Origin of the sequence: Streptomyces sp. NBC_00820, from assembly GCF_036347055.1 — a bacterium.
GTDB lineage: Bacteria > Actinomycetota > Actinomycetes > Streptomycetales > Streptomycetaceae > Streptomyces.
Map to the genome: position 1 here is coordinate 1 of NZ_CP108882.1, position 115343 is coordinate 115343.

General features: G+C 69.3%; 80 protein-coding genes and 1 tRNA gene. 42 read left to right on the forward strand and 39 right to left on the reverse strand.

Features of this window, described 5'->3' with window-relative positions:
- Nucleotides 1-521: 521 nt before the first annotated feature.
- Nucleotides 522-686 carry a hypothetical protein gene (locus OIB37_RS00005; protein WP_330455412.1) on the reverse strand — a complete coding sequence of 55 codons (165 nt, stop codon included), beginning with the start codon at nt 684-686 and terminating at the stop codon, nt 522-524.
- A gap of 185 nt (nt 687-871) precedes the next feature.
- Between OIB37_RS00005 and OIB37_RS00010 the strand changes: the two genes are divergently transcribed.
- From OIB37_RS00010 to OIB37_RS00025, 4 genes are all read left to right on the forward strand, one after another.
- On the forward strand, nt 872-2005 hold the full coding sequence (locus OIB37_RS00010; RefSeq protein ID WP_330455413.1) for a hypothetical protein: 1134 nt from the start codon (nt 872-874) through the stop codon (nt 2003-2005).
- A 200-nt stretch (nt 2006-2205) separates the two neighbouring features.
- Nucleotides 2206-2481, forward strand: coding sequence for a hypothetical protein (locus OIB37_RS00015; protein ID WP_330455414.1), 276 nt, complete (start codon nt 2206-2208; stop codon nt 2479-2481).
- Nucleotides 2481-2879, forward strand: coding sequence for a hypothetical protein (locus OIB37_RS00020; protein WP_330455415.1), 399 nt, complete (start codon nt 2481-2483; stop codon nt 2877-2879). Before OIB37_RS00015 ends, OIB37_RS00020 begins: the two co-directional genes overlap by 1 nt.
- A gap of 170 nt (nt 2880-3049) precedes the next feature.
- Nucleotides 3050-5332: a protein kinase domain-containing protein gene (locus OIB37_RS00025; RefSeq protein ID WP_330455416.1), complete on the forward strand. Its 2283-nt coding sequence runs from the start codon at nt 3050-3052 to the stop codon at nt 5330-5332.
- Here the strand turns inward: OIB37_RS00025 and OIB37_RS00030 are convergent.
- Together OIB37_RS00030 and OIB37_RS00035 are read right to left on the reverse strand one after the other, a co-directional pair.
- Entirely contained in the window at nt 5325-5855 is a 531-nt protein-coding gene (locus OIB37_RS00030; RefSeq protein WP_330455417.1) for a hypothetical protein, read from the reverse strand. The two genes, OIB37_RS00025 and OIB37_RS00030, sit on opposite strands and share 8 nt — an antisense overlap.
- Nucleotides 5856-6205: 350 nt before the next feature.
- A complete protein-coding gene (locus tag OIB37_RS00035) occupies nt 6206-7489 on the reverse strand; it encodes an AlbA family DNA-binding domain-containing protein (RefSeq protein WP_330455418.1) in 1284 nt (427 codons plus the stop codon).
- Nucleotides 7490-7956: 467 nt separating this feature from the next.
- On the opposite strand from OIB37_RS00035, the gene OIB37_RS00040 reads away from it, so the two are divergent.
- The gene (locus OIB37_RS00040; protein WP_330455419.1) at nt 7957-8217 is read left to right on the forward strand and encodes a hypothetical protein; all 261 of its coding nucleotides are present in this window, start codon (nt 7957-7959) and stop codon (nt 8215-8217) included.
- A gap of 1 nt (nt 8218) precedes the next feature.
- Complete coding sequence (locus OIB37_RS00045; protein ID WP_330455420.1) at nt 8219-9112, forward strand: helix-turn-helix domain-containing protein; 894 nt, start codon at nt 8219-8221, stop codon at nt 9110-9112.
- 102 nt (nt 9113-9214) lie between these two features.
- On the opposite strand, the gene OIB37_RS00050 is transcribed toward OIB37_RS00045, so the two are convergent.
- Nucleotides 9215-10591: a helix-turn-helix transcriptional regulator gene (locus OIB37_RS00050; RefSeq protein WP_330455421.1), complete on the reverse strand. Its 1377-nt coding sequence runs from the start codon at nt 10589-10591 to the stop codon at nt 9215-9217.
- Nucleotides 10592-10859: 268 nt separating this feature from the next.
- Between OIB37_RS00050 and OIB37_RS00055 the strand changes: the two genes are divergently transcribed.
- Nucleotides 10860-11669 carry a TIGR02391 family protein gene (locus tag OIB37_RS00055; protein WP_330455422.1) on the forward strand — a complete coding sequence of 270 codons (810 nt, stop codon included), beginning with the start codon at nt 10860-10862 and terminating at the stop codon, nt 11667-11669.
- 66 nt (nt 11670-11735) lie between these two features.
- Here the strand turns inward: OIB37_RS00055 and OIB37_RS00060 are convergent, their stop codons facing one another.
- On the reverse strand, nt 11736-13121 hold the full coding sequence (locus tag OIB37_RS00060) for a hypothetical protein (protein ID WP_330455423.1): 1386 nt from the start codon (nt 13119-13121) through the stop codon (nt 11736-11738).
- Nucleotides 13122-13235: 114 nt separating this feature from the next.
- On the reverse strand, nt 13236-13427 hold the full coding sequence (locus OIB37_RS00065) for a hypothetical protein (RefSeq protein ID WP_330455424.1): 192 nt from the start codon (nt 13425-13427) through the stop codon (nt 13236-13238).
- 209 nt (nt 13428-13636) lie between these two features.
- On the opposite strand from OIB37_RS00065, the gene OIB37_RS00070 reads away from it, so the two are divergent.
- Nucleotides 13637-14227: a hypothetical protein gene (locus OIB37_RS00070; RefSeq protein WP_330455425.1), complete on the forward strand. Its 591-nt coding sequence runs from the start codon at nt 13637-13639 to the stop codon at nt 14225-14227.
- 472 nt (nt 14228-14699) lie between these two features.
- On the opposite strand, the gene OIB37_RS00075 is transcribed toward OIB37_RS00070, so the two are convergent.
- Nucleotides 14700-16016: a competence protein CoiA gene (locus tag OIB37_RS00075; protein WP_330455426.1), complete on the reverse strand. Its 1317-nt coding sequence runs from the start codon at nt 16014-16016 to the stop codon at nt 14700-14702.
- A 276-nt stretch (nt 16017-16292) separates the two neighbouring features.
- Nucleotides 16293-18734 carry a DEAD/DEAH box helicase gene (locus tag OIB37_RS00080; protein WP_330455427.1) on the reverse strand — a complete coding sequence of 814 codons (2442 nt, stop codon included), beginning with the start codon at nt 18732-18734 and terminating at the stop codon, nt 16293-16295.
- Nucleotides 18735-18919: 185 nt separating this feature from the next.
- Here OIB37_RS00080 and tap point away from each other — a divergent pair, with 185 nt between their 5' ends.
- On the forward strand, nt 18920-21205 hold the full coding sequence (tap, locus tag OIB37_RS00085) for a telomere-associated protein Tap (RefSeq protein ID WP_330455428.1): 2286 nt from the start codon (nt 18920-18922) through the stop codon (nt 21203-21205).
- Nucleotides 21206-21220: 15 nt separating this feature from the next.
- Complete coding sequence (gene tpg, locus OIB37_RS00090; protein ID WP_330455429.1) at nt 21221-21778, forward strand: telomere-protecting terminal protein Tpg; 558 nt, start codon at nt 21221-21223, stop codon at nt 21776-21778.
- A 26-nt stretch (nt 21779-21804) separates the two neighbouring features.
- Here tpg and OIB37_RS00095 read toward each other — a convergent pair whose 3' ends face one another.
- The 8 genes from OIB37_RS00095 to OIB37_RS00130 form a co-directional block, all read right to left on the reverse strand.
- Nucleotides 21805-22182 carry a hypothetical protein gene (locus OIB37_RS00095; protein ID WP_330455430.1) on the reverse strand — a complete coding sequence of 126 codons (378 nt, stop codon included), beginning with the start codon at nt 22180-22182 and terminating at the stop codon, nt 21805-21807.
- A 76-nt stretch (nt 22183-22258) separates the two neighbouring features.
- Nucleotides 22259-24406 carry a hypothetical protein gene (locus OIB37_RS00100; protein WP_330455431.1) on the reverse strand — a complete coding sequence of 716 codons (2148 nt, stop codon included), beginning with the start codon at nt 24404-24406 and terminating at the stop codon, nt 22259-22261.
- A 363-nt stretch (nt 24407-24769) separates the two neighbouring features.
- Nucleotides 24770-25342 (reverse strand): transcriptional regulator, encoded by a 573-nt coding sequence (locus OIB37_RS00105; RefSeq protein ID WP_330455432.1) that lies wholly within the window; start codon nt 25340-25342, stop codon nt 24770-24772.
- Between the two features lie 45 nt (nt 25343-25387).
- Nucleotides 25388-26548 carry a hypothetical protein gene (locus OIB37_RS00110; protein WP_330455433.1) on the reverse strand — a complete coding sequence of 387 codons (1161 nt, stop codon included), beginning with the start codon at nt 26546-26548 and terminating at the stop codon, nt 25388-25390.
- Nucleotides 26545-28206, reverse strand: coding sequence for a hypothetical protein (locus OIB37_RS00115; RefSeq protein WP_330455434.1), 1662 nt, complete (start codon nt 28204-28206; stop codon nt 26545-26547). The genes OIB37_RS00110 and OIB37_RS00115 overlap by 4 nt, the downstream gene beginning before the upstream one ends.
- Nucleotides 28206-29069 (reverse strand): ATP-binding protein, encoded by an 864-nt coding sequence (locus OIB37_RS00120; RefSeq protein WP_330455435.1) that lies wholly within the window; start codon nt 29067-29069, stop codon nt 28206-28208. Before OIB37_RS00120 ends, OIB37_RS00115 begins: the two co-directional genes overlap by 1 nt.
- The gene (locus OIB37_RS00125; protein ID WP_330455436.1) at nt 29069-29857 is read right to left on the reverse strand and encodes an ATP-binding protein; all 789 of its coding nucleotides are present in this window, start codon (nt 29855-29857) and stop codon (nt 29069-29071) included. Before OIB37_RS00125 ends, OIB37_RS00120 begins: the two co-directional genes overlap by 1 nt.
- The gene (locus OIB37_RS00130) at nt 29854-31443 is read right to left on the reverse strand and encodes a transposase (protein ID WP_443058246.1); all 1590 of its coding nucleotides are present in this window, start codon (nt 31441-31443) and stop codon (nt 29854-29856) included. The genes OIB37_RS00125 and OIB37_RS00130 overlap by 4 nt, the downstream gene beginning before the upstream one ends.
- 621 nt (nt 31444-32064) lie before the next feature.
- Between OIB37_RS00130 and OIB37_RS00135 the strand changes: the two genes are divergently transcribed.
- Together OIB37_RS00135 and OIB37_RS00140 are read left to right on the forward strand one after the other, a co-directional pair.
- Complete coding sequence (locus tag OIB37_RS00135) at nt 32065-32397, forward strand: hypothetical protein (RefSeq protein ID WP_330455438.1); 333 nt, start codon at nt 32065-32067, stop codon at nt 32395-32397.
- On the forward strand, nt 32394-35060 hold the full coding sequence (locus tag OIB37_RS00140; RefSeq protein WP_330455439.1) for a DEAD/DEAH box helicase: 2667 nt from the start codon (nt 32394-32396) through the stop codon (nt 35058-35060). The genes OIB37_RS00135 and OIB37_RS00140 overlap by 4 nt, the downstream gene beginning before the upstream one ends.
- 87 nt (nt 35061-35147) lie before the next feature.
- Here the strand turns inward: OIB37_RS00140 and OIB37_RS00145 are convergent, their stop codons facing one another.
- The 5 genes from OIB37_RS00145 to OIB37_RS00165 form a co-directional block, all read right to left on the reverse strand.
- On the reverse strand, nt 35148-37112 hold the full coding sequence (locus tag OIB37_RS00145) for a hypothetical protein (protein ID WP_330455440.1): 1965 nt from the start codon (nt 37110-37112) through the stop codon (nt 35148-35150).
- Between the two features lie 124 nt (nt 37113-37236).
- Nucleotides 37237-39324: an ATP-binding protein gene (locus tag OIB37_RS00150; RefSeq protein ID WP_330455441.1), complete on the reverse strand. Its 2088-nt coding sequence runs from the start codon at nt 39322-39324 to the stop codon at nt 37237-37239.
- Entirely contained in the window at nt 39321-40001 is a 681-nt protein-coding gene (locus OIB37_RS00155; RefSeq protein ID WP_070390092.1) for a hypothetical protein, read from the reverse strand. The genes OIB37_RS00150 and OIB37_RS00155 overlap by 4 nt, the downstream gene beginning before the upstream one ends.
- 54 nt (nt 40002-40055) lie before the next feature.
- Entirely contained in the window at nt 40056-42815 is a 2760-nt protein-coding gene (locus OIB37_RS00160) for a serine/threonine-protein kinase (RefSeq protein WP_330455442.1), read from the reverse strand.
- Between the two features lie 870 nt (nt 42816-43685).
- Nucleotides 43686-44621: a hypothetical protein gene (locus OIB37_RS00165; protein WP_330455443.1), complete on the reverse strand. Its 936-nt coding sequence runs from the start codon at nt 44619-44621 to the stop codon at nt 43686-43688.
- A 433-nt stretch (nt 44622-45054) separates the two neighbouring features.
- On the opposite strand from OIB37_RS00165, the gene OIB37_RS00170 reads away from it, so the two are divergent.
- The 6 genes from OIB37_RS00170 (at nt 45055) to OIB37_RS00195 (ending at nt 55057) form a co-directional block, all read left to right on the forward strand.
- Nucleotides 45055-45609: a GNAT family N-acetyltransferase gene (locus OIB37_RS00170; RefSeq protein WP_079155150.1), complete on the forward strand. Its 555-nt coding sequence runs from the start codon at nt 45055-45057 to the stop codon at nt 45607-45609.
- Between the two features lie 301 nt (nt 45610-45910).
- A complete protein-coding gene (locus tag OIB37_RS00175) occupies nt 45911-47134 on the forward strand; it encodes a hypothetical protein (RefSeq protein WP_330455444.1) in 1224 nt (407 codons plus the stop codon).
- A 134-nt stretch (nt 47135-47268) separates the two neighbouring features.
- Nucleotides 47269-48252, forward strand: coding sequence for a TnsA-like heteromeric transposase endonuclease subunit (locus OIB37_RS00180; RefSeq protein WP_330455445.1), 984 nt, complete (start codon nt 47269-47271; stop codon nt 48250-48252).
- On the forward strand, nt 48249-50417 hold the full coding sequence (locus tag OIB37_RS00185) for a transposase (protein ID WP_330455446.1): 2169 nt from the start codon (nt 48249-48251) through the stop codon (nt 50415-50417). Before OIB37_RS00180 ends, OIB37_RS00185 begins: the two co-directional genes overlap by 4 nt.
- A 41-nt stretch (nt 50418-50458) precedes the next feature.
- Nucleotides 50459-51469: a TniB family NTP-binding protein gene (locus tag OIB37_RS00190; protein ID WP_330461738.1), complete on the forward strand. Its 1011-nt coding sequence runs from the start codon at nt 50459-50461 to the stop codon at nt 51467-51469.
- Nucleotides 51470-51634: 165 nt separating this feature from the next.
- On the forward strand, nt 51635-55057 hold the full coding sequence (locus tag OIB37_RS00195) for a helicase associated domain-containing protein (RefSeq protein WP_330455447.1): 3423 nt from the start codon (nt 51635-51637) through the stop codon (nt 55055-55057).
- Nucleotides 55058-55063: 6 nt separating this feature from the next.
- Here the strand turns inward: OIB37_RS00195 and OIB37_RS00200 are convergent, their stop codons facing one another.
- Nucleotides 55064-55570, reverse strand: coding sequence for a DEAD/DEAH box helicase family protein (locus OIB37_RS00200; RefSeq protein WP_330455448.1), 507 nt, complete (start codon nt 55568-55570; stop codon nt 55064-55066).
- A gap of 170 nt (nt 55571-55740) precedes the next feature.
- On the opposite strand from OIB37_RS00200, the gene OIB37_RS00205 reads away from it, so the two are divergent.
- Nucleotides 55741-56784, forward strand: a complete 1044-nt coding sequence (locus tag OIB37_RS00205; RefSeq protein ID WP_330455449.1) for a TniQ family protein — start codon at nt 55741-55743, stop codon at nt 56782-56784.
- A 54-nt stretch (nt 56785-56838) separates the two neighbouring features.
- Here OIB37_RS00205 and OIB37_RS00210 read toward each other — a convergent pair.
- From OIB37_RS00210 to OIB37_RS00225, 4 genes are all read right to left on the reverse strand, one after another.
- Nucleotides 56839-56912: transfer RNA gene (locus OIB37_RS00210), tRNA-Met, on the reverse strand.
- 65 nt (nt 56913-56977) lie between these two features.
- Nucleotides 56978-57553: a transcriptional regulator gene (locus OIB37_RS00215; protein WP_330455450.1), complete on the reverse strand. Its 576-nt coding sequence runs from the start codon at nt 57551-57553 to the stop codon at nt 56978-56980.
- Nucleotides 57554-59080 (reverse strand): helix-turn-helix domain-containing protein, encoded by a 1527-nt coding sequence (locus tag OIB37_RS00220; RefSeq protein WP_330455451.1) that lies wholly within the window; start codon nt 59078-59080, stop codon nt 57554-57556.
- Nucleotides 59077-59364, reverse strand: a complete 288-nt coding sequence (locus OIB37_RS00225) for a helix-turn-helix domain-containing protein (protein WP_330455452.1) — start codon at nt 59362-59364, stop codon at nt 59077-59079. Before OIB37_RS00225 ends, OIB37_RS00220 begins: the two co-directional genes overlap by 4 nt.
- Before the next feature lie 298 nt (nt 59365-59662).
- Between OIB37_RS00225 and OIB37_RS00230 the strand changes: the two genes are divergently transcribed.
- The 8 genes from OIB37_RS00230 to OIB37_RS00265 all read left to right on the forward strand — a co-directional run bounded on the left by OIB37_RS00230 (nt 59663) and on the right by OIB37_RS00265 (nt 76120).
- On the forward strand, nt 59663-61300 hold the full coding sequence (locus OIB37_RS00230; RefSeq protein WP_330455453.1) for a hypothetical protein: 1638 nt from the start codon (nt 59663-59665) through the stop codon (nt 61298-61300).
- A complete protein-coding gene (locus OIB37_RS00235) occupies nt 61297-62043 on the forward strand; it encodes a hypothetical protein (RefSeq protein ID WP_330455454.1) in 747 nt (248 codons plus the stop codon). The genes OIB37_RS00230 and OIB37_RS00235 overlap by 4 nt, the downstream gene beginning before the upstream one ends.
- A gap of 3 nt (nt 62044-62046) precedes the next feature.
- Nucleotides 62047-66618 (forward strand): hypothetical protein, encoded by a 4572-nt coding sequence (locus OIB37_RS00240; protein WP_330455455.1) that lies wholly within the window; start codon nt 62047-62049, stop codon nt 66616-66618.
- On the forward strand, nt 66615-67739 hold the full coding sequence (locus OIB37_RS00245) for a hypothetical protein (RefSeq protein ID WP_330455456.1): 1125 nt from the start codon (nt 66615-66617) through the stop codon (nt 67737-67739). Before OIB37_RS00240 ends, OIB37_RS00245 begins: the two co-directional genes overlap by 4 nt.
- Nucleotides 67740-67807: 68 nt before the next feature.
- Nucleotides 67808-68353: an SLATT domain-containing protein gene (locus tag OIB37_RS00250; RefSeq protein WP_330455457.1), complete on the forward strand. Its 546-nt coding sequence runs from the start codon at nt 67808-67810 to the stop codon at nt 68351-68353.
- Between the two features lie 9 nt (nt 68354-68362).
- On the forward strand, nt 68363-69232 hold the full coding sequence (locus OIB37_RS00255; protein WP_330455458.1) for a nucleotidyltransferase: 870 nt from the start codon (nt 68363-68365) through the stop codon (nt 69230-69232).
- Nucleotides 69233-69554: 322 nt separating this feature from the next.
- On the forward strand, nt 69555-70799 hold the full coding sequence (locus OIB37_RS00260) for a nucleotidyl transferase AbiEii/AbiGii toxin family protein (RefSeq protein ID WP_330455459.1): 1245 nt from the start codon (nt 69555-69557) through the stop codon (nt 70797-70799).
- Nucleotides 70800-71698: 899 nt separating this feature from the next.
- On the forward strand, nt 71699-76120 hold the full coding sequence (locus tag OIB37_RS00265; protein ID WP_330455460.1) for a hypothetical protein: 4422 nt from the start codon (nt 71699-71701) through the stop codon (nt 76118-76120).
- Nucleotides 76121-76471: 351 nt separating this feature from the next.
- Here OIB37_RS00265 and OIB37_RS00270 read toward each other — a convergent pair whose 3' ends face one another.
- The 4 genes from OIB37_RS00270 to OIB37_RS00285 form a co-directional block, all read right to left on the reverse strand.
- A complete protein-coding gene (locus OIB37_RS00270) occupies nt 76472-77938 on the reverse strand; it encodes a UvrD-helicase domain-containing protein (RefSeq protein ID WP_330455461.1) in 1467 nt (488 codons plus the stop codon).
- Nucleotides 77935-78417 (reverse strand): hypothetical protein, encoded by a 483-nt coding sequence (locus tag OIB37_RS00275; protein ID WP_330455462.1) that lies wholly within the window; start codon nt 78415-78417, stop codon nt 77935-77937. Before OIB37_RS00275 ends, OIB37_RS00270 begins: the two co-directional genes overlap by 4 nt.
- Entirely contained in the window at nt 78414-79268 is an 855-nt protein-coding gene (locus tag OIB37_RS00280) for a DUF6083 domain-containing protein (protein ID WP_330455463.1), read from the reverse strand. The genes OIB37_RS00275 and OIB37_RS00280 overlap by 4 nt, the downstream gene beginning before the upstream one ends.
- A 169-nt stretch (nt 79269-79437) precedes the next feature.
- The gene (locus OIB37_RS00285; protein ID WP_330455464.1) at nt 79438-79701 is read right to left on the reverse strand and encodes a helix-turn-helix transcriptional regulator; all 264 of its coding nucleotides are present in this window, start codon (nt 79699-79701) and stop codon (nt 79438-79440) included.
- A 193-nt stretch (nt 79702-79894) separates the two neighbouring features.
- On the opposite strand from OIB37_RS00285, the gene OIB37_RS00290 reads away from it, so the two are divergent.
- The gene (locus OIB37_RS00290) at nt 79895-80977 is read left to right on the forward strand and encodes a hypothetical protein (RefSeq protein WP_330455465.1); all 1083 of its coding nucleotides are present in this window, start codon (nt 79895-79897) and stop codon (nt 80975-80977) included.
- A 299-nt stretch (nt 80978-81276) separates the two neighbouring features.
- Here OIB37_RS00290 and OIB37_RS00295 read toward each other — a convergent pair whose 3' ends face one another.
- The 4 genes from OIB37_RS00295 to OIB37_RS00310 all read right to left on the reverse strand — a co-directional run bounded on the left by OIB37_RS00295 (nt 81277) and on the right by OIB37_RS00310 (nt 84680).
- On the reverse strand, nt 81277-81558 hold the full coding sequence (locus tag OIB37_RS00295; protein WP_266469265.1) for a DUF3892 domain-containing protein: 282 nt from the start codon (nt 81556-81558) through the stop codon (nt 81277-81279).
- A 144-nt stretch (nt 81559-81702) separates the two neighbouring features.
- Entirely contained in the window at nt 81703-82731 is a 1029-nt protein-coding gene (locus tag OIB37_RS00300) for an ImmA/IrrE family metallo-endopeptidase (protein ID WP_330455466.1), read from the reverse strand.
- A gap of 11 nt (nt 82732-82742) precedes the next feature.
- Entirely contained in the window at nt 82743-83648 is a 906-nt protein-coding gene (locus OIB37_RS00305) for a hypothetical protein (RefSeq protein WP_330455467.1), read from the reverse strand.
- Between the two features lie 66 nt (nt 83649-83714).
- Entirely contained in the window at nt 83715-84680 is a 966-nt protein-coding gene (locus OIB37_RS00310; protein ID WP_330455468.1) for a hypothetical protein, read from the reverse strand.
- Nucleotides 84681-85244: 564 nt separating this feature from the next.
- Here OIB37_RS00310 and OIB37_RS00315 point away from each other — a divergent pair.
- The 3 genes from OIB37_RS00315 (at nt 85245) to OIB37_RS00325 (ending at nt 89634) form a co-directional block, all read left to right on the forward strand.
- The gene (locus tag OIB37_RS00315; RefSeq protein ID WP_330455469.1) at nt 85245-86003 is read left to right on the forward strand and encodes a TnsA-like heteromeric transposase endonuclease subunit; all 759 of its coding nucleotides are present in this window, start codon (nt 85245-85247) and stop codon (nt 86001-86003) included.
- A gap of 16 nt (nt 86004-86019) precedes the next feature.
- Nucleotides 86020-88383: a transposase gene (locus OIB37_RS00320; RefSeq protein WP_330455470.1), complete on the forward strand. Its 2364-nt coding sequence runs from the start codon at nt 86020-86022 to the stop codon at nt 88381-88383.
- A 129-nt stretch (nt 88384-88512) separates the two neighbouring features.
- Nucleotides 88513-89634 carry an ATP-binding protein gene (locus OIB37_RS00325; protein WP_330455471.1) on the forward strand — a complete coding sequence of 374 codons (1122 nt, stop codon included), beginning with the start codon at nt 88513-88515 and terminating at the stop codon, nt 89632-89634.
- A 197-nt stretch (nt 89635-89831) separates the two neighbouring features.
- Here the strand turns inward: OIB37_RS00325 and OIB37_RS00330 are convergent, their stop codons facing one another.
- A complete protein-coding gene (locus OIB37_RS00330) occupies nt 89832-90008 on the reverse strand; it encodes a hypothetical protein (protein WP_330455472.1) in 177 nt (58 codons plus the stop codon).
- 183 nt (nt 90009-90191) lie between these two features.
- Here OIB37_RS00330 and OIB37_RS00335 point away from each other — a divergent pair, with 183 nt between their 5' ends.
- Nucleotides 90192-91061 carry a hypothetical protein gene (locus tag OIB37_RS00335; protein WP_330455473.1) on the forward strand — a complete coding sequence of 290 codons (870 nt, stop codon included), beginning with the start codon at nt 90192-90194 and terminating at the stop codon, nt 91059-91061.
- Nucleotides 91062-91267: 206 nt separating this feature from the next.
- Here the strand turns inward: OIB37_RS00335 and OIB37_RS00340 are convergent, their stop codons facing one another.
- Complete coding sequence (locus tag OIB37_RS00340; protein ID WP_330455474.1) at nt 91268-93484, reverse strand: DUF262 domain-containing protein; 2217 nt, start codon at nt 93482-93484, stop codon at nt 91268-91270.
- A gap of 248 nt (nt 93485-93732) precedes the next feature.
- Here OIB37_RS00340 and OIB37_RS00345 point away from each other — a divergent pair, with 248 nt between their 5' ends.
- The 7 genes from OIB37_RS00345 to OIB37_RS00375 all read left to right on the forward strand — a co-directional run bounded on the left by OIB37_RS00345 (nt 93733) and on the right by OIB37_RS00375 (nt 106693).
- Nucleotides 93733-96006, forward strand: coding sequence for a hypothetical protein (locus OIB37_RS00345; protein ID WP_330455475.1), 2274 nt, complete (start codon nt 93733-93735; stop codon nt 96004-96006).
- Nucleotides 96007-96590: 584 nt separating this feature from the next.
- Nucleotides 96591-97187 (forward strand): hypothetical protein, encoded by a 597-nt coding sequence (locus tag OIB37_RS00350; protein ID WP_330455476.1) that lies wholly within the window; start codon nt 96591-96593, stop codon nt 97185-97187.
- Complete coding sequence (locus OIB37_RS00355; protein WP_330455477.1) at nt 97184-99256, forward strand: DEAD/DEAH box helicase family protein; 2073 nt, start codon at nt 97184-97186, stop codon at nt 99254-99256. The genes OIB37_RS00350 and OIB37_RS00355 overlap by 4 nt, the downstream gene beginning before the upstream one ends.
- A complete protein-coding gene (locus OIB37_RS00360) occupies nt 99246-101978 on the forward strand; it encodes a TerD family protein (protein WP_330455478.1) in 2733 nt (910 codons plus the stop codon). Before OIB37_RS00355 ends, OIB37_RS00360 begins: the two co-directional genes overlap by 11 nt.
- Before the next feature lie 649 nt (nt 101979-102627).
- A complete protein-coding gene (locus OIB37_RS00365; RefSeq protein ID WP_330455479.1) occupies nt 102628-104718 on the forward strand; it encodes a tetratricopeptide repeat protein in 2091 nt (696 codons plus the stop codon).
- Between the two features lie 516 nt (nt 104719-105234).
- Nucleotides 105235-105708, forward strand: coding sequence for a YxiG-like protein (locus OIB37_RS00370; RefSeq protein ID WP_330455480.1), 474 nt, complete (start codon nt 105235-105237; stop codon nt 105706-105708).
- 56 nt (nt 105709-105764) lie between these two features.
- Nucleotides 105765-106693 (forward strand): IS5 family transposase gene (locus OIB37_RS00375; protein WP_443058097.1). Its coding sequence is split into 2 segments (ribosomal slippage): nt 105765-106098 and nt 106098-106693, totalling 930 coding nucleotides; the frame shifts between segments, so codons are not numbered across the junction.
- A 206-nt stretch (nt 106694-106899) separates the two neighbouring features.
- Here OIB37_RS00375 and OIB37_RS00380 read toward each other — a convergent pair.
- Entirely contained in the window at nt 106900-107133 is a 234-nt protein-coding gene (locus OIB37_RS00380; protein ID WP_330455481.1) for a hypothetical protein, read from the reverse strand.
- A 533-nt stretch (nt 107134-107666) separates the two neighbouring features.
- On the opposite strand from OIB37_RS00380, the gene OIB37_RS00385 reads away from it, so the two are divergent.
- The 3 genes from OIB37_RS00385 (at nt 107667) to OIB37_RS00395 (ending at nt 114136) form a co-directional block, all read left to right on the forward strand.
- Nucleotides 107667-107909, forward strand: a complete 243-nt coding sequence (locus OIB37_RS00385) for a hypothetical protein (protein WP_330455482.1) — start codon at nt 107667-107669, stop codon at nt 107907-107909.
- A gap of 418 nt (nt 107910-108327) precedes the next feature.
- The gene (locus OIB37_RS00390) at nt 108328-113055 is read left to right on the forward strand and encodes an ATP-binding protein (RefSeq protein WP_330455483.1); all 4728 of its coding nucleotides are present in this window, start codon (nt 108328-108330) and stop codon (nt 113053-113055) included.
- A gap of 289 nt (nt 113056-113344) precedes the next feature.
- On the forward strand, nt 113345-114136 hold the full coding sequence (locus OIB37_RS00395; RefSeq protein ID WP_330455484.1) for an IS5 family transposase: 792 nt from the start codon (nt 113345-113347) through the stop codon (nt 114134-114136).
- Here the strand turns inward: OIB37_RS00395 and OIB37_RS00400 are convergent.
- Nucleotides 114093-114629: a hypothetical protein gene (locus OIB37_RS00400; RefSeq protein WP_330455485.1), complete on the reverse strand. Its 537-nt coding sequence runs from the start codon at nt 114627-114629 to the stop codon at nt 114093-114095. The two genes, OIB37_RS00395 and OIB37_RS00400, sit on opposite strands and share 44 nt — an antisense overlap.
- 461 nt (nt 114630-115090) lie before the next feature.
- Nucleotides 115091-115312 (reverse strand): hypothetical protein, encoded by a 222-nt coding sequence (locus OIB37_RS00405; protein ID WP_330455486.1) that lies wholly within the window; start codon nt 115310-115312, stop codon nt 115091-115093.
- Nucleotides 115313-115343 lie beyond the last annotated feature (31 nt).

Consider the following 115343-nt stretch of genomic DNA (forward strand, 5'->3'; position numbering starts at 1 on the left):
AAGAGCTCGCTGCGCAGGCTCCAAGAGAACTCCCGTGCTGCGCTTGGGAGTTCGGAGCGAAGCCCCGCGCTGCGCGCGGGTGACGAAGTGGGACTCCTCGCGTTGCGAGGAGTTGGCTCTGCGCTGCGCTCCGAGCCGTGTTTCCTTCCGTCAGGACTTTTACCCAATCCGCAGGTTGGGTGGATGGTCTTCCGGCTCTCCGCTTACGCTCCGAGCCGGCGGCTCCTTCGTCGCTACGCTCCTAGAAGGAGCCTTGAGGTCCGTCCGCTGCGCTCCCGGACCCTGCCCGCATGCGCGGGCGGCTGGCTACGGGGACAGGCTCGGGGTGGCCGATTGGTTGTTTCCTTCACCTCAGAACTTTGGGTGAATCCGGGTTTGGGTGCGTGCCCTCTGAGTGGGAGATTGCGGTGGGGCGGGTCTGTGGTGTGCCGGAGCGGGAAGCACGAAGAGGAACTCAACCTCTGTGCAGCGAACCCGCCTGACATCACCTCAGCGGGGGTGTGCCAGGCGGGTAGCGGGTGTCAGTCGTGCTGCCACCAGGTCACTGCGAGGCCGGCCAGAAGGGCCCCGAGGTGGCGTACGGCTCCGGCGAGGAGCGCTAAGGAGACGAGGCGCCGCCACGAGGCGGGAACGGGCGCACCGTGGTCCTGGGGCGGGGTGGCGGAGGGCCGGTTTTTCTTCGGCATCGCGGGGTGTCCTTCGTTCGGGCCGGGTGCAGCGGCGTGGGCTGTGGTGCTGGGACCAGTGAGCCAGAGCCGCAAAGCCGCAGAAAATTGCGCTTCTCGGGGTTGTAATGGTGGGCATGGCACGAGGGGCGCCGAGTCCGGCTGATCTGCAAGTGGTCCGTGAACTTGCCGCGCGGGAGGTGGCGGTGACGGCAAGCCAGCTGGAGAGCTGGCGGCGGGCGGGCTTGTTGCCGCGTCATCGGCGGCGGGGGCTGGGGCGCGGCCGGGGGTCGGTGGTGGACGCGGTCGATCCGCTGGTGGTGGAGAGCGCGGCGGCGCTGGCTCGGCATCTTCGGCAGGGGCGTGACCGGCGGCTGGCCGTGCTGGCGTGGTTCGCCGAGGCCGGGACGCCGCCGGTGCGGCCGGGGGCGGCCCGGGTGCCGGAGCCGCCGGTGGCCGCCGTGCGTGAGGCCCTGGTGTGGGCGCTGCAACGCTCGGCGTCGCAGCGGCTGGTGGAGTTCGCGCGCAGCGCGGCCGGGGCGGGCGAGGAAGGGCAGGACGCGTTGTACGCGGCCGCCGGGCGGCTCATTGGGCCGTATCGCGGGGCGGCGAATCCCACGCTCGTGCGTGCGGCGCTCGAAGCCGGCGGGGACGTGCCGGCCGAGGCCGAGGGGCCGGACTTCAGGAGCATGGTGCACGTGGCCGCCGCGATCGGCCTGGGAGCGCAGGAGGTCGGGGCGGACGCGCTGGCCGAAGCGTTCGCCGCGTTCGGCATGTTCGGGCTGACGGCCGAGGACTGGGCGCAGATGCTGGGTGCCGCGGAGCGTGGCGAGGGGCCGCCGGTGGACTGGGGGCTGCTCCAGCAGAACGCGGACATGGTGGCTCAGGTCCTGCGGGCGAGTGACGAGGAGCTGGTGCGCGCACGAGAGGTGCTGGTCGGTCTGCGTATGTTCTACGGGCTGTACGTGCTGCACGGACTGCTCCTGCCGGACACCCCCGCGCAGGCCGCGCTACGGCAGCGGATCGATGAGTGGGGCATGTTCCCGTTCCTGGACCACGTCATCGCCATCAACCCCTCCCCCAGGCAGTTCGCCGAGTCCCTGGCGGTCTTCCTCGAGCCGTTCTTCGGCAGGCTGTACCAGATCCTGATGGACCAGTTCGCCGAGAACCCGGACATCTTCAGCATCCCCGGCGACGAGACGGGGGCCGTCGGCTTCGGGGAGAGGTGGATGCGCTCCATGGAGGAGCTGACGAACGGCCGACAGGCGGCGAACGGCGGCGCAGAGGTGAAGGGGCGTGGGTGCAGGCCGGATGACGTGATCTTGCCGCAGCCTCGGTGATGGCGGCTGCGCGTGTCGGTGGATGAGTGCAGCAAGACCGGTGGTCCAGGGCGCCGCGCGGGGTTGCCCCTCATCCCTCTTCGCATCTCGCGTACCGACTGCGTACCGGAGCCGTGCCCCGTCCGGAGCGTGTATCTGCGGCTCCCGGGCTGATCGGAGTTTCCTCTACCTGTGGTAGAGGAGCGGGGTAGGGTGGGGATATGGCAGCAGACGAGACGAGCATCAAGGTGAGCACTGCCGCGCGGGACCGGCTCGCCCAGCTGGCGGCCGAGCACGGCACCACCATTCGCAGCCTGGTCGAGGACCTCGCGCAGGGCACTCCGACGCAGGCCGAGTACGCCGAGCGGGCCGAGCTGGCCCGTGCCGAACTCGCCTCCGCCCTCGGCCACGCGCCGAGCCCGGAGGCCGAGGCTAAGGCCCGAGCCCTGCTCGAGCGCCTGGGCGGCGCCGCGCACAGCCCGCAGGCGGCCGCGTAGTGGCGGGGATCGCGGTCGTCCTGGACCACACGACCGCGAGCGCGTTGTTCGACCCGAAGGATCCGTTCAACGAGGCGGTCGCCGCGTTCTACGTCCAGGCCTCCGGGGGGCTCGGTGACCTGTACGCACCGGTGCTGTCCCTGACGGCCGGCGACGCCGAACGGGCCGGCCTGCTCGGCTACATCAAGGGGCTGCGGTTCATCCGCATCGAGGCCTTCGACACCGACGCCGCGGTCACCGCCACCGAACTGCTGCGCTTCGGGCACTCCTGGGCCGCCGTCCACGCCATCCACGCTGCCCGCCCCTCCGCCACCCATCCCGCCGGGCGGTACCTGCTCACCTTGACCCCCAAGGCGTACGCGGGCACCGGCGTTCAAGCCGTCCACCCTGACCAGTAGCCATCCGCCACCCTGGCGGCACAAGACGGTCGCCCCGCCGAGGGCGCGGCTCAGACCCCGCGGTGGGCCCGATGCTGCTCCGCCGGGAGCGGCACCGCTCGTATATAGGCGGTTGGATCTTCTGTTCTGATGTGCCCGGCCGCGAGGCCGAGGTGTCTTCCGGAGGAACTGTGCAGTTCACTGTGTTGCCCGTCCGCGGGCGGCCCGTCTCCCCCATGCCGGGGCAGGCCTTCCTGGTTCGGGACGACTGGGATGACTACAGCTTCAAGACGACCTTCCTGCTGCTCTGTGTGGATCCAGGCGGCGAGATCCGGGAGATCGGCGGGGTCAAGATCGGCCGATTCGGCATGACGGGGCCGGCCTGGACGCCGCTGCCGGAGGACTTCGATACCCTGGACGGGGCCTTCTTCTCGCTCGGGCTGCGGGACACCTACTACGAACGGCTGCGCGAGCTGGGTCCCGATCTGCAGCGCACCGTGCTGCGGGCTCTCAACGACGTCTCCTTCGATCTGGATCTCTTCGCCCGTGCTCGCACCGAGAGGGTGATGGGCACGTCCCTGCTCCGGTCGGTTTCCGTCGACACCGTCGTCGGCCGCTTCCGGGGCAGCGGCATACCCGCAGGGCCGCCGGCGTCCATCACCGAAGTCACCCGGCGGCACCTGTTCGACGCGCTGCGCAGCACGGGGGCGAGCTGGTCGGGCAGCCTGGACGAGGTCACCTTCCTGCGCAGGCTGTACGACCTGGACCGTCTGAAGAGTCATGACCCGCGGTTCACCACGGCCGAGGACGACATCGTCCAGCACTGCTGGAACAACCCCGGGGACTGGGAAGACGACTGGGTCTTCGGCGATGATCGCTTCGGGCTCGCCGCTGGCACCGACGAGGTCCTACTCCACTTCCTCGCGGAGATGATCCACCCCGCGGTGCGGACGGACCCCGTCGAGGTCCGGCGGCTGCTGGCCGTGGTCAACCACCATCTGGCGCCCGACGGCTACGAGCTCGCCGAGGCCAGCACGGTCAGCGGCTACCCGGTGTACGAGGGCCGCCTGATCCCGGCGCGCCCTCGCACCGAGCACCCCGCTCCCTCGGCCGTCGCGCCGTCCGCACCATCCAGCGAGGCCGCCTACGCCGCGGTCCGCCGTGCCGCTCGCGGCGTGCGCAAGGACTACGCCTGCCCGCGTGAGCCGGTCCCGGACGGGGGCCAGGCCGATGTGTTCGAGGCGATCCATAAGCCCACCGGCACGACCGTCGCATTGAAGAAGCTGCACAGCAAGTACCCGGCCGACCGTCAAGTGGCCCGCATGCGACGGGAGATCGAGATCGGCCAGCTGCTGAACGGCCATCCCCACGCCATGCCGATCCTCGACTTCAGCACCGACCACATCTGGTTCGTGATGCCCTGGGCGGACGCGACCGCCGCCGAGCGCCAAGAGGTGCTCCAGGAACCGGCCGAGCTGCGCGCCCTGGTCGACGCCCTGGCATCGGTGCTGGCCGCCGCGCACGAGCACGGCTGGCTGCACCGCGACATCAAACCGTCGAACGTCCTCTACTTCGACGGCCGCTGGACCCTCGCCGACTGGGGCATCGTCCGCCGGCCACGAGGCCAGACCACCAAGGTGGGCCGCACCGGCCACTTCCTCGGCACCGAGGGGTTCGCCGCCCCGGAACTGTTCAGGGCACCCCATGAGGCCACGGCGTCCAGCGACATCTACAGCATCGGTAGAGTCATCGCCTGGGCCCTCACCGGCAAGCTGCCGGAGACCAACCTGTCGCTGCTGCCCCCTCCCGGCCCGTGGCGCACCATCGTGCGCGCCGCCACCCACCAGGATCCGCAGCGTCGCCCCCAGACCGTCAGCGACCTCCTCGACCTGATCGACCGTGAACACGCGGTCATCCCCGAAGACCCCCTCCCGGCCGCCGAGACCCTGCTCGAAGCCGTCGGCAACGGCGACGCGGCCGCCGCAGAGACCTTGCTGACCCTGGTCGGCGACCACCCCGAGGACTACGAACTCCACGTCGGCGTGCTCGCCCAGCTCGACACCCAGCAGGCCGGGCCGGCCCTCGCACGAGAACCCGCCCGAGCTCACAATCTCCTGCGCGCCCTGGCAGAGCACGTCGACGGAGACGACACCCACATCGTGCAGTTCGGCGCAGCCGCGAGGGTCGTGATCTGGCTGCACGGCCTCTGCTCCTACGCCGCCGACCACCGCGACTGGGACCTGCTGGAGGAGGCCGCCCACACCATGTGCACCTGGGACGCCGCCTGGGACCAGTGGAGCGCCCAGGCCAAGATCACCCCCTGGCTGCGGGCTCTGACGAGCGAGGCCGCATCCGTCATCGGCGCCGTCCTGCGTGACCACCCCGACTCCGCCCAGCACTTCAGCCATGTCGCCGACGACCGCACCGCCGACACCCGCATACGCCAGGCACTACGCGCCAGCACGGCTAACTGAAGCGGCCGTCGCGAGCGATGTGCCGGCCGACGGCCATCCAGACCGGCTCTGGCGAGTCCTCGGGCACGGCGCCGGTGAGGCCGTCGAGGTGCTGCACGGCCTCACCGGTGATGTAGCGATCGGGGTCGGGGGACTGCAGGTAGCGGCGCAGCAGGTCGGTGTCGAGGTCCTGGCGCTGGAGGTAGGCGGCGAGGGTGCCGACCAGGAGGTGGTTGTGGGCGAGGGCGTCGGTCAGGGCGTACAGGACCAGGCGCTGCCACTGCTTCATGTTGTCGCCGTGCAGGGTCTGCAGGTGCTGGGCGCGGGCGAGGTAGGCGTTGATGCGGCGGCAGTGGTGGGTCACCAGCGCCAGCAGCTCCGGTGGCACCTCCTCGCCCACCGGACCCGGGGCGGGCTCGACCGTGCAGGGGGCGGGCGCGGGCGGCAGGGCGTCGCGGATCTGCTGCAGACCGGTGTCCTGCTGCGGGCCGTGGGGGATCTCGCTGCGCCGCTGCGGTCGCTTGCGCGGGTGGGTGGAGGTCATGGCCGTGCCGTCCCTTACGGCCGGTCCCACGATCCGGCGCCTGCTGGGTGGCGTGGCCACACGTGCGGGGCGCTGTGAGTGACGCGGCGCGTCTAGGGCCTACCCGTCCGCGTCAGTCGCGGGCTGACGCGACACTCGGCCGGGCACCGTCACAGCGCGACAAGGTAGGGCGGCACCAGCCAGGACAACGACGGTCGTCGGGCCGGGGTCACGGCGCGGCGGCCGGTCTGCCGGATTCTGGTCGCGAAACGGCGTGCGAAAAGCGGGTTGGGTGCGCCGTGCGGTGCGGGCAGGCGCATCGTCTGTGCGGGCCTTCTCATGTCGTCGGGATGAGATGGGCTTCTGGGTGCTCAGAGCTGCGGGTCGAGGCCGAACTGGTTCATCACGTCGGTGAACAGCTCCTGTGCGGTCTCCTGCAGGGCTTCGGCCTCGTCGAGCGGGGTCAGTGGGGCGGTGACGGGCTGGATCCGGCGGGGGTGGCGTGCGTGGTCGGGAACGTCGGTGAAGCCGCCGAAACCGGTGACGACCGGGACCAGGGCCGGCTTCGGCGTCCTGGGAGAGGGCGTGACGGCGGTGAGTGTCACGGTCAGCTGCAGCGCGCTGTCGACCCGCAGCCGACGGGCCAGTTCCCAGGCCGTGGTGGTCAGGTCGCGGCAGCAGGCGCCGATGAAGTCTTGGGACACCGCGACGCCGGCGCCGGGCAGCTCATCGGCGGCCAGGTTTCGTGCGGCGTTCCAGGAGACGTCGGCGGCCAGCAGCACGGTCCCATCGTGGTGCAGTTCGGCGTGGACCTCGCGGGCGCTCTGCAGCAGGAGGGTGCTCAGAACCCAGCGGCGCAGTCCGGGCCGCGGGTTGCCGGTGACGATCTCCAGACTGGTCAGGGGGCCGGGCCTCATCGGATCGCCGCCCCGGCGGCGGGCGGCCTGGGCCACGGCGGTGGTCTCTTCGCGGGTCAGGCGGGGAGCGGTACGCGGCAGCGGGCGTTCGGGGCGGGCCAGGGCGACGAAGTAGGCGGCCGGCTCGGTGTGCTGGGCGGAGACGGTCTCCTGGGCGTGGGCGAGCAGGTGGTGTGCTTCGTCCTCGGCCCGCTGGGCGCGGGTGAAGCGGTCGCGGTAGGCGCGTTCGAGTTGGTGCTCGGCCATCCAGGCGGTGTGATCGCGGTCGCGGTAGGGAGCGACGGCGGCCTGCTGGTCCTTGTCCCGGGTGGCGGTGCCGTAGACGAGGTGGGGGGCCATGGGGCTGGCGGGGACATCGGCCACCAGCACACTGGTGGCGCCGTCGGCCGAGGTGAGGACCGTGAAGGTGAGGTCGGGCAGGTAGGGCTGGACGTGGTTGCGGACCCACTGGGCGTACTGCTCGATGTTCACGTCGCCGGAGTTGATGCCGACCAGTTCGCACGTGGTGTCCCGCACGCCGAAGATGATCAGGCCGCCGCGGGTGTTAGCCATCGCGGCAACGTCCTTGGCCAGTTCGTTCCAGCGGCCCTCGCGCGGGGGCTGAGGAAGCTGTTCCTTCCAGTCCAGGTCGTCGGACTCCGCCAGCCGGTCGGCAGCAGCCTTGGCGACTATGTCGAAGTCCAGGGGGCCGGGCGCAGCCCCGAGGTGCTCATGCAGTCGTGTCCAGGAACGGGCCATGCCCGGCACCCTAGGGCGTGGCACTGACAACGCCTGCCGGTCCGGAGGAAGGTGCATCTCCCCGGCTTGTCGTCGGTTGCGGTCTGCTGCGGACCGGCGGCCCGGGGCGAAGGCGGTGCATCGTCCGCTTCTCTTTCTCTGGAGACCGGCAGGGCGTGGTGTCCGGGCCAGGTGGTCCGCGCTTCTCGAGGGGTGTGGCTGAGGGTGCTACCGCTTCGGGCCGCCAAATTGGATAAAGAGACGGAATTCCGCGCTGACAACGCGCTGAACTGCGGTGATGCGAGATGAAGACCTCGCGCGACGACGGTACGTCCGTGTGGACACAGGTGTCGGAATGCGCCTGATCGGCCTGGCCCGCCGGGCCGGTCAGGTGCCACGATCAGGGCCTCGCCAAGGCCTGCGGGCGCCTCACCCCCAACAGCCTTGCAGCGAGCTTCATCTGTTGCGTCATCAGTTCGAGGAGCACCATGTTCGTCTTCTCCGCCCGCCTGGCCACGGCCGGTGCGGTCGCCGAGTGCGGCATCGCGAACCCGCTCGCCGACCGTCTCCTGGCTGGCGAGGCCGTCGTCATCGTCATCGTCGTCCTGGCAGTCACCGCACTGGCCGTGACCGGCCACGAAGTGCCCGCCGTGCTGGGGGGGCTGGCGGCCGCGGCCGCCAGCCGGCTCGCGCGGGCCCGACCCGGGCTGCGCCTGGACATGCGTCACGCGTTCGGCAGGACGCTCTGAGATGGCCGGCCGACCGCTCAGCCCCATCCCGGCGAGCACGCACCCCGAGCTGCGAGCTCTCATCCAGCGGCTGCGCACCGCCAAGGAGGCCTCGGGCAAGACCTTCGAGGCGCTCGCCAAGGACAGCGGGGTCTCGGAGAGCGTCGTACGCCGCGCCCTCGCAGGTAAGAGGGTGCCCCTGCTGGAGACCGTGGAGGCCATCACGCGCGCCTGCGGCCGCAAGGAGGACGACATGGCACGGGCCTGGCACGCCGCGAAGGCGGAGGAAGTCCTGCCGGGCGCCCGGGCGCTGGGGCCGAAGATGGTCACCTCGCGCGCCGAGCTCGTCGAGTCGATGATCTTCATGCGGATCGCGGGCGGGTATCCGCCGCTGCATCAGCTCGAGAAGTTCGCGGGCAGCGCCCCGGACGGCCGGACGCGGTTGCCCCACTCGACCCTCCACCTGGTCCTCCAGGGACAGATACCTCCCACCGAGACGCTGTTCACCGCCTTCATGGAAGCCCTGTCCATGCCTGCCGCCGACAGACGAAACTGGCTGGACGCCCATCGCCGTCTCTTCGCCGATGCCCCCGCGCGGCGCGCCTTTGGACAGCCGCCCCCCGTCGTACGCGCTGAGCCGCCTGCGCTCACCCCGTGCGAAGCGGCCGAACGCGTACTCCCTCGTCTGGAGCAGGACGAGAGGATCAAACGGAAGACCGGACAGCTGAAGACGCCGGACGACTACGAACTCCTCGGCCTCCGCTACCTCAACTCCCCCGCGCCCGAATTCCAGTGGCCGGACGAAGAGGAGCTCGCCGCCTGGGAGGCCGAGGCAGCGGCCCAGCCGTCCGCCAAGGAGCATCTCGACCTGCGCGAGAAGCTGCGCGCCATGATCGACCGCACTGAACCGGCCTGACTCACAGGGCCGGTCGGTCAGCTCGCGTACCAGCGCCCTCAAGCCGCTCGGGGCGGAAGCCACTGTCGGCGGCTCCCGCCCCCTCCGGGTCCGCTGGTGGTCTCAGCTCTCCGGTTCCCTCGGCACGAGGCGGGAGAAGAACTCCTTCGCGGCCTGCGCGTCGAGTTCCCCGTTCGTGGTCGCGGATCGCCGCATTGCTTCGCCCGTCACCTGGGCGGGGATGCCGAGCTGCTTGTCCGCCTCGCTCATGATCTCGCCGAGGTACCACTGGGCCGAGGTCGGGAAGTGCTGGATGAACCAGCTGAGCATCTTCGCCAGGGGCAGCGACAGGATGAGGTCGAAGTCCGTGAGCTCACGACCCCGGCGTTCGGCGATGCGGAGTGAGGTGGTGAAGTCCTCCAGGATGGCGTGGCGGAGGGTCGGTCCGAGGGCGTCGGTCGGGATGATCTGCCGGAGACTGTCGGCGACTTCGAAGGCCAGTTGGTCGGCTACCTCCCGCACGCTCGGCTCGTTGCGGTGGCGCAGGGCCCAGCGTTTGCGGATGTCGGGCCGCTTCCACAGGAAGCTGAAGAAGGTTTCGCTGAACCGGTCGCGGATCTGGGCCGCTCCCGGGGCGAGATGGTGCCGGTCGCCGGCCGACATGGCGTCCTTTAGCCCCTCGGAGGAGCGGCGCCGGGCTTCGGCCCAGTCTTCGGCGACCGGGCGGGACCACTGGGCGCGGCCGCCGACGGTCGCCTGGGGCAGGGGGACGTCGTTCTCGCCTCGGGAGATGTAGCCCCGCAGGGTGGAGGCCGTGATGCCGCCGAGCGCTGCCATCTCGGGCACGCCGAGCAGCCGGTCCCCGGCAAGTTCGGGACTGGCCAGGTCGACGACGCACCGGTCGAGCGGCAGGGGGTCGTTCTGCTTCTGGTGGTGCTGCGCCCACCGGGTCAGGTCGTCGAGCCAGTCGTTCGGCGCCGCGGTGGCGGGGTCGAAGGTGGCGACCTTGTGCACGTGTGCGCGGTCAGGGTGGGCGTGGCCGTCGAGCATGTCGTTGGCGTGGACGGTGGCCGTGGCGCGGGCCCTGTGGCGGGCGTAGTCCTCGGTGACGGGGTCCCAGATCTGGCCGGGCCGGTACCAGGCTTCGCCGTCCCGCCAGTAGCCGCCGGCCCGGAACAGCAGCGGTGCGCCTGTCCAGTAGGTGTGCAGGCTGGCGGTGTCCTCATCGCGCAGCAGGAGCACGGTGCGCCCGTGGTCGGGGTGGTAGCGCACGGCCCAGCCCAGGTGGTGGGCGATCGGGTCGGTGGTGAAGGCCAGCCATCCTCCCTCGCGGGAGGGGTCGCAACGGCCCCACATGCCTTCGCCCTTGTTGCGGCCGACGGCCTCGATGGCGTCGGGACCGTCGTCGAGCGGCAGATGTGAGTCGTCGACGAACGGCAGACCGGGCACCGGGTGGTCCGTGCGCAGGCCGTTGGCGAGCGGACGAATGTCGTAGACCAACGTGTTCCCCTTCTCGACTTCACTGCTGTAGATGACTACAACGCTATTGATGCCCAGTAGTACACGACTAGAAAGCGGATCGATACAGCCATTTCGAGACAGTTTCCACAGCGGCGAGTTGGCGTGATAGCCACACCAGGGCAGCACTCCGGCCGGCAGCCGCTGCGCCGCACACACCGCCGCCATGAACAGAAAAAGCGGGGATCTGCCCTTCACGCCCGTGTCATCCTGGCCGGTTGGCCATGGGACGAGGGGAAAGGGACGGCATATGGCAACACGTCACGAGCCTTGGCCGGCAACGGTCGTCACGGCGGTGGCAGGTGTGCTCGGCGACACCACTCACGGCTTGACCGGACGGGAGATCGGGCAACTGCTGGCCGTCGTGAAGGTGCCGGACGTCGACGGCGGCAACAAGCGGGACCGGCTGGCCGGAGCGCTGCTGGCGCAGCAGGCACGCCAGGGTGCGTCGAACTGCGTGATCGCGTTCATCAAAGTGGCGATGTCCCCGGTGCGCTACGTTCAGCAGCCGCACACGTTCTCACGCCGGCAGGACGACCTCAACGAGGTCCTCGTCCATGTCGGGCTGCGGGTGAACGACCAGGGGCAGGTTGCCAGAGGGCCGGCGGCTGCCACGTTGAGCGAGGCCGCACGGCACGCCAGTTCCCTGCGGGCCGAGCTGCGCCGCCGCTCCACGCATCCGGAGGTGCTGCGCTACTGCACCCTGGAGATCCTGGCCAAGAACCCCTTTCACGCCAGTCTGGAGGCGGTCAAGTCGGTGGCCGACCGGCTGCGGACCCTCACCGGCCAGGGCATGGACGGGGCGCGCCTGGTCGACGCGGTGCTCATGCCGGGCCAGGGAACGGTCCGGGTAGCCATCAACGCGAACGCCACGGGGCCCGAGCTGGATGAGCAGAAGGGGCTGGCGAACCTGGTCAAGGGCCTGTTCAGCATGTACCGCAACCCGGCCGCGCACGAGCCACGCCTTCACCGCACCGTCACCGACGAGGAGTTGCTGGAACTGCTCACCACGCTGTCGATGGTGCACCGACGGCTCGACAGCGCGCACGTCACCCCCTGATGCCCTGATCAGTGCAACTCGCACCTGTGGGCGATGCCGGCCAGTGGCAGCGGAGGCAGTGCCGCCTCAGGCCCGGTTGTCCTCCTGTGGCGGTGATGCCTGAAAGAAGGCCAGCAGGGGTTCGCTGATGGCACGTGCGCAGCTGGTGCAGTCGGCTGCAGCGTCGAGACGAGGTGCGAGGTCTTGAGTGTCGTAGGGGGTGAGGATGAGCCAGCGCAGGACGACCTGCCGGACGAGCAGCCTGAGCTCGCGCAGTTGGGCCTCCTTCTGGTCAGCGAGCAGGTCTCCGTGTACGTACTTCGATCGCGCGCTGTACGCCTTCTGCACTCTGCTCTCGACGCCCTCGCGCAGAGGGCTGGGGAACAGGGCCGCCGTCCGCGTCCGGATCCTCTCGCTGATGCCCTCGTGCTTGTCGCCGGGGCTGACCATCAGGGCTTCCAGCGCGATGACGTAGTCCAGAAGCCGCTCGTCGGCTTCTTGCTCCCACACACCGTCATCCCTGTAGGTGCGCTGGTAGGCCTGCAGCAGGTGACGGGCAGCTCGCTCCAAGCGGCGGGCGCGCTTCCTCGGAAGACTCCGGCCGCTGGTGATGCCGTCCATGACTGCGTCGATCTTCGCTGTCACCGCGGAGCAGAAGGCCTGCAGCCGCGGGAGAGCGGCTGGAGCGACGTGGAAGCTGCCGCTCTCGCGGACTTCGACTTCTTCCAGGCTGCCGTGGCGGTCCTCGTAGGTCTGGATGGTAGTGGGCACCTGATTTGGGTTCAGGTCGAAGTAGCGGCCGCGCTCGACGCCGAACACCGCGTTGACGTGCAGCAGCTCCTCACTCCACAGGATCAATGGCAGCAACGCCCTCCAGTGCAGGGATTCCGGACGTGGACCGGCGAAGTCGAACCAGCCCGTGTCCCTGCGGTCCGGCGCGCGCTCGGGGTTCGGGGCGTGGACGAAGGGCGCACCGGCCAAGAGATCGAGGTCGAGCCCGCACGGCTGGAGGCCCTGGAGGGCCGGCATGGGGCCCAGCTGCCTCAGTTCGTCGGCGGTGAAGGTCTGCAGGGTGTAGCGGCCCAGCGGGATCCGTGTCCCCACGGGGAGGTCACCGGTGAGAAGTAGCCAGTCCTCCGCTGCCGGAGCGGGGGCCGTGCAGAAGGCGACGAAGCTGTCCGCGACGTCTTCCACCGGCACCGTCGCGCCCTGGGCCACTAGACGGGTCGCATCACCCAGTCTCGATCCTGCCAGGAGCGTGGACCATCGGGGCAGCCAGTCACCGTCGACCTTGCCGTACAGGTCGCGGTGCTCGGATTTCGGCGCGGCGCTCACGACCGCGTTGATCACGGCTTCGAACTCCGGCTGCGTCGACAGTGCTACATCGGTGATGGCCTGGGGTATGGAGGGCAGATCGCGTGCCTGCTCGAGCCAGGTAAGGACGGCCTGACGCAGCTGGGAGGTGGCTTCCATGCGGCACGAAAGTAGCGCACTTCACCGTCCGCGACACCCCACTGCCCGGCGCACAGCTTAGGGCGGTGAGGCGCGAGCGGATCGGGCGGCGGGGCAGGTGGCCCTTGGGACAGCTCACGGGTCGGAGACAGGCCGGTTCTGGATCAGGTGCGCGGCGGAGTACAGGCCCAGCGGGGCGTCGTCGGCAGCCAGGCTGCTGGCCGGTGCGGGTGCAGGCAACTGCCGGTAGGCGTGCTCACCACGGGCCTGCTCAATCGCGTGGAACAGCGGCAGAAGATAGGCGCCCTGGAAGGCCTGCGTGCTCATGCCCAGCAACGGTAGAACGCAAGGGCTGTGCGAGGTAACCGTTTTGACGCCCCCGGTCCAGGCGCGCCGGTGGGACGCGAGCGCCACGCCACAGGGCCGCTGAGGCCGAGGGCGAGGGTGCACTTCGGTGAACGCCCATGCAATCACGAGAACTTGCCTTCACTCAAGTTTGCTTGTAGTCAGTCAAAATTTCGTGCACGCTTCGCGGCATGACTGATGAGACGCCGGAGATGTTCAAAGCTCGCTACGAGGACATCTCCGCCATCCGCTGGCCGCGGCCGGCTGACCCGCAACAAGAGGAACTCGACACGTTGAAGGCCAGGCACCTCGCGTGGAACGCCTGGTATAGGAAGACGGTCAAGGCGGCACAGGAGCACGGCCCGCAACACGACGCGCTCCTGGTCGCTCTCGAAGACCTCGTCGAGATCAAGCGAGACGCCGACGAGAAGATCCGACTGCTCCTGGCCTACGGTCGGATCTTCCACCAGCCCCGCCCGCACACGCTGGAATCCCTCGGCGCGGCCGCCGGCCTCAGCCCCTCCGGCGTCAGCCGCGCCTTCGGCGCCGAGGAAGTCATGGCCGTAGCGGAACTAACCGGCAAGCGCCCGCCCGCCGTCGATGTCCAGCGCCACGACCCCGACGTCATCTCCGGTCACGCCAGCAAGAACTGCTGCACCTGGGGAGGCAGCAAGGCCAAGCCCTGCACCGAGACGCCCAAGTACGCCGTCACCGACAAGTCCGGCGCAAAGTGGGCCTGCTGCGACAAGCACCTGCCCGGCTACCTGCGCTCCCGCGTCTGAGCCGCATAGTCACGACGGCCGCCATGCGCCCCTGTAGCCGGGGTGTTCGTCCTACAGCCCAGCAAACACCCGCGCAGCAGGCACTCGTCACCGTCGACCCGGCACAACAGCCTTGACATCACTCGTCCTGCCGGCGGCGGGATCGGCGCGGCTACCGGCGCCGCCCCCAGCGGCGGACGGCGCCTGCTCAGACCAGGAGGGTCCGCACCGCCCGGCGGGCCCCCAAGCCCGGCGGGCACCCGGGCCGGCTCCGGCGACCGGCCGCAGTACAGGTCGAGACTCTGCACCTCTCGCACAGACCGGGGCATCGGCACGTTCACCGACTGCCGCCGCCGAACGGTGGTGCAGCCACCACGCTGAACACGCCGTGCTCGGCCTGCTGTCGTCACAGGAATCCTGCGCCGGCCGCGGGGATGACGGTCGTATGCCTGCCCGGCTGCCCAGCTGCGCCGGACCGGGCATCGCAGGCTGTCTACCCGGGCCTACCCGTGGCGTCGCTGGAGAGGCAGAGGTTCGTGATCCGGGCTCGCGGCGACATCACCCCGGCCAGCTGACGGGCTTCCTGCTCATCACGCACCACAATGTGCTGGAACTCCAGCTGCGGTGACAGACAGACCAGTTCGGGGCAGGGACGCACGATCCCGTACAGGGCGCGCAGCCGCCCCGTCGTGAAGAGCGGGATGCCGTATGCGAAGCTCTCGGACACCTGCGGCCTCTCGGGGATCTCCACCCGTACCTCTTCGTCGTGCCAGGCCCGCTCGGCGACCGCGGCGAAGAGCTCGGCACGCTGCCGTGGGTTCACGTCCTGCCACCACGCCCGTGCCACCTCCACCGCCCGACCGGCCAGCTCCTCCCGCTTCGCGGCCTCCTGCTCACGCTGCCGCCGCCATGCCTGCTCCAAGCGCCGCTGCTCCTGTGCCTGGGCGCGGCGGGTCTCTTCGTCTTCGGGATCCGGCACAGGCTGACTCTTGCGGCGCCGCTGGAGTTGCTGCCTGCGCTGGAGCTCTTGCTGCTGGCGTGCGGCGCGGCGGTCCGCGGCCTCCCGACGGGCTCTGTCGGCCCGTTCGGCCTGCTCCTGGCGTCTGCGGTCGTGCTCGTTCTGCGCGCGCTCGGACTGGGCGGAGGTCCACCACAGGCGACGCTGCACGTAGCGGCCGAGGCCGGAGCCGCGTTGTACGGACGTGTAGTGCGGCAGGCTGGCGACGGGGGTGACGCTGCCGGACAGCACCCATCTCACGAACCGCCCCAGGTCCTGCGGTTTGAACGCCCATGTCCCGGCGGCGGCGTCGAATCCTCCCAGGCCGTCGACCACCCTCCAACGCTGCCCGTGCTGGTCGGGGGCGCTGACCTGTACGGCCGGGACCACGTCGATCCACGGGGGTGCCTGGGGGCCCGGGGACACCCAGCACACGCCGATGCCCTCGGCTGCATAGCGGGCGGTGCGGGCCAGGATGTCCCGGTCGGTGATCGGTGAGAGCTGCGCCTCCCAGGCGATGCGCCTGCTGCCGTCGGGTGAGGACGCCATCACGTCCGCGCGCCATGCGCCATCACCTCCCGCCACCTCGAGGGCGGCGTGCCATCCGGCGCTGCGGACCGTCGAGGCCAGCTCGAGCTTGAGCATGTGGTGTTCCCACGATTCGCCGCCCAGTTCGCAGGTGCCGTCGCGGCCCGGGTCGTGGCAGAAGAACCGCACCCCTTGCGGGGAGTGCTTGGCATGCACGGCCCACCCGCATCCGGGGCAGGCCAGGGGGACGCGGGGCCGCACCTTGTAGACCTGGGCCCAGCTCATCGCGCACCCGAGATCAGGCAGGGTGGCATCCAGTCGGCCGGCATCTGGGTGCAGCGCGGTGAACGGCACGGGCTCGTGACCCCCGGGAATCTGACGCGCAGCGCGGTGAATTCGTCGCAACAGCAGATAGCACGCGCCGCTGACACACCGCGCTGAACTGCAGATATCCGATGCCCCCGGAGCAGTCGAGGAGGGCACCGGGCTCGATGGCCTGCAAGCACTCGTCTCAGCGGGGTCTCGGGCTTTCCCTGCGGCCCGCACCAGCCGGGGCAGGACCTACACAAGAACGGCCGGCACGGCGTCCTCGGCCGTCCAGTCCCCCTCGAACAGGGCGGCGACCAGGCGTACGTGATGGTCGGGGAGCTGGTCGGCGCGGTGCCGGTGGCGGGCCTTGGCCAGCCAGGCGCCGAGCTTGACGGTGTCGCCGTCGACGCGGACCGTCTCCCGGGCGGCAGGGATGCGGCCCTCGCGGTGCAGGAAAAGCTCCAGCAGCTGGACGGTCTCCTCGAACGTTCGGCGGGTACGGCTGGCGGGAGCCAGCGGGTTCGCCTCGGGAGTGAGGCCGAGCGCGGTCATCAGCTGCTGCTGGCCGTCGGCAAGGGCCGACCAGGTGGTGAGCTGGCGCCCCAGCCAGGAGCCGATCTTCACGCCGCCGATCTGGGTGTCGCGGGTCAGGGCGGCGGGGTCGGCGCCGGTGGCGAGGTGGGCGCGCAGCAGGTGGTATTTGCGGTGCCAGTCCGCTCCGTGCGGCAGACGCCAGTCGGCGGCGAGGGCGGTGAGGGCCTCGGCGCGCGCGGTGTCGAGGTCGTTCCTGGCGGCGAGGTGGCGTTGTTCGGCGAGCCAGGCTCCGACGGGGGTGGTGGCGGGGGCGGCGAGGTGGCCGTGGGCGCGGTGGTAGTCGGCGGCTGCGGCGAGGCGGGAGCGCCAGGCGGCGTCGTGCTTGTCCCAGATCATGCCCAGCGCGTCGAGTTCGGCGATCCAGTCGGCTTCGAGGCGGCCGGCTTTCGCGGCGTCGCGCATGGTGGTGATGAAGGTGCCGAGGGTGTAGCCGGTGGGGTCGGTGTAGTCGGCGGGGATGTCGAGGTGGCCGTACTGGTCGCGGTAGGAGCGGGCGGCGGCGAGGCCGAGGCGGCGGGAGCGGGAGACGGCTGGGTCGCGGGGGTCGAAGGAGACCAGGTCCATCGCCTGGGCGATGCGTTCGGGGTGGACGGTGAAGTCGAAGTGCCAGCGACGGGCGATGACGTCGCTGGTCTCCTTCGGCAGGCGGTTGGCCTTGTCGGGGAGGCGTTCGAGGATGCGGTGGTCGTGGCTGGCCAGCGCGCAGGCGATCGCCCACACCGGCTCGTACGCGGTGCCGAGGATGTTCTCGCTGTCGGCGCCGGGCGGGATGTAGACGGGGACGACCAGGCTGGCGGTCTTGCCGGAGACGTCCAGACGCAGGGCGCGGCCGAGGGCCTGCACGCAGCGGATGACGCTGCGGGTGGGGTCGGCGAAGACGACGGCGTCGACGCTGGGGATGTCGACGCCTTCAGCGATCAGGCGGGAGTTGGCGAGGATCGCGGTGTCGGCGGCGGCGAAGGCGGCGAAGATGTCGGCGCGCTGGGCGGGGGTGTGTTCGCCGTGGGCGAAGAACAGCTGCGGGTCGATGCCGGGGACGAGGCCGGGGTCGGTCTTGGCCAGCAGGCGCAGGGTGTGGGGCAGTTCGCGGGTGAAGCGGCGGGCGTCGGAGACGAGGTTGAAGTAGACCAGGACCTTCTTCAGGCCGTGCTCGGTCATGGCGCGCAGGACGGCCAAGTGCAGGGCGGTGGTGCGCAGCGCACTGTCGTCCTTCTGCTCCCGGGCCGCAGTGCTGCCGGTGGTCGTGGTGCCGGGGGCGGGCATGTTCAGGCGGCGGCGCAGGTCGGTGTCGGTGAGGGTGGGCACCACGATGCGGTAGTCCGCCGCCCGGCCATCCGCCACAGCCCTCGCGAGGGGATATTCAACGACCTTCTTGCCGTACATCTGTTCGTTGTCCATGGAGTTGGCGAACGCGTCCACCTCCTCGCCCTGCGGGCGCCCTCGGCGCGGGCGGGTGAGGTCGGCGGACTCCGCCAGCTCCGGGGCGGCGAAGATGCGGGGCGTGGCGGTCATGTAGAGGCGGCGGTCGGCGTGGATGCGCTGGGCGGCGTTGACGATCGCCCACTTCTTGTCGGCCCGGCCGGCGATCCGGTGCGCCTCGTCCATGATCGCCAGGTCGAACGGCGGAACTGCGTACCCCGTCTTCTGGGTTTCCTCAATCTTGTTCAGGGAGTCGTAGGTGCAGATCAGCGTCAGAGCCGGGATCTGATCCTCTGCCTCCCCCACCACCGACATCAGCCCGCCCAGCGCGTGCGGGTCGGTGGTCGACATGACGCGGGCGGCCACCAGATCCTCACGGCCGGCCACATCCATCGATGACACGATCACCATGTGCTCGCCGTGGCCGTCACCGCGCCAGGCCAGGGCGGTCTGCGCCGCCAGGTCAAGGGTGGGCACCACGAACAGCACTAGCCGCGCGCCGAGTTGGTTCGCGACGCGGATGGACACCAGCGTCTTCCCGGTCCCCGTCGCCGATACGAACAGTCCCCTCGTCCCGGGGCGGCGCAGGTGCCGCACGAGCCGGTTCACCGCGTCCGCCTGGTCGGTAAAGAGCCGGGACCGCTCGGGGCGGCCGGGGCGCGGCAGTTCCACCACAGTCATGACAGCTCTTCCTGATCCTGAAGCGGACGGGACCTTGGACGGGGCCGGGTCGGGACAAGGGCGGCGAGCCCCATGGGCGAGGGCTTTCCCGGACACTACCACCCGTACGCCCATCGCACGTGGAAAGTACGTGGCTGGTACGCGATAGGTACGCTTCATGGATAGGATGGGGACGGAGGTGTCCCATGTCCGAGTTGTTCGATGCCGTGGACGCGCTGGTCGCGTCCCGCTCCCCGCTGCCGCCGCCGGCGGAGCGCAGGCGGCTGCGCCAGGCTCACGCGCTCACCCTGGACGAGGTGGCCGCCGCGCTGCAGGTGCGGCGGGCGACCGTCGGCGCGTGGGAGTCGGGCCGGACCGAGCCGCGGCCGCCGGAGCGGGAGGCGTACGCACGCCTGCTGGAGCAGCTCGCCACGCTCTACCCCGCCTCTGAGAACGCCGGTGCCGAGCAGGAAGACACCGCGGTGCCGCGGACGTTCACCGCCCCGGCGCCCGCAGCCCCCGCCACGGCGCCAACGCCGCCGAGGCCCCTGGTGAACCCGCCGACGGTGTCGGCGAGCGGCGCACCGGATGCCACGGCCGGGGCCGAGACCGCCGGGGAGTCTGCCTCCGCTCCCCCGGCGGCGGTCCGGGCACCGGCCACCGCGCCGCGCCCGCGCGCCGAGCGGGAATCGCAGACCTCGCGCCGTCCGGGGGCGGCGAAGACCGCCCCGGCGAACGCGCCCGCGCCCGGCGGCGTGTACGCGCACGGCCCGCTGCTCGTCCTCGACGCGGACGCCGACCGGAAGGTGACCGGCTACGGCATCGGCGGTCTGATCCTGGACGTGCCCGCCAAGTCCCTGCCCGCGCTGGTGGAGTGGACGCTCACCGAGGCGCAGCTCGGGGCGGAGAGGCTGCATGGTTCGGGGAAGGACGCCGACCCGCTGCTGGTGCTCACCGAGGCGGCGTGCGAGCGCTACGGCCTGCCCGCCGCACTGTCGCACGAGGAGCGGCTTGCCGGACGGCTCCCGGAGGGGCACAAGGCCATCAAGCAGCTTCAGCGCGCCGAGTGGAAGCTGACCAAGCGGGGGCTGGGGCCCTGGGCGCGGATCTACCGCCCCGCCCAGGGGGGCCGCCGAAGGTGCGTACAGCTGTGCATCCCTTCGTGGCGTGCCCTCGATGCCCGCGCGTGGGGCCATGCCGCGCAGCTGGAGCCCGCGGAGCTCGCCCGGCTGCTGGGCGCGTACGCGCAGCGGGTGATGACCCCGGTCGGCTCCACCGCTGTGACGGGGCTGCAGCTGATGACCGCGCTCAACCCGCCGACCCGTGCGAGCGAGCCGGACGCCGACGGCCGCCGCCACTCCGAACACCGGCCCGGCTCGCTGGGCACCGAGCCGGTCGACCCGGCGCCGTGCGAGGCGACCGACGGGCACCCCGTCCTGGCCGACCTGCCCCGCTTCCACGTGCGCGGCCCTGGCGAGCGGCTGTTCGAGGAGGCCTACGACTGGGCGCGGGACCTGACCGATGCCGAGTGCATGCAGCGCTACCTGGTCGGCATCGACGTGAACCTGGCCTTCGGCGCTGCCGCGAACGGCGCCGTCATCGGCCTCGCTTCCCCGCCCGTGCACGTCACCAACCCCGCCTTCGACGCGGCGGTGCCGGGCTCCTGGCTGGTCGACCTGTCCCACGTCGACCTCAGTCACGTGAAGGTCGGAAAGCAGTGGCATGAGCTCGACGGCGACCTGCTGCCCAGCCCGTTCACGCCGACTGGCGAACGCCCCGAGGGCCCGGCCTGGTACACCACCCCCACGGTCGCCTACGCCGTCGAACTCGGCTACGACGTCGCCCCGCTCGAGGCGTGGGTGCGCCAGGAGAGTGGCCGGTTCCTGGACGGCTGGTACAAGCGCCTGCGCAACGCCTATGTCGACACCATGGCGGACCTCGGCGTGGGCGAGAAGCTGCCCCCGGCCGAGTTCCTGAGGGCTATGGACGGCTACAAGAGCCGTGATCCGGAGCTGGGAATCGTCGTGGACGCGGTCAAGATGACCGTCAAGGGCGGCATCGGCAAGCTGCAGGAGAAGGCGCGCGGCGGCGGCTGGAAGCCGGGACAGGCCTGGCCCGCTCTCGCCCGCCCGACGTGGCGTCCGGACATCCGCGCCACCGTCATCTCCCGGGCCCGCATCAACATGCACCGCAAGATACTCAACCTGGCCGCGGCCACCGGCCGTTACCCGGTCGCGGTCCTCTCGGACTGCGCCGTGTACGCCGCCGACGGCCCCAGCCCGCTGGACGTCCTGCCCTATGGCGCCGACGGCAAGACCGTGCCGGGCTCGTTCCGGCTGGGGGTCTCGCCCGGAATGGTCAAGCACGAGGGCACCCAGAGCGTGCTGTGGGGGGCGGACGTGCTCGAGCAGCTCGGCGCCGACGGCCATGTCGCCAACCTCGCCCGCTACATCAAGACCGGCGAGGTCACCGCCAAGGACACTGGAGAATAGGGAGCGTTACAGGCGATGGTCACGGTCGGGGAAGAACTCGACAGGGCGGTGCAGGGCGCGTTCACGCAGCCCATCCCCAAGTCCGCCGGGGCGCAGATGCGTTACCTCCTCAAGAAGCACGGCGGCCGGACGATGCCGGTGGCCGAGCTGCTCGGCATCAGCCAGCGCACGGTGGAGCGGTATGTGAAGAACCAGATCAAAAGGCCCCGGCCGGAGCTCGCCGACCGGCTGGAGCGTGAGGTCCGCGTGCGCTGGCAGCCGCAGATCAGGGCGAAGGCGAAGGAGGCCGCGGCCACCACGAGCGGCATCATGATCGATGTCCAGGCCCGGTTCGGCTACACCGCCGCCGTCGGCAGCACCGACCAGGCCCGCGTGCGTCACCTCACCCTGGCCCTGCCGCCCCGGCACGCCGCCCGCCTCCTTCAAGCCCAGGAAGCAGGCGTCGACGAGGACGACCTCCGCGAACTCGCTGCCGAGGCGTTGGGTGAGGTGTACTTCCGCGACGGCGGCCGCCGTGCCCACGGCCTCGAAGTGGAACTCAAGGACATCGTCGACCTGCAGTTTGAGCTGTAGGCGGTCAGGCAGTAGGTCTCCAGTGCTCAGGTGCGGCGGTGCGGGGGAACCCATCGGGGCATGCCTGGGGCGGCAGGCAGGAGTTCATTGTCGAGGGGGTCCAGCGCGCGCCCGACGAGTCCTTCAGATTGGCGTACGAGGGTCAATCGAGTTGTGGGGTGGAGTGGGATGACAGTGATCTGGGTCCATTGCCGGGCACCGTGCCGGGCGGCAACGTGTTCACGGATGCGCCCGGCGAGAGTTCGCCCGGCGATGCTGCCCACATAGCGAACGATCCTGCGGGGATCACAGATCACGTACACGGCCGTGGTGATGGTCGCCCACGCGGCAGCGGTGACCACGTCAGCGGTGCGCTCGAAGACGAGTTCGCGGCTGATGGGGCTGCCGGTCGGTGGGCTTGGCACAAGGTCGACTGCGTGGGCGAACAATGCCGGGGTGAGGCGGGTTCCGGCAGGTGCCGAGGGAGCGGGTGCCATGTTCTCAGCCCTCCAGCGGCTCGGTGTGCTCATCGAGGTCCTCGGTGAGTCGCTCGCTGAGAGCGTCGTGGAGTTGCTTCCAGCCGCCCGCCTGTCGGCTGATCTCCTCCAGTTTGGGCAGGCATTCGTGTGGGTCGGACCAGCCATGGCGCCGCACCCAGGGCCGGTCGTCGTTGTCGGCGGTGCTGGCCATCTGCTCGACGAGGCTCTGGACCTGCAGGACCTGAGTGTTGAGCTTGACGCCCAGCCGCGCCAGGCGTGCCTTGGCGGTGGTGTCCGGGACCGACACCCCCTCGCCGCCCACCGGCAGGGTGAGCCGGCGCAGCGCGGAGGCGTTGAGCACCGGTGCGTTGGGGACGGGGCGGTCGGTGGGGTCGTCGAGTGTTTCCGTATCGAGGTGGCGTACCTGCCGTCCGGCCCGCCCGTCGTAGATTGCCTGGGCGAGCTGCTTCAACCCGTGTTCGGTGGTGGCGAGTTCGATCACGATCAGGTTGGGTTCGCGGTAGTCACCCTTGGACGTCTTGCTCTCGTCCGGGGTGGTATTGGTGCTTTCACCGGTCTCTTCGTCCTGGTCGTCATCGTGGCTTCGCGTGCCGAAGGCGGTGCGGTTGAGGATGGGAGCGGATCCGGAAGTCACGAGCCAGAAGGAACCCATGATCGCCAGTTGAGCGGAGGCGTCGCCGACGAGAGGCTTTTCCCCGATGTCGCGGGCGGCCTGGTAGTCGGGAAGCTCCTGAGTGAGGGCCTGGTGGAGGAGCTCGGAGACTTCCCGGCGGTCCAGTGTGCGGCCGCGCAGCTGCGGCCAGCGCAGGGCGCGGTCGAAAGCCGAGCGGCGGGCGGGTTTGTTGGCGGCAGCAGGGACGTGGCGCAGGGCAACTTCGGCGGCCAGTCCTTGCCGCACGAACTTGGAGTTCCCGACGTGGCCGCGGGTCGCGAGCGCTTTGGCGATCACGCGGTCGGCGCTCGTCCCCTGCTTGGGCAGGAACGCGGCCGTCGCCAATACGGCGATCTCGTCCAGGTGTAGCAGTCCCTGTGCGGCGGCGGTGGCCGGGTCGTTGAGGGCGGATCGCACCTGGGCCGGGTTCAACGGCGGGGCCTGGGGCAGTGCGCCACGCTGTTCTTGCTCGGCCAGTACGGCCTCGGCGCGTACCTGGGCTGTGGTGGTGGCGGAGAACGGTGTGGCGGGCTCGAGGTGGGCCTGGGACACCACCCGGCGGCGTACTTCGTCCAGGGGGGCGGTGGTGTCCCCGGCGAGGACGATAGTGGTGCGGGGCATGGTCGCCACGGTCAGGTTGCGGCGCTCGGCGTCGGACAGCGGTGCCCCGGAGCGGACCTTGCCGCAGATCGCCAGGAGTTTGTTGCGGTGTGTCTTCCAGGGGTGCTTCTTGAACGACTCCTCGTCCCGCGGCACGACCTGGGCTCGGTCGAGGACGTGCTTGAGGGTGATGGTGGCGGCCTTCTGTGCGGCGTGCACGCGCCCGTAGCAGTCTGCGGTCTCGAACGCTCCGAAGGTCGGCGCCCCGGGCAGGTCGACAACCAGGGGGAAGAGGATCCCGCCGGTGCGTACGCCTCGCTCGGCGATGTCGTCGAGGTAGGGGTTGACCTTCTCGACGTGGTCGTCCATGGCGCTCATCTGGGTGAGCATCTCGTCCAGTGCCTCAGCGGCATCGGCATAGCGGGTGGCGTCGAAGCGCAGCGCCGTCTGGTCGGACACCACGGTGTAGGGAGGGAGCAGGAACTCACCGGCAAACCGTAGTTCGCTGCCGCGCAGGTTCTCCAGCGCCTTGAGAACGGGGGCGTTGAGGGTGTTGAGGATGAGGACTCGGGCGACAACGTTCCCGATGAGTTCGGTGTCGGGGTTGCGGAGTTGGCGCAGGCCTTCCTGCGGGTCGGCGAGCACCCAGGGCAGCGCGCGCGCCACCACCTCGGGCAGGCCCTGGGCTCGGGCGGTCTCCGCAATGGAGCGGTACTGCTTCAGACTCAGAGGCTTGATGCGGTCCGCGAGCAGCTTCAAATGGCTGTCAGGGACCTGGGATTCGGAGTCCTCTCCAGCACTGGGCGCAGGGTGCGTGTCCGGTGTGCCCACGGTGGCGTTCTGGTTCGGCAGAGAGAACAGCGTCTCGGAGTCGCTCGAGACAGCGGGGAAGGTCATGAGGATGCCCATCACCGGGTTCACGCGGTACGTGAACAAGCCGTGCGATCAACGTGCAGGCCCGGTGGCCAGCGTTTCCATCCGCGGGGAGGAGCGGGTTGCCCGTCTCGACGGTTGGAGCGCGCCGACGATCCTTCGGTGTTAAGTCGATTCAGCTGATCACACCACCATGTGGGGATGTAATCACTGCCGAACCGGGTCAGCCCGTACGGGAGTTCAGGAGTCCTCGCACGCGGCACCGCGCTCTCATCAGCGGACTATCGCCTGATGGCGGACTCTACCCCTGCGGGGTCGCGCCGGGGAGAACATCACTCCAATGAGTGGGTGGACGCGGCGTGGCGGTGGCGGGCGGATCCGGAAACCTCAGGCGGAGAAGCCGATGTTGGAGACGTATTCGTACTGGCCCCACTGAGAGCCGAGCTCGGGCAGGACGTCGGTGGTCCAGGCCTCCTCGAGGGCGCGGGGGTCGTTGTTGGCCCAGGCGGTGACGATGGCGTCCCAGCGGCGCACGTTCAGCTTCCGGTAGGGGACGACGCGCTGGTGCGGCCGGGCAACCCGGGACTGGTTGAGGGGGTGGATCTCCACGCGGGTGCCGCCGCCGGCGTTGAGGCGCACCAGGAGGTGGCGGGCCACATGGTGGCGGCGCACCCTGCGGTAGACAGCCTCGATGCGGTCCAGGTTGGCCTTCGTGGGGCGCTGCGTGCCGGCCAGCCATGCGTTCAGGGTGCGGTCGGTGACGGTCAGTCCGAGCTGGTGGGCGGTGTGGAGGGTGCGGGTGGACCTGGTCAGGTAGTTCAGGCGGGCGAGCAGGCCGCGCTTGGCGGTGACGGGGGTGGCGATGAAGTCGATGAGGTAGTCCAGGCGGCGGGCCACGGCGTCGCTGCCCTTGATTCCTTGGGCTCCATACTTGCCGAACTCGAGGTTTTTCTGGGGCACTTGGCCTTCCGCCCCCTCCCTGTGATGACCGTGACGTCGGTCAGCCTACGGCGCGCGCCTCCGCGGCGGCGGTGCGGACGCGGCTGTGTGCAGCCACTCCTCGTAGCTGATGTATTCGAAGCGGGATGAGCTGATGCCGTCGTACCACTGGACTTCGGGCGCGCCGGCCCGCTTCTTGCGCCTGGTGCGGGGGCGCGGCCAGGGCGGGGCGGGCTGTGGCGGGCGCAGGCGGCAGTGCTCGGCAAAGTCGGTCAGGTACGGCAGGGCCCGCGGCGTGCCGGTGGTGAAGAGACGGTCGTCGCCGCGTGGGGACAGGTGGACCAGGTTCGCCGCGGCCAGCAGGAAGGGCCTTGCCCAGGTGGGGACGGTGTAGATGCCGCAGTCGGCGGTGAAGCCCGGGCGGCGGGTGCGGCGGGGGTCGTGGAGGGTGAGGGTGGCGGCGTCGGAGTCGAGGTGGCCGGTACGGATGGTGTGGAGCTGGGCGATGGGGGCGCCGGTGAAGACGGCGGTGGCCAGGGCCCCGGCGAGCTGGGGATAGGCGGTGCGGGTGGCCAGGCGGTGGGCGATCTGGTCGATGCTGTAGGCGCGTTCGGGTACGTAGGGGTGGGGGGCCGGGGGCGGGGTGCATGAGCAGCGGGGGAAGGTGTGGTGGGAGGCGAGGTAGGCCAGGGCGGGCACGGTGATCCAGCGGCCCTCGGCCGCGCGGCTCGGTGGTGCAGGGGCGGTGGGGGCCGGGGCCAGCAGATCGCCCAGGCCGTGGTCGGTGGAGACCGTGTGGTGCTTGAGGGGGCGCAGCGCGGTGCGCATGACGGCGGGCGGGCGCCGGGTGTGGCAGACGGCGACCAGGTGCATGCCGGTGCGCATGCGCAGGGTGAGCAGGTGGGACCAGCTTGCCTCGTCCAGGAGGTGGGCGCGCAGCACGGTGAGCCGGACGTCGGGCAGGGAGAGAATCCAGTCTGCGGCGAGGATCCAGGCGGGCGGGCCTATGGAGCCCCCGGTGCCGGGCAGTTCGGTCGGTTTGCCGAGGGCGGCGAGGATGTCGAGGGCGAGCGTGGTGTCGGACGCGGCGGGCGTGGGGTGGACGGTGATACGGCCGGCGGACGGGGCGTGCGCGGCCAGCGCGGCGCGCAGGATGGCCGCGTTGTCGGCGAGGTCCAAGAGCACGGTGACCGGCGGCGCGGCCGGATAGATGACCTTTCTGCTCATGCGGAGCTCCGGGCGCGGGCGCATCGGGTGGACAGGGCGAGGGCGAAGCGCAGATCCGGGTGGAGGACGGGGATGGGCGCCGTGGAGCGGGCATCCAGCAGACGGCGCTCGGTGAGCTCGGCCAGGGCCGACGCGCTCAGCGGGGCACAGCCTGGGGTGGTGGTCAGATGTCCGCTGATGGCTGCGGCCAGGAGGGCTGCTTGTCCCAAGGTGAGGTCGTCCGGCGCGGTGTCGTCGGCGTGGGCGAGCAGCGTGGCACGCTCGCTCGGGCTCAACGTGTGGGGGTTTGGGGGCGGTCCGGGCAGCCGGGGCGGCAGTGTACGGTGCGGCGGCGGACGGTGCCCGGACGGGGGTGAGCCGTCGGTGAGCTGGTGGCAGTGGGCGCGGTGGTGCCAGTCGGGCCCGTAGTGCGGGTGGGTGAGCGCGGGCATGGGCAGTGCCGCGTCCTGGGCGAGAGCCTCGAGGAGGTGGCCGAAGGAGAGCTCGAACAACGGAAAGTGGTCGCGGGCACCGCCCATGCGGCGAAAAGCGCTGGCAGCGGCGAAGACCGGGCGGGCGCGGGGCGGGATCGTGTAGCAGACGCCGGGCGGCTCACTAGGCGAGCCGTGCCCAGGGTGCCACACGTCGGGGACGGTCAGGTGTGTGCAGCGCGCATCGAGACCCGAGAGCGGGGTGGCGCGCAAGGCGTCAGGATGGGTGCCGGTGAACAACAGGGCTAGGATCGCCGCGAGTTGGACCGGATGGGCGATGCCCCGGCTGACCTGGTGCAGGACGTAGGGGGTGACGGGGCAGGTGGTCAGCCCCGGCCCTGACGCACGGTCCAGGTCCCCGGGCACGTGGAGGAGCAGACCGCGGGTGAGGAAGCCGACCTGGGCTCCGCGTAGCCGGGCCAGGGTGTGCGCCCGGCTGGGGCTGGTGGCGGTGAGGCGGGCGAGGAAGAACTCCAGATCCTGCTGCGTCATGGGCTGGGGGCTGCGGGCGCAGTGGGTACGGGCCGCGTACAGGCCGGCGAGGTACTGCGCGTCGACGCAGGCGAAGCCGTCCGCCTCCAAGCGGCGGTGGGCCTCGGCGCGGAAACGAGTGAAAGAGCATTCCGACAACTCGGTCAGCGCGGGCAGCTGGGCGAAGCGGTCCGGCGGCGGAGCAGCAGGGCGCGGGACAGGTGCAGGAAGCAGCGGCAGGGCAGGGCGGGTGAGCATCGGTGCGAGGGACGGCGGGTCGGGGGCCAGGCCGTTGCTCTTCAGGAGGGCGTGCAGTCGCTGGGCAGCATGTTCGGTGGCGCAGTGGGCCAACAGGAACAGGGAGATTCCGGTCCCCTCCCGCAGGCGGGCGAGACGCCGGACACGGGGCGGAGTGAGCAGGTGCGCACGCAGGACCGTCAGTTGGCGGATCTCGAGGATGTCCATCCAGCAGGTGACGGCCCGCCATGCGGGCTCGGTGGCCAACTTGGGTGAGGCCGTGGCCCGGTGACCGGTCACATCCAGGGCGCGCAGGATGTCCCGGGCCATCCGGGCCGAGCTGCCGGGAACGGTGTCCACCGCGATGTGGCCGGTAGCCGGGTGCGAGGCAGCCAGGACGGAGCGCGGCCAGGTGGCGTTGTCGTCGCAGTCGCAGACCAGCGTCACCAGACCGACCCGTTCAGCAGTGCAGGTACTCATCACAGGTCCTCGTGCGGCTGCAGGGTGGCATCCAGGACGTCTTCCAGCAGCGGGTGGGGGGCGAGTTCCCGGTGCGCGGAGGCGTGCTGCAGCAGGCGCAGGGCGTGGTGGGTGGCCTGCGCCCAGCGGCGGAAATTTCCGTGGCACCAGCGGGCATCCAGCCGCGAAAGGGCGTCGCGGTCGGCTTCGCGCCACAGCGGGTGGAACCGAGGGATCACTTCGGCGACGTCGGCGGGGGTGAGCAGGGGGACCTGCAGCGACACGCCGGTACGCGAGGCGAGCATCTTCTGGCGGCGCAGCACCGCCTGGCCGCGCTCGCCGACCACCAGGACGATCGCCAGGCGGGCATGGGGATCGTCGAAGAGGTAGCGCAGGTACTCGAAGCAGGTTCCGTCCAGGCGCTGGGATTCGTCCACCACGAGCAGATGGTCGCGGGCGGCCAGTACCTCGCGCAGCGCCGCGTCGAAGGCCCCCGGATCCTTCAAACGTGCCTCGAGGTTCAGGGCGTCGGCGAGGTCCGAGCGCAGGGACAGCGGAGTGGGAGCGGGACGGGGCACCAGGCGGACCAGGCGCGCGCGGCGGGCGGGCCGGGGCCGTGCGGCGAGCACGGTGTCGAGGGCGAAGGTCTTGCCGACGCCGGCGTTCCCGGACAGGCACATGATCGCCCGCTGACTCACGATCTGCTCCAGGCCGCGTGCCAGGTCCGCGAACCACGGCAGCGGTACGGTTTCGGCACCCTTGAGCAACAGGTAGTGCCGGGGTACGGCGGGAGCTGGGCGGCGAGGCGGAGTGCGAGCCAGGGCACGCCGGCGACGACCGGACGATGAGGCCCGGGCGGCCGGAGTGCGGGCGGCGGGGCTCATCAGTCCTTACCTACAGAGCCGCTGCTGCCCAGGTGGCTGAAGGTCCACCGCACGACGTCGCGGTCCACCTTGTCGCGGCCCAGGCGTTTCAGGCCGCGCAGCACCTGGGCGGTCAGCCAGGCCCAGTTGCGGAAGTTGCCGTGCGCGGCGTGTTCGTCGGCGAACAGGATGTCCTCGCTCGACGCGTTCTTCCACACCGGGTGGAACAGCGGGATCGTCTCGAGTACCTCCCCGCGGGTCAGCGGTTTGAAGCCCTGCCAGATGAAGACGCGGGAGGAGAGCATCGGCTCCCTGCGCAGCACCGAGTAGCAGCCGGGACCGCCGACGAAGATGAGCGCGAGCTCGGTGGCATAGTCGTCCCAAAGGTAGCGGAAGTACTCGAACGCCTCGGAGTTGAGCCACTGCGCCTCGTCCACCACCAGCGTGCGCGGCTTCGTGGCCAGCGCGTCCTTGAGGAGCCGGTCGAACTCGGAAGGATGCGCCGGTGCATCCCCTTGCAGGCCGAGCGCGGTGAAGATCTCGTAGCGAACTGCCCGGGCCGTGGTGCGGTCGCGGAACGTGATCTGCCGCACCTCCTCACCCGGTTCCAGCTGGCGCAGGCCGCGGTTGACCGCGAGGGTCTTGCCGCAGCCCGCCGCCCCGTAGACGCACATCATGGCCCGCGCTGCGACTGTGTCCGCGATGTTCTCCCGCGCGGTCAGCAGCGGCTTGGTGGCCACCACCTGCGCGCCTGGCAGGCTCCGGTGCAGGTAGTGGTCCCCCTCGCCCGGAGGCAACTGGCCCGTCACCGGTCCGTCTCCTCGTCCGACGGACGCGCCTGGTCGGCCGGTGTGGTGGGCCGGCACTGCGCGCGCAGCGAGGCCGGGGTGGCCCAGTCCTCGGGCGGCGCCGCAGGCGGGATGAGATCGGGCAGCGCGAGCTCGGCCGCGTCGTTCAGGTGCGCTCGGGCGAGTTGGCGCTCGGCCTCGGCCGCACTCAACGTGCCCAGTTGCTTGGGCACTTCGGCCTCGGTAACGGCCGCATACCGGTTGTTGGTGTGCTCCGAAGCAGCCGCCAGGGCCCTGGCCAGGCGCCGCTTCTCGGCGTCCTTGCTCCGCCGGTGCGCCCTGCGCTGGGCGGGTGTGGCCTCATCCGAAGGGTGCGCCGGCCCCAGATACCGGTTACTGGAGGCGTCGAACACCTCGATCTCGTGGTCGTGGTGCGGGATGAAGCGGATGCGGACCTTCGTGCCCACCTCCGCGCCGCCGTGCATCCATTCCCCTACGTAGTACCGGCCCGCCCAGCGCACCCCGCTCGCGGTCAGGGTGCGCAGGCGGCCGTCGTCGGCGAGCGTGTAGCGGCGCAGCAGTTCGCGGTCCACGTCCTCGATTGGGGTGGGGTCCGCCCGCCACGCCTCAAGCGGCGTGCGCCCCTGAAGGGCCTGGGAGGTGTGCTCGGTGTTCCACCAGGTGACCCACTCCAGCAGCAGCCGAACGAACTCGGCGAACGGCAGCGGCTGGGCTTCATCGATGTGCTGGCTGCGGGCCCCGGGGCGCAGCCGCGTGGAAGGGGCGTGGGTGTAGCGGGGCAGGGAAGCAAAACGCATCCGCTCGGCACACCGGTTCAGGTTCTCGATCGTCCCTTTCAAGTCCGGCCGGTAGGGCGGCAGCGGCTGCACCGGCACCGCGAAGTGCCCCAGCGCCTCGGTGACCGTGCGCGAGAGGAAGTCGGCGCCGCGGTCGATCCGCACCAGCGAGGGCAGGCCGCCGATCGGCCCGTACGGACCCGCCGGATCGTCATCGCGGGACAGTGCGATCCGCAGCGCCGCGAGGATCGCGTCGCGCGAGGGCTGGTGCGGGGTGATGGCCGCGCCTGGGATCGCGCCCGTGGCGCAGTCGATGAACCACGTCACCCACGGGAACACCAACTCGCCATCCAGCAAAACCTCGACCGGCACATGCTTGTGATCCGCCTCCCAGCAGGCATTACGCCACTGGCGCGGACGCCGCAGATGCACATCATGACGCCGCCGGGCACGCTCCCCGCCCGAAAGGGCCGCGCGCTGCCCCGGATTGAGGTCCAGGCGGATCGCCCGGTGCAACGTCGCCAGCGACGGCACCGCCGGCACATCCTTGCCCTCCACGCGCGCCCGCTCAGCCTCGGCCACCAGATCCCGGTACACCTCGGCCGCGTTCCCACAGCACGCCGCGAGCCGCGCATGCAACTCGTCCGTGATCCGGAAACGCTCCCGCTGAACAGGCCCTGTACGCCCCTGACGACCGGCCTCGACCCACCGCCACACCGTCCGCAGCGACACCCCCACCGCGGAGGCGACCAGTTCCGCATGCTCCGTCGTCAGCTCCCCGCGCCTGTCCAACGCCAGCAGGCGCGACACCGCCTGCTCACGCCCGAGCAGCCGCTCCCCCACCACGAAGGCCGGCTCCCCCACCGCACCGGTGACCTCGAGCCCGCCCATATCGGCCATAGAGCACCCCCTGGCACCGACACCGCACACGCGGCGCACACCAGGCCCGTTCCCCGCCAACCACCGTACACAGTCCGGCAGTTCACCCAATCCGGGACAACTATTCGACTCCGGTAAACGTGAGGCACACCGAGCAGTACACTCCCCCACCGCTCAGGAATCTGCACCACACCGACCAGCGGAAACCCAATCCCGCGTCACCAGCAACGCGTCACCCCGATGACACCAACTCCACATCACCCCAGGCCAGACGCGCACAGCCATCCCATGACACCCACCGCAGACCAATGACATTCTCATTCAGATTCGCAAGTATCTTCCGCATGAGCTTGCCCGGCGCGGAGGGATCGTGAGAGCCGCCGGACTCGATCGGCGCCAGGTGGCCGCGCAGGTACGCCGGGCTCAGGAACGCGCCGGGCGCGCACGGGTGGGTCCTGCGGAACCGCATCACTTGAGTGAGCTGTTCATCGCGGAGCTGCGTGCGTTCAGTGGGAGCGGATCGCCGCTGTCATGGACAGGGAGCAGGTGGCTATGTACGCGCGTTCGCTCGACTCGCGTGCTGTCCGCTGTGAAGAGCAGTGGTTGCAGCGGCTGATGGCGGACGTGGCCGAGGTCGAGCGGTCGGGTGTCGCGGCTGTGAAGGTCTCGCGGCATCCCGTCTGCTGGATCGGTGCCCGGACTGTTGCCGGCCGCTCCCGCCCGGGCGTGCCGGGTCCCGTCGTTCATCTGATGGTTGCGCCGGCCGAAGAGGCGGCCGGGCGGGCCTGGGCCGTGCACGGTAAGAACGGCGGCCTCTACCGGCGCACCGGGTGCCGTATCGCCTCCGTCGAGCAAGTCTTTCCCGAGTTTGGAGAGCTCTTTTGATTCAGCTCCGAGAACACCAGGTACGGCAGAAGTCGGCTTTTCAGAATTGGGTGGGATTTCCTGCAAGATCTTCGGTGCCGGCGCAGGGGGCGCGGGGAACGATTGTGTCGGCGACCGGGTCGGGGAAGACGATCATGGCGGCTGCGTGCGCGTTGGAGTGCTTCCCTGCCGGCCGGGTCCTCGTGACCGTGCCGACCCTGGATCTGCTCGTGCAGACCGCGGAGGCGTGGCGGGCGGTGGGTCACCGCGCTGCGATGGTGGCGGTGTGCTCGCTGGAGAGCGACCCGGTGCTGGACGGGCTGGGTGTGCGGACGACGACGAACCCGATTCAGCTCGCGTTGTGGGCGGGGTCGGGGCCGGTGGTCGTGTTCGCCACGTACGCCTCCCTGGTGGACCGTGATGACTTCGACGCCCCGGAGGGCCAGGGGCGTGTGCGGGGGCCGCTGGAAGCCGCTCTGGCGGGCGGGGAGCGGCTGTACGGGCAGCGGATGGCCCCGTTCGATCTCGCGGTCGTCGATGAGGCTCATGGCACTACCGGTGATCTTGGTCGGCCGTGGGCGGCGATCCACGACAACCAGCGGATCCCCGCGGACTTCCGGCTCTACCTCACCGCTACCCCGCGGATCCTGGCCTCGCCCCGGCCGCAGCGGGGGAAGGACGGGCGTGAGCTGGAGCTCTGTTCGATGGGCCAGGACTCCCCTACGTTCGGGCCGTGGCTGACCGAGTTCGCTCTCGCCGAGGCGGTCGAGCGGGGGGTCCTCGCCGGGTTCGAGATCGACGTCCTGGAGATCGAGGACCCCGACTGCTTTGTCGGCCTGTCCGACGAGGCGCGGCGTGGCCGGCGGCTCGCGCTGCTGCAGGCCGCGCTGCTGGAGCACGCCAGTGCCCGCAACATCAAGACGATGATGACCTTCCACAGCCGGGTCGAGGAAGCCGAGGCCTTCGCCGTCAACCTGCCCCGGACCGCTGCGGACCTGTATGCGGACGAGGTCACCGCCTACGCCCTCGGCGAGGCCGCCGACCGGCCGCGGTCCCCTCTCGGCGCCGTGCCGGGGGATGTCGAGGAGGCCGGGCGGCACGTTCCCGCGGACCGGGTGTGGTCGGCATGGCTGTGCGGGGACCACCTCGTCACCGAACGCCGCGAGGTCCTGCGCCAGTTCGCGAACGGGATCGACGCCGCGGGGCGGCGGGTGCACCGGGCGTTCCTCGCCAGCTGCCGCGTCCTCGGCGAAGGCGTCGACATCCGGGGCGAGCGGGGTGTGGAGGCCGTCTGCTTCGCCGACACCCGTAGCTCCCAGGTCGAGATCGTGCAGAACATCGGCCGGGCGCTGCGGCCCAACCTCGACGGCACCACGAAGACCGCGCGGATCATCGTGCCCGTCTTCCTCCAGCCCGGCGAAGACCCCACCGACATGATCGCCAGCGCCTCCTACGCCCCCCTCGTCGCCGTCCTTCAAGGCCTGCGCTCCCACTCCGAACACCTCACCGAACAACTCGCCAACCGCGCCCTCACCCGAGGAACGCGCAAAGTCCATGTTCGGCGGGACGATGACGGACGCATCATTGCCAGTACCGGTACCGGTACCGGCGCCGGTGAGCGGGAGGGGCGGGAGCCGGGGAGCGGCGTGGCGGAGTCGGAGCTGCTGCAGTTCTCCAGCCCCCGAGATCCGGCCACCATCGCCGCGTTCCTGCGCACCCGCGTCTACCGGCCCCAGTCACTGGTCTGGCTCGAGGGCTACCAAGCCCTCCTGCGCTGGCGAGCCCAGAACAACATCACCGGGCTGTACGCCGTCCCGTATGACGTGGAGACGCGGGTGGGGGTGACCAAGGCGTTCCCGCTGGGGAGGTGGGTGCACCAGCAGCGCAAAGCGCTACGCAGTGGCGAGCTCGACCCCCACCGCGTCGAGCTGCTCGACGCCCCCGACGCCGGGATGGTGTGGGAACCCGGCAACCAAGCCTGGGAGAACAAACTCGCCACCCTCCGGTCCTACCGGCGCGCCACCGGCCACCTCGCACCCCGCCAGGACGCCGTCTGGGACGACCCCGACGGCCGGCCCGTCGCCATCGGACAACTGATCGCCAACCTCCGCCGCCCCCACGGCCTCGGCAAGGACTCAGATCGGGCGGCGGAGCGCGCAGGGCAGCTGACCGCGATCGATGCGGACTGGAACTGCCCCTGGCCGCTGGACTGGCAGCGCCACCACCGCGTCCTCACCGACCTCGCCGCCGACGAACCAGGCGGCCGGCTCCCCGACATCGCACCCGGCGTCCTCCACGACAACGACGACCTCGGACGATGGCTCCAACGACAACGCCGCAACTGGGCGGAGCTCTCCAAAGAGCAGCAGGAACGGCTGCCCCGGCTGGGCGTGACACCGGACGAGGCACCGGCTGCGGCACCAGCCGCTGAGGGCGCGACGAAGGGCCCGGGGCAGGCCGGGAGCAAGACACAGCAGGCATTCCAGAGGGGCCTGGCGGCCCTCACCCAGTGGGTCGAACAGGAAGGCACCCACCGGCCTGTACCCCGAAAGGCGGTGGTGACCTTGCCCGACGGGACGGAGGCCAAGCTCGGCATCTGGTACAGCAACACCAAACAACGACGCGACAAACTCACAGCGCAGCAGCTCGACGCCTTGCGGGAGCTAGGCGTGGAGTGGGCCTGACAGCCGTGGAGCATCAGCCACCCAGGCGCGTACAAGTCCACCAGGCGACGACGGTCGACCAGCCGTAGCAAGGTCAGCGACGAGTGGTCATGCTGGGCGTAGCAGGTTGGGGTTATCGCGTCCTCCTGGGACACGGATGATCACGACGTGGCAGGGTTCGCGTTCGTCGGCGCGTTGGACAGGCTCGATCCAGATGCTGTCGAAGAGGTTGGCGGCGCCTTCGGCGCCGACTGTCTTATCGAGGGCAAGGAGGATGGCAAAGGCGGCGTTGGTGTTCTGGTATTCGGCTGCTTGCGCGACGTACTGACGTAGGCCGGCCTCACTGGCGTCGTCTTCTTCGATCTTGCATTCGACGTTGAACTGGACGGATCCGAAGGAAACGATGATGTCGGCGCGGCCGCCGCCTTTGTCGATGACTTCTGCGCTGACGATGTTGAAGAGGGCGGAGAACGCGAGTACTTCCCGGTAGTGCTGATGGAAGAGAGCCTCGTCCACCTTCTGCTTCTTGCCGTCCTTGTCTCGTCTGCGGAGGTACTCGGTATAGGAGCCGCCCATCTTCCGGCCGATGTCGTAGCACTGGTAGGCGAAGCGGATCGTGGTGTCCAGAAGGGCGGTGAACTCGTCGGCGATGCCGGAAAGCCAGTCACGGGAGCTTTCCAGCTGTTTGAGTAGTTGCGCCTTGAGGCGACCGTACTTGGGGTCGGCGATGGCCGCGAGGACGTCTTCGTGGGTGCGGAGGCTGAGCTCCAGACGGTCGAGGACATGCTCGGGTGTCTGGTCAACGAACGCAGCGAAGTCGTCTTTCAGTTGGTGTGCCAGCTGTTGCCAGCGCCGTGCTTTTCCCTGATCACCCGCCTGCTGATCATGGGATCCTGCGCTAGTCGCGGTGCGGTGGAGGAGGGCAGCATGAAGTTGCTGGGCCGCGGGATCGTCGCGGATCTCTTCGTCGTGGGCCAGGGCGTGCTGGAGGAATCGTTGCCGGTGCTCGTGCTGGAGGAAGGCATCTTCGATGACGGGCGCCACCAAGGTTTCCACGGCGGCGGCCGCCGGGCTGTCTGTAAGGACGGCGACCGTGTTGTGCGCGGTGTACGCGCGGAGCAGCGCGGTGAGGATGCCGTGGCCGCCTTCGTACCAGGGGTCATCGTGGGCGAGGTGTGCGGCGGCACCGTCGAGTAGGACGGTGAGTTCCGACCAGGCGAGCACGTCGTTCTGGCGTGGTCGTGCCCAGGCCGGGGTGCGGGTGCGGTAGCGATAGCTCCGGTAGCGGTGGAGGACGTCGCGCAGGGTGGATGCGGCGGTGCGGACGCGTGCGGGGGCGTCAGGGGCGGACAGGCCGAGGACGGCTTCGATGGCGGCGTGGTAGAGCTGGGCGTCCAGGCGGTGGGGGTCGAGAGTGATCAGTTCGGCCAGCCGATCCTGGGTGTTGCGGAGTTGTTCGGTCATGGGCGCGTACTGGTCTTGTTCCAGAGCCTGGCGCAGGTCGCCCAGGGCGAGTTCGAAGGCTGCGTCCCGGCAGGTGTGGTCGAGCATCAGGCAGCGTTCGAGGGCCTCCCGAAGGCCGGCGCCTGGATGGTGGGCGTCGAGGACGCCGAGGAGGCGCGGCAGGCGGGTGGCCATGGCCTCGGGAAGTGCAGCCGGGTCCTCGGTTGCTTCGTCCATGGCGCCGAGGAGACGAGCGGCCTTGGTGACGCCGGCCAGGGTGAGCTGGACGAGACAGTCCGCGGCTTCCACCCCTATGAGGGCCGCGGCGAGGTCGTCGCTGGCGTCCTGGGCTTGTTGGAGACGGGCGAGCAGCGCGCGGGTCAGTGGAGTGCCGAGTTCACGTGCCAGGGCCGGGCGGCTGGCGAGGGCGTCGGTGGCGCTGGCGAAGGCCGCGTGGTTGTTGTTGGTCCGCAGGCCGTCGAGGACGGCGTCGTACAGCGGCTTGCAGGCTTCGGAACCGAAGGTGTCGAGGTGGTGCGCGGTCGCCTGGATGAGGTGGGCCAGGAAGGGGCCCTGAGCGAGGTGGTCCGCGGCGGTGAGAACGGCGTCGAGACCTCCGAGGTCCTCCACTGTCGGGCCGGCGCGCAGCTGGGGGCGGGAGGCGTGCGCGGCCCACTGGGCCAGGCGCTCGTCGATGACGTGCACGATGCCCTCCGCCTCCCCCGTCGTTGCTGGATAGTCCTGGTGGCCTGGCCTAGAAGAGATGGCGTTTGTCAGGACCGGTCACGGTACGGTCCTCGGGGTAGAACTCCCAAACCGCGTCGTCGATCGACGTGATCACGATCTGGATGCCCGGGTCGTCTTCAGCGGTCTCGTAGAGGGTCTTGATGCACTGGCGGGCGTTCTCGGGGGCGAGCTCCTCGGCTGTGGGTGCGTCGATGAGCAGCAGACCGGGGTGGGACATGATGCCCCGTTTGCGGCCGACTTTGATCATGCCGACGATGGCCGCGATGCGCATGCGCAGGCGATCGGTAGGGCTGAATGCTTTGAAGGGGTGCTTTTTGCCGGTCTTGCGGGCGTTGAGGTGTCCCGCCAGGTTGAGGTCGACGCTGGTCAGGTTGGCGACACCCAGGTCGTGGGCGATGGCGACGATCTCACGGTTCAGGTCGGCGAACAGGGCCTTGCTGTGGTCGGCGACCACAGTCGACAACACCTCGGCGGCCGCCTCCAAGACGGCGTCGCTGTCGTCGGAGTCGTCCTCGGTGTCCGACGGGCTCGTCGTTGCGGTGACGTAGTCACCGACCACCTCCGGCAGTCCGGTCCCGTTGCCGGTGGCGACTGCCAGAGCGCCGCGTAGCTGGTAGACGTCCTGCCGGGCGGATTCGAGGCGGGTGTACCAGTTGCCGGAACGTGCCGCAGTAAGGCGGGCGTTCACCAGGCCGTACGCCGCACGGCTGTTGTCGCAGGCGGCGACAGCCGCCTCGACAGCCAGCCGGGCTGTCTCTTCAGCCGTGCGGGAGGCATTCACCCGATCCTCCAGTCGGCTTAGCAGCGCTGCCCGCGCCTCTGGGTCGTCCTCCACCTCCGGCAGAGGGCTCGCGCACACCGAGCACCGGTGTTCACTCTCTTCCGCGGTACGCCGGGCGTCATCAATCTCGTGGTCGCAGCGCGGGCAGGCCTCCGGCTCGAGCGCTCCCAGAAGGGCTCGGGCCGCACGGCTTTGCTGGGCCCGGCGGACGGCTCGTTCGTCCTTGAGACGGGCTTTGCGCGTGAGGGCGTGGCTTTCTTCAGCCTCCTGGTGAGCCGCCTGGTCGTGGGCGAGTCGTCGTGCGGCGGCATCGACGTCGGCGAGCAAGCCAGTCAGGTCCGGCTGGCCCGCTTCCAAGGTCGCCACCTTCTCCTCGGCAGCCCTGAGTGCCTGGCGCAGCGGCTCGGTCTGCTGCTCGCGGGCCCTGGTGTCCTCGCGTGCCCGCCGCTGAACGCGGTTGTTCTCCTGGGTGTCCTTCTTGCGGGCCGTGTTGATCTGGGTCAGCTCGGACGCGTAGGGGACGTCGAGGAAGAGCTGCATCAGCTTCACGGGGAGCTGGTTGTACGACGTCGGGCCCAGCAGGATGCTGGAGTTCCCTGCGTTCAGCGCAATGGCATAGAAGTAGCTTGCCCAGCCGTGCACCTGTTCCGCGCTGTCGCGGTTGCCGTCGGCGTCCTTCGGCGCGCCTGCCTCGGCCGCCCACAGGGACAGTGGCCGAAGGCCCAAGCGGTCGAGCATGAAACGGTCGATGAGCTCCTTGACGCCGCCGGGCTCCGCAGTGGCCGCCACGCGTACGCCTGGACCGCTCTCCTGGGAGCCGTCGAGGGTTGTGAGGTGCTCAAGGGTGTCGGCGCTCAGGAGCCGGCAGCTGGGGCGCTCGGATTTGTCGAAGGTGAGGCGTATGGAGGCGGCGACGCCAGCGACCTCAATATCCGCGCGGATGTAGGAGAACCAGTCCACTGTCTCCGACCGGCGGAAGGCTTCGAAGCCATCCCCACGCAGGGCGTAGCTCAGCGCCCACAGAAGGCTCGACTTGCCGGCATTGTTCAGGGTGCTGGCGATCGCCCACGGCCCCGGCCCCAGCGTCATGTCGACGGTGAAGTCGCCGTCGTTGTCGTCCGTACCGGTCTTGGTGCCCTCGCAGTACAGCCGATGCACGACGAGCTGCCGGCGCGCGGGCAGCGGGCTGGTCAGCTGGATGCCGTGGGCAGACAGAGCGTGGCGGACCCTCTCCGCGTCAGCGGACGGCAGCCGAGCGGCGATCTGCTCGTACAGCTCACCCTCGGACGGCACGGGCAAAGGCTCTGTGGTCACGCGGCGTCCCCCTGCTGTGCTTCGGCGCGTAGCCGGGCCAGGCGCGCGCGGGCCCGGTCGGCAATCGACGGTATGAACTCGTTCAGCGGGGTCTGGGCGTAGTCGCGCTGCAGGTACTGCCGCTTGCGCAGCGCCAGTGCGGAATGCCCGGTGGCCTCGGCGAGCGCCCGGACGAGGCGGGCGCGCTCGGTGTACCAGGCCAGAACCGGGAACTGCTCCGTCGCCCGCTCGGCCACCTCGCGGCCCTGGGCCGTGAGGTAGTAGTTGTCCTGCAGCACCCGCGCGGCGGTGCGCCGCGGCACGACCACCACCAGCCGCGGGGCGGCCAGGACGCTCATCGCCTGATCGATGTACTCGAACGCCCCGAACAGGTAGCGCAGCATCGGGATGGCACAGATCTCCGGCTCGTCCGAATCCAGGATGCTGCCGGCCAACTCCAGGTTGATGGCTTCCTTCTCACGCTCACGCTCGTAGTCGTTGAGAAGCTCATCGGCCAGATAGTCCGGGTTCCGAAGCCAGAAGTCGAGCTTCTGCAGCCGGCCCTCAGCGCGCAGCACAGCGACCGCATCCTTCGGCGCTGCCTGCTGCTCCGTTTCGCGCAACGGATCGCACACTGCTGCAATGAGCAGCAGCAGCCGCATGGCGTCGGAGAAGCGATCCCCCTCGTCATCATCCACTCACATACCGTAAGGACCCGGGGTGTGGTTGATCAATGCCTCTGCACAGGCCGCTCAGTGTCTGTACACAGCGCTTCGGATGGCCTGGTCGACTCGCCGGTCTTCGGCAAGTTCACAGAGGAGTCGTGCTCCCGCCGGTTGGGCGCGAAGCGCGGAGGCAACGATGCTGGCGGCGTGACCAGTGAGTTCACGCATCCAGTCCTTGATGTCGTCTCGTGGACTCCACCGGTCGAAGCGGCCGTCCCAGTCGCACATGCCCTGAACGGCTATGTCGAGCAGCGCCCACTGCTTCTCGCATCCTGCCAGGCGGGCGACATCAAGCAGCCACCACAGGGCCCGGTCGGCCTCCTCCCTGCTGGGCCAGTCGTGGGCAGCCGCATGTTGGGTGAGGGCGTGGACCACGGTGGCCGTCTGGGTCGGGTTGTCGAGCAGCGCTCCCTTGACCGTCGGCACGTTCAGTCTGGTGATCACGTCCAGGTACAGCTCGGAGGAGCCGGGCTGATCGGCGGCGAGAGCGAGCAGCTGGGCGGCCGCAGCGGTGTCGTTCTGGTCGGCGTCCTCCAGCAGTCGCCGGGCGCGCACGATGGGCAGCTCGCTGCTGGCCCCTGTCTCGCGTTCGACCAGGCCGAGGAAAGCGGCCATGTCCTGAGGGCGGCGGGCGGGATCTAGCTGGGTGGCCTGGCGTACAACGCCGTACCACGGGCCCGGATCGGGAAGGAGGGGCACATTGGCTTGCGGCCAGATCCCGGTGAGAATCCAGCCGATGAGCTGCCCGAGGCTGTAGATGTCGCTGGCGGGGGACACGTCGTGACCGTCGAGGAACTGCTCCGGCGCGGCGAACCCCTCGGTGCCGATGGCGGTCGTGGTCAGCAGGCCGGCGGTGCTGGTCTGCCCGCGGGGGCGGCGCACAATGCCCCAGTCCGCGACCACCCAGCGGCCCTCTAGGAGCAGGATGTTGGCGGGTTTGATGTCCCGGTGGATCCAGTCCTCGCGGTGCGCGTCGGCGAGGCCTGCGGCAACGGCCTCAACCAGGGGCCGCAGCCTGTCCGGGTCCTGCAGTTCGGTCCGCTTGTCCTCTACGGTGGCCTCGGCCTTCGGCATGACGAACCACGCGTAGCCGGGGTGGAAGTCGAGGACCGGCATGACGTGCGGGTTGTCGCCGAACCGCTGGGCTGCCTCCACCTCGCGGCGCATGCGCCGCTGGCCACGCTCCCGCCAGCCCGAGCGGCGCTTGAAGGCCACGACCGTCCCCGAGGGCTTGTGCGTGGCCGGGAACACCTCGGCCTGCCCCCCGGGCGGGTCCAGGGGGCGAGGCTCCAGCGCGTAGTCCCCGCGCTCGCCGCGCGCCGTCTGGCTCACCACGTCATAGCGGTACGCCGTCGGTGCGGGTGCCGAGCGGGGAGCCGCGGGGCGGTTTCCGGTGAGCCGTAGCAGAACGGGGCGGATTTGCGTGTGGTCGTTGGAGGGCAGCGAGGCCAGCAGGTAGGCAGGGCTGCTGTCTGGGGCCTGGGCGAAGCCGAAGAGTTCGCCGAGCCGGGCTTCGACTATGGGTTCGCTGGTACGGCTAACGACGTCGGTGCGGTGCACGGCGATCCCGGTGCCGGTGCCGTCGGGTGAGGCGCTCAGGACGCTGGTGGCGTCGGCGCGCAGCACATGGGCCGGGAAGTGCACGGGGGTGCGGATCCAGTCCTCGCGCTGGCCCGCGTCCGTAGAGCGAGCCAGGTCCATGACCGTGCTGTGTCCCGAGGCGGCGAGGAAGAACCGACGCCGCTCCAGCCAGACCGCCGAGCGCACTGCGCCAGGGAAATGGATCGGATAGGGCATCTGGCCCCCGACCGTGTCCCCGGCGCGCACCAGCGCAAGGTCCCCTTCACCGACACCGAACGTGACACCAGAGCCCGACAGGACCCACGGCTCACCGTCCGGTCCGGCCAGCAGCACGGAGCTGTCGTCGAAGTCTCCGGCGACGGCGTGAAGACGGCCTTCATGCCAGCGGATGAGTGAGGAGCCGCGCAGCACCAGGACGCCGCCATCCCGGCACACCAACGCAGCGCCATGGCAACCGGGCAGCATGAGGTGCCAGTGGGCCTGGCCGCTGGCCGTGTCGACCTCGAGCAGCCCGTCAGCGCAGGTGATGAGGACACGGCCCTGGGGTAGGCACGCCAGCCCCGTGGGCCGGTCAGGGCGCGTTGGTCCGATCAGCAGCACCTCCGCCGTCGTCCCAGCCCACGTCCGCGTCTCCACGGCCACAGGAGACGTCAGGCGTGCCGGCACAACCATCGCCTCGGGCGTCGGCGCCGCCTTCCCCACGCCAAGCAGTTCGGCCAGCGGCAGGTAGAACTCCTGCCGGCGCACGGCGCGGCGGACCAGCTCGGTCAGTGCACACACCCCAGCCGCGGCCGCATCCAGGTGAGTCCGATCGAGGACGGCTCCCCCGAGCCCGGCTGCCTTGCGTACGAGTTCGTCGTCCGCCTGATCGGCCGGCCAGTAGAGCACCGCCCACTGTTCGCCGCGGACCATGCGGCCCTCGGCCGTGAGGATCGCCCAGCCCCAAGAAGACGACTCTTCATGCCCCGCCAGGAGAAGGAGGTAGTCCCGCCCCTCGAACTCGTACGCCAGCGCAGGGACGTCGCCGAGCTCATAGGTCTGTATGGAGTCCAACGACACGGACTGGACCAGCAGCGTCGCGACGATATCGATGAGCAGCTGCGCAGGATCCTCGTCCGACTCCCCCTTGCGCCACCGGCCGTACACCCCCAGCAGCCCACGCTCCCGCTCTTCCACCCGGCTGATTCCCCCCTCGTCCCCGAGCATGGTCCACGCATCCGCGCAAACCACCGGCACTAGCCCGTGAGCCTATGGCCCGGGACGGCTCAGCCGCCTGAAATTAGCTGACAATAGGCAGCAAGCCAGGCGGCCGTTCCGCGGGTTACGCGATCCAGGCCCTTCGATGTCGCCGCGCACCGTGATGGTCGCGGTCGTCCCGTTGAGGGTGGTGATGGCGTTCAGCTGGGGCGCCCCCTTCCGGGGGTTGTCGAGCACCCCGGACAAGAGGGTGGACGACGATGGAAGGGGGCCGGGTGCCCGGGATGGGGGCAACGCCCGACTCCCCTAAAAGACCAGCGCCCCGAGGTGCCGGTCGGTCTCGTTGTCTCCCCACCGTCGCACACCCGCGCGCCGCACCGCGAGGCCCCCTGCACGGAGAGACCGCTCACACGAGTCCGGCGCCCTCGGCCTCTGCCCGCCCACTGGCCCGGCCGAAGCGAACACTTTGCGTACCTGCAGCGTGCACGGCGCCAGCCTTCGCCGCTTCGCTGGATCCGGCGTCTTTGGCGCACGCCGTTCGGCGCTGGCTACCAGAGCCTGCGCGGCAAACTCACCGCGGAGCAGCTGGACGCACTCCGGTGCCGGTGTGCGTGGCAGCACCCGGGCACATGCTGAGGGGCCGACCACTGTGGTCGGCCCCTCAGCATGCTTCGGCGTGCGACGCAGCTGCAGCCGCGCTTTCTCATGCTCGACCAGCCCGCCCAGCCTCACTGCGACAGCCGCGCTGAGGGAGATTGATCCGCGGTGGAACATCCCCTGGTCGGTGCCCTTGGACTGGAGTGAGCAGCGGCGTAGTACCACGGGGTGGGCCTCATGACTTTCCTTTTTCGGCACACCCCGTGGTCATTTGTTGCGGTCTTACGCGGGAGGCAGGCCCGGAAGCACCGTCCCGGTGTATGCAGCGAGCACGCTCCCCAGGGCTCCACTGACCACGGGCGAGTTGAGGATGCCGATGATGGAACCGCCCCAACGCTGGAGCCTGCTGGGGTCGGGAGAGCCGTTGGCGGCCTCGGTTTCGAGACGCGTGGCGAGCTGGGTGAACTCGAGGGCGTCTTCTTCCGGCAGTTCCAAGGCAGGCGCGGCCTGACGCAGTGCGCGGGCGAGCATGACGACTGCCGCAGGGTCGATGCCGTCCTTGTTGGTCGTGGCGTTCATGGTGAAGTCACGGCTGTTCGCGGCGATGTTGCCCGTGTTCTCGCCGATGTTGAACGTCGTGTTGCCGGTGCTGTTTCGACGCTCGTACGCGCTCACGTCGCCGTCAAAGTGCTCCACGCAGTCCTGCCCTTCAGCCGTAATCTCAGCTCGTACGGGCCCTTCGGTTTGTCCCGTCTCGGTTCCTGTGATCAATGCCTTGGCGAGGAGGTAGGCGCTGGCACGATCGATCTCCTCCAGCGTCAGTCGACCTCCCTCGTGGAGCGAGTGCGGGGACTGAAGGACTCCCTCCACAACGGGGTAGCCCGCGCCATCGTTCTTCTGCTCCCACAACCAGGTCAGCAGGCCTTTGCGTGCAGTGGCACTGCGCGCTCGGGGGTCAGCGCGCCGACGTAGGCGTTCCTGTACCCATTCCATTCCTCGTGGGGTCAGATTGGCCGCTGGATCACCCATCCCGGCGTAACGATCGCTCAGCAGCCCCCAGTCTTTGCACGTCAGCAGGAGTCGGTGGGACTGCTGCTCATCGAGACCGTGCTGTTCGCCGAAGGCAGTGATCGTCACGTACTCCGTCGAGTTCGCGACCGTCTGTTCGTGGACCCACTCCACAAGCGGCTCATGTAGGGCAACAAAGTCGATGGCCATGGGCCGGCTCCTTGCTCAGTGGTGCAGAGCTCTTAAGCGTAGAACTCACCACTGACACCAAGGTCCAGGGCGGGCGCTGCTCCGGTCAACGGTGGCCGCCCTGCCGTCCGCGCCCCTGGCGGGGTGCGGGGATGGTCTGCCGGTGGTGTGCGGGGGCGGCGGATTCGGCGGGGGCGGGCTGCCTGCCCGCGACGAGCAACCCAGCGCCCGGAACACGGCCGCGGAGCGCATGACGGTCCAGTAGGGCGCGGCCTCCGACAGGGCCTCGCCCACAGCGCGGGGCTTCACCTCGGCAACGCGCTCGTGCACGTCTTCAGGATCTGGCTCGGTGTCTAGTTCCCGTCCAGGTACTCAGCCCGAGCGCGGCGGACAGCCTTGGCCGTTGGTTCTGCATTGCCAGCGAGGTACCGCAGGTGCCCTACTCTGGGGCCGCATGAGCACTGCAGTGGCGATATCTGAGGCGATAACCGACGCCCAACGGGCGGAGGCGCAGGCGCTGTTTGAGGGTTCGTTCCATGACATCGCCCCCACTGCGGTCCCGAAGGTGAAGCACGATCCCCTCTACGCGCCACTGGTGCTGTGCTACCGCGACCCCGGCACCGGCGAGCTCGCAGGGGCTGCCCTCACGTGCAGGTCACAGGTCGCAGTCTCCATGACGATGATGCGGCGACCGGAGTACGCGCCGGTCATGGACCTGCACAGCGAACTGGACCTCATGGCAGTCGTGCCCGCCTTTCGGGGACGGGGCATCGGGGGCATGCTGATCCGGGCAATGGAGGATCGGCTGAGGCTGCGAGGTGTCCGGAGCTGGTTCGGCAACGCCACGAGAGATCTGGAGACCACGAAGCTCCGCGAGTTCTACACCCGGCACGGCTTCACGGTGCTCCCCGACGGGCAGCCCCTGCCTGACCTGCTGGGCAGATCGTGGGCGCTTCCCACCGCCGAACAGCCCGCGTTCTTCTTCTACAAACAGATCAAGAGGGGCTGAGACCGTGGACTGCCTCTCCGCCGCATCCAGCCTCGTTGCCGCCCCGCTCAGAATCGAGCGGCTGTCCGCTGTGGCCGCACATTCCATGAACCCGTTACCGGTGTAGCCGGTGGTCGGATATTTGAGGATGCCACGCCCATCGGCGCTCCGAGTCGCTCTGGTCGCCGCGCAGACGACGTGGTCGTACCTGTCCCGAATCGCTGGCCGCTACGGCTTGGACCGCGGCGCACTGCTGTCGCTGTGGACTTGGTCAGGTTTGCGGCCGCGGGACGAGGCCGGTCCGCGCGAGGATGCCGAGGTGATGCTGAACCCGGTCGGCCGGCAGTTGCTGGCCCGACTGGGCGGGGTCGGTGAGGCTGCGTGGCCGAACACAGCGGCAGGACGGTGGAAGGTCGCGTCGGCCGGAGAGTACGGGCCGGTGGCGTATGGCTGTCGGCTGTGCACGGCGGCGCGCACCGGTCACGACACCGTGGTGGTCCGGTACGTGGCACCGTGGCAGCGGGTCTGTGCCCGCCATCAGAGGTGGATGCAGACCTGCGGGGACGGGCACCGGCACCGCAACCTCGACCTGCGGGCGAGCCCGGAGGTTGCCGCGGCGCAGCGGGACTGGCCGAAGGTCGCCCGGACCGCGGCCGCGGCCGGCGCCGATCCGGGGCGGGTGTTCGCTCTCACCCACGCGGTGGTGTGTGCGTGGTGGGAGCAGGCCCTGGGGTGGGAGCGGGAGCGGATCTGGCCGGCCCGGCTGCATGCGGTCGCCGGAGGTGACGCGGGACCGCGGTTTTGGTGGTGGCGAGTGGTCACCCGCGACGCGGTGACGTTCCCCGAGACCGTCACCCTCGCCGCCGTGCTACTCGACCCCGGGGTGCAGGAACGGATCTGGGACGATCACGGGCGCGGCGGACCGGTACGCCCCTTCCGGCCGGACGGGGCGTTCTTCCGCAAACTCGCAGTACTGCTGGAGCGGCCCTGGCTGGCCAAGTGCGAACAGGCTGCGGAGCGTGGGCTGGTGCTGGAAGGCCCACTGCATGCCGGACCGCTGCTGGACTGCATGGGCGCGTTCACCCGCATCCGGCGCGGACAGCACAGCAGCACTCCAAAGGGTACGGGCTGGATCCGTGGTGGCTGCGCGCGGAGCACCGCCCCGCCTCGGCCCGGGTTCAACTGCGCGCCCTGGCCGAACGAGTTGCGGCCGCACGCCACGCCGGTGAGGACCGCGCTGCCCGGCCCGGTGGCGGTACGTTCGCGGCCCGTCGGCTGTTCCGCGACCGGGACGGGCGCGCCACCACTGCGTACTACCGCGCCCGGTGACCGTACTGGTCCCGGCGCGGCTGGCGGAGCGGGCCCTCACTCCCCCGTGGGCGGAGCCACAGCCGGCACAGCGACGGCCCGGGCCGCGGCATGGACCACGCGTTCATACTCCTCGTCGCCCAGGAGGATCGGCAGGCCGAGCATGGTGGCCCAGCAACTGCGACCTCTTCGGGCGCGTCGTCGCCGTGCCGCCGGTACAGCGCCCTTCCCCGGGTAATCGGGGTGAAGATCATGCGGCCGGATGCGCGCCCGGTCGGCAACGTCATCGGCGGAGCGAGGCGAGGCGCTGCGCGCTGTGGAGGTTGGCTGATTTCGGCGGTTCGCGCGCGTGGGCGCGCTTGAGTGGAGCGCATGATCGACGAGCATCACCCGCCGGCCGCTGGCAGCACTGCCTTGCCCGCATCGCCATGGCAGAGCGCGGGAGCGCAGGGTGGTGCGCGGGCCGCAGTGGAGACAGGTACTCAGGTATCCGGTCCGGCAGACGGAGGATGTGACCAGTCGCCGCTCGTGGCGGTCCGAAAGCCGGCTGGTGCATCCGGGGACTTCGCCGGGCTGCCGGGCGAACTGTCGGATGGTGAGACGACCGCGGATTTACCGGTCGGGATCGGCGACCGGCTGGAGGCTCGGTTCGTTGACCAGGCGGGAACCGAGCAGAGGACGTTGTGGCTGGAGGCCGCGCGTGGTGTCTGCTTGGAGGAGTGCGTCCCGGTGCGGAGGTTCCCGGTGCGGCACGGCAAGCGGATGGCGCCGGGGTGGTGGTGGTCGGCGACCAACGGACGACTGGTGCACTACGGGTCCGGGGTCATGCGGACCCAGGTGATGCTGCTGGACTGGGATCCTTCGGTCGTGGCCGTTGCGTGCCGCCCGGTGGAACTTGCCTGGTCTGAGCGTGACGGGGGCTGGGTGCGGCACTCACCGCATCTGATGGCCCGGCTCGCGGACGGCAGGGGTCTGCTTGCGGACTGCGCAGGGCACGGCGACATCTCTCCGCGCCTGTCCTGTCGGGCGGCGGTGATGGAGGCTGCCGCCGCGGCGGCGGGGTGGCAGTACCGGGTTCTGCGGCCCCCGGATCCGGTTCTGGCGGCCAATCTGCGCTGGCTGGCCGGGTACCGGCACCCCCGCTACAAGGGCGGAAAACTGGCCAGGCGCGCGGCCGAGGCATTCCGGCGGCCGCGGCCCCTGATCGAGGGGGTGCATGAACTCGGCGACCCGATCCAGGTCTTCCCGGTGGTCTTCCACGCACTGTGGCACGGCGACTTGTCGGCTCCACTCGGCGTGCCCCTGCACGAGCGGGTGACCGTGACTGCGGTTGCCCGAGGGCGGGGGCAGGGATGAGCGGCACGGTACTGGAGCCCGGAGCTCAGGTGCGCTTCGCGAAGCGGACCTGGACGGTCGTCATGCTGGAAGGCCTGTCCGTAAAGCTTATCGACGCGGACAACTCCGTCGCCACGGTCCTGGTGAACTACCTCTTCGCCGACCCCGACTTCGAAGTGGTGGGCTCCCCGCGGCGCAGCGTGCCGCCGTTCGGGCTCCTGGAGGAACTGCCGGAGCACGTGCGCGAGCAAGCGTACGCCTGGGAGCGGCACGTGCGCGAGGTGGAGACCGGGTACCCCGTTCCGGGACAGGACCAGGTGCCGCGGGCCGAGTTCGATCCGGCCCTGCGCAGCATGGCGGAGCGGGAGGAGGCCAAGGCCGCCGAGCTGACGGCGGCCGGGCAGCCGGCCAGTGCGGTGACGGTGCGGCGGATGCGGGCTCGCTACCGGGAGCAGGGCCTGTGGGGGTTGGTGGACGGCCGGGCTGCCCGGCGGCGCTCGCCGGTGGGGCGCGCGGACGAGCGAGTGGTCGCCGCGATCGAGCAGGCACTCCAGGCTCAGCGGGAGCGGTCGACCGGGACGCTGAGCCGGCTGCGGCGCACCGTCGGCTGGATCCTGGAGGACGCCCACGGCGCGGGGGCGGTGAAGGTACCGCCTGCCTCGACGTTCAACCGGCTGGTGCACGCCCTCGCAGACCGTCAGGGGCTGCTGGGAACCGCGGCGCAGCGGCGCCGTCATTCCTCACGGCCGGCTCCTCCGTTCACCCCGACGGTGGCGTTGCGGCCCGGTGAGCTGGTGATGCTGGACAGCACGCCTTTGGACGTGATGGTGGTCCTGACCGACGGGGTGGTGGGTAAGGCCGAGTTGACCATCGCGCTGGATGTGGCGACGCGCAGTATCTGTGCGACCGTTCTGCGGCCGATGGGCACAGGGTCGGTGGACGCGGCGATTCTGCTGGCGCAGATGGTGACGCCCATGCGGATGCGCCCTGGGTGGGAAGAGGCGCTGGCGATATCGCGGTCGGTCATCCCCTACGAGCGGCTGGTGTCTCTGGACGCGCGGCTGGAGGGGGCGGCGGCCCGTCCGGTGATCATGCCGGAGACGGTGGTCGTCGACCAGGGCCGGGTGTTCGTCTCCGCCTCGTTCGTCGCGGCGTGCGACAGCTTGGGGGTGTCGGTGCAGCCGGCGCCTCCGGCCAACGGCCCGGCCAAGGGAAATGTCGAGCGGATGTTCCGCACCATCGGCGACCGGTTCTCCCAGTACGTGGCCGGTTACACCGGCTCCGACGTCACTCAGCGCGGCTCTCACGTCGAGGACGAGGCGTGCTGGACGCTGCCGCAGGTGCAGGATCTGCTGGAGGAGTGGCTGGTCGCGGACTGGCAGCACCGTCGGCACGCATCCCTGCGACATCCTCTGGCCCCGAAGCTCGCGGTGTCGCCGAACGAGATGTGGGCCGCGCTGGTCGGCGTGACCGGCTATGTGCCGGTGCTGCTCAGCGAAGACGACTATGTCGAGCTCATGCCGGTCAAGCGGGTGGGCATCAACGATTACGGCATCCGCTTCGACTATCGCACCTACGACCATGAGGTCCTCAACCCGCACCGCGGGTTCCAGTCGACGGCCCCGGACGGAATGTGGGAGGTGCACCACAACCCTTATGACCCCCAGCAGATTTGGGTGCGGCTGCCTGGCGGGTGGGAGGAGGTGCCCTGGATCCACAAGGAGCGAGTAAGCCTGCCCTTCACCGACTTCACCTGGCGGCACATCCGCGCGACCGTCGAGCGCCGCGGCGACCGCGACGAGCACGAGCAACAGCTCGCCCAGGCCTTGGACCGTCTCCTGCGGCGGGCCGGTAACGGGGAAGGCACCCGCCGCGAGCGGACCGTCGCGGCACGCGCCAGCGCTGCAGCCTCCCTCGCCGGGCCCGCCCCAAACCAGCAGGAGCCGCCCGCCCCCCTCATGGCCCCGACCCTCTCCTATGGCCTGGTCGGCGCCTTCACCCCAGCAAGCCTGGATGCGCCCGACGACGAAGAGTTCGAGGACGGCTGGGACGAGGACGAAGACCCGCTCGGCACATCAGACGATGCAGGCGATGACCCCGCCGGAGACGAACACCCATCCGGGCGGGCCGCAGTCCCCCGCCCGTCGCGGATCTACGATGCCCGCCAGGAGGCAACCCAGTGGTAGCAGTCCCCGAGGCCGGTCCCGTCCCGGACGAGGAGCAGCAGATGGCGGCCTATGCGCCGCCGACCACGCGGGAGGGCTGGCAGCAGTTCGTCGGCACTCCCCCGCTGAAGCCCCCGCCCACCGGGGACGAGGACTGGTCGCTTAAGGAACGCCTGGACTACCACTCCCGGTTCGTCGTCCTGACCACCCCGGCGATGGAGCGCATCTCGCTGTCGGTGCGGCGGCTTATGCTCCTCAACCGCCGCCAACAGGGCACCGCGCGCCGCGGGCTGATCGTGTCCGGGCCGCCCACCACCGGCAAGACCACCACCCTGCTGGAAATGGGCCGTACCTTCGAACTCGCCGAGCAGCGCCGCCACCCCGGCCGCACCGACCGCCTGCCCGTGGTGTTCCTGGCGGTGCCGCCCGCCTCCACTCCCAAGATGCTGGTATCGGAGTTCGCCCGGTTCCTCGGCATCCCCATCGCGGCCCGGATGAACCAGGCGCAGATCACCGACGCCGTCTGCCACCTGCTGTGCCAGCTGGGCACCGCGCTGGTCCTCGTCGACGATGTCCATCTGCTCGACACCCGCACCCGGGCCGGCGCGGAGACCTCCGACCAGATGAAGCACCTAGGCGAGAGGATTCCGGCGACCTTCGTCTACGCAGGCGTCGACGTCGAGGCATCCCCCCTGCTGAACGGGCCGCGCGGCGCACAGTTGGCAGGCCGCTTCACCTTGGTCCGCAACACCGCCCTGTCCTGCGGCACCGCCGAACAGCGCGCCGTCTGGTTGGACCTGGTCACCGACATGGAAAACGCCCTGCACCTGCGCCGCCACACTGGGGGCACTCTGGCCCGGCACGCCGACTACCTCCACCAGCGCACCGGCGGAGTCATGGGAAGCCTCTCCCACCTCATCCGTGAAGCCGCCCTCACCGCTCTCCTCGACGGCAGCGAAAAGATCACCAAACGGCTCCTGGCCGGCATCCAGCTCGACATCCGCGCGGAGCAGCAAGCCCGCCCGCCCCGAAAACGCCTCCCGCGCCCCCGCAACAACGGCACTGGTTCCTGACGAGGCGGACCAGCGGTGAAGAAGACCACCAGCCCTTTGATGGAACCTGCCGTCAGGGATTATTCGCAGCCACCACAGCGCGAGCAGAACAAACTACCCTTTCACAGAGCGTCTTTGGGAGCGGTGCGTGTCGCTCCGCTGAACGGTGAGACGACGCTGTCGTTCATGAGCAGAGTCGCCTCCCGGTACAGGATCACGGCCAAAGAGCTCATCGGCGCGCTCGTGGACGTGGGGCGGCGGCCCAATCTGTTCACGGTGCGGCCCGACGGCGAAGTGGTCTTCAACGCCGAGGCCCGGGCGGTGGTCGCCGCTTTCTGCCGCATGCCCGAAGAACACCTGCACCGTGCCCTGCCAGCCTGGGGCAGGGACGTCCCTTCGAGCAGGCTCGGCAGCGAGCCGGCCGCCTGGGTCCGCACCGCAGCCACGATCCCGCCGACCGGCCCCGGATGCCGGGCCTGCACCGCGACCGCCACACGAGGCCGGGAGGAAGCACGCCGCTACCTGCTGCCGCACGGCCGGGTATGCGTCAAGCACCAGTGCTGGATGCTGGAAGCACCCGTCGTCGACGGGGCAGCGGCCGTCCCCGGGCAGCTGGACCTGCGGTATGTGCCGCAGAACGGGGCGGCCCAGCGCCGTCATGTACGGCTGCTGCGGCGCTCTGCGCACGCCGGCGAAGCATTCACCGTGGCGCAGGCAATCATGGCTTCGTGGTGGGACGAGCCTTGGCCGGAAGAGATCCTCTGGCCCGATCGGCTGCGGCTGATGGCACCCGGCAACGACCTCGCTTGGCGTGCAGCGGCGCGGGATGCGGTGACCTACCCCGAAGCCGTCACGCTGGCCGCGGCCCTCGCCGACCCGAGCCTGCAGCAGCGGCTACTCGATGACGCGGGGCGGCATCAGCCGCACGCGCTCGCCGATGTCCCCAGCCTCGTGGACGAACTGGCTCGGCGCCTTAAGCGGCCATGGATCGCCGGTCGCCTCAGCGCCCTCACGACAGGCCCGCTGAACGCCTGGGTACGCGCCTGCGTACGCACGCAGGCTGGGCACAAGCCGAAAACACGCAGCATGTGGCACGTCTCCCCGCCCCACCGGCCCGCACCGATCACCCGGCTCCTGGCCGAAACCCGACCCGTCGACGAAGCGCCCGGAAAAACGGAGTCGGAGGGGGCGCCGGCCCCAGACGTGGCCGAGACCGCCCAGGGGTTCGCGCGCGGCCTGCGCCACGCCCGCACCTACGCCACCGAACACGGCCACCTCTGCATTCCTTACCGGTACGAAAAGGACGGGTTCCAACTCGGCCTGTGGCTGGCCAACCAGCGCGCCGCAGGCCCCCAGCTCTCCCCCGAGCGCAGCCAGGCCCTGGCCGCTCTTGACCCGTGGTGGAATCCTGCGTGGAGCACACTGTGGCAGCGCATCTACCTGCGCGCACGACGGCTGCTGGACTCAGGCACCGACATCAGCCCCAAGCAGGGCTTCCCCGGCACCAGCGAGAATCTCGGCACCTGGCTGTACCAGCAGTGCCAGGTCTACAGCAGCCTCCACCCCCAGCAGCGCAGACTACTGGCACAGATCGGCATCAGCGCCGAAGCCGCCCGCCACGCACTGCCGCGGCGTCGCAACCTCGCCGAGGCCCGTGACCAGGGCCTGACCAACGCACGCGCCTACTGGAAGCAGCACGGGCACCTTTGTGCGAGCTCTGCTGATACGTACGCCGGCTTCCCCATCGGCCAATGGCTGACCAACCTCCGCGTACGCGCCCGACGCGGCATTCTCGATCCCGCCCTCACACAGCAGCTGGACGCAATGGATCCGTGGTGGGCACCGCCCTGGCCCTCCGACTGGCAGCGAGCCTGCTACACGGTGACCGAACTCGTCCGCTCCGGCCACCCCCTCGACCCCGAAAGCGCCTTTGCAGCCTTCAACGACGAACTCGGTCAATGGCTATACACCCAATGTGTGTCCTACCCCGGCTTGGCAGTGGAACAGCGCCGACAGCTCGCGGCCGTCGGACTGACTGAGCAGACTGTCCAAACCGCCCGCCCCAACCCCGCCACCCACAGGCCGTCCCTGGAGACCGGTCTCTACTACGCCCGCTCCTACGCGGCACTGCACGGCGACCTCAACGCATCACCCTCCGACCGGCACGAGGGCTTCCCCGTCGGAGGCTGGCTGGCCCGCCAGCGGCACCAGGCCGGCCTTCACACCGCCAAGTTCGCCGCACCCTACCCGGCCGACCCGCTGCTGGCCGCCGTCGACCCATGGTGGAACCCACCATGGAACGGGGACTGGCAGATCAACCACCGCGCCGCCCGCAAACTCGTCGAGAACGGGATCAAATTCCTCCCTGCACAAGGCTTCCCCGGCACCCCCGACTGGACTGGGCAGTGGCTCTACACCCAGTGCGTCGCCTACCAGAACCTCCACCCGGGGCAGCAACACAGGCTCACTCAACTCGGCATCACCGCCACCAATGCCCCCACCGCACGGCCCCGTCGCGTCACCCAGCAAGCATCATTCGACACCGGCCTTGCACACGCCCGCTCCTACGCCGCCCAACACGGACACCTCGCCGTGCCCAGAAGCGCGAACCACCACGGCTACCGGCTGGGGACATGGCTCGCCCACCAACGCAAGCGGGCTGCCAACGGCCGACTCCCCCACCACCGCGCCGAGGCCCTCGCCGTCCTTGACTCATGGTGGAACCCATCCTGGGGTCTACCATGGCAAGTCACCTACCATGCCGTCAGGAACGAGATCCACGGCCACGTTCTGAACGCGGCCGCAGGTTTCCCCGGACTTCCTCCAGCCGCCACCAGATGGCTGCTCACCCAGTGCATCAACTATGACGACCTCCACCCGGGCCAGCAGGAACTCCTGACCGGCCTCGGCATAACACCCCAGGACGCACACGCCGCCCGCCCCCAGCAGGAAACACGCACGCGCCGCAGAACCGGCGCCAGCCGGTCGCGCCCCACAACCGTCTCCTCGTCCATCGACGGCGGCCTGCCCTACGCCCGCTCCTACGCACACACTCACGGCGGACTCGGCACCGCCCACTACACCACCGAACACGACGGATTCCCCCTGGGCTGGTGGCTGTACGAGCAGCGCAAACGCGCCGTCGCCCACCTACGCCGCACTGGCCTGCCCTGGCCCCACGACACACAGCTCACCGCACTCGACCCATGGTGGAACCCACCCTGGCGGGTCTCCTGGAACCACAGCTATCACCAAGCCCACGCCCACCACACCGCCGGCCACGCCTTCCCCGGCACGACCACTAAATGGATCCGTACCCAGCAGCGCGCCTGGAATCAGCTCCACCCCCACCAACAACACCTCCTGAGCACCCTCGGCATCCACGAATCCACACCCCTGATCAGCTACAACAGCCGCCCAACGAAAGTGACCGGCCAACCAATAGAACTGACCAATGGACCTACGGCCACCCCGAAGCAGGAAACCCACAGCTCACAGACCCCGCCCAGCCCCAGCCCGCAAGCAACGTCAAGCCCCTCGCCACCACAGAGCACACCGCCAGCCCCAACCAGCCAACTGATCAGCCCAGCTCAACACCCCGGACACTGATCAGATTTAACGAGCCACGACAACGACGTCCCAGCGGGGCAGGTGGAAGTCGCGGTGGGCTTCGACGACCTTGTCCAGGGAGTTGTAGGTGCAGAACACGTTGAGCGGTCCCTGGGCGTCGGCGGCCTGCTGGGCCAGGTCGTCGGCGGTGTCGACCATGGTGAGGATGCCGGCCAGGTACGGGTCCGCCGGTTGGTCTGAGGAGCAGACACCGAGGTAGCGGCCGGGCCGTCCTTCGCTATGCCATTTCGCGGCGGTCTGCTCAAGGAGTCGCAGAGAGGGGACTGCCACCAGGGAAGCGCCTTCTGGGGCGGTTTCCTGGACGATGTGCAGGGCCACCAGGGTCTTTCCGGTGCCGGTGGCCATGTAGACGCTGACGCGGCGGTAGCCCTCGATGAAGCTGCTGGCGGAGGTGTCGACGGCGATTTGCTGGCCTCCGCGCAGGCGGGTCTTCAGGCGAGAGGCAGAGGCAGGGGCGGTCGCGGCCGGACGGAGGCGCGTCGTCGTGGCCATGGTCCTCCCCCGGTGATGGCGTGCGTGTGCACCTGGTTCCAGGGTGGAAGGGGTGTGCGGTGCTGTGGCAGGACGTTCGTACGGGTTCACCCGAACGAGTGCCGGCGCTCTTGACCGCACGCTGCCGGGCCGGTCACGGTGCCCAGGACAGCTTCGGCGGAAGGACAGCTGTGCTGGACGATCCCGGCCTGTACGGGCCTCGCAGGCCGCTGCCGCTGCGCGCCTGGCCGGTGGCGGGTGAGTCGACGGGGTCGTTCGTGAACCGGCTCGCACACGCCAACTGTCTGAGCCTGGCTGATTTCCTCGACCGGGTCGGGCAGGGCGAGGCATCCGTGGACCCGCTGCGGGTGGAGAAGTACCCGCAGTGCACCGAGATGTATGTGAACGAGACGGGGCTGCGCTATCTGTCTGTCCTGGCCGACCGGTCGCTGGGTCTTCTGCAGCAGGATCTGCCCAGTCTGGGCGCAGAGTGGCTGCTGGCAGGCGGGGAGGGGGAAGCGGCGGAGTGGAAGTGGCCCTGGAAGCCGCTGGCGGGACACCTCGTGCGGCACTGCCCGCCGTGCGGTGATGACCTGGATGTCGGCGAGCCGGTGTGGCTGATGTCGCCGGACAGCTGGCAGGTGTGCGCGCGGCACGGTTACTGGTCGGACGACTCCCGCGGGCGTGGTCCCGACTTCGTTCAGCTGGCCGAACTGCCCGAGACGATGACGGCGCACCGCGTGCGGCAGGAGCTGGCCGCACTCTGGGGGCCGGCCGGGGAGGAGTTGTTCGCCGACGCTTTCCAGGTCGCGGTGTACTGGTGGACGCGGATGCCGGACACCGTGTGCTGGGTGCAGCGGGCCTGGACGGCTGGGCTGGGTGCGCGGGAGATGCGGGCGGCCCCGCTGGTGATCTACCCGGAGGCGGCGCAGCTCGCGGGCGCCATGCTGGACTTCGAACGGGTGGGGCAGCGGGATGCGGCGGGCCGTGCCCGATGGCTCGCGGGCGTGGAGCAGTTGATGGTCCGGTGGGGGGTGGATGTGGCTGAAGGCCGTCAGGCGCTGCTGGTGTGGCTGGGGCGCCACCGTACGGGAGTGCCCGCCCCGTCCCGTCCGGCCGACCGGTGTCAACTGATGCTGGCGTCGGGGCACGACCGGATCGCGTCCCGGACCGGTTCGGTGAGCGAACGCTCGTGCCTGACCTGGCAGTTGGGCATGGCTGCTGCCGACATGTAGGCCGCATACGGGTGGAGGGCCACAACCGTACGGTTGTGGCCCTCCACCTGGCAGTAGCGGGGACAGGATTTGAACCTGCGACCTCTGGGTTATGAGCCCAGCGAGCTACCGAGCTGCTCCACCCCGCGTCGGTTCGCACCACCGTACGCCATGCTGGCAGACGCTGGAGACCATTGACTTGCGGGGTCGGCTTCTACGCGGCGAAGCCGATGTTTTTGACGTACTCGTACTGGCCCCACTGGGAGCCGAGGTCGGGCAGGACATCGGCGGTCCAGGCGTCGTCCAGTCCCTGATGGTCGCCGGCCGCCCAGGACCCGACGATCTTGTCCCAGCCGCGCACGTTCATCGACCGGTGTTCCACCACACGCTGGAGCGGGCGCGCCACGCCGGACTGGTCGAGAGGGTGGATTTCCACCCGGGTGCCGCGGCCCTCACGGTTGAGGCGGGCGGTGAGGTGGCGGGCGACGTTGCGGCGCCGCACCGCCCTGTATGCGGCGTCGATGCGTTCCAGGTTGGCCTTCGACGGACGGCGTCTGTCCTCCAGCCATGCCTTCAGTGTCCGGTCGCTCACGGTCAGTCCGGCGTCTTTGGCGGCCTGCCAGGTCCTGTCCGATGTCGTCAGGTAGTGCAGGCGTGCCATCAGGCCCCGTTTGGCGGTCACCGGGGTGGCGATGTGGCCGGCGAGTCGGTCGAGCTGGCGGGCGACGGCGTCGCTGCCTCTGATGCCCCGGGCTCCGAATTTCCCGAAGTCGATGTTCTTCTCCGGCATTTACTGCTCCTGCCCCGTGTCGGCGTCGGTGCCGGTTCCTGCGGTGTAAGTGTCCTTGACCTTGACCTCGGTAACCGAGCGGCCTTCGGGGAAGACACGGCGCCAGTCTCCGATGACGTGGAGCTCGTCGGTGCCCATCGCCCGTACGACAGCCAGTCCCCCGTCGTGTGCCTTGAGTGCCTTCATCCAGAGGTTGGCGAAGGCCTGGGAGCGGATGATGTGCATCCAATCCGGGCGGTAGAGCTCCCGGTTGTAGTTCGACTCCCCCATCGTGGACACGAACTTGGAGTACATCGCCTTCACGTACTGAAGCGTCAGCTCGTCGCCGTCTGCGATCGCGGTGTCGCGGGCGTCCTTGAGGGCGATCCGGAACTTCTCCAGGAGGTTCTCGGTGGCGCCCGAAGTGTAGGACTCGTGGATCTCGGGCGGCTCGCACAGGCGGTGCTTCGGGCCGGACAGGCGCAGCAGCAGGCGCAGGGTCGGTTCGCTGACCCACAGGGGTCCTGGTTCGTCGCGCTGGCCGATCGGGTTGGGCAGCACCGCGTCGTGCTCCCAGGCGGGCGGGGTGATCAGGTGGACTCCGGCGCGGCGCCGGTCGTGTGCAAAGCCCGTGGAGTGTTCCAGCTGGCCGAGCGGGAGGTGGGTCTTGAGTGCGCTCAAATAGGCGCCGTTGATGTCGAGTGCGGTGACCTCATGCTTCCCGGGCGGCAGTTCGGGCCGCGTCCACTTGGGGCGGGCCTCCCAGATCTGGTCGGCGCCCTTGGAGGTCTGCTTCTTGAGGATGTCGGGGATCCAGGGATGGGCGATCACGTCGTAGCGGGCGCCCTTGCGGGTCTCGTCCAGCAGGCGCATCGCGTCCGGGATGGCCCGCTTCAGCAACGCGGCGCTCGCCGCTTCGACATCGCCCTGGTGCTCGGCGAGCACGGCGTGCACCGCTTCGTGGATCAAGTCGGCAGGCCCGGACGGCTCCTGGAACGCCCGACCGCGCGGGGCCGCGCCTTTCCCGTCGGCCGGACGGGGCGGGCGTGCAGTGCGCGGGACTTGGGCTTCCCTGACAGGCGGGGGCTTCGGAGTTCCGGCGGGGACTGTCTGGCAGTCGGAGGGGTCCAGGTGCTGGACGAATCCCGCCACCCGCTGACCTGCCGGGGCACCGCACAAGACGCACGGCTGCAAAGCAGTGAGTGTCTCCACCTCGTCGAAGTCCTGCGCGGGCTCCGGTGACGATGCCGCGTCTACCAAGCCGTCCGCCACGGGCTGCTCAGCGGGCGGCATTGCCATATCGGCCTCGGCGAGCTTGGTAGTCAGACCCTCCAGCAGGTACGCGTACTTGGCGCGAGTCTCACCGGCCGGGTCCCGGCCGCTCTCCCAGCCGCCGACCGTGGACGGGCCCACTCCCAGCGCACGGGCCACCTGCGCTTTAGACAGCCCCGCCCGCTCCCGCAGGCCACGGCGGAGCTCCGGGGCCGGGAGTTCCACCTGCGGGCCGACGGAGGCCAGCAGTGAGTCGATCGCGTCGTAGTCGCTCACCGGCCGGCCCTCTTCATCTCGGACCGGATACCGCGGCGGCGGCCGACCGACAGCGCTTCGCACGCCCTGGTCGGCCCGGACAACAGATCGAGCGCAGCGACGCCGTAATGTCCGGCCAGCGTGTCGACATCACGCAGAGTCCACGAAGTGGCACCCGATTGCCGACGCGAGACCTGCGTCTGGGTCAGTCCAAGCACGTCCGCCACCGCCCGCTGCGGCTCACCTGTCGCCTGCATCAGTGCGGCCACCGTGAGCCGCAGCGACTCCTCCAGCCCCAATCCCATGCCTTCACCTTACCAGACTTCATGCGGAAAATGCATGAGAATCAGCAATAAGCACACGAGAATGCGAATACCACCTACATGAAGCCTGCCGCCGATGGCGGACTGCAGCGTCGTCGGCAACCGCCTAACGAGGGGGCGCCAGGGACCCGCCGACCGGACGGGAGCACAGACACCCCCACCGGCACCAAGAGGGCGCTCACGGACCGGCCCCCGCTTCACCCCCTTGACTGCGCCCGAACGGATGCCCCAACAAGGGTCTTTTGTTCTATTTGTCAGTGGCAGCTGCTGCACTGACTCCATGACAGAGACGAAGGCATCCCCCCACGGCCCGGACTGTACGCAGGACGACGGTCCCGACACGATGCTCCAGGCCCTGCTGGACCGGGAGGAGCGGCGGCTGCTGGTCTCGGTGCCGGCGGCTCCCGACGGAGTCGACGAGTGGCGTGCGCTGGTTGCTGAGCCGGGTTTCGTCCGGCGCAGTTCGGTTCTCGCCCGCGGGGTGCCGTTGCACCGCATCGATCAACGCAGCGCCTGGCAGCGGTTCCCCCGAGGGCTCTACGACCCTCGCACGCTCGCCCTGGCCGCGCTGGAGGCAGTGGTCAGCCAGCAGGAGATGGAGGCGGAGGCGACCACGGAGGAGGTGATTCAGTTCCTCGCCTCCCTGGCGGCGTCAGCGGCGCCCGCGCGGGATGCCTCGGAGCATCTGGCGGTGGCTCGGTTCGTCCTGCGTGAGCTGCTCAACGACGCGCAGGACGGGGAGGAGTTCGACGTCTCCTACAGCGACTACCGCGAGGGCCACAGCAGGGTGACCTTGTCCGTGCGGCTGTTGGAGGAGGGATTCGGGCGACGCGGCCAGGCCGTGCTGCGGGCCACGACCCCGGCCATCAATCTCCTGCTGTCCGGACTCGAACACGATCTGGAGGACGTGCAGGCGGCGAAGGACCTGATGCTGCGCCGCCAGGTGAGCACCCACCGGTGGGGACGTGCCGAGGAGAGCGCGGCGGAGAGCCTGAAGCTGTCCCTCATGTACTGCGAACGGGTACGGGCGGTACTGGAGGAGACCGAGCGCGATGTACGGGCCGTGGACTGGGGACAGGACGTCCCCAGGCTGCTTCAGACTTCCCGTGCGCATCTTCGCGAACGCCACCGGGTGGAGCGCGACCTGATGGAGTGGATGCGTGAGGTCCGCAACGATGTGGACGACGCGGAGGTACGGCGCACCTGCGAGCGGATCCTGCGGTTGCTGGGACGGGCCCATCTGCGGCACACCCAGCTCCTGGAGAAAGTCATCGACGCCCGCCCGGCGTTCCTGCGCTCCCAGGCCGAGCAGCGCTTCAGGCCTCCCCCACGCCTTGCGCTGGTGGGGATGCAGGAGGACGTGCTGGAACCGCTGCTGGACCTCGGCGCCGACGACGCCGAGGCGGTCGCGAGCATCTTCGCGGACGCGGCCGGCGGACCGGTGGTCGCGCACCGGCCGCGGCTGCGGGACTGGTGGGCCTCGCTGCTGGCTCCGGCACGCGCGGTGCGGGAGGCGTTCGCGGACGAGGAGATCGAGCTGATCGCGGATGACCCCGGTGAGTTCGGCCTCTTCAGCAATGAGGACGTCGCAGTCGCCCGCAGCCTCCTCACGCAGGCCCTGGGCATGCCGGTGCGCCTGTCCCGGCTGCTGGAACAGGCGCTGGCGCACAGCCTCCAGGCCGCCGACCTCCTGGCCGTCTGTGTCCTGCGGGCCTTCGCGCCGGATCCGGAGGACGAGGAGGAGGAAGGGACGGCTGACGAATTGGCTGACCTGCTGGAGGAACATCTGGTGGTCCTCGATGACGGCACCGTGTTCGATCTCGGAGCGGTCGCCGGCAGCGACCTGCTGCTCGTCCCCGCCCAGTCGCTAATCCCCGGTCCCGCCCGCGCCGAGGACGACGTGGAGGTCCTGGCATGACAACTGCCGCGAACGTCTACTCCCCGGCCGACCTGGCCGACGCCTCCGCCCTGGTGTGCTTCGGCTGCCAGCCGCGTCTGCGTCCCCTGAGTCTCCCCCGCTACCGGGCCCTGCTGCAGCGCTACCGGATGGACGGCCCGTTCCGCGACGCGGCGGACGCCGTCGCCGACGGCCTCGACCTGGACGTGATCGAGGCCCATCAGAGCGAAGGACTGATCCTGCACCCCCGCGAGGGATCCTGGCTGTCCTACCGCCTCAAGGATCATCCCAAGCTGGGGGTCAAGGACCGCCTCGTCCTGGGACTCGCGCATGTGGCGATCGCGGCCCGCGCCTACCCCACTCCCGCCGACCTGGAGGAGCAGAGCGTCAGACGGATCTCGCTGGCCGAGGTCGACGACTTCCTGCGCCGGCTCACCGACCGGCTCCGTGAAGCCTCCAAGGACGCGGACGGGCTGACCGTGGCCCATCCCGAACTCCAGGCCGCCTGGCGGGTCTACGCCAAACTCCCCGCATCGCGCCCCACACCGACGGGACGGCTGTCGGAGTCGAGCACCCGACGGGTGATCAAGGAGGCGCTCGACTGGCTGGTGGAACAGGGGATGGCCCAGCGGGCCGACGACCTGGGGGCGGGCCACTACCGGCTCGCCCACCGCTTCCGCGTGCAGGTACGAGAGGCAGCCGCCTCGGCGGCGTTCACCGTGCTGTGCGACCTGCGCCGCGCCCATCTGGTCGAGGAGGACTGAAGAATGCTCCAACTGCGACGTATTCGTCTGGAGAACATCGGCCACCGCGCGGCCGGTTTCAAATCGCTCGTCCTGGACCTGACCGGCGGTCCGGGCTCGATCGACGGCCGGCCCATGCAGCCCGTGGACGTGATCCTTTGGCTGCGCAACGGCGGCGGCAAGTCCAGTCTGCTCTCTCTGTTCTTCAGCCTGCTACTGCCCGCCAAGAAGGACTTCATCGGGGCGCTCAAGTCCAAGTCGCTCGCCGAGTACATTCCCGGCGAGCAGGTCTCGCACGTGATCGCTGAATGGGGAGACTCCGAACGGCCCACGGCCGGCGCGGTACTGGTGACCGGCGGGGTCTACCAGTGGCGCGACGGACAGCGCCCGGCCGACCTGAGCAGCGGGTGGGAACGGCTGGAACGCCGCTGGTATCTTCTGCGGCCTCAGCCCGGCGGGCTGGAACTGGACTCCCTGCCCGTGCGTGCCGAGGATCTCCAGCTCAGCATGACCTCCTACGTCAAGGCCCTGGAAGCCGCGCACCAACTGCAGCGGCGGCTGCAGTTGGTGGTCGCGGAGGAGCAGTACAGCTGGGAGGAGCAGCTGAGCAATCACGGTCTGGACCCTCAGGTCTTCATGATCCAGAAGGTCATGAACCAGGAAGAAGGAGGGATCACCGAGCTGTTCAAGTTCCGCACGGCCGAGGAGTTCATCAACTTCCTCATCGACATGATCGTCGATGCCGCCGCACCCACGGCAGCACGTGCGGCGCTGTCCAAACACGCCGACAAACTGGCGGCCCGGCCCGCACGGGAACTGGAACAGCGGTTCCTCGCCGAGGCCGTCCTGCGGCTGCGACCGGTGCAGAAGGCCACGGCGGAAGCCGCCCTCGCCGAGCAGGCACTGGGCCGGCAGGTCCAGCTGGCCCGACGTGCCGGCGAGCACTTCCAGACCCAGGCCGCCCATCTGGAGCAGGAGTCGGGCTCATTGCGCGAACGCGCCGAGGCCTACGCGCAGGAGGCACAGGAGGCCGACGACCGGGTCGAGGGCCGGGGCCACCGCGTGGCCGCGGTGAGCGAGGCGGCCGCGCGGCTGCGGGTGAGCGACTGTGCGAGCGAGCATGCCGGGCGCATCGAGGCGGCCGACTCCGCCGAGCGGGAACACACGGCATGGCAGGCGGTTCCCCTGCTCATGGACCTGGCGGGCCGGGAGACCGAGCTGCGGCAGGTCAAACAGTTGCTGGAAGATCTCCACAGCGAGCAGGCCCCGCTGCGGGAGGCCGTGGAGCAGGCGGGCACCGCCCTGTACGCGAGGCTCGAAGAGGGGCTCGGCCGGCTCTCGGGCGAGGAGGAACAGGCCCGCGCCGAACTTGAGACGGCCGCCGCCCGGCTCCAGGCGGCCGAGCGGGAGTTCGAGAAGACGGTGAGCGCGATCGGCCGCGCGGACAGCCGCGCGGCCTCGGCCGAAGCCCGCTGCGCGGAAGGAGAGGCGGAGATCGTGGCCGCCCGTGCGAGCGGGGTTCTCGGAGGGCAGGAGGAGCCGCATGCCGCTCTGGAACGCCTCACCCGCGAGGAAGAGACCTCCCGGGAACAGGTGGAGCAGGCGCGGCGCCAACGGGAGGCAGCACGGGAGCGGAGCACCGGCATCGCGACAGAACGTCTGTCGTGCGCCGACCAGCTCAGTACCGCACGGCAGCGGCACGACCAAGTGTGGGACCAGTGGAACGCATTGGCGCGCGAACGCCGTGACCTGGCAGCCGAGCCGCGTCTGGCAGAACTGGCGGGCACCGGCGGCGAATCGGTGGATGTGGACGCGGTGGGCAGCGACCTCATCGCGCTGCTCACCGACCAGGTCGCCCACGCAGACACGGAACTGGCCGCCGAGCATGCCCGGGCGTCGGAGGACCGGCGGCTGCGCGACGCGCTGGAGCAGGACGGGTTCTGTCCGCCGCCCCGGGAGGTCGAACGGGCGGTTGCCGCCCTGCAGAACCGCGGTGCCAACGCCGTTTCGGGAATGCAGTTCCTGCGCGAGACCCTGCCCGCCCACCGGCACGACGAGGTCATCGCGGCCATCCCCCAGCTGATCGGCGGGGTGGTCATCTGCGGGCCGGTGCCCGGTGGTGACCTGGCGGCTCTGGCCCGGCAGGCCGACGTCTCGCTGCCCACGGTGATCGCCGTGAGCAGCGACGACGAGGCGCGGGCTCTGCTCTTGCGGGAACCGGGAAACATCGCCGTCCTGCCCGTCCGCCCCTCGGCTCTCGACCTGGAGGCGGGAGAGGAGGAACTGCGCCGCGTCACCGCGCGTTTGGACACACTGGAGGACCGCCTCCGGGCCGTCACCAAACGGCGCGAGGGCGACCGTGCCCTCTGCGGGCGGCTGCGGGCGCACCTGGAATCGTTCGGGCCCCGGGCACGCGCCGCGCGGGAGGAACTGCTCAGCCGGCTCGACGACGAAGTGAACACGCTCACCGAACGCACCAGCATGCTGGCCCGCGAGGCAGAGGAAGCCGCGCAAAGCGCGGGCCAAGCGGAACGACGGCTCGCCCAGCACACGGACACGCTGATGGCGCTCGCCCAGACGCTTCCCCAGGTCCGGGCCCTGGAAGTGGCGGTCCGCGCCACTGCGCACTGGACGGCAGAACGCCGGCAGGCCCGGACCGAGGCACGCGAACACCGCGCCGCCGTGCAGCAGTTGAAGAAGCGGTGCACGAACGCCGAGGGGCAAAGACGGACCGCGGAGGCAACGCTTGGGCAGTGCCGGGAGCGTGGGGAACGCTGGGCCGGCTGGCTGGAAGAGATCCGCCAGGAACTCACGGATGAAGTCCGCAGCCGGACACATCCGGCCACGGTACCGGGCGGGAGCCTGCAGGCGCTGCGTGAGCGCTGGGGCCAGGCCCGTCGGGACTGGCGCGACGGCATCAGCGACACCACGCTGCAGCAGCGGCTCACCGCCGCCCAGACGGCCATCGACGCTCTCAACCAGGACCTTTCACGGGCTGGTTCCGCGGCACGCGCGCGGGCGGCAGAGCTCGCCCAGCAGGCCGGGGCAGCCGACACCGACCGCCTCACTGACCGCATCGCCTGCGCAGCGGAGGCTCGCAGGAAGGCCGACCGGGCCGAGCACGAAGCGGATCTCCTCCACCGCCAGGCCCTGGAGGCTCACCAGAAGGCGGCCGAAGCCCTGGACGACCTTGCTCCCGGCACGGAGCGGATCTCCTTCCCCAGCGTCCGAGCCGCCCAGGAGGAACTGCGCGCAGAAGAGGAGCGGCTGGAGCAGGACCGCACGCTGGCCCAGGTGCGGCGCCTGGACACCGAGCGCACGCACCGCTCCGCCGACCTGGCGGCCGGCCAGGCCGCACAGCTTCGGCAGTCGGCGGGCAGTCTCAACGCGGCCGCCGACCGCCAGCCCGGCCAGGGCAACGACGGCGACCTGGAACCGGGCGTGGACGCGCTGCTCCTTGAACGGCACGGCCTGTCCGCCCTCACCGTGCGGTCCCTGCAGCCGCAGGACGCCGAGCGAATCAAGGACGTCATCACCCGCGAGGTCTTCCAGGCGATCCGCGCCCACGACGACGCCAAGAACGCCCTGCGCAAGTACGTACAGCAAGTGGAACGGCTCGCCCTGCAGCCGGAGTACGCGGCCGTCGTCGACGGCCGACTGCGCGAACGCCTGCAACAGGACCTCAGCCTGCAGCCCCGGCTGGCCGCGCTGCTGGAGGACATCGAGGAACGCGAACGACAGGTCACCGGGCTGCTCGCCGAGTCCGAGGAGGACCATGCCCGGGTCGTCGACGCCTGCGCGAGCACGGTCGAAGCCGTCCTCGACAGTGTGGAGGAAGTAGCACGCCACTCCCGGCTGCCCGGGAATCTGGGCAGCTGGTCCAAGCAGCGGTTCCTGTCGCTGGAGCTGCGCCAGCGCGCCCGCGGGGACGAACTCGCGCGCAGGCTGTCCGCCGAGGTCGACCGGCTCATCTCCTCGCTGCCGGCCGGCGCCGCCGGCCGGGCCAGCGCCCTGCCCGACGCGATGCCACTGGCCAAGCAGCTGGTCCTGGCGGCGCTCGGCGGCCACGGCAACATCATCGCGCGCATCATCAAGCCGACACAGAACCTGGACACCGTCGAACGTGAGTCCGTCACCGAGATCCAGAAATTCAGCGGCGGCGAACTCCTGACCGTCTCCGTGCTGCTGTACTGCACACTCGCCCGGATGCGTGCCGCCCAGCGCGACCGCCGCGTCCCCGGCGGCGTGGGCACACTCGTCCTGGACAACCCTTTCGGAAAGGCCAACTACGGGCCGTTCGTCGATCTGCAGCGCCGCGTCGCCGGTGCCCACGGCATCCAGCTCGTGTACACCACCGGTTCCAACGATCGCCCGGCACTGGGCCGTTTCCCCCTCATCGTCCGCATGCGCAATGGTATGGACCTGCACACCAAGCGCCGCTACGTCCAGATCCTCGAGCGCTACGGTGACGCCGTCGCGGACGGTGTCACCCGCGCCCAGGACGAGGGCATCGCCTCCGCCCGCCTCCTGCGCCGCAGCGTCCTTGCTCCTGACGCCCCACAAACCCCCGAAGTGGATGCCGGGGATGCCGGATGAGCGCCGCCGACCGTATGGCCGTCCACCTCGCCCAGCAGTCCCGCCAGCGCGTCGACTTCGATGCGCTGGCGGGCGCCGCCGACGCAGGCGACTCCAGTCTGGCCACCTCGCCCGGGCGCCGCCGCATCCTCGCCGACGCGGCTCAGACCCTCCAACAGCGTGGCCTGGCCCAGTTGCCCAAGGGCAGCGCCGGCTGGGACTGCAGCGCCCACCCGCCGCTGCCCCGGTGGGTCAAGCGCCTGCAGTCCGCCCGCTCGTCCCGGCCCCGGCCGGCGCCCCGGGCGTTCGTGGAACAGCTGTCCTTCGCCGGCACCCTGAACCTGACCGCCGCCGACCACGCGCTTCTCGGCCCCCTCAACACGCTGCTGCGGGACCAGCCGGATGCCGAGATCGTTCCGATCGCCGACCGCTCCTACCAGTTGTACGGCGACGAGAAACGCCTCAAGGACATCGACCGCCACCATCTCGTGGTCAAAGGGCTCCTCGACGTCGCCGTGCATCTTCGGGCCCGGCCCACCCCCGCCCCGCTGGCCATGTTCGAACTCGGGCCCGCACCCTGGATGCTCGTCGTGGAGAACACCGCCGCGTTCACCAGCCTGCGGGAGATCTTCGGCGCCTGGCCCGACCGCAGCCAGGTGGGCTGGCTCGGCTTCGGATCCGGTGACCAGCTCGTCGCCTCCATCCCCACCGCCCTGACTTCCTTCCGCGAACGCGACCACCCTGTGGAGACCCTGTTGATGTACGCGGACCTCGACCTCGACGGCCTGCACTGCGCCCAGCAGACCAGCCACCGCGCACAGGCCGCCGGCCTTCCCCCGCTGCTGCCCGCCACCGGCCTCTACCATGCCCTCCTCACCGGGCGGCCGCGCCCTCACCCACCCGCCACCACCGACGAAGCCCTCGCCGCGGCCGCCTGGCTCCCGCCCCACATCGCACCGTCAGTCGCGCAGCTGCTCACCGACGGCCTGGTTCTGCGACAAGAAGCCCTCCCCCTGCCCTGTCTCCGCGCGCTACTCGCTCCGGGTGCGCCCCTGCTGCCTCAGCTGCGCGACGGCGCCCCGCAGCAAAGACCGACCACGCCGGCGTTTCCCCAGCCCTGGCCGTCGCCCTGGACACGCTGAAGGCCTCGTGCCATCCGGACAAGAGATACACAAGCGCTGGTGTCAGTGCGTACCGGTAGCGTTCCTGCATGCCGGAAACCTCCCAGCCGACCGAAGCCGAACGTCGCCAGGCCATCTCAGACGAGCTGGAACGCCTTGAGGAGAGTGCGAAGTACAGCGCGCAATCTCAGTTCGAGCAAGCCAAGCGTTGGCGCCTAATCAATCTATGGCTGGGCGTGCCGGCAAGCGGTCTGGCGGCCATCGCCGGTGCCATGGCCCTGGTGACGGCCGCCGGGCGCGTGATCGCCGGGCTGGTTGCCCTCGCTGCCGCTGTCCTGGGGGCAATCTTGACCACCATCAACGCATCGCACCGGATGAACCAGGCCGCCGCCGCAGCAAACGCCTACCTCGAGATCCAAACCGCCGCTCGCCAGGCCCGTGAAATCGATCTCCCGGCATGGACCGTGGAAGAGGCTCGGAGCGGGCTGGCTGAAATCACTGCGCGACGCGACGAACAGAACAAGACCGCCGAACCTCCCAGCCGACGCTCCTACCTGCGTGGCAAAGCGAATGTCGACGGCGGCGGCCAATCCTACGCGGTCGACACGTCCGCCAACCAGCCCGAAGGGCACTAGAGAGCAGATATGGCACTCTCCGTGAATCAGGGGTTCGACCTCTTCTTGCAGCAGTTGACGCCCACCGCGGGCGAGCGCGACGCCAAGGCGCGCCATCGGCGCAGTGTGGAGACCTCGTTGCAGGCCGCGGCCTTCGGAGTATCTCTGTTCCGAGAGACAGGGTCGTTCACTCATGGGACGGGGGTCCGCGGGCACTGCGACGTAGATCTTCTGGCCAGCATCAAGGCAGGCCGCCCGAACAGTTCGGACACCGCCCTGGGCTGGGTGAAGTCGGCTCTCCAGGCGAGTTTTCCCTCCACCCAGGTCGTCATACGGCGCCCTACAGTCCAGATTCGATTCACTGCCGGCGCGGAGACATGGGAGGTTCTTCCCGCTTTTCTTACATTTCGCGGTGGTGACACGTCGGTCTACGACATCCCCGGAGCCGCCGGCGGGTGGATGGACACCGCCCCCACGGCGCACCTGGAGTACGTGAACGAAGTCAACCAGCGGCCTGTTGCGGTCGGCGGCGCCAAGAAGCTCGCCCGGTTGGCCAAGGCCTGGAAGTACTACAACAACGTGCCGGTCTCCTCCTTCTACCTGGAGATGCGCGCCGCCCAGTACATGGCAGGTGAGCCGAACTTCATCGCGGTCTGGGACATATGCGGTCTCCTGGAGAAGCTGGATGACCATCAACTCGCGTCCATGAACGACCCCAAGAACAAAGCCGGACGCTTCGCCGCATGCTCCAGCGATGCGACTCGTCAAGACGCACTCTCCAAGCTCAGGACGGGAGCAATCCGCGCCAGGAAGGCACTCGACGCTTATCACAAGGACGATCACGCCACCGCGTTCACCTATCTCAGTCTGCTCTTCGGGGGCCGTTTCCCCAGCCGCTGACTTGCTTTGCAGACGGTCCAGTCAACTATTCCGGTCAGCGTGAGCGATCCGCGCTTTATCTCAGCTCGGTCCTGTGCGTGACTCGGCGGCGTCCCTGGAATCGTCCTCCCCGGTCGCCCCGTTGAGCCCGTTTTGGGACCGAATGCGGCACAGCAGCGTGCACGCCATCCGGTCCAGGTGAACAGACCCCGACAGCAGGCAGGAGTTGCATCCACGAGAACGCTCGCCGTCAATCGATCAGGCCGAGGGCCGGTATCGTGGTCACGCCTGTGCGTCGCCTGAGGAAGCCGCGCCGGTAGCACGTCATTGGGAGAGGCTTTCCATGATCAGCCGTGACGAGATCGACGCGAAAAGCGCGGAACTCGGAGTCGACCCGTCCCATGTTCAGCGGGACTACGTCTTCGGCTGGTTCCTCGCCGGGCTCTACGGAGAGAGCCGGCTCGCCGACCGTCTCGTCCTCAAGGGCGGAAACGCTTTACGGAAGGGGTATTTCGGGGCGACGCGCTTCTCCGAAGATCTCGATTTCGCCTCCCCCGGCCCTATCGACGCCCAGGACTTCCGTGAAGCGCTCAACGAGATCGGGCGGATGGCGCAGGCCAGAACAGGGGTCCAGTTCCATCTCGATCGCACTGAGCAGCTCAGCAGGCACAGGATCAACCGGGAACAGACGGTCTACACGTACCAGTTGCTCTTCACCGACTTCTACGGCACGACCAGCAGCATGCCTGTGACCCTGCACCTGGACGTCACCGAGTTCACCCGCCTTCAACTGCCCCCGCAGTCGCGCACGCTCATTCACCCCTACAGCGACCATGCGGCCTGCACTGCGGACCTGACGGTGATCAGCTTGGAAGAGGCTCTTGCGGACAAACTCAAGTGTCTCCTGCAGCGCCGCTCCATCCGCGACTTGTTCGACCTCACCTATTCGACGTTCGTCAACAGTGAGATCCCCGTCAACCGGCGCAGCCTGGTCAGAACGTTCCTCCGGAAGACCATCTTCTCTCCCAGCCCCGCTGCGGCCCTGAACCTGCTCACTGCCATTCCCTTCGACGGCATGCAGTCCCTGTGGGACACGACGATCACCTGCGCCCGTGACAGCCTGCCTGAGTTCACCAGCACGGTGGCACGCTGGAAAAGCGAACTGGACCTACTCTTCGCCGATTTCCGCACCGGCCACAGCACTCAAGCCGCCTTCTATCCAGCGCACCTACGGACACCGATCATGGAGGCCGGTGCCGAGCAGAAACTGATGCTCCTGACCTACGAGGGGCGGCAGCGCCTGGTTGAGCCCTATGCCCTGCGTTTCAAAAGACGCGAGGACGGGGTCGCGCAGGAGTATCTGTACGTCTACGACCGCACCGGCGGGCGCTCTCGTCCCGGCATCAAGTCCTTCTTCCACTACCGGATCAGCGGTCTGAGCGTCACGGACGATCACTTCGAGCCGCGGTACGAGATCGAACTCGCAAAGGCCGGCGAATTCAGCGACCGCCTCGGGTTCAGCCGCGGTCGCACCATCGGCCGCCCCACCACAGCCAGGGCCAGACCGCGCACGGGACGACGACGATAGTCCGAACTCGGTCACATCACTGCGCCCATGCCGTCTGAGAAGCCAGTACAGCGGGAACCAGGCTAAAGTCAGGGCGAGTTCACCACAGGCCTGCCCCCTTACGTACTGCCCAGCAGCCAGCATCGTGGCAACACTCGGCCTCGAACCGCTGACGGCATCTGCAGGTCCAACCGCAGCGGAACTGCCCGCACCTGCCGTCCCCCGGCAGTGGCACGCTCTCGCCTGTCAGTCTGGCCCTCTACGCTGGAATTTCATGCGCGACGGGGCGGCAGAACGGTCTGAGGACGGCAGTGGCGGAGAACGGCGGCAGGGCGCACAACTGGCAGAGCATCCGGGAGTGGGACGGGAGCCAGCATCGCGCCTTTGAAGAACTGTGCTTCCAGCTGCGCGAGGCAGCCCCTCCAGGCTGGGAGACGATCAAGACGGCTGCCCCGGACGGCGGTGTCGAATGGTACAACCAGGCGCCCGACGGCAGCGCCGCACACGGATACCAGGTCAAGTTCGTCCAGCGCATCGAGGACTTGCTCCCTCAGGCGAGGAAGAGCGCCAAGACGGTCGGCGAGAACATCGCCCACCGCAAAATCGTCCGGCTTGAGTTCCTGACGCCCTTCGACCTCTCCGACCCCGCCCCTTTCACCCCGAGCGGGAAGCCGCGTACCGGCGCACGGGAGCGGTGGAACATCCACATCGCCAAGTGGAAGGAGGAACTGCCCGGTCTCGCCGGTGTCGACATCCGCTATGTCGGTGGTGGCGAACTGCTGGAACGCCTGACCCGGCCCGGTAACGAGGGACGCCAGTGGTTCTTCTTCGAGAATCGCGCACTGGGCACGGAGTGGTTCCGAGAACAGGTCACGCTTGCTGAGCGTCTGGCCGAGTCGCGGTACACGCCCGAACATCACGTGGCGTTGCCACTGGCTCAGGTGGCGGACGCGTGCGCCCTGCCACAGGAATTTCTGCGGCAATTCGCACAGCGGGCCCGGGACCTGCGGGCCGTTGTCGAGACGCTCCTGGCCGAGATGTCGTGGTGGCGTGACCGCTATCCCGCGCCGGACAGCAGTCCAGCGCACGAAGCGCTGTCGCAGTGGGTGCGGTTGTGGACGCCTCCGCTGCGGGAGGGCGCGGACGCTTTGGTCCAGGACCTGTCTGCGGCATCCGCGGGTTCTGGTTTCCCCGCCGAGCAGGCAGTTGCTGTGGCTGAGGACATGCTGAATCGGCTGGGTGAATTCAGCGGCTTGGCCGACCGGTTCGTCGGGGAACCGACCGGGAGCGGTGACGTTCCGGCACCGCCTCTGTCACAGCCGCGCACAAGCAGCGCCCGGACAGCGTCCGAGAGCGTGGAGTCGATGCGTGAGGGTGCCCTCGCTCGTGCCAGCAACGCCTGCGAGCAGGTACTGGCCCTGCTGCGGGGCAGCGCTGCCCAAGCAGCGGAGAAGGGAGCGTGGCTGCTGTTGGGGGAAGCCGGCCAGGGCAAGACGCATCTGCTGGTCGATGCCGCGCGAAGGGCTGTGGACGAAGGTCGGCCGGCACTGGTGGTGTTCGGGCAGGAGCTCAGCGGGCACAGGACCTTGAGCGAGATCGCGCAGAGGTGCGGGCTGGGCCAGCTGCCCGAGCGGGACTTCCTCCAGGCGATGGACGCCGCGGGCGCGGCCAGCGGGTGCCGCTTCCTGTTGATCATCGATGCCCTCAATGACTCCGCCGATGCCGGGCACTGGAAGAGTGAACTGCTCGCTCTCCAGGGGCATCTGGCCGGGTACCGGCACATCGCTCTGACGGTGTCCTGCCGTTCGACCTTCAGTTCCCTCGTGGTGCCGGACCGTTTCGACGGGCCGGCTTCGGTGCACTCCGGCTTCGCGGGCCGGGAGATGGAAGGCCTTGAGAGCTACCTTCGGAGGAATCCGGCTGCTCTTCCCAACACGCCCCTGCTTGCCTCGGTCTTCACCAACCCGCTGTTCGTGAAGCTGTACGCGGACAGTCTGAGCAGGAGCCGGAACCAGAGTACAGCCGGCTCGGGCGGCCGTCCGCGTGACCGTAGCGCGGTGTTCGACGCCTATGTCGATCACCGGGCGGAGGCCATCTGTACCCGGCTGGGGCTGGACCCTCTTGAGCGGCCCGTGCACCGTGCGGTAGATGCTCTTGCCTCGCGCATGGCCGCCGAACACCTTTCCGTGCTTCCGCGTGGCGAGGCCCGTGACCTTGCCGACGCCTGCGCTCCTGCGGCCACGGCATGGCCGGACACCATGCTCGGGCAGCTCCTCGCTCAGGGCATCGTGTCCAACGAGCGGACCTACGGGGCCGAGGCCGGTAGCGGCATCGGTTTCCCCTACCAGGCGTTCAGCGACGACCGCGTCGTGCGGTCGGTCTTCGCTGCCCACCAGGACGAGATCGAGTCGCTCCGTCAGGGCCGGCATCTGGCCGCCGGCTCCCCTCTGCGGAACTGGCTGCGTGAGGCCTCCCCGAACTATCAGGAGGCCGCGTCGATTCTCCTGCCCGAGCAGGCCGACACGGAGCTCATCGACCTCCTGGCTTCCCCTCCCGGGCCCGCGACGGACACATCCGGGCCCGACGGCCGTGCGGACATGCAGCACTATCTGCTGGCCCGGAGCTTTTTGGAAACGCTTCCCCTGCGCAGCACACGGAGTGTCAACGAACGCACCATCGCGCTCCTCAACGAGACGGCCGCCCGTCACGGACGCAACTCCGACGTACTGGAGGCTGTCCTGGCGGTCACCGCTGAGCCGGGGCATCTGCTGAACGCCGACCGTCTCCACCGGGTGCTGGCGAGGAGGCCGCGGCCCGAACGCGACGCATGGTGGGGTGTCGAGACTTACCCGATGGTGTGGGACGTCACGGCACTGCACCGGCTGCTGCGCTGGGCCGAGCAGTACCCCACCCCGCAGGATCTCCACCCCGCGTCCCGTCCGGCCCGACCCCGGCTCGGGGCCCGGACAGGCCGGCCCGTGACAGCGCCTGGCGACACCGAGGAAGTGGCCCGGCTGGCGGCCACGACGCTTGTTTGGGCCCTCACGTCCTCCAACCGGTTTCTCCGGGACCGTGCGACCAAAGCCCTCGGGCAACTGCTTCTGTCGCACGGGGACGTTCTCGTGTCTCTCCTGGACAGATTCCTGCACGAGGACGCCGAGAAGGTGGACGACCCCTACCTCTTCGAGCGCCTGGTGTGGGTCGCGTACGGGGTGGTGGCCCGGCGTGGCGGGAGCGAGTGGCAGCGCGGCCTCCTGGGTCAGGTTGCGCGGCGGATCACCGAGTACGTCTACGGTGATACCGATTCGCCCGCGCACGCCTCGAGGAACGCGCTGCTGTGCGATGCGGCGACCCGCATTGTCACCATGGCGCACGGCGCAAGGATCATCACTGACGAAGAAGCTGGGGTGGTCAGGCATCCGCATGCCTGCCCGGACATCGGTCAGGCCCCTGCGGAGGAGGCTCTTGACGATCTCTTCCCACGGCGGGAGGAAGACAGGCCCCTGTGGGGATCGATTCGCTCGTCCCTGTCATCGCTGGGAGACTTCGCGGACTACGAAGTCCGTCCGACCGTCCACCACTTCAGCATGCTGCCTCTGGCGTCCGGCTATCCCCGCCGGCCATCGTGGCAGCGCCGCGATGATCCGGTCTCGGTGGACACCGACCGTATCCCGGCTTTCGCAGAAAGCCTCCCGGAGTCCGTCCGGCCTGCCCTGGGCACGTCGGCCGCGGTCGCGCAGCTCCTCACCGGGTGGAAGGCGCAGCAGGTCCTCGACCGGGGCCAGTACGCGCTGCTGCGGGACTGCCGGGTGCCGCCCGCCGACGACGAACGCCTCGCTGAAACCGAGGTGGACGCTGCGTGGGCCGCGAGGTGGGTGCTCGCCCGCGTCGCCGACCTTGGATGGTCGCCCGAGCTCTTCGCCGAATTCGACGCTACCCGTGGACGCATGTCCGGCGGCCGCCAGTCCCACAAGGGCGAACGGATCGGCAAGAAGTACCAGTGGATGGCCCTCCACGAGTTGGTGGAGCGGCTGGCGAACCACCGTCACCCCCACCGGACCTCTGAGCACGACGCCGCCCAATACGAGGGAGCGGCACGGCTGTCCCTGCTCGACATCGATCCCTCCCTCCCTCCGGCCCGCCACCCGTTCGACGCTGCCGACGACGCAAGCGGCCACAGCGAAGCGGACAACGCAACCTTTCCGCCCGCCGACCCTGCGCACCCTCTCGCACCGCCTGTCCCGGCACTGCCGGACGACGACGGGATCGACGAGTGGATCAGCCGTCCGAACAACCTGCCCGGTCTCGAGGAACTGGCCGTCCGGACCGACAGCCAGGGCAGGGAGTGGGTCGTGCTCGACGAACAGGCCACGGATGACCACGACGGCCGAGGCTGGAGCATCACCCATGGACAGGCTGAGCAGTGGCACCGCGTCACGAGCTGGACCGTTTCCGACGACCAGTTCACCAGTCTGCTCACATGGCTCAAGGGCCGCTCCCTCACGAACCGGCTGATGCCCGAAGGACCCGACCGCCACAGCCTCCTGTTCGCCGATTTCCCCACCGTGCCCGGCCCCTGGACGGACCCTGAACCCGATACCTGGCACGTGAGTACCTTCCAGTACTCGGACCAAGAACCCGGCCCCGGCCCCGACAGGCCGGATGGCCTCGATGGTCCAGTCGATGACGACGACCTGGCCACGCCGGAGACAACCCCCGCACCAGCTGCTGCCGCCGAGCCCGTCGACGCCCTCGCCATCTGGAGGGAGAAGAGAGAAACGAAGCGAACCGAGTCCCTGGCAGACCTCGCAGAGCAGTGGGCAGACGGCCCCGTCGACGACGAGGACACCTGGCTGGAGCGCACCCTTGCCGCACAGCCGCAAGCCCAGATCGACCACGCCGCAGACCCCGCCGGGCAACCCGTAACGGCTATCCCGACCACCCAGACCTACAGCTGGGGTGCACAAGGCTACGACTGCTCCCTCGACGCACCCGTATCCGTGACGCTGCTCAATGACCCGCTCCTGAGAGACAGCGGACTCCAACGGGACCCCGACCACCCCTTCTGGTACGACACCGACGGGCGGCTCCAAGTGCAGTACCTGTCGTGGGACCGCCCAACCGGCACGGCCCACAGCCTCCTTGTCTCCCGGGAGTGGCTCGAACAGCGGCTCCAACGAAGCGGCCACTGCCTGGTCCAGGGGATGCGCGGCGAGCGGCAGACCGTCACACCCGAACACCCCCGTATCTGGAGGGAATTCAGCCAGACGGCGGGCCACGCCGCAGATGGGCAACGGACACCGGGAACAACCGTCACCGCACTCAGGAGAAGCTTCAGATAGCGGAGAACCCGAGCAGGGCCGCCGCGAGAGGCCCAAGCCTGACGATCTTCGATGAAAGCCCATTCGGCGTGGCCGCCAACGCGGGGTCGCGGACTGTCGTTGACGTTGTTTTCTCCGTGGCGAGCCGAGGCGCTGCCGTGCGCTTTGGCCAACCGCGTCCTTCGGCTGTGTGGACTTGCGGCGTCCCGATCCGAGTACTTTGGACCGCCCCGTCAATGGCCCGCCGACTGCGTCTGCCTGTCACGGTCCTCGGTGTCGGTGGAGTGAACGGCTTCCGCTCTTGGCTGGTGGCTTCATGACGGTGAACCGCCTCATCGTGACCCACCGTCCCATGATCGCTGAGGGCGGCCCCTAGCTGGGCGGGGTGCCGTCGGGGTGCTCGTGGATCCAGGAGAGGCCGCCGAGGTCGAGGCGCCGGCGAGCGCGGGTGACGGCGACATAGGCGAGCCGGGCTTCGCTGTCGCTGATCGGTCCGGGGACGGGGCGGCCGGTGTCGTCGTGCTGGTCGGTGTCCTTCGGCGGGGTGAAGTCGTCGGCGATCTTCACGCAGGGCCATTCACGGCCTTTGGCCTTGTGGGCGGTTGACACGGTCACCTCGGCCTGTTGCTCTGGCGTGAGGTGAGCGAGGGCGGCCAGGATGGCGTCGGTGCCATGGGTGTCGACGAGGTCGACCAGCGGTTGCAGGTCACGTCCGGCTGGGTCGTGGGCGGCGTAGTCCTGTAGTTCGCCCCAGGAGGGGAACAGCACCAGCTCGGGGTGGGAGGTGCGGCGGCCCTCCTTGAGGTCGCGAGCGGCCAGGGCCAGGGCACGCAGGCTGTCCCCTCCCCCGGCCAGCCCCACCCGGTGTCCGGCGGCCAGCAGGTCCATGACGTGGGCCATGGCGCCGACGTTGGTGCGGCACAGCACAGCGTCGGGCCGGACGAGGTGCCCGAGTTCGGTGGACACCTCGGGGGCGCCGGTCAGGCGGATCGGGGCCTGCGCGATGGCCAGCCAGCGGTTGGCCTCCTGGGCCAGATAGGGACCGAAACGGAAGGACTGCGACAGGACGAGCTGGGCGCCGTCGAAGCCGGTCATGACGTCTTTGGCGCCGCGCCAGTCGTAGATGGCCTGGGCGGAGTCGCCGACCATCACCAGCTGGGCGTGGCCGCGCTGATCGAGGAAGATCTGCTCGACGACGGGGTTGGTGTCCTGGGCCTCGTCCAGCAGCAGGAAGTCGGCGTCGATCTTCGGCCGGCTGAGAGCCCAGATCTTCAGGTAGTGGTCGTGGTCGAAGCGCACGGCCCCGTCGTCGGGGTGCTGCAGGTCGGCCCAGGCCTTCTCGGCGAACGGCACGATGTGGGCGGCGAGTTGGGTGTGCGGGTCTTTGTCCTCCAGGCCGCGCAGGCGGGGGACGTGATGGCGGGTGATCGTCTCATCGGCGGTGTGGCAGAAGCCGGCCACGGTGCGCAGCGTGGCGTTGGAGAGAGTCTTTTGTGAGAGGTCACGTTCACCGATGCGGATCGCCTTGGTGATACCGAGGGCCTGCCCGGTCTGCCAGGCCGGGCGGCGGGGGGCGTTCAGACGGCGGGTGTACCGGTGGCCGACGGCGGCGTAGGCGAGGGCGTGGGCGGTCTTGCACTGCACGGTGTCGGGGAAGCGGGCGCGTGCGTCCTGGGCAATGGCCCGGTTGTAGGCGAGGTAGCGGCCACGGCGTTTGGTGATGCGGGCGAGCAGGGTCAGCGTGGTGGTTTTGCCGGTACCCGCGCCGGCCTGCAGGGCGAGGTGCTGGCCGGCATGGAAGGCGTCGGCCGCGGCCGTCTGTTCATCGGTCGGGTTCATGCGGAGGCTGCTCCGGGGGTACGGGTCAGGGCGTGTCCGACGGCTGCCAGGAGGTGTGCGGCCGTGGTGTGGGCGAGCAGGTGCTGCACGGCCCGGTCGAGCCGGTCGGCCTCGTCGCTGGCGTGCTGGGCCAGTGCACGGTGCAGGGCCAGCTTCACGAAGAGTTCCGGGCTCTGCCCCGCTTCCTGGGCGGCCTGGCGGATCGTGGCCTGGACGGCGGGCGGGAAGGCGAGGTTGAGCAGGACCTGCCCGTCGGCGTCCGGGTAGTGAGTGGTGATCACGTCCACGGGGAGCCGAGTGGCGAGGCGCTGGCGCAGCCGGTGTGCGGCGCGGCCGGGGGTTTTGGCGCGTACGAGGGTCATGAGGCGGGTGGTGTCGTGGTTGGTCGCGAGCGGCAGCACGCGGGCGGCGTCGCGGAGTTCGGCCGGGGCCAGGGGTCGGGTCAGGAGGATTTCCAGGGCGTGGTGCGGCATCGTCACCTCTCCCCGCTGCCGTGTGCCGGCGGGTACGGCAGACCGGTACGCAGGTGCTGCGCGTGCAGGAGCGGATCGACGACCTGCCATCCGGCCAGGGCCAGGTCGGCGGCGCCGTGGGTGGTGGCATGCGCGGGGCAGCGCTGCATGCGCCAGCGCCGTTGTTCGGCATGGGGCAGTTGGCTGAGGTCGTAGACGGCCGTCGTCTGCTCGGGCAGGGCGAGTTGGCCGCGCTGGGGGCCGATGGGCAGCAGCCTCCAGGATCCGGGCGGGGAGTCCGGGGCCAGGACAGGACGGGAGCAGCGGTGTCGGTGGCTCGTCTGGGCTACGCAGCGGATGGCCTCCACGGGGCCGTCGGCGAGGTAGTGGCCCAGCAGCATCCGCACGACCGGGCGGCCGGGACCGTCAGGCTCTGCACTGGTGGGAGCAGCCGTGGGAGTGGTGAAGACACCGGTGTCGATCAGGCGGCGGGTTCGTACGGCGAGTTGGCGGCGCACCGACGTGAGGGGTGGGCTGATCCGGCAGACGGGCGTGCGCTGCGGGCAGAGCACGGCATGCGGAATGCGGCACCAGGCGCTGCCGTCGCTGTGCGGGTGGGCGATGCCGGAACTCAGGTGCCAGTGGCAGGCGGCGGGGACGTGGGCGGTGACCAGTTCGGCGGGATGCAGGGCGATGGGCTGCCCGTCGGCACGCGGGTAGAGGTCGATGCGGTTGCCGCAGTGCCGGCAGCGGCCGCTCTGGCCGGCGCGCAGCAGGCGGCTGGGGCTGGTGGCGGCCACCCGCAGCGGACGGCGCGCCAGTGCGGTGCGGGGGCTGCCGTCCCAGGGACAGCCAGTGGAGAGGGTGTTGGGGTGCATGGCGAGGACCGTGCCAGGCGACACGCCCCGAGGGCGGGGCTGGCGGGCGGACAGTCCCCCGGGCGGCCCAGCGCTATCGAACAGCAACACGATTCAGCGAGTGTGTGTTTCATGCGTGTTCGCCGGTTCGGGTGATTTGCGTGGCGTGCCAGGCAGGGCTCGACCGGAGTCAGGCGCCCTTGGGTCCGGGTGGGGTGTGGTTGCCGCAGAGCGGGCCGAGCAGCTGCTCGATGGGGACATCGAGGGCGTGCGCGAGGGCGTGCCAGGTGGTGACGGTGCCGGCGGCGCGGCCGTGTTCGAGGTCGATCAGTGTGCGCCGGGCCAGGCCGCTGCGGTCGGCGAGTTCGTCGAAGGTCCACCCGCGTTCGTTCCTCAGCCGCGCCAGCGTCACACGCAGGGCGTCGCGGTCCGGGTCGGGCGGCAAGATCGTCACCCCACCATCCGACGGTGCAGACACCTGCCCTGTCAGTGCGGATTTCTGCACTATCAGCGCAGGTGAGCGCGTCGGGCGCTCACGCTGCACGGGTGCAGAGATCTGCACTACGGTGCGGGCGGCTCCCGCGTGCCCGTACCGGGAGACCGCCGCACGAGGCCGGCGCGGACCAGACCGGAGGGACAACGAGCCGATGCGGCTTGCCAGCACACACGCCACGGTGCAGCGCATCTGGACAGTGCACCTGCGCCCGCAGACGGGCGGACCGGCCCTGACCTGCCCCCGCTGCACACACAGCCCCGTCCTGCCGGCCGGCTCCGCCCGCTCGGCCGCCCTCACCCATCTGGCCCGCCACGCCCGCGCCGACGCGCTGCCCGGACACCTGCGCACCTGCCAGTGCCGGACGCGGGGCTGCCACTGGCACCCCCGCCACCGCGGCTGCGCGGGACCCGTCCTGCTCGCCCTGACCTGCGACCGCAGCGGCCGCGTGTGGCGGCTGGCCGATGCCTGCGCCGCCTGCGCGGCGGCGATGAGCCACACCGCCGTCGTACCGCCCACCCTGCCCGGCACCCGCCGCGCCCGGCAGACCGCCGGCATGTCGCGCTCTGCGCGCACCACGCCTGCGTTCGGCCCAGCCGAACAGCAGCGCGTACGCGAAATGCTCACCTACCTCGCCACGGCCCTGCCCCGCTTCTCCTCCCCCGCCGCCCGGCTGCTGGCCCTGCAGTGCGCGCTGCGCGCCGACCGCCGCGGGCAGGTCCGTCTGCCCCACGGGTTCCTGCGCGGCATGCGGCTGCACGGCCGCGTAGAACTGTGGCTCGAGCTGGAGCACGCCGACTGGCTGCACCGCTCCAGACGCAGATACTCCCCCATCCAGGCGCAATTGCTCGATGCCGCCGTCCTCCATCAGGATCCCGGACGCACCGCGCGCATCCGCGCCGCCCAATGGGCCCTGTCCCCCGCCCCGCTGGCCGTCTCGCCCGCCCTGCCCTCCGCTCTGCGGCTGACCGCACTCGTCCTGGCCGCTCACAGCACCGCCGGGGCGGGCGGGGGTGAGGTCGATGCTCTCGCCCGCCAGTGCGGGCAGTCGCCTCCGCAGCTGGAGGATCTCCTCGACCAGCTGGTCCGCGCCCGTCTCGTGACCGTCTGGCGCCACCATCACGACGGCGACGAGGTCCGGTGGGAGCTGCCCGCGCACTCTCCGCCCGGCGAAGAGACACCGCACGATCCGAAGCCTTCTCACGGCAGCCGAGAAGCGGTCCGTGACGGCCCGTGAGTTCTGTGAAAGCCCGGACCGCTGCCGACGGCGCAATGCCGAAGCAACAGGCTGGATCAAGAGTCATGACCGTCATGCAGGAAACGCAGGTGGCCGCGGTAGGCAGCGCCTTCAGCGGCGTCGCGCCCCCTCGTCCGCGGCAGGGCGGCGTCTCATCTCTGTTTTCCTGGTTCCGCGATCGCCGCCTCGAAGTCATCGGGCGAGGTCCGCCGGCCGAGCCGGAAGTCCGGGCCGCTGCTGGCCAGTGCACCCCAGCAGCGGCCCGGCCTTGCTCTCCTCCCGCCCCGGGGCGGGAGTACTCAGCGGCGGGGAAGGGCCAGGAGGTTGTTGGTCAACCGCCCGTCGGCGCGGGTCTGCAGGTACTTCTCGCCGCGCGGCGGGGTCACCACGACGACCTCCGCCCGGTGCCCGCCCGCATCGCTCGTGTATGCCTGGCCCTTCTTGTCTTCGATCCAGGTGACGATCTGCGCCCGGGTGTTGTCGCCGGTCTTGCCGTCCGCCGGATTGGTCCACCACAGGTGGGTGATGTGCTCGTGCATGGTGCCGCCGGACAGGCGTACCGCGGTGATCTGGATGGCCATGGTTCTCTTCTGCCGGCCTTGCCCGATGGGGTTCCGGAGCCGGCGCCGGGACCCGTCACCCCGGGTGCGGGGTGCTTCGCCTGGGACGGACGACGTAACTCGCGGGTAGCGGAACGGGAGTGTTCCGGAGGGGCTGGCGGGACGTCAGGAGCAGTCGAGGCAGCGGTCGCTGCCGTCGGCGAACATCGCGGGCGGATGCTTGATGAAGCATCCCGGGCACAGGTGTTCGTTCACACGCGGTGTGCATGAGCAGCGGCCGCACTCGGGGCAGTGGGGGACGCGGCATGCGGAGCAGGCGGGATCGAAGGAGCGGTACTCCTCGTCGCAGTGCGCGCAGAGGTAGTCGCCTGCCTGGGGTCCGGTGTCCTTGGTGGGGGGCGTGAAGCGGCGCCAGGGGGCGGAGTCGGTGACGAGGACGGCGACCAGGTAGCCGCCCATCGGCGCGGTCTGCGCGTGCAGTTCCCGTCCCAGGATGCCGTCGCGGTAACGGACTTGGGTGCGCCCCTGCGCGCGCCCCCGGCCGGAGGAGCGGGCCCGGTCGATGACCGGGATGTCGCCCTGGAAGCTTCCTCGGCGCAGGGGCCGCAGACCGTGGGAGGCGGCGAAGGCGATCCGGCCGCTGCCGTCGAGCAGGAGGATGTGTCCGGGGGCGGGCAGACGCTGGACGGCGCGCACGCATACGGCCATGCGGGAGGCGGCTCCCGCCCGCCACAGGTCGGCGACCGTGTCAGCGGTGGGGCCGGTGGCATCCAGGTGGTGGTCGACGAGCGGGGTGGGGAGCAGGATCTCGGCGGCGAAGGCGTCGCAGGCCGCGTCCTCCAGTTGCAGGCCGCCGTCGGACTGGCTCTCGAAGGCTTCCATCAGGTCGAGGCTGTGCTTCTGGAAGTGGTGGCCCAGCTCGTGCAGGGCGGTGAAGTCCCGGCGGGCGGGGCTGGCCGCGTCGGCGACGGAGATCAGCGCAGGCGGTCCGAAGTCGTAGGCGCCTGCCACACTGCAGCGGGAGCCGGTCTGGGTTTCGGGGACGAGGTCGACGGTCAGCTCCGGCCAGGTCTGCAGTTCGGTGAAGGCTGAGCGCGCCAGGCGCTGTGCTGCGCCCGGGGTGTGCGTCTCCAGTTCCGCCAGCATCGCGGTGGCCTGGTGACGTGCGGCGGCCGCGAGTACGTAGTTGACCACAGCTGACCTCGTTAGCGCAGATGGAGTTCGAAGTAGCGGTCCGCTCTCGCGCTCCAGTCGGTGGTGGTGCCTTCCTGGCGTGCCGCCAGGGCGTAGATACCGAAGGCGGCACGGCGTCGGGCGTCGGGCTCGCTCGTCGCGGTGCGGGTGGCGAGGGCGCGTACCTGGGGGCGGCGCGAGGGGCGGCCGAGTTCGTGGATCACGGGGGCGGGCAGGGCCGGATTGGCTGCCAGGACCTCATCGGTGCCGAGGCCGAGTACTGCGGCGAGGTTTTCTGCCTGCTCGGGTGCGAGCGGTGCTTGTCCCCGCCACACCGCCAGGGCGTGGGGGGGCTGCAGGTTCAGTTGTGAGGCCAGCTGTTTGATGGTGATGCCTCGGCGCTGCAGCAGTTCGGGCAGGACCCCCGATCCGTGTGGCACCCACTGTGCGCCGCTCAGTTCCGCGAGGCCGTCAGCAAGGACGGCCCGGTACTCGGCCGCTGCGGCCGTGGGGTGCGGCGTGGTGCTCCCCCATGTCGCGCCCGGCGGCACCTCGTGGGGGCGGGTCAGGCCCGTGGAGGCGGGCAGTGGCAGGGTCAACTGGCTGATCTGGCGGTCCAGCACGTACCAGGGCAGGGACAGTTGCAGTCCCCACCACAGGGCCAGCGGCTGCTCCAGTGTGGAGGCGCCGGCGGGCAGCAGCAGGGTGTCCGTGTCGGCGTAGCGTTCGAAGGAGACTGGAACAGCCTGCACCGTGTCGTCTGCGACCGCGGTGATCACCAGCAGCTGGATGGTGTCGTCCCAGACCGCTCTCCAGATCTGGCTGGGCTCAGGATCCCGGGGCGGCGCAGTGGCGACCTCCCGGACGGCGTCGGGCACTTTCAGTCCCGCCGCAGCAGCTACCAGCCGCTCGTAGGCGCTGCTCTGGGCAGGGTTCATCGTGTCTCCCCCTCTCCTCGGCTGTGGTCCATCTGCGCATTCTCTTCTCACTGGATACGGACGACGTCACAGGGGCGGCTCAGGGGGTGGGTCCTCGCAGCGTCGTAGCAGCGCTCGCATGACCGCTTCCCGGTCCCTGTCCTCGGACAGGGCAAGCCGGAGCTTTTCCTTCAGCCCTGCCAGAACGGCATCGGCCTGGGCCTGTCCGATCTCCAGCAGCTGCGCTGCATGATGGGCGTTTTCGTCCAGGTAGGGCAGCAGTAGCCGCTCGTTGGCAGTCAGCCGCTGCCAGATGTCTTCAGCGTCGCCGCCGACGCCCGTGGAGTCGGCAAGGGTCGCCGCCGTGCCGGTTTCGGCCGGATCGACGAATGCCCCGTCGTCGGCGAAGAGCGTGGCGAAACGGGCCGGGGCCAACAGCCCGAACCGTGACTCGAGGACCTTGGCGAGGTCTTCCTCCCGCACCGCCCCCTGGGCGTGCCGGAGGACCCGCGTGAGAACGGTCATGAGGGCCTGGACCGTTTTACGGGGTGTGGGCCCGGAGCGGTTCCAGCGGGTGATCCCGACGCCGTCCACGCGCGAGGCCTCGGCGATGAGATCGTCGAGGTCGCCCTGCCACACCGCGTCCTCGGGCAGGCCGCTCAGTGCCCACCGCGGCGGGGAGCCCGGCCTGCGGCGGAAGGACGTGTCCTCGCTCATCAACCGGGCGATGCGGCGCCGCAGTTTGCCCCGTGGGGTCTTTTTCGCCTCGTCGATGAGGAAGTTCTTGATCGACGCGAGGAACAGCCGCTCCAGCGTGGCCTCGCTGATGGCCAGCGCGAAGCAGGCGGTCACGAACTTCTGGCCTGCGCCCTTGCGAGTCAGCATGGCCGTGATCACGTCGTAGGCCGCGTCGTCGCTCCACTGCGTGTAGCCCTCGGGCGGGGGAAACCCCGACGCACGGCGCACCTGGTGGACCATGCGCAGCAGCAGTTCCAGCGTCTTCGGCCCGGGTTCGCCCGTCTGCGACAGCTCTTCGTACGCTCCACCCGTCACCGGCTCACCCCCGACCCGCCCGGACCGCGTGAGCCAGGCTTCCTGTCTGCATACACCTGCCGTCTCAGCCACACCAGGCAACACGCCCTGGACCGGGAACCGCAGGCGCGTTCGTCCGCAGTTGGACCTCTTCTCTCTTTCCCAGGACTGATCGGCGCAGGATGCCTCCCGCAGAGCCAAGTCGGCTTCTTGGCGGGCGAGTTCAACAGCCAAACCGACACGCACGACGCGGGCGGCCACTACCCGACGCCCTCCCTATTCGCCAGCCTGTTCACCCTTTCAGGCGTATCCGGCGGGCGGTGACGTTCTCGTAGCGCGGTGCGGCGCAGCATGGGGATACCGGGCTGCCGCAAGCGGTCATCACCCGGAAGAGGCCAGAGGGGTGGGTGAACAGGTGGCGGAGGACTGGCGATCCGGCTCTCGTCGGCCGCTGCCGGTACGGAGGCCGATGGTGGCGGGCGGATTCGGGCGCCGACTGATGCACGGTCAGGGACTGGAACCGGAGGAACTGGCGGCCGGGCAGGCCCGCGGGACCGCGCTGCGGCGCGACAAGAGGTGGGCGGCGTGAGCACGGTGCGCGCCCCCGGCGACCTGGTGGACGGTGAGACAGTGCCGGGCGCGGGGCAGGGCGTCGTGGCTCTGTACCGCGAGCCGTACGGGCCGGTGCACTCGTGCGGCGCGGCCGGGCTTCGGGGGGTGGCGCTGGAGGAGTTCGGGCCGGTGAGCGAGCCGGTGCCCTACCGGGGCCGCAAGGGCATCATCACCTACTGGCCGGTGGCGACCCGGGAGCAGACCGTGGTGTGCGGCAGTCTGCGGCAGTGGCGGCTGGCGGTGGAGCTGGACTTCGAGCCGGGCTGGGTGGCGTTCAGTGCCGGCCCGGTGGAACTGCGGTGGCGGGCGGGAGGCCGCCTTCGCCGGTGGCGCCCGGATTTCCTGGCGCGCACGGCCGATGGCGTGCGTGAGGTGCTGGTGCTGAAGCCGCCTGGCCAGGAGAGCCTGCCCGAGTCGAGGCTTCAGGTGCTCGAGGAGGTGGCGCGGGCGGCCGGCTGGCGGGTGCGGCAGGTGCGTGAGCCGTCGGGGCTGCGCGGGCGCAATCTGGGATGGCTGGCCGGCTACCGGTTCCCCGAAGGCGACGAGAGCGGCCAGGGGCGGGCGCTGCTGGAGGTGTTCAGGCAGCCGGCAGGTCTGCGGGCGGGGGTCGCGGCGAGCGGGCTGGACGAGCTGACGGGTCTGGACCTCGCCTACCGGATGCTGTGGCAGCGGCGGCTGCTGTTCGATATCGCGCGGCCGCTGTTGCCCGACGCCGTGGCCTGGACGGCCTGAAGACGGAAGGGGGCGCATGGCGGGATCAGGTGAGGGCCGGCTTGCGGGGTCGCTGTCCATCGGGGCGGGGGTTCGCTGGCAGGGGCGCGAGTGGGAGGTGGTGGCGTGGCAGGGGGCGCAGGTCACGCTGGTGCCGCAGGACGGCGGCCAGGAGGTGCCCCGGGCGGTGTCGTACCGGTGGCTGGTGGGCGCGGAGGACTTCGCCGTCGTCAGCGGCGGTGGGGCACCCGTCGCGGACGGTGCGGCCCTTGGCGGCTGGGGGCGGCAGGAGGGCCGGGAGGAGGCCGCGCTGTGGCAGGCGCGCATGGTGGAGATCGACACCGGTCTGGCGCCGGGCAGGAGTGAGCATGCGCGGGGATTCGGGCCGGGCACGACGCTGGCCCAGCGGTGCGCCGCGATGTCGGCGCGGCTGGCCGCCGACGGCGTCCGCTGCTCCGCCCACACCCTCGCCGACAAGCGGCGCAAGTGGAAAGCGGCCGGGGAGAACCCGGTCGTCCTGCTGCCCGGGCCGCGGGACAAACGGCCGGGGGGCTTCACCGACCCGCGGTGTCTGACCGCCATGCAGGAGGTGGTGGCCCGGCGCGCACACGCGTCGGACGTGACCATCGACGTGATCCGCGAGGAAGTCGAGGACCTGCTGCACTCGCGGTACGCCGAGGAACTCGGCTCGGCTGCCGTGGCGGCTCTGCTGCCCTCCCGTTCCACCTTCTACCTGCGGATGAAGGAGTCCGGCCTGGCCGATGCCCTGGACCAGCCGACACGGGCCCGGGCCGCTCTGGCCTCCACGCCGCCGCTGCCCCATGGCGGGCGCGAGGTCGTGCTGCGGCCGGGACAGGTGACCCAGGCAGACACCACGCCGCTGCGGATTCTGGCCCGCGGCGACGACGGCCGGCCCACCGCCACGGAGCTGACCACGCTCATCGATGTGGCCAACCACAGCGCGTGCGCGCTGATGATCACGCCCAGCCGTCCCCGGGACGCCGAGAGCGGGCAGGCGGGCCAGGCGACCCGGGCGATCGACTTGACCCTGATGCTGGCCCAGGCTCTCGCGCCCTGGCCGGTGATGCCCGGCTGGGACCCACTGAGTGCGGCCGCCGCCTCCAGTCTGCCGTTCGGGGCGCTGCGGGCGGCGGACGAGCGGTTCACCGAGGCCACCGCCGCCCGCCCTGTCATCCGCCCCGAGCTGATCATCTACGACCAGGGCAGCCCCTATGTGAGCGAGCACTTCACCGAGGTCTGCGACCGGCTGCGCATCGCCCGCCGCCCGGCGCGTAAGAAGACCCCGACCGACAAGCCGCTCCCCGAGCACTTCTTCGTCACCCTCGCGCACCGCTTCAGTCAGCACGTCACGCACGGCTGGCAGGGCCGCAGCCACAAGAAACGCGGCCGCGGCATCGACCGGATGCCGCTGTACACGATCGCCGAGCTCCAGCAGATGGCCCAGGAGTGGGTGGCGCTGGAGTACCAGCAGACCCCCGACGCGGGGCTGCGCGACCCGTTCCGGCCAGGCGTCGTGCTGTCACCCAACGAGATGTACGCGGTCCAGGTGGCCCGCAGCGGCTACCGTGCGGTGCCGCTCTCCCCCGCCCAGAACCGCTTCTTCCTGCTGCGGCAGTGGGTCATCCCCGGCAAGGGCGGCTTCATGATCGACTATCGGACCTATCAGCCCATCGCGCAGGACGCCGGGCACTACCGGGAGATCCTCCTGCGTGGCGACTCGAAGCTGCCCGGCCGGGAGAAGCAGTGGGAATGCCGCTTCAACCCCTACCGTCCCGAGCGGGTGTGGTTGTACGACCACACGGCCGACACCTGGGTGACCTGCGATTTCCGGCTCCGGCACCTGCTGCACGATCCGTGGACCGCGGACATGTGGCAGGAACACGCCGAGCAGCACCGTGCGGCAGGCGGAAGCGCGAAGGACGAGGAGGCGATCGCCCTGTCCCTGGCGCAGCGTGACCGGCGACGGCGCAGTCGCAGACCGCCACCCAAGCGCACGGGAGCCGAACCGCCCTTCCAGGGACTGGAGTTGGAGACCGAACAGCCCTCCCAGGACCCCTACGCGGGCCTGGAGGAGTTCGACCTGTCGACGCTGCGTCCCTACCCGGCACTGCCCATCTCCCCCCTGGCTTCCCCGCCCGCAGCCACCCCGCCAGCGCTCCCCGCCGGCCCGAGCAACGTGGAGCGGCCCTCGGACAGCGGACAGACTCCGCATCCGCTGGCAGCACTCTTCCCCGACGACGGCGACGACAGCCCGCCGAATGCCTCCGCGACCGGCACACCGGCAGCTATCTACGAGGTCGTCGAGGCGGAACTCCTCGACGACCTCGATCCGGACGGCGATGACGGCAACGAGGCCGAAGACGACGTATGGGAGATATAGCGATCGAGGACAGAAGCCGTGACGACGTAGCCCCAGGCCGGCCCCGAGAGCGGCCAGGTTTTACGGTCCGGAGCCAGTCTGCGGGTGCGGGTACGGGTACGGGCAGGACCGTGACGAGAGAGAAGCGTGATGAAGGCATCCATCGAACTGCGTGACAAACGTGAAGCCCGTCTGCGTCAGCAGCTCAAGGACACCCCGATGCGGCCTCTGCCGCTGTTCCAGCTCACCGGCTGGACCCACTTCGTCGACGAGGAAGTGGAGCCACCCGCACTGGCGGCCGGCAGCAGTCCCACTGAGGACAGGAAGACGGACGAACAGGCCATCGCCTACCACCGGCATCTACGGATGGTGCCCACCGACGCAGTGACCCACATGCAGGAGATGGTCGTCGAGGCGGTCCACTCCAACAGCGGGCGCCGTGACGGGCTGATGGACCATGTCATCGACGGCCCCGCGGGCACCGGCAAGACCTGTCTGCTGCGGGCGATTGGACGCACTGCCCAGAGGGAGATCGAAGCCGCCATGGGCGGCAGGCGCCAGAACACGATCCCGGTGGTGCACATCACCACCCCCGCGGACCCGGAGCCGAGGGTGAACTGGCTCTGGGAAATCGGCTCCTACCTGGGTCTCAACCCTGAGCCGAAAAGCCTCGTGGAAGTCCTGGACATGCGCAAGCACCAGGACGTGACCCTGCCGGTCAACTACGTCCTGGAAACCGCACAGACCCGCCTGCTGCTCATCGACGACATCGACCGCGCCTCGCCGCAGCACCTGGCGAACGTGCTGCCCTACTTCGACTACCTGCGCGACAAGCTGGGCATCTCGCTCGTCTTCTGCGGCACCGGCGCCAGCCACCGCCTGCACCAGGCCCGCATCCTGGCCCAGGACCTGACCCGGGTCAGCGAGGAGAACAAGGTACGGCTCGAACAGGCGGGACAGCCAGCCGGACCCGTCTCGCCCTCCCCCACCGCCCTGCTGCCGGTGACCTGGCTGCACCCCCTGCCCCTGGACACCGAAGACGACGAGACTTTCCGGCGCGTCCTGGCGAGCTTCGAGGCCGACCTGAGCCTGTACCGGCTGGAGGAGAACGCCCTGAGCAAACACGCCGTCACACTGCACCAGCGCACCGGCGGCTACTTCAAAGCCCTCACCTACGTCATCTCCACCGCCGCCGTCATCGCGATCCGCAGCGGCAGCGAGAACATCACCGAGAAGGAGATCGCCGCCGCGACAGCCCAACTCAGCCCCTGAAACGAACCGCAGCGGACAAGCTGGGCCCCGTTCACGCCCGCGGCTGCCGGACGGCGGGAGCCCGGCGTCCGTGTGGTCCGCTCGCCCAGCAGCGCGGGGTTCTGCGGCACCGGCGGATTGCCCTCGATCAGGCGTCCGATGCCGGTGAAGGTCTCCGGGCGGCGAAGGCGGGTGCAACGATCCGGCGGGCGGGGAATTCAGCCGTGCCATTGGGCGAGCACCCAGCCGACCAGTAGCGATCCGACATGCCGGAAAGCGCCGGAGAGGAGGCTCAGGGACATCAGACGTGGCCAGGACATACCTCGCTGGCAGGGATCGGACTGCGCGGGCGAGGTGCCGGGGCAGTTGTGGCTCGCGGGCTCTGCTGTGGTCATGGAGAAGTCCTCTCTGGGTGGATGGCAGGCACCCAGAATCCGGCCAGGAACAGGGAAAGACGGCGGACTGTCGACCGGGCGGGCTGCCAGGTGGCCTGTGCTTTCGATCGTGGCAGCGACCGTGCGGCTGACGCACGCTCAAAGCGGCTCTGTCTGGGGCGGAAACGCTGTATTTTCCAGATCGTGCAGTACTGGGAGAGCATCACCGGACCTGGCACCATCGACGAACTGGTAGCCGACGCGCACGCGGCGGGCCACGCGGACTTCAACGCGCGGCTGGCCCATGCGTGGATCGCCAAGGGCATCCTGGGCAGCCCGCAGGTACGCACCCTGCACCGCGGCTCCGACAAAGCCCTGCACAGCGCCCATCAGCGCAAGCTGCTGCTCATCGTGCTCGACAAACGCCGCCGGTCGCCGGAGCTGAAGCTGAACTCCCTTGCCCAGATCCCGCTGGCCCTGTGGCTGTGGTGGGGCGAGGAGTACGTGGCCTTGCAACAGGCGCAGCGGGCGTTTTCCACCTGGCTCGGGCGCGGCCAGCGCAACAAGGACGTCGCCCGCGATGGGGCTGTGGGACTGCTGCGGCAGATCGACCACCCGCTGGCCACACCGACGGCACGCACCCGCCTGGTACGGCTGGTCACCCACCTGGGCAACGGCCAGGCCCTGACCCCACGAGGGCGGGCCGAACTGGTGGACGCGGTGCGGGAGGTGATGGAACCCGACAGCGTGTTCGCCGCCAGCGGGATGGTGCGCGCCGTGGGTCCCGTGGGGGCCCCGATGACGTGCGAGCACGTCGTCGCCCACGCCGAGATCATCAGCCTGGCCGTGCAGCACGTCCTGCGCGCGGGCGTGAGTGAGCAACTCCTGGAAGAAGCGCGCGCCGCGGCCCGAGCCTGGACGGCCGACTATCTCGCCGAGCGCCCCGGTCTCGAGGCGGCGGCCGGGTCCCTCGCCGACGCCTTCCGCTCCCCCACCCTGGACGAACAGGTCAACACCGCCGGCAAACGGCTGCTGTACACCGTGGGCCTCCTGCTGAGGCAGCGTCAGCAGTGACGGACGGCACGCCCGACCGGGGGCCTGCCAGCGGGCAGCCGGACGTCGGAGGAGTCGCTGACGCGCTCCACTCGCACATCGATCCCCGGAAACAGCACAGCCACGACCGTCTTGCTCGCCATGCCAGGACATACTCTGCCGAAACGATCCCCTGCTCACTTCGCTGACCGGGATCGGGGCAGCCGCCGGCAGACCTGCCTGACCGGCTACAGCGCGCCGGCCGCCGCCGCGCGGTCGCGGATGGTCCGCAGGCTGACGCGTACTCCGTTCTCTTCTTCGATGTGCCATTCGTTCATTCCCTGGCAGGTCTTGGTGCCGCGGGCGACGGCCCCGGCCTCGTCGGCCCGGCCGTAGGGTGTGCCTCCGGTCGCGGCGAGGATGATGCCGCCGTTCGCGTCGATGGTGGCCCAGTGCTCGGTGGCGCGGTAGGTGAGCACGATCCGGGTGCCGGCTGTCAGAACTTGGGCGTCGATCATCCTGGCCACGTCGGTGCGTCGGCCAGAAGCCGCTCTGCGCCGCGGAGGGGCCTGGCGCGGACGGGCGACTGGCTGGCCGGCGTCAGGCCCCGGAGGTGCAACGGCAGCAGAGACGGGCAACCCCAGGCGTTCGGGTTTCCAGATGTGTTCGAACAGGCGCAGATACAGCTCCTGTCGGGTCTCGATGACCGTGGTCATGGTCTCTGTCGGCCCGAAGGCCCGCATGTGCTTGTCGAGTTGGTGTGCCTTGATGAAGTCGCGCAGTTCAGGGTTGCGGTGATCGTATTGAGGGGCCAGGACGCCCAGGAGGACGTTGTTGCGGGCGTAGAGGCGGTTCTTGTCGTGGAAGGGGAGGTCATTGATGCTGGAGTTCTCGCGGCCTCTCAGCAGGCCGAGGCCACCGAGTTGGTTGCGGCGGCTGCGGAAGACGACCGGGTCTGGGATGTCACCGGCGACGCGATGGTGGTGGTTGGCCCATAGGTGTTCTATGTGGAACTGGTCGCGGTCGAGGTAGGCGAGGATGTCGAAGGGTTTTTTGCAGGCCTCGTCGGCGTAAGCGGTGGCGCGGGTGAGGAGATAGCGGATCTGATGGGCGTTGTTGCCTCTCAGGCCCAGGGTGATTGCTTCGCGCACCGGGTTCCCGTTGTGCTGGGCGAGGTCGCCCAGTGTGGAGGCGACGTCGGCGACGGTGCGGCAGCCGCGCAGGAGGGGGACGAGCTCGGTGTGGACCAGGGCGTCGGCGTCGGCGGACTGGACGGGCAGGTCCTGCAGGATCCGCAGGGCGTACCAGCGGTCGATGTAGGAGGCGACGAGGCGGCCCTTGTCCTTGGCGTCGGTGGGCCGGTCGTCGGGGGCGATGGCGGCGAGCACGGCGACGGACTGGACGCCGAGGCCGTTGCGCTCGTTGAACAGCACCGTTTCCAGGCGGTCGCCGTCCATCTTCAGGGTGCGGGTGGCGGCGAGGACGGGCCTGTACAGACGGGCCGTCTTCAGCAGATTCTGTACGAAGTTGAGGAAGTGGTCGGGGCGTCCCGGGGTCAGGCCGAGGTACTCCGCGTTGTGGCGTACCCACACGTTGAGGTTGGTGGTGATCTGGCGGCGGTCCTCGTCACAGTCCTCGCGCGCGCAGCGGGCAAGGAGGTATGCCTTGATGAAGCGGGATGCCGCCTGGGGGTCATCGCGGTCGGTGGAGAGTTCCCGCAGCATCTCCTGCCACTGGGTATTCAGCTGATCTTCAGCGGAGCCGACGTTGGACAGCAGATGGCTCTTGAGGAGGTCGACGGCGGTGAGGCGGGCGCCGCGGTCATTCATCGTCTCGAACATGCGGTAGCCGTGGTCGGGGCCTGCCGCCCGGATGCCCACCAGGACTACGCGGGTCAGGAGCCATTCGGTGAAGGGGTGGAGCTTCTCGGCGTCGAGTTCCTCGGCAAGCTGGGATTCGATCTGCTGGCCGCGTGCCCACAGGTTGCGGCGGGAGAGGGAGTCCCCCGCGCCGGTCTCGTATTTACGGCCCTCGCTGACGGATTGAAGGACGGGGTCGTGGTCGGTGATGCCGACGCTGAAGTGCTTGCCATCGGTCGTGATCACACGGTTGAGCTGGTCAACCGTGTGCGTATCACCGGCCTCCCGGGCCGACAGTCTCAGCTGCAAAAAGAGCAGGTGCAAAGTGACGAAGCGCTGCTGACCGTCGACGAGGAAGCGGCGCTTTTTCGACGGCTCGTGGTAGACGAAGGGGCCGAGGAAGTACTGCGGCGCGGTGTGGGGGCGGCGCCGGTACGCGGAGTCGCCCAACCAGTGCTTGAACGAGTCGCACAAATCCCGCAGCAGGGTGCGGACTTCTTCGTCACCCCAGGTGTAGTCACGCTGGTAGTAATCAATCTCGTACGTCACGTCACGGAACAGCTCGTTCAGGCTGAATCCCTGAGACCTGATCTCGTCCGCCCCCACGCAACCACCCCTCACCTGCCAGGCATATCCCGTCATGCTCCCAATCCGGCGCCACGGCGTACAGACGGCGCGGGAGTCTGGTCGACGGCATGCAGAAAAATATCGGCGCAGGCGACGGTGTCATCCCCAGCCCGCTGTTTTTCCCGACTACGGTCCCAGCCGCTGCTGCGGCGCACGTTTGCCCCCAGCCGTGCGGGCTGCGGGCAGGCCAACGTTGTGGGTGATGGCAGCCGCGACTGAAGGGGGCGGTGTCAGTACCCGCCGTTAGGGTCGGTGCTGTGATCAGGGAGTACTACCCGCGGGCGTGGCAGCACCTGCGCGACGCGCAGCAGGCCAAGATGGCGATGGCGCCGCTGTGGAGCACGCTCCTCAAGGACGGACTCGTCGAGGAGAGCGTGGTCACGCATCCGGACGGGTCGGGGGTCATCGGTGCCTGGCTGGCCTGGCCACCAGGCGGGCAGGCGGAACTGACCGAGCTGTTCCGCGGGTGTGTGCGGGAGTTGTGGGCGTGTCTGGATGCGCTGGTGGCGGAGTCGGTTGAGGCGTTCAGTGCGCTGCAGCGGCTGCGCAGGCCGGAGTGTCCCCGGTTCTTTCCGGTCGCTGATTCTCTCGAGGGGTTCAGGGCGTCACTGGCCGAGTCGTGCATGGACGGCACCCTGCGCTCGCACGTGGCGATGGTGGAGGATTGCCAGCCCTTCCAGGACAGCGACGGCGACGGCGACGAGGTCATCGACAGGATCCACCGCGGGCTGGGCTATCTGCTGGAGTGGGAGGCGGCGCTGGATTCGGGTGCGGTGATGGGCGCCTGGGCGACTCCCGTCGAACCGCAGGTCCATGCCGCGGCGCCCGCGGTGCTCGAGAGCGTGGAGGCGGCGCAGCCCGGTGCGCTCGACGGACAAGAGCGTGTGCTGGCCCGCTACCGGCTGAGCTCCTACCAGAGCGGGTGCGCTGTGAACGCGCAGGCCGGCACCTGGGTCGATCTGTGTTTCACCGAGGGGTTCGCCCCGGCCGATGACGAGGACACCTTCGATCAGCGGCTGTCGCTGGTGATCGAGGCGGTCACCCGGTTCGCCACCTCGTTCGCGTGGCTGTCCAGCCAGGTGCCGGGCAGCCGGCGCGTGTTGTCTGCCGGACGCGTCGGCGCTACGGATACCTGGATTGAGGCCACGCGCTCGTCGAGGCACTGGTCCGCCGAGGAACTTGCCGCGCTGGCCTCCTCGGACATTGGCCTGGGGCGGGTCCAGGACGCCGACACGCTCACGCTGATGGTGAGCACGCCCGGCGGTGTGTTCGAGCGGGTCGTCCCGCACTCGACACCCCTGCGCCAGCACGACCGGCGGGGCACGGCCGCGGAGACAGCCGTCAAGGATGCGGCCGCCACCTGGGGCCTGCCCGATTTTGTGATGGCCCCGAGCGTGGAGCGCAAAGGCCGTGGGGTGCGGGAGATCAGTGACGGACTGCTGGTGGTCGGCGACCGCGGTGTGGTCGTGCAGATCAAGGCCCGCGAGGGCGAACCCGCCACCGTGGAGCGGGAGACGTCCTGGGTCCTCAAACAGCTGACCGCGGCGGGCAAGCAGATCCACGGCACCGTACGCCGGCTGAAAACGCAGGGCGTGCAGATGGTCAACGGACGCGGCCATCGTCTCAGCATCGACAGCCCGGCCATCGACTGGGTAGGCGTCACCATCATCGAACACCCCGTTCCCCCGCAGGAGTTGGCTGTCCCCGAACACCACGGGAACACGCCGGTGATCGCCCTGCTGCGGCGTGACTGGGAGTTTCTGTTCAACCAGCTTCGCTCCACCCACGCCGTCGTCGGCTATCTGCACCGGGTCGGCACGTCGGCGCCCGTTCTGGGCGGCGAGCCGGAGCGTTACTACGAGCTGGCCGCCGCGGATGCCGAGGCAGCAGCGGAAGAGGCGGATCCATCCTGGACTCGGCGCGGCGGACAGCCGCACAGCGTGCCGCTGCTGCCCGCCGCCCCGGCCGGCAGTGACGACGACGAGGCCCACACCATGGTCCGCATCATGCTCGAGGACGTAGCTACCAGCCCACTGGACCCGGACGAGTGGGATACCCGGCAACGCGTCCTGGCCTCTCTCGACAGCCTGCCGGTCGGGTACCGCACAGATCTGGGCCGATTTCTGCTGGACGCGCTGGCCGCGGTCGCCGAGCCGGAGCCAGGCACCACGGTATGGCGGATGCGCACCTTCATCGCCGGGCCTGACCTGGATCAGCTTGGCTTCGCCGTCTGTTCCGCCCTGACCGACCACACCCGCGCCGCGTTCTCCGCCTGGCTTCAGCTGCGCCATCACGAACGCGGCGAGCATGCGAACCTCGCCCAGCTCATGTCGGTCGGTGCGCTGCTCACTCCCCGCGCCGACGGCTACCGGGAATGGGACACCACCATGAGTGCCATCAGCGGCGACCCGGAACTGACCGGTGAGGAACTACGCGCCTATCAGGATCTATTCAATACGCCCAACGGCCCGGCAGGCACAGCCTCAAGGCCATCGCCCTGACAAGGCGGCAAGACGGACAGCGGCAAGTTGCCTGCTACGGCGCCGGCTGGCGGCAAGCAGCTGGAGCAGAGCGTCAGATGAAGGGGGATCTGCCATCCGTCACGGCGCCCCATGCCGTCTGGCAGGGCCAGTGCGTCCCGCACTGCGAGCACCGTCAGCGGCCAGACGCCGCTGAGCGATCTTCACTATGCCAGCGTAGGAACAGACACCGGCCGTCAAAGGCGGATCGCTGCTGCCGTTACCCGTATGCATGAACTCCGTCCCCGCGGAGGGGGCTTGGACTGGCCGATCCAGAACTCGCCGCATCCGCACGGCCTCGACCGGATGGCCCGTCGGACCAACTCCTCCGCCCCCGGTTAGAGATGCGGCAGCTCGCGCTGTACGGAGCGGCCGTCGCTCAATCGGTGTGCTGTTCTGGAGAATCCTGCGCCCGACCGGGGGCTCCGCGAGAGGATGCACTGGATCGGTGGGCAGTACGCAGTAGGTCACCGAAGACGCATGGTTCCCGGACCGGCCGAACCCCAGCATGTCTGTGGGGGTTGGATGGCGGTGGACGCTGCGGGAGTGGGATGAGCGGGGGGGACATGGCGACGTGGTTCGAACGTATGGCAGCGATTCCTGGTGTGCGGTTCACCGGAAGCCCTGGTGTCGTCCGCGAAGCGCTCACAGAGGCCCGCGTCCGTCCGAAGGTGTCGTACGGCTCGCTGACGTGGCCGTCTGCTGAGGGCCGTACGTCGGCAACGCCGGCCAGCCGGCATGTGCCGGTGGAGGCGAGCGGAACGGACCTGGTCACCCGGGTCTGGGAGGCGCTGGAGCTTCCCGGTGGGGCGATGGACTACCACTTCGTCCTCCAAGGCGCGGTGGACCGCTTGTGGAGCGGCCGACGCTCCTACCCTGACGGGCTTGAGCTGCTTGAGGTGTTCGCGCTGCTGGACTTGGAGTTGATGGAGGCTGCCCCGCAAGCCGTCTCCTTTGACACCGGCTCCGTCCCGACCTCGTTCGTTCACGTGACGTCCGTTCCCCGGCTGGTGATGCTGCTGGAACGCGAAGGCGCCTTCACCGACGCCCTCGAAGTGGCGCGGCGGCTGGCCCGTTTCGAGCAGGGTGAGGATGCGGTGGACCGTCTCTCAGAGAAGATCGGCGCACTGGCGGCCGAGGCGACGGCTGGCGGGGCCGCATGAGTGCCGGGCTGGAGCTGCTGATCCCCTCGGCGTCCTACCTGGAAGAGGCCTTCCTGCGCTGGGTGCTCACTCCAGCCGCGCAGCGGGGCATCGTGGCGCATGTACACAGTCAGCATCCGGTGACGGTCAACGAGCGGACCTACCGGCTGGACTATCTGATCGCTGGCGAGTCGCTGCATCTGGCCGTGGAGTTGGACGGGTTCACCTTCCACAGTGACCGGGCCGCCTTCACCTACGACCGGTTGCGGCAGAACGACCTGGCGGCCACGGGGCTGACGGTGCTGCGGTTTTCCTACGACGCGGTGCGCCTGGACACCGCCCGCTGCGTCGCGCAGTTGCAGGCGATGCTGCGCCAGGATGCCGTGCTCTCGCCACTGGTCATCGCCGCGCCGCGCGTCGAGGTCCCGGAGATGGTGGGCGATCCCCTGCGGGCGGCCGATCCGCCTCGGGGTACCCGGTCATCTGCAGATGAGGCCTACTTCGCCGGTGTGCGCGCTCAGGTGACCCGAGAGCCGTTGCGTACCTGCCAGGACGAGGCCCTGGCCGCGCTGGCCAACTACTACGCTTCCGGCGGTCGGCATGCGGCCACGGTGATGGCGGTCGGGGCCGGCAAGACCGCGCTGGGGGTGGCGGCCGCATTGTCCTTCACCAGGCGGCGAGCGCTGGTGGTGACGCCGGGCTCGGTCATCCGCGGCACCTTCGCCAAGGCACTCGACCCCGGTGTGCCGGGCAATGTCCTGTACGGACTGGCGGGCGGGCCCCTGCTGCCGGGTGCCCAGCCGCCGGCCACACTGGTGCTGGACGCGGATGACGAGCAGATCAGCCAGGTGAGTCGGCAGCGGTTGCTGGCTGCGGACGTGCTGGTCACCAACTTCCATGCGCTGGGTACTGGCGACAAGGGCGGGGACCTGCTGGCAAAGCTGGAGCCGGGCGATGTCGACTTCATCGTTGTCGACGAGGCCCATATCGCGGCCAGCGCCTCCTACCAGCGGCTGTTCGCCCACTTCCGGGATGCGCGCACGCTGTTGATGTCGGCGTGCTTCCAGCGTCTGGACGGCAAGCCGATCGACGCCGATGTCGTCTACCGCTACCGGCTGGTGGACTCCGTCGCGGACGGCTCGGCGAAGAACCTGCGCGTGCACCGGTTCGCCCCGGACGCGGCGACGACGGTGTACGAGGCGGTGTGGCCCGACGGGCGACGCGAGCAGATCACCGGCCGCGATGCGCTGTTGGCCGCGTTGGGTAACGAGCGGAGGATGGCCCGCATCACCGCGCAGTCCGATGCCTCGATCCGGCAGGTGATGATGGTGACGCGGGCCTGTCTGGATGCGCAGGCCAAGCTGCTGGCTCCGGTCAAACCCCGGGCGCTGTTTGCGGCGATGGGTGAGGCCCATGCCCGGCAGATCGCCCGGATCGCCGAAGAGCACGGCATTCCCTGCGCCACGCTGCACCACAGCATGTCGCCGTCGTCGATCAAAGCCACCCGGCGGCGCTTCGAGTCGGACGCGGGTGATCTGCAGGGCATCGTGCAGCTGCGGATGCTTGGCCAGGGCTACGACTTCCCGCCCATCACCGTCGTCGTGCCCGTGCGTCCCTATGGCAGTTTCGGCGAGTTCTACCAATTCATCGGACGTGGCGTGCGGGTGCTGCGCCAGCCGGGTCTGGCAGCCGATCAGCAGTATCTGGATGTGGTCTGCCATGCCGAACTCGGCCTCGAGGACCATCTGGAGGCCATGTGCGCGGACAACGACATGGATCCCGCGCTGCTGCTCGGCGTTCCCTTGATCAACATCTCCACGCTGGAGGCGGACTTCGCCGGCGGTAACGGCCTCGGGGAAGGCGACTCTGACAGTGCGCTCCCGGGCGGAGTCGACGCGTTCGTGCTGTACGAGCAGGGGCGTGTCGAGCAGCGGGTCGTGCATGACCTTGACCGGGTGGAGGCCCGGCGGGCGGAGCGGGAAATGCAGCTGATGGCCCAGCGCTACGCCGTCTACGCGCAAAACACCGCGGCTCCGATGCCGTTTGAGAAGTTCGTCGACTACATGCGGAGGCTGACCGGTGGCCAGTGACCAGCCGCGCTGGTGGCAACCCGTTATCGATGCGTGCCCCGAAGACGCGCTTGCCCTCGAGGCAGCTGCCGGCCAGCAGCAGAGGTTCGTCCAGCTCGACACGCTCGCCACCCGGTTGCTGACTGCAGCGCTCCACGGCCAGCCCACGGTCTCGGTGGTCCGCAGCACCGGGCCGCAGGCTGCGGACCACGTCGAGGTGCTGGGGCTCAGCTCCCAGGAGAAGGCGTGGTGTGCTGAAACGTTCGGGGTGCCGGAGCAGCAGCGGCGCGGTGCCTGGTACCTGCCGCAGAAGCTGTCACTGAACGCCGGGGCGGTGAACCTGCCCCGGCTGGTGCGTGAACGGCCAGCCCATGCCCTGACGCTGGCCGCTGACGACTCGGCCGGCGTGAGCCTGGTGGACGGCGCAGCCGATGCGGTGCTGCTGTGGGCAGTGCTGGTCCCGTTGTTCGAGACACTGATCGAACCGATCCGGGTTCGGGCAGCGGGGCCTGGGAAGACAACCGACGACCAGCGGCAACTGTGGTCCGGCATCGAGGAACGCTACCGGCTGCTGGGCATCGCCGGCGATGTTCTGGACGCCTTCCGCTTCGGCGGCGGATGGCACCGGCTGGACCGGCACGGCCAGCAGCACGCCCGCCTGCGCCTCCTGGACGCTTTGGCGGCCGTTGATCCGCTGCAGCTCGTCACCCGCCATCGCATCCTGCAACTGCAGGCGCTGATGGCCGGCTTCGCCAAGAAATCCAAGACCGGCACCGCCCTCGCGCGCCGGGTTGTGACGCGCGCACTGCAGCCGGTTGTCTCCGGCTACTTCGCCGGCGACTGGCTGGCCACGCTGGACTACCTGCAGGCGCCGCCGCACCCGGACGAGGAGGTCATCACCGCGCTGCCCGAACCGCGCCTGTATGTGGGAATGTCCGCCCAGGCGGCCGACATGGCAGCCGAGGCAGGCATCCCAGAGGACGAGATCCACGCGATGCTCGCGGCCTTCCTCGGCGGCCCGACCTCCCTCTCCCCCGTCGAAGAACGCGTGGCGGCTCTGCGCGAGTGGTGGACGGCCTTCGACCAGGCGCACGCCGCCCAGAAACCCGGCATGCGGCCGCTGTGGGGGCTCGTCGACGACAACATCATGGCCTTTTCCTGGCAGGACGAACACGGCTTCACCCAGCAGCTGTACCGGCAGGTGCTGCCCTCTTCCGTCAACGAGCAGGTGGACCGGCTGTGGCAGTCGGTGACGCTGCAGCGGCACGCCAAGAGCCTCGTCAGCAACCCCCGCCCCCACCAGCTGATGGCCGAAGCCCTCGGCCCCGCCCTGGAGTTCTGGCACGGCGTCGCGCTGACCGCCTGGTTTGTGTGCGAAGGCCCCTACTCCCGCGCTCCCCTGTCCGGTGTGGCCGACTACTACAGCCGCACCCTTACCGCGCTGACTGCCGCCGGCTGCCCGGTCCCCCCGGACTTGTTCGAGGAACTGCGCATCGCTGAGCAGCATCTGGGCCCCGAAGAGATGATCGTCAAGGAGCGCACAGAGCTCCCGGTGGACACCGCCATCGGCGCCTTCACCATGACGTCGACCATCAGCGGCGGCAGCCGCCGCGAAGGCTTCGAACGGGTCCGCGACATCGTCACCCGCCATCGTCGTGCCTGGGCCGAGCGGTACTTCGACACCTACCTGCAGCAGCGCTGGCGCACCTCCCTGGAAGGCGTCGCCCAGGCGCACCACCGGTTCGTGGCCGCGAAGGGCCGTCCGCCCACCCTGATCCAGTTCGCCCAGTTCGCCACCGCCGCAGCCAACCAGTGGACCGGCGGCGACCTCGGCGCTCTCTACACCGCGATCGGGGAACCCGCACCCGCCCAGCAACTGCACCCGGCCCGTCTGCTGCCGGGTGACGGCTATGACGTCGCCCAGCGCGTCTACACCGCGCTCGGCGGCACCACGGTCGACAACGACCTGCGCATGAACCAGCCCGAAGAAGCCCGACGGCAGTGGCAACTCAGCCGCCTAGCCGTCGAAAGCCTGCGATACCTGCAGCTCCACGAAGCGCTCGGACAGCCCCCAACGGGCAAACAGTTCGGCTCTTCACGCCTGGCCTGGCCATGGCCCGGAGAGGAAACTGAGGGCTGGCCGCTCTTCCAGCACACCCTCGCCGCTCTGACCAATACCAGCCCGCCCGCAAGTGAACCTGCCGCAGGGACGGCCGAGGCCGCCCCACGCCTGCTGGACAACACCAAGCACGTGCTGGCCAAGGGAGCCAACGCCCCTCTGCGAACCGAATCGGTAGCGGTGCGCCTCATCACCACCGGCGTGCCAGTCGATGTCTCTGCCGTACTCCTCACCAGCCACGGCAAAGTACGCAGCGACCACGACCTGGTCTTCTACCACCACCCGCACCACGACGGAGTCCGCACCAGCGGCGACACGGTCACCGCAGATCTGCCGCACGTGCCCGATGACGTCCACACCGTGGCCGTCATCACCAGCATCGACCTCGAAGCCCAACCCGCCGCTTCCTTCGACCAGAACACCACGTGGCACGTCGAGGTCACCCAACCCGTTGGCGGCGGACTCGCCTTCACGCCTGTCCCGTTCGTCTCGGGCGAGACCGTCACCATCGCTATGGAGATCTACCGGCATGGTTCGGGCTGGAAAGTACGTGCTGTCGGCCAGGGCTACGACACCGGGCTTGCCGGCCTGGCCGCGGACTACGGCATCAACGTCGAGCCCTGACGGCCATGTCAGTGCCTGTCGCTAGGGTCGATTCTGTGATCAGTGGCCAAGAGCCAAACCCGCCGACCGGCAAGGAGGCATGGCGGAAGGCAGTCCGTCGCTCGTCTCCTGCACGCGGGTGCGATCGTGACCGAAAGCCACATCATGCGTCGGGTACTACGGGAACTGCTGTGATCGCAGGAACCGTCCTTCATCCCGTGACCGCTGGTTGCCGGGGTTCGGGAGCTGCAAGAGGTGGCGCACGGTAAGAGAGGGATGGACATGTCGCGTGGGCGCAGAGTCACGGTGACGGTTGCCGCTGTGGCCGTTATCGCCTCAACTCCCGCTTTCTGGCTGCTCGATGGGCCGAATGCCGGGCAGATGGTGGGGGCTTCGGTGCAGGGCGCCACAGGGGTGTGCGCCTTGTTGTGGGCCTGGATCCAGCCAGCCGCACGGGCACGGGACACCGTCACACGGACGGGGCGGGCTGAAGCGTACGGCGGCGGAGAGGCCCACACCGGCATTCGCCGTCGTCATGGAGGCAGCGGAGAGGGGAGTGTGGAGCAGAGCGGGGATGCGAGCGCCCGCGGGCAGGGAAGCAGGGCCGGCACCGGCATCGACTACACCGGCTAAGGCTGCCATGGCGGCGGGGTGGATGGTGAGAGGGCCGATGAAACGGTTCCGGGTGAGGCGCCCGACCCGTGGCCAGGACGGCACCGAGCAAACGGCGCCGCCCGTCAGCGTCAGCGAGAGCGGTGATGCCGTCGCCACGGGTGGCGGCGATGCGCTGAGCGGCTACCGCGGCCCGGGCCCCCAGGCGGATGGCCGGGCCGTGCGGGTGGAACGGTCAGGCGATGCGATCGCCGCGGCCGCCCATGCGGTGGCCATCAGTGGCAATGTCAGCCAAGTGCTGGTCTCCGCTCCCCCGCCGCGCCAGCCGTTGCATTGGCCCGTCCGGTTGGGCTCGGTACCCGTGCTTGCATCTGCGTTCCAGGACCGGTCTTTGGTGCGCGATCGGATCGATCAGGCCAGGGCAGGCCATACCACGGTGGTGCTGGCCCAGGTCCTGTCCGGCGGCGGGGGCGTGGGCAAGACCCAACTCGCTGCCGCCTACGCCCACCAGGCCCTGGAAGACGGCATCGACCTGGTGGTGTGGGTCGACGCCAGTGACATCGAGCAGGTCATCGCACGTTACGCGCACGCCGCACACGTCGTGGAAGCGGCGGCGGAACACCTTCTGGGCAAGAGTGCTGAGTCCGACGCCGGAGTGTTCCTTCAGTGGCTGGCGACCACCCGACGCCCGTGGCTGCTCGTCCTTGACGACCTCACCGATCCAGAGGCCATGCAGAAGTGGTGGCCGCCGTCCTCCGCTTTCGGTTGCGGCCGCGTCGTGGCGACGACCCGCCGCCACGACGCGGTGCTGTCCGGCGGCGGCCGAGCCGTGGTGGACATCGACACCTACAGCGCGGAAGAGGCCGAGGCCTATCTGCACGAGCGGCTCGACTCGGCGCACGCTGCCCATCTCATGGACTCTCAGGCCGGTGAACTGGCCGCAGCACTGGGCTACCTGCCGCTGGCTCTGTCACACGCGGCCGCCTACATGGTCAACGAAGACGTCCCTTGTACGGAGTATCTGCACCGCTTCAACGGCAGCACAGCACGCCTGGACGACCTACTGCCACGCACGGCAGACACCGAGGGCTACGGGCGGCAGGTCGCCGCGGCTCTTCTGCTCTCATTGGATGTCGCTCAAGCGAGCGAGCCCGTCGGCCTGGCTGTTCCGGTCATGCGTCTGGCCGCCGTTCTGGACCCGGCCGGACACCCCCGTTCCCTGTGGGCCAGCGACGCCGTCACCCACTACCTCGATACCCAACGCACCGCACCTCCCAACGGAGTTACCGCCGCCGTTGATCCTGACCAGGTGCGGGCAGCCCTGCGACTTCTGCACCGCTACGGCCTGCTCTCCGATCACGCTCAGGCTGGTTCCCGCGCGGTGCGGCTGCACGCCCTGACCGCACGAGCCGTACGCGAGTGCACTCCCGACGCCACGGTGCAGGCGGTGGTGAAAACCGCCGTCGACTCGTTGAGGGAACTGTGCGACGAGGTCCCGTGGTTCGACCGTGAGACGACAGCCGTGCTGCGCACCAACATCGACAGCGTCGATGCCTGCGCCGGGGACCTGCTGTGGAATGTCGAAGGCCATTACCTCCTGCGCTGGACTTTGCGCAGTCTGATCAGTGTCGGCCTTGCCACTGCAGTTCCCTACGGGCAGCAGCTGATCGGCATCAGCGAGCAACTGTTGGGCCGCGCTCACCCCATGACCCTCGTCGCTCGACGCGATCTCGCATGGGCCTGCCTCCTCGCGCACCGTCACAAGGATGCCTTCACGCTCCTGCAGGAGGACTTTGCCCACCAGGACGAGCGTCTGGCCCGTGAACGACAGGAGCCCTCTACGGTTGGCCGTGGGCGCGTCCATGCCTCTGCACTGCTGGAGGACACCGTTGCTGTTCGCGCACGGCTGTTGGGGCCTGGAGACCCCGCGACCCTGGAATGCCAAGTCAAACTCGCCGTCCTGTACTGGTCCCGGGGCGACAGGTCGGCGGCCACCGCCCTGCTGAAGCGATCCCTCACCGGCTGCCGGACAACGTTCGGCGCCGACCATCCGTACACCGTCTCGGTCGACAACCGGCTGTCCCACTGGCGAGAGCAGCACAAGAGGCGCTGGTGGAGTCGCACACGCAGCCAGTCCAAGCCGACGTAGCCAGCCGAACGATCGGGGCAACTCTCGCGCGGTGGGCGCGGCTTCCCGCCTCCTCACAGCCCTTCGGCCACGGTCGTCCACAGGCCTCCGCCCCCGCGTTCAGGTGGAGGCGCCAGAATCCCAGGCACCGGCGAGCAGACGGCGACCTGCGCCACGAAAGAGCGATCGATCCTCAGCTCGCACATCGGCAACCGTCGTAGATGCGCCATCGGATGTCTGACCAGCACAAACCTAGCCGCCCAGGCCACGCAGCCATAACGAAATCCAGAGCCGATCACCATGCTCCGAAACGATCACTAAATCTGCACCTCAGAGCCTGCCTGCATGCCAACTGCCCCAGGAAACCTCAGGTCAGATCCATTGCCACACCGCAGCAAGAGATCCTGAAACGATCACTAGATACACATGTCAGCGCACCATTCACCTAGGACCTGTCCGGTCGATCTTTGAGGTGACGGTGTCTGACGCCCGTGATCTCGTTGTTGAAGGTCTCGTCGAGTGAGGTAGAAGGACGGCATGGATACCGCCGTACTTGAACAGATGCTGGACGAGACCTTCGATCACGCTGTCGTCCACCACGGATACACCAACTACATGCGCGACTACGAGGTAATCGTCTACGCGACGGCTGATCCCCGTACCGGTATCACGCCGTCCCACCTGCGGTATCTCTTCCGGTACTGCGTCGAGGCCCGATGCGAGACGTCGGTGCCGGCGGAGACCTGGCGGATCTCTTTGGACGACCGGCTCATCGACCACGAAACCGGTATCGACCTCGACGGATACGTCTGGGGCGTGAAGTGGCACGGCCTGTACCCGGGAGCCAAGCTCCTTCCTGAGTCGGAGGAGACCCGCCGCTGGTCGAAGGCCCTCGGGATCGACTTCCATGAGGTACGCATTGAGACCAACGCACACAACCTGACCTTGCTCTTCTCGGACCTTCAGGTGAGCGAGGTCCCGGTCGGATACGCACCCTTCGTCGCGGAGTAGGGAGCAGGGTTCGTGTGATCTTGTGACCGGCATGTGGTCTGGTCGTTCTTCCTGTCATGGGGCGGGGTGATCTGAGTGATGCCGAGTGGGCACGGCTGCGGCCGTTCCTGCCGGTCAGCAACAGGCGTTGTGGCCGGTGGCGGGATCACCGGCAGGTGATCGACGGGATTCTGCACCGGGCACGGACCGGCGTGCAGTGGCGTGACCTGCCCGAACGGGTCGGGCCATGGAAGACCGTCTACGAACGGCACCGGATGTGGTCGGCCGACGGGACGTGGGAGCGTCTGCTCCAACAGGTCCAGGCCCAGGCCGACGCGGTCGGGGAGATTGACTGGGACGTCTCGGTCGACTCCACCATCGTGCGGGCGCATCAGCATGCGGCGGGCGCCCTCACCGACCCGCCGCCCCTCGCGTCAAAGGGGGCCGAAGAGCCAGGACATCAGGTCGAAACGCCGTGGCAGAGCCTGCACGCCCGCCTGGTGGAGGTAGTGCGGGAGGTGAGAGCCTCGGGTGCTCGCGAGGCGGGTTCACCACTAAGCTCCACCTGAGTGCGGACGGCCGCTGTCGCCCGCTGTCCCTGGTCGTCACGCCAGGTCAGGGGGCGGACTGCACGCAGTTCAAGCCGGTTCTGGAGAAGATCCGCGTCCCGAAGCTCGGGCCGGGCAGGCCGCGCAAGAAGCCGGACAGCGTCGCGGCCGACAAGGCCTACAGCAACGGGCCCTGCCGCGGCTATCTGTGGCAACGGGGCATCCGGCACACGATTCCCGAGAAGACCGACAGCCAGGCCGCCCGCCTACGCAAAGGGTCGAGCGGCGGACGGCCACCGGGCTTCGACGAAGAGCGGTACAAGAAACGCAACACCGTCGAGCGGGCCATCAACCGTCTGAAGCAGCACCGGGCGGTGGCCACCCGCTATGACAAGCGCCGTTACGTCTACCTCGGCACCGTAACCGCTGCAGCCCTCACCATCTGGCTCCGAACATGATCGACCGGACAGGTCCTAGTGATCGTTAGCGGATTTGTCAGAGGAGTAGGCGAGGCTACTAGCGTCCTCCCCCGCTCACCGAGCTGCTGCCGAAGCTGCGCCCGTACCGGGAGGCCCCGGTCGGGTGGCCGGCGCACTGCGCGAGGGAGGGCCGAGGAGTCCTAGCGTGGCCCTTCCCAGCAGTCAGCGCTGGGGCGTTCGCGCCCCTACGCGCTGAATGGTCCGCCGGCCGCTGGGGTGGACTGGGCTGCGGTGGCCGAGGGTGAGGACTCGGCGGCGGGCTCCGGCTCCGGCTCATCGACCACCGGCGTGACGTCGACGGCCGTGAGTACAGCCTCCGCCTCGGCGACTACGGCCTCCTCCGTCGCGGGCGCGGCCTCGGAGGTCACGACCGTGGCCTGGGAAGCGGCGACGGCGCGGCGGTCGCGGTAGTCCTTCAAGACCTTCCACCCAGCCACCGGCACGCCGACGGCAAGGGCACCGAGAATGAAGGCTCGCCGCTGGCCTAGCCGCCGCCCGAGCTGGACGTAGGCTGCCCGTAGGGCATCAGGGCCTCCTAGCTTGCGTGCCTCCGCGCTGAGTTCCGAGTAGTCCCACACCGCGCTCCCCCTCACCTTTCGCTGCTGTCCAGTAACGGCCTGATCATCCCAGGGCCAAGCTGACTCGGGGGCGGATCAGGACAACCGGCTTACCGGACCCTGGATCTGAGGGCGGGGCGTTGTCGAAGCTGCGACCGCACTCTGGCCGTGCAGTCCGAGGGCCTCGCCGATCCGTAGGCCCATGCAGGCCAGCAGTGCGATGAGGAACCGGTCCCGTGCCCGCGGCGCGAGGGCGATCATCTCGGCAATCTGGGTCGGCGCCAGGTCCTGGTAGCCCGGCTCGGTCACCCGGAACCGGAACGCCGCGGCGTCGATGGTGCGGAACTGGTCGCGCTTCCCAGCGTCGTAGCCGGCTGGGACATTGCATCAGGTACTTGGGCTGCGACAGCAGGCCGGCGACACTCGGCTGTACCCAGCCGTTCGCCACGCAGAACCGCAAGAAGGAAGCCACCGCAGTCATCACCGCGTTCGCCGTGTTCTGCGAACGCACCACCGGCCTGCCCGCCCGCGCCCGATGCCCGCGCGGCGGCAGCGGCTCAGTGACCAGCCAGCGTTGGAACCCCGACAACGACAGGAAGCTCGGCATCCGCCAGTCCAGGCGCTGGCCACTGCAGTAGCTCAGGTACAATGCGACCCGCCCCGCGTAGGCCCGCTCGGTATTCGGCGAGAGGTCCCGCGCCCGCAGCGAGGTGATGAACACCGACGCCTCCAGATGCAACTCCAACGTAAGGCTGTCAGCGACCACCCACCGCGCTGCACTGGTGGACGGGTCGATCGCCCGCTCCGCCATGAACCCTGGATCCATCCCCGGACCGTAACCACCACGGTGCTGACCGGCCGTGGGTTCACGCGAGCATTCATCCCCCCCAGGTGACATCCACGCCAAACGTCACTCGCACACGGCAATGGCGGACTACAGGGCCCCTCACCGCACCAATTATCAGCTCCGGTCATGCCGATGAGCCGGGTTCACTCTGATTGTCGGACGGGGCCGGTAGGTTTCTCTCTCAGCCAGCCGAAGCGAGGGGACCGCCAGTGACTGCGAGCAAGGCAGCGAGGTCGGATGCCGGTGGCAGCGCCGGAGCGGGAGGCTTCGACTACCAGCATCGCGTGGCAGCGTGGCTTGCTGTTACCTCCTTGGCTGGCACGGCTGCCCCCGCCGTCCGGGGCCTGTGGACCGGGTCGGTGCAGCAAGTTGCGTGCGAAACCGGGGAGCCCGTCGATGACTGCCGGGTAGACACCTCCGATGGGATCACCCTGGTCCTGCAGGCAAAACGGACCATCGGCATGTCTATCCGGGCAACTAGCGAAATGGCCAAGACGGCCGCACAGTTCGTACAGCAGCACCTGCTGCCCGGCCACGCGCATGAACGTCTGGTCCTCGTCACGTCCTCCGAGGCATCAGGAACGGTGAGAGTCGATCTCGCCCAAGCCCTGGACCGGCTCCGTGGCGAGCCCGTCGAAAAAGACGTGACCTCCCTGGGCCTCAACGCCACCAAGGTCGCCGCTCACAACACGTTCGTGGCGCATGTCCGCCGGCAGTGGGAGAAGCAGCGAGGCACAGCGCCGTCGGCTGCCGAGCTCCGGGCATTCTTGGCCTGCTGCTACGTCTGGACCCTGGATGTAGAGTCCGGCGGCCAGGCAGAGCGCGAGGCTCTCGGGCTGCTGCGCATGACCGTACTCAGCGACGCCGCTCAAGCGGAGGCCGCCTGGAACGTGCTCCTCGGTGCCTGCGCACAATTGGCCATCCTGCATTCCGGCGCCGACGTGGCGCAGCTGCAGGAAAAACTGTCGTCGGCCACCATCGCACTGGCCACGATCAAGGATTTCACCGCAGATGTGGAGCTCTTGACGAAGTTCACGAAGCAGGCTCTCGACGAGTTGGACCACGGGCTCACCACCATCCCCGCGCCGCACGATCCGGTGGCAATCGAGCGCAGTATGACGACTGGGCTGGATGCGCGCTCACAGGACGAGTCGTTCCTCCTCGTGGGTGAACCTGGGGCCGGTAAGACAGTGGTTCTGCACGGGTTGGCTCGTGAGGTAGCTGCTCAAGGCCGGCCATTGGTCTTCATGCAGGTCAGTAGCCTTGCTGCTGAGAGCATTGGTGAGCTTCGCACGGAATTGGGGCTGCAGCACTCCTTCGTCGATGTCCTGGCCGAGTGGTCTCCCGGCAGCACCGGGCTATTGATCATCGACGCTTTGGACGCGGCACGAGCGGACGCCTCAGCCGGACTGTGGCGGACAGTCATCGACAATGTCAGTCGACAGCTGCCCCGCTGGCGAGTGGTTGCCTCAATCCGCACATGGGACCTACAGCACTCGAGTCGCCTGCGCACCCTTTTCCCAGGCGCCCCCGTGCTGGTGGAGGACCTGACAGACGACGAGGTGAAACAAGTCAGTGATGCCTTTCCGGCGCTGAGGAGCCTGCTGGACCAGGCCTCCGAACAGCAGCGACGGCTGATGCTCAACACCTTCAATCTGCGCCTGGCTGCTGAACTCCTGCTGGAAGGCTCGGCAGCATCAGATCTTCGCGGGATCGACAGCAGGCCGGATCTGCTGGACCGCTACTGGCAGGCACGCGTTTCGGACGGGGCCGGCGGCACCGCCAGGGAAGCCCTGCTGGTGCGACTGTGCGCGGCAACGGCGCGTGAGAGGAAACTTGCTGTACCGGCCCAGACAGTGCTGGAGGGCGATATCGCCGCGGCCACGGTCCTGGACAGCCTGCTTTCCCGATCCGTTCTCAGCCGCGTACCGCTTACCGTGGGGAACCCTGCGCGTGGGCCGATTCAGTTCGCGCACCATGTGCTGTTCGACTACGCCGTGGGGACGGTCTACTTCGATTCCTTCAGCGACGGTCTGACGGAGTGCTTGCGGGCAGATCCGGACCTGCTGCTCTTCGCCCGACCCAGCATCGACGTGTACCTGCAGATGGCGTGGAAACAGGGGGCAGCCCCGTTCTACACACTTGCGTTGGAGCTGATGGCCACGCCATCGCCAAGCATGACGGCACCGGCGATCGCGGACGTCGTGGTCCGCAATTGCAGCAACGCCGCAGAAATCGAACCGCTGCTCGCCGGCGTTCCAGACAGCACTGCGGAGCTGAAGCGACTGCTGGGGGCGATCGCCGTCGTCGTCTCCATCAGAATCAAAGAAGGCAGTCTCGCGAACCCGGGCGTGTGGGCGGATGCAGCTGAGCGGCTTTCCCACACACCCGAGCACGCCGGCTCCGCGTTGGGTGTCCTGGTCACCGACTTGGCATCCCACCACACGATCCTCACTACGGCGTCCCTGCAACAGTGTGGCTTGGCCGCGCGGCGCCTGCTGGAACATATCTGGACTCAGCCACCCACTCTGTGGGCGCGACTGGCCATCCCCGCAGTGATCCAGACAGCTACCAGCGATCCGCAGGCAACCGAAACTCTGCTCAGGCGCGCCCTGGAACCACCGCAACTGCAGGAACGGGGCTACAACGACCTTGTGGCCCTGACCCACGAGGTCGAACAGCTGACAGGGCTAATGCCCGCACTCGTGGAAGACCTCTACGTCACAACGCTCAGCCATGAAGAGAACTCTTCCGAAACCACACAGATGGGCTCAGGCGCCGTCCTGACGTTGCTGTCCAACCGCCGACAGGACTTCGGCGCAGCCAAGTATCCCCTAGTCCAGTACTTCCCCGACCTCCTGCGAACCGATTCCCGACGCGCACTGTCCATCCTCACCCGGCTGAGCACCCTCGGACATACCCAGCCGACAGAACATCAGATGATCTTGAACAGCCACGCAGTCACGATCCAGGAGGACGGCTCACACCTGACGGACTTCGGCACCAGCTACGCGAACGACGACCCGGCGGCCCTGTTCAACGCCCTTCAGGACTTCGCGTCGAACGCCACCGCCGCGCAAACCCAGGAGCTGGTCGAGGCGTTGACGGCAGCCCCTCAGGCTGCCGTCGTGTGGCGGCGTGTCCTGTTGTCCGCGCCCCACAATCCCGCCCTCGCCGATGCCTTCTTCAGCGATCCGGCAACTCTCGTGACGAGGCTACTCATCCCCGAGCTCGCCGGACCCGCATCCACACTGACAAGAGCACTGCATCCCACGCTCGGGGCTACAGAAGCAGGCCGGCTGGAGGCAGCCGTGCTCGCGCTGAAGCCCCTCAGCGCCGACGATGGCAGCCAGGACTGGGACCGGGAGGATCGCCGGTACCGGATGTTCCTCAACGCGCTCTCGGCAGAACACCTCATCGATCAGTCCTTGGCCCACGACCACCAGCCCCAGGCCGCAGCCATCGATAACGACGACGAGGACGACGATCTGGCCTGGGCCGGCCTGAACCCGACACCGGTCGCGGCCAGCGGCAACCCTGCAGACGAGACCGTACAGATCCTGAGCGACGAAGTCCGCCGGTTCACCGACACCTACCTCAACGGCGCCCCGACTCCGGACGAGATCACTTCCTGCGTCCCGGTCGTCACCGCGCTTGAGGCAGCTCTGGTCCAGGCATCCTCCGTAGCAGTGCGCAACGAAGCAGAAACCCTCGTGGCCAAGGCAGCCGAAATCTGGACACGCACCATCCAGGCGCCGCCATCAGCCCTGGACCACGCCCGGTCCATCCTGCTGTCGCTGAAGAGCAGCCCACGTCCTGAGCCGACAGATCAGAACGCCAACTACACCATGCTCATCCCGCAAGGCCCGCGCACCGAGGCAGCCCGTGGACTCGGGCAGCTGTGCCTGGTGCCCGAGCACTACACCGCGGAGGTGGGCAAGGCGATCCTCGAGCTCTCTGCGGACCCTGTCGGACAGATCCGGCACACCATCGCCAAAACAGCACCGTTTGTCGCACGCAGCTCCCCGGACACCGCCTGGGAACTCCTCGAACTGCTCGCCCAGCAGGAATCGGACGATGCCGTCCTGAGCGCAACGGTCGAGGCAGCTGCCCTACGCATGAGCGACCGACACCGAGGCACGCAACTCCTCGCCCAAGTAGCGGCTCGCGTGAACCCGAGCGAAGCCCGCGAGTCTGCCGCCTCAACCTGCGCAACAGTTGCAGCACTTCTCTGGGTCTATGACGCCATGCCAGAGGCCAGAACACTACTCAATCAAATGATCGATAGCTGGCCGGGGCAAAGTGCCTGGTCAAGTTCCCTCCACATACTCCGCTCTCAGAAGGCTCTCACCCACAATGACCCCGCCGTCCGCAAGCGCGCCCTAGATTTCATGCACGAGCTCGCCGAGCCGGCACTCCGCTCGGCGCAGGAAGCGATCAGGCGCGCAGACCAGCTCACCGACAGCGAGAAAGAGCAGTTGAAAGCCGAAGTTCAACTGCTCGACGGCATCGCCTTCCAGCTCTTCTCCGGCAGCGGAGCCATCGACCGGGAAGGCACACCACCCACATCGGACCAAGTCAGGCTCGTCGACGAAGCCGACCCAGTGATCCAGATCCTGGCGCAGGTTCCCGCAGCACCCGTCACCCACCACCTGGTCGAGATCTACGAATACATCACCGACCATCGCCCACAAAAAGCTCTTCTGACGATCCGCGACATCATCAAACAAGCTGGCACACAAGACGGATACACCATGGACCCGATGGGCCTGGGCACCTGCGTAAAATTCGTGGAACGCATCCTGGCCGACCACAGGAGCATCCTGCACACACCGGAGAACCTCACCGCCCTGCGGGAAATCTGCGACGCCTTCATCGACGCCGGATGGCCCCAAGCCCACCAACTCGTCTTCGGGATCGAGCAGATCTTCCGCTAGAGATCTTCAATGGCTGAGGTTAGAGGCTGTTGTCTTTTCGATCTTGAGGGATGCGCGTCGAACGGGAGTCCCGATCGGGTGGTCACGGGACGCTGGGGCGCATACGAACAGGGCCTCCTGAACAGCTCGTTGGTGTCGAATCACCGAGCAGCAGGAGGCCCTGGTGCAGCAGTCTTGCGTGCCGATGGCCGGGCAGTCCAGTGCGGTCACCTGGGAGTGTGACTGCCTGGCTCACCGGTTCGGAAACGCCGCTGACAACGGGACGCGGCAGCCTCGCTGTCCGACTGACATGACGGACGGGGAGTGGGCCGTCATCCGCCCGCTGCTGCCGGTGCCGGGCTGGATGCGTGGCCGGGGCGGCCGGCCGGAGGCGTACTGCCACCGGGCGATGCTCGATGCGATCCGGTATCTCGTAGACAACGGGATCAAGTGGCGGGCGATGCCCGTCGACTTTCCGCCGTGGGACCACATTTACGCATTCTTCCGCCGCTGGCGCGACAACTTGCTGGTCAAGGAGTCCCACGACCGGTTGCGCGCGAGAGTGCGCGAGGAGTTGGGGCGGGATGCGGAGCCGACGGCCGCGGTGATCGATTCGCAGTCCGTCAAGGCGGACGCCGTCGTCGGTGGGGACAGCCGGGGCTTCGACGGCGGCAAGCTGATCAACGGCCGCAAGCGGCACGTCGTGGTCGACACGCTCGGTCTGCTGCTGGGCGTGATGGTCACCGCCGCGGACACCGGCGACCGCATCGCCGCCCAGGTCCTGCTCGGGCAGGTCGCCGACGTGCACCACCGCCTCGAACTGGTCTGGGCCGACGGCGGCTACACCGGCAGCCTCGTCGAGTACTGCCTGGCCACGCTCACCCTGGTCCTGGCGATCGTCAAACGCAGCGACGACCAGAAGGGGTTCGTGGTGCTGCCAAAGCGGTGGATCGTCGAGCGCCTCTTCGCCCACCTGATGCGAAGCCGCCGTCTGGTGCGCGACTTCGAGCGGCGCACCACCAGCGCCGAGGCGATGATCTACTGGTCGATGACCCTGCTCATGACGCGCCGCCTGGCCCGCTCACGCCTGCCGCGAGGGTGAACCGGCCCGGCTGCCGCTCGGCCAGCCACCCCCGCGCGACCAGGCGTTTCGCCTTCGACCGCAGTGCTTCCACCCGCGCCGGCACCACGTCCATGCCGAACAACGCGGCCATCTCCTGGCAGGTCAGCGGCCCTTGATGGAGCCGGTCCCGGTCTGCGAGCGCCGTGAGGATGCGCTGGTAGTCGACCGACAGCGCCGACCAGGCCAGCCCCTGGCGCCACGCCGGCACCTGCGACTTCGGCTTCGCCGCGTCCCGGGGTTCCGTCGGCGCGTCCGCATCCCGCCGATCGCCAGTGGCCTCCGTGCCGGCGGTGTCGCCGCTATCCGGAGCCAGCACCGTGTCGACCCGCCTGCGCGCGATCGCCCACTCCTGCCATTCCCGCTCGGCCGCAGCCAGCTCGCCTTGGATGCAGTCGGCCTCCTCCCGCAGCCCGTCGACTCGACGACGAGCGGCGAGCTCGTGCTGTTCCAGCAGTCCGACAACCGACGGCATCCGTGACCTCCCGGGGAACGACGACCCGACAGGCCACGACTCCCACGGAATCACCACTGCTATCCCCGACCAGCGAAAACGCACCGATCACGCCCGAAAAGACAACAGCTTCTAAGCAGTCCTGTTAGCTGGCTCCGTAAGCAATCCACGCGGATCAGCCCTGCTGACCTGCAAAATTCTCGCGCGGTGTACGGAACCCCGCACAGTTGATGCACCTGCGACCCAGCTTCGACACGGCGAGCTTGCACCCCCGTAGGCAGGGATGCGACGCTCCATGACAGGTTCCAACTCCCCGGCGGCTGCGGACTCCTCCCTACCAAACGGGCCAGAACCTTCGGGCACCGGCGTGCGTGACAGCACCCGACCCAACCGTGAGGGCCGACCTGCGACCAGGTCGGCCTTCTGCCATGCCGTGGAGACGGCGAAAGACAGCGCCCTGTTGTGCGCGGGAGCTCGTGCGGTCAGGCAGCGAAGCCCACACTCGTACAGAACTCGAAGGCCCCGTACTGAGATCCCAGGTCGGGCAGGATGCCGTCGGTCCATGCCTCGTCCAGGCCCGCCGCGTCGCCGACCGCCTGGACGCCCAGATGCAACCGGGCGGCATCGCCCAGGAGTTCACCTACCGGGCGCTCGGGCCTCGCTGACGTCGTGTCCACAGCCCAGGAGCGGGCACTGCCACCCACCGGGAAACGGTCCGACGAGCACCTTGCCAGG

Bases quoted from the DNA above. Each gene is read 5' to 3' on its own strand.
- OIB37_RS00115 (WP_330455434.1), bottom strand. From the start codon at position 28,206: ATGAGTACCTGCACTGCTGAACGGGTCGGTCTGGTGACGCTGGTCTGC.
- OIB37_RS00110 (WP_330455433.1), bottom strand. From the start codon at position 26,548: ATGAGCAGAAAGGTCATCTATCCGGCCGCGCCGCCGGTCACCGTGCTC.
- OIB37_RS00035 (WP_330455418.1), bottom strand. From the start codon at position 7,489: ATGGCCCGTTCCTGGACACGACTGCATGAGCACCTCGGGGCTGCGCCC.
- OIB37_RS00190 (WP_330461738.1), top strand. From the start codon at position 50,459: ATGGCGGCCTATGCGCCGCCGACCACGCGGGAGGGCTGGCAGCAGTTC.
- OIB37_RS00080 (WP_330455427.1), bottom strand. From the start codon at position 18,734: ATGACTGTGGTGGAACTGCCGCGCCCCGGCCGCCCCGAGCGGTCCCGG.
- OIB37_RS00195 (WP_330455447.1), top strand. From the start codon at position 51,635: ATGAGCAGAGTCGCCTCCCGGTACAGGATCACGGCCAAAGAGCTCATC.
- OIB37_RS00225 (WP_330455452.1), bottom strand. From the start codon at position 59,364: ATGGGATTGGGGCTGGAGGAGTCGCTGCGGCTCACGGTGGCCGCACTG.
- OIB37_RS00280 (WP_330455463.1), bottom strand. From the start codon at position 79,268: ATGCACCCCAACACCCTCTCCACTGGCTGTCCCTGGGACGGCAGCCCC.
- OIB37_RS00200 (WP_330455448.1), bottom strand. From the start codon at position 55,570: ATGGCCACGACGACGCGCCTCCGTCCGGCCGCGACCGCCCCTGCCTCT.
- tpg (WP_330455429.1), top strand. From the start codon at position 21,221: ATGGTCACGGTCGGGGAAGAACTCGACAGGGCGGTGCAGGGCGCGTTC.
- OIB37_RS00260 (WP_330455459.1), top strand. From the start codon at position 69,555: ATGATCAGCCGTGACGAGATCGACGCGAAAAGCGCGGAACTCGGAGTC.
- tap (WP_330455428.1), top strand. From the start codon at position 18,920: ATGTCCGAGTTGTTCGATGCCGTGGACGCGCTGGTCGCGTCCCGCTCC.
- OIB37_RS00290 (WP_330455465.1), top strand. From the start codon at position 79,895: ATGCGGCTTGCCAGCACACACGCCACGGTGCAGCGCATCTGGACAGTG.
- OIB37_RS00030 (WP_330455417.1), bottom strand. From the start codon at position 5,855: ATGACCTCCACCCACCCGCGCAAGCGACCGCAGCGGCGCAGCGAGATC.
- OIB37_RS00255 (WP_330455458.1), top strand. From the start codon at position 68,363: ATGGCACTCTCCGTGAATCAGGGGTTCGACCTCTTCTTGCAGCAGTTG.
- OIB37_RS00180 (WP_330455445.1), top strand. From the start codon at position 47,269: ATGATCGACGAGCATCACCCGCCGGCCGCTGGCAGCACTGCCTTGCCC.
- OIB37_RS00015 (WP_330455414.1), top strand. From the start codon at position 2,206: ATGGCAGCAGACGAGACGAGCATCAAGGTGAGCACTGCCGCGCGGGAC.
- OIB37_RS00230 (WP_330455453.1), top strand. From the start codon at position 59,663: ATGACAGAGACGAAGGCATCCCCCCACGGCCCGGACTGTACGCAGGAC.
- OIB37_RS00245 (WP_330455456.1), top strand. From the start codon at position 66,615: ATGAGCGCCGCCGACCGTATGGCCGTCCACCTCGCCCAGCAGTCCCGC.
- OIB37_RS00005 (WP_330455412.1), bottom strand. From the start codon at position 686: ATGCCGAAGAAAAACCGGCCCTCCGCCACCCCGCCCCAGGACCACGGT.
- OIB37_RS00040 (WP_330455419.1), top strand. From the start codon at position 7,957: ATGTTCGTCTTCTCCGCCCGCCTGGCCACGGCCGGTGCGGTCGCCGAG.
- OIB37_RS00355 (WP_330455477.1), top strand. From the start codon at position 97,184: ATGAGTGCCGGGCTGGAGCTGCTGATCCCCTCGGCGTCCTACCTGGAA.
- OIB37_RS00320 (WP_330455470.1), top strand. From the start codon at position 86,020: ATGGCGGGATCAGGTGAGGGCCGGCTTGCGGGGTCGCTGTCCATCGGG.
- OIB37_RS00270 (WP_330455461.1), bottom strand. From the start codon at position 77,938: ATGAACCCGACCGATGAACAGACGGCCGCGGCCGACGCCTTCCATGCC.
- OIB37_RS00160 (WP_330455442.1), bottom strand. From the start codon at position 42,815: ATGCTCGGGGACGAGGGGGGAATCAGCCGGGTGGAAGAGCGGGAGCGT.
- OIB37_RS00325 (WP_330455471.1), top strand. From the start codon at position 88,513: ATGAAGGCATCCATCGAACTGCGTGACAAACGTGAAGCCCGTCTGCGT.
- OIB37_RS00045 (WP_330455420.1), top strand. From the start codon at position 8,219: ATGGCCGGCCGACCGCTCAGCCCCATCCCGGCGAGCACGCACCCCGAG.
- OIB37_RS00185 (WP_330455446.1), top strand. From the start codon at position 48,249: ATGAGCGGCACGGTACTGGAGCCCGGAGCTCAGGTGCGCTTCGCGAAG.
- OIB37_RS00395 (WP_330455484.1), top strand. From the start codon at position 113,345: ATGACGGACGGGGAGTGGGCCGTCATCCGCCCGCTGCTGCCGGTGCCG.
- OIB37_RS00240 (WP_330455455.1), top strand. From the start codon at position 62,047: ATGCTCCAACTGCGACGTATTCGTCTGGAGAACATCGGCCACCGCGCG.
- OIB37_RS00075 (WP_330455426.1), bottom strand. From the start codon at position 16,016: ATGAGCTGGGCCCAGGTCTACAAGGTGCGGCCCCGCGTCCCCCTGGCC.
- OIB37_RS00170 (WP_079155150.1), top strand. From the start codon at position 45,055: ATGAGCACTGCAGTGGCGATATCTGAGGCGATAACCGACGCCCAACGG.
- OIB37_RS00305 (WP_330455467.1), bottom strand. From the start codon at position 83,648: ATGAACCCTGCCCAGAGCAGCGCCTACGAGCGGCTGGTAGCTGCTGCG.
- OIB37_RS00370 (WP_330455480.1), top strand. From the start codon at position 105,235: ATGGATACCGCCGTACTTGAACAGATGCTGGACGAGACCTTCGATCAC.
- OIB37_RS00120 (WP_330455435.1), bottom strand. From the start codon at position 29,069: ATGAGCCCCGCCGCCCGCACTCCGGCCGCCCGGGCCTCATCGTCCGGT.
- OIB37_RS00215 (WP_330455450.1), bottom strand. From the start codon at position 57,553: ATGCCGGAGAAGAACATCGACTTCGGGAAATTCGGAGCCCGGGGCATC.
- OIB37_RS00235 (WP_330455454.1), top strand. From the start codon at position 61,297: ATGACAACTGCCGCGAACGTCTACTCCCCGGCCGACCTGGCCGACGCC.
- OIB37_RS00165 (WP_330455443.1), bottom strand. From the start codon at position 44,621: ATGGCCATCGACTTTGTTGCCCTACATGAGCCGCTTGTGGAGTGGGTC.
- OIB37_RS00060 (WP_330455423.1), bottom strand. From the start codon at position 13,121: ATGGAAGCCACCTCCCAGCTGCGTCAGGCCGTCCTTACCTGGCTCGAG.
- OIB37_RS00250 (WP_330455457.1), top strand. From the start codon at position 67,808: ATGCCGGAAACCTCCCAGCCGACCGAAGCCGAACGTCGCCAGGCCATC.
- OIB37_RS00070 (WP_330455425.1), top strand. From the start codon at position 13,637: ATGACTGATGAGACGCCGGAGATGTTCAAAGCTCGCTACGAGGACATC.
- OIB37_RS00175 (WP_330455444.1), top strand. From the start codon at position 45,911: ATGCTGAACCCGGTCGGCCGGCAGTTGCTGGCCCGACTGGGCGGGGTC.
- OIB37_RS00100 (WP_330455431.1), bottom strand. From the start codon at position 24,406: ATGACCTTCCCCGCTGTCTCGAGCGACTCCGAGACGCTGTTCTCTCTG.
- OIB37_RS00330 (WP_330455472.1), bottom strand. From the start codon at position 90,008: ATGACCACAGCAGAGCCCGCGAGCCACAACTGCCCCGGCACCTCGCCC.
- OIB37_RS00365 (WP_330455479.1), top strand. From the start codon at position 102,628: ATGAAACGGTTCCGGGTGAGGCGCCCGACCCGTGGCCAGGACGGCACC.
- OIB37_RS00135 (WP_330455438.1), top strand. From the start codon at position 32,065: ATGTACGCGCGTTCGCTCGACTCGCGTGCTGTCCGCTGTGAAGAGCAG.
- OIB37_RS00055 (WP_330455422.1), top strand. From the start codon at position 10,860: ATGGCAACACGTCACGAGCCTTGGCCGGCAACGGTCGTCACGGCGGTG.
- OIB37_RS00350 (WP_330455476.1), top strand. From the start codon at position 96,591: ATGGCGACGTGGTTCGAACGTATGGCAGCGATTCCTGGTGTGCGGTTC.
- OIB37_RS00400 (WP_330455485.1), bottom strand. From the start codon at position 114,629: ATGCCGTCGGTTGTCGGACTGCTGGAACAGCACGAGCTCGCCGCTCGT.
- OIB37_RS00065 (WP_330455424.1), bottom strand. From the start codon at position 13,427: ATGAGCACGCAGGCCTTCCAGGGCGCCTATCTTCTGCCGCTGTTCCAC.
- OIB37_RS00295 (WP_266469265.1), bottom strand. From the start codon at position 81,558: ATGGCCATCCAGATCACCGCGGTACGCCTGTCCGGCGGCACCATGCAC.